We start from the raw sequence: 111440 nt of genomic DNA on the forward strand, positions 1-111440 counted from the left end.
ACCGGGCCCGCGAAGCCTGCGGCCGTGCAGCCCGGACCCGCGAGGTCCGCCGACGCGAAGCCTGAGGCCGCGAAGGCGGCCGAGGTGCAGCCGGAGGCCGGGCAGGCCGAGCCTGCGGCCGCTGAGCCTGCGAAGCCTGCGGCCGCGCAGCCCGGGCCCGCGAGGTCCGCCGACGCGAAGCCTGAGCCCGCGAAGCCCGAGCCCGCGAAGGCCGCCGAGGTGCAGCCGGAGGCCGGGCACCCCGAGCCCCCCGCGCAGCCCGAGCCTGAGCCCGAGTCCGAGCAGTCCGAATCCGACCAGCAACCCGAACAGCCCGAGCAGAACGGAGACGGCGCGTGAACCTCCTCGACACGCTGCTGCGCTGCGTCGGCGCGCTGGTGGTGTTCCTGGTGCTGCCGCTGGTGGTCGGTCAGGCCGAGCACAAGGTGATGGCGCACATGCAGGGCCGGCTGGGCCCGATGTACGCGGGTGGGTTCCACGGCTGGGCGCAGCTGGTCGCCGACGGCGTGAAGTTCGCGCAGAAGGAGGACATCGTCCCGGCCGACGCGGACCGGCGGATCTTCCGGCTGGCGCCGGCGGTCGCGCTGCTGCCGTACCTGCTGGTGCTGCTGGTGATCCCGATCGGCCCGAACGGGCTGGTCGGGCAGGCGGTGGACGCGGGCATCTTCTTCGTGCTGGCGGTCATGGGCATCGGCGTGCTGGGTTCGCTGATGGGCGGCTGGGCGTCGGCGAACAAGTTCTCGCTGCTGGGTGCGTTGCGTACGGCCGCGCAGCTGATGTCGTACGAGCTGCCGATGCTGCTCGCGGCGGCGTCGGTGGCGATGGCGGCGGGTACCGTGTCGCTGCCGGGGATCGTGGACGCCTTCCACTGGTGGTGGGTGCCGTGGCAGCTGATCGGTGCGTTCGTGTTCTTCACGGCGGGCCTGGCGGAGCTTCAGCGTCCGCCGTTCGACATGCCGGTGGCCGATTCGGAGATCATCTTCGGCGCGTACACCGAGTACACCGGTCTGCGTTTCGCGCTGTTCCTGCTCTCCGAGTACGCGGGCATCGTGGTGCTCTGCGGACTGACCACGGTGCTGTTCTTCGGTGGTTGGCACGGCCCGTTCTCCGACAGCCTGGGCTGGCTGTGGACGCTGGTGAAGACCTTCGCGCTGGCGTTCGTGGTGCTCTGGCTGCGGGTCACCTACCCGCGGCTGCGCGAGGACCAGCTGATGCGCTTCGCGTGGACGGTGCTGATCCCGCTGGCCCTGGCTCAGCTCGCCCTCACCGGCATCGTCAAGGTGGCGATCTCCTGATGAAGTTTCCCGGCTCCGGCCTGGCCAAGGGCCTGGCCGTCACCATGCGCACGATGACGCGCAGGACCGTCACGGCGCAGTACCCCGACGTGCAGCCCGATCTGCCGCCGCGTTCGCGCGGGGTGATCGCGCTGCTGGAGGAGAACTGCACGGTCTGCATGCTGTGCGCCCGCGAGTGCCCGGACTGGTGCATCTACATCGACTCCCACAAGGAGACGCTGCCCGCCGCCGACCCGAACGCCCGCGCCCGCACCCGCAACGTGCTGGACCGCTTCGCCATCGACTTCTCGCTCTGCATGTACTGCGGTATCTGCATCGAGGTGTGCCCGTTCGACGCGCTGTTCTGGTCCCCGGAGTTCGAGTACGCGGAGACCGACATCCGTGAGCTCACCCACGAGCGCGACCGGCTGCGCGAGTGGATGTGGACCGTCCCTCCGCCGCCCGCGCACGACGCCGCGGCGGAGGAGCCCAAGGAGATCGCCATGGCCCGCAAGGCCGCCGACAAGCTGGCCGCGGCCGCTGCCGCCGCCGAAGCCGCTGCCGCCGCCGAGGAGGGTGAGCAGAGTTGAGCACCCTGCTGGCCGCGGCGGGCTCGCTGGAGCCCGCCGCGCGCTCGTACCTCTCGCCGACCGGGCAGGAAATAGTCTTCCTGCTGGTCGGTGTGCTGGTGCTCGGCGCGGCCGTCGTCTCGGTGACCACCCGCCAGCTGGTGCACGCCGCGCTGTGGCTGGTGGTCGCGCTGGGCGGGCTGGCGGTCGAGTTCCTGCTGCTGACGGCCGAGTTCGTGGCCTGGGTGCAGGTGCTGGTGTACCTGGGCTCGGTGGTCGTGCTGGTGCTGTTCGGCCTGATGCTGACCCGCGCCCCGATCGGCCGCTCCCCGGACGCCGACTCCGGCAACCGCCCGGCGGCGCTGGCCGTCGGCGTGGCCTCCGCCGCGACCCTGGTGACGCTGGTGGTGGACGCGTTCCGCTCGTCCTGGATCGAGCTGTCAGGACCGGTCGGCACCACCCGGCTCACCGGCGAGTTCCTGTTCTCGCACTGGGTGCTGCCGTTCGAGGCGCTCTCGGTGCTGCTGCTGGCCGCCCTGGTCGGCGCGATCGTGCTGTCCCGCGGCAAGGGCGACCGGCCGAAGCCGCGGCCCGGGAACCTGCGCACCGCCCTGACGAAGACGAAGGAGCGCTGAGCGTGCACCTCGCCTACCCGGCCGTCCTCGCCGTGCTGCTGTTCAGCGTCGGCGTGTACGGCGTGCTCGCCCGGCGCAACGTCGTCCTGGTGCTGATGTCGGTCGAGCTGATGCTCAACGCCGTCAACCTCAACCTGGTCGCCTTCGACGTCTGGCTGCGCGACACCCTGCACGCCGGCCAGGCGCTCACCCTGTTCACCATCACCGTCGCCGCCGCCGAGATCGGCCTCGGCCTGGCCATCGTGCTGCTGGTGTACCGCACCCGCGGCACCGCCGCCGTCGACCGGGTCACCGCGCTCGGCGACCGCCACGAGGCGGACGCCCTGGCCGACGATACGGCCGACGACGCGAAGGAGCAGGCCGCCGCATGAACCTCGCGCTGCCGATTCTCGTCCCCGTCCTGCCCGCGCTCGGCGCCGCCGCCGGCCTGGCCACCGGACGCCGCTACCCCGCCCTGGCCCGCCCGCTCGCGGTGCTGCCGGTCGCGGTGTCCGCCGTGCTCGCCCTGGTGGTGGCCCTCCAGCTGGGCACCGGCGCCACCCTGGACGCCGCCACCCGGCTCGCCCCCACCGGCGGCCCGGAGATCTCGCTGGCCCTGCACCTGGACGGCTTCAGCTCGCTGATCTCGGTGCTGGTCGGCCTGGTCGCCACGTGCGTGCAGATCTACTCCACCGCCTACCTGAAGGACGACCCGCGCTACCCGTCGTACGCGGCGCTGGTCTCGCTGTTCACCGCGGCGATGTTCCTGGTCGTCTACTCGGGCGACCTGATCGTGCTGCTGGTCGGCTGGGAAGTGATGGGCATCTGCTCGTACTTCCTGATCGGCCACCACTGGGAGACCGCCGACGCCCGGGCCGCCTCGCTGAAGGCCTTCCTGGTCACCAAGCTCGGCGACGTGCCGTTCCTGTTCGGCCTGTTCCTGCTCGGCGCGGACGCCGGGAGCTTCCGGATCAGCGAGGTGCTGAAGGCCGCCGGCAGCGGACAGCTGCACCACCCCACGCTGATCGCGCTGCTGCTGCTGGCCGGCGTGGCCGGCAAGAGCGCCCAGTTCCCGCTGCACACCTGGCTCCCGGACGCGATGGCCGGCCCGACGCCGGTGTCCGCGCTGATCCACGCCGCCACCATGGTCGCGGCCGGCGTCTACCTGGTGGCCCGGCTGCTGCCGGTGTTCCTGCAGTCCTCCGCCGCGCTGGTGGTGCTGGCCGTGATGGCCGCCGTCACCATGATCGGCTCCGCGCTGTGCGCACTCGCCCAGGACGACCTGAAGCGCGTGCTCGCCTACTCGACGGTCGGCCAGCTCGGCTACATGACCGGCGCGCTGGCCTCCGGCGACCGGCAGGCCGCGGTGTTCCACCTGGTCTCGCACGGCGCGTTCAAGGCCCTGCTGTTCCTGGGCGCCGGCGTGGTCATCCACGCCGCGCACACCAACTCGCTCAGCGCGATGGCCCGGATGGACGGCCTGCGCCACCGCATCCCCGACGCCTGGTGGACCATGGGCGTCGGCCTGGTCGCCCTGGTCGGCCTGCCGCCGTTCGCCGGCTTCTTCTCCAAGGAGTCGGTGCTCACCGCCGCCGAGCACGCCGCCCACGGCGAGGCCCTCACCGGCAACCTCGGCCCCGCGTCCGCCGTACCCACCGCCGTCGGCTGGACGGTGCTGGTGGCCGGCCTGCTCACCGCGCTGCTCACCGCCGCCTACGCCGCCCGGCTGTGGCTGGCCGTCTTCTACGGCCGCTCGACGGACGGCACGAGCCTCGCCCCCCAGCCCGGCGCCCCGTACTCCCCGGAGGTCGACGAGGCCGACCCGGCGCACGCCGAACCGGCCGCGATGCGCCTGGTCCTGTGGGTCCTGGCGGTGCCCGCGCTGGCCTTCGGCGTGACCGGGCTGCGCACCGACTGGCTGCCCGCGCTGCTCGACGGCGAATCGCTGCGCCCGTCCCTCGCCACCGGCGTGCTCGGCACCGGCATCGCCGTCGCGGGCCTGCTGATCGGCTGGGCCGCCTGGCGCACCGTCACCGCCCGCACCGCCGCCGGACAGCCCGCCGGCGACCCCGGACGCCTGCTGCTCGGCCCGCTGTACCGGCCCGCCCAGCACGGCTTCGGCGTCGACCGGCTGTACAGCACGCTGTTCGTCCGGCCCACCGAGGCCGCCGCCAAGCTGGTCCGGTTCCTGGACCGTGCCGTCGTGGAGACCTACGTCCGCGGCGCGGGCGCCGCGCCCGGCTGGCTCGGCCGCGCCGTGCGCTTCACCCAGACCGGCAACGCCCAGGGCTACCTGAGCGCGCTGCTCGCCGGGGTCGTCCTGCTCGTCGTCCTGGTGGCGGTGGGATCGTGACGCACCCCCAGTCCTTCAATACGGCACGTCCTAGGAGCCACCGATGAACGCGGTCCTCATCGCCCTCCTGGTGCTGCCGCTGCTCGGCGCCGCCCTGATGCTCGCCCCGATCGGCGACAAGCGGGCACTGCGCCTGGGCACCACCCTCACCGGTGCCACGCTGCTGCTGGCGATCGCCCTCGCCGCCGGCTTCGACCACGGCGCGCCGAGCCGGATGCAGGCCGTCACCGACGTCGCCTGGATCCCCGCGCTGGACGTGCGCCTGCACCTCGGCGTGGACGGCATCTCGCTGCCGCTGCTGGTGCTCACCGCGCTGCTCACCTTCCTGTGCGCCGTGTACTCGGTGAAGAAGCTCCCCGCCGGCCCCGGCGGCCGCGCCTTCACCGGGCTGCTGCTCCTGCTTGAGACCGGCATGCTGGCCACCTTCGCGGTGCTCGACCTGGTGCTGTTCTTCCTGGCCTTCGAGATCGTGCTGATCCCGATGTACTTCCTGATCTCCCGCTGGGGCAGCGGGCAGAAGGTCCGGGCCGCCAACCGGTTCATCCTCTACACCCTGCTCGGCTCCGCCGTGATGCTGCTCGGCTTCCTGCTGATCGGCGTCAAGGCCGGCACCTTCGACATGGTGAAGCTCGCCGACGCGCACGGCGCCGGCCTGTCCCACACCACCCAGCTGATCGCCGCGCTGGCGATCCTGGTCGGCCTGGCCGTGAAGGCCCCGGCCTGGCCGCTGCACTCCTGGCTGCCCGACGCGCACACCGCCGCGCCGACCGCCGGCTCGGTGCTGCTGGCCGGCGTGCTGCTGAAGATGGGCACCTACGGCATGGTCCGGGTGCTGCTGCCGATCGTCCCCGACGGCACCGCCACCTACGCCCCGTACCTGGGCGCGTTCGCCGCCGTCGGCATCGTCTACGGTTCGCTGGCCTGCCTGGCGCTGTCCCGGACCGGAGCCAAGGGCGACCTGAAGCGGCTGATCGCGTACTCCTCGGTCGGCCACATGGGATTCGTGCTGCTCGGCATCGCCTCGCTCACCCCGACCGGCGTGAACGGCGCGCTGTTCGCCAACATCGCGCACGGCCTGATCACCGGCCTGCTGTTCTTCCTGGTCGGCGCCGTCAAGGACCGCTACGGCACCGCCGACCTGGACACCCTCGCCGGGGCCACCGGCGCCGCGCTGTACGGCCGCGCCCCCCGGATCGGCGGGCTGCTGGCGTTCGCCGCCGTCGCCAGCCTCGGCCTGCCCGGCCTGGCCGGCTTCTGGGGCGAACTGCTCGCCATGTACGGCGCGTTCGACCCGGCCGCGGGCCTGTCGCGGCCCGCCTTCGTCACCTACATGGTGCTGGCCGGCCTCGGCACCCTGCTGACCGCCGCCTACCTGCTGGTCGTGGTCCGGCGGGTCTGCATGGGCGACCCGAAGCAGCCCGCCCCGGTCGCCGACCTGCCCGACCTGCAGGGCTACGAGGCTGCCAGCTGGACGCCGCTCGCCGCGCTCACCCTGGTGGCGGGCCTGTGGCCGGCGCTGCTGCTCGGCCTCTCCGACCCGGCCGTCAAGCACCTCCTCGGGAGCGGCTGATGACCACCACTTACGACCTGGGGCAGCCCGTCATGACTCCGCTCGCCGTCGCCGACCCGGGCGGCCTGATCCAGTCCGTCGACTGGGTGGCCGTCGCGCCGCCGCTGATCGCCGCGCTCGCCGCCCTCGCCGTGCTGGTCACCGACCTGTTCCTGCCCCCGGCCCGCAAGCGCCTGCTCGGGTGGCTGAGCGCCGCTGGCCTGCTCGCCGCGCTGGCCATGCTGCTGCCGCTGGTGCTCGGCGACACCCGCTCCACCTTCTGCTTCACCAGCGGTGGCTGCTCCTACACCGCCGACCACTTCGCGCTGGCCTTCCAGTTGCTGGTCCTCGGCGGCGCGCTGCTCACGGTGCTGCTCTCCCTGCACACCGTCGACGAGGAGAAGCTCCCCGGCGGCGAGTACTGGTTCCTGCTCCTCTCCTCCGCCTGCGGCGCGGCCCTGCTGCCCGCCGCCCGCGACCTCGCCACCCTGGTGATCGCCCTGGAGGTCGCCACCCTGCCCGCGTTCGCCCTGGTCGCGCTGCGCCGGGACGGCCGGGGCGCGGAGAGCGCGCTCAAGTTCTTCCTCTCCTCCGTCACCGCGACCGCCGTGATGCTGCTCGGCGTCAGCTTCGTCTACGCGGCTGCCGGAACGATCCAGCTCCAGGGCATCGCCGACGGCCTGGCGCACGCCCCCGCCCAGCTGAAGCCGCTGGCCGAGGCCGGCGCGGTGCTCACCCTGGTCGGCTTCGCGTTCAAGACCGCCGCCGTCCCGTTCCACTTCTGGGTCCCGGACACCTACGTCGGCGCGCCGCTCCCGGTGGCCGGCTACCTGTCGGTGGTCGGCAAGGCCGCGGGCCTCTCCGGCCTGGCGCTGGTGACGACGCTGGCGTTCCGCCCGTACGGCCACACCTGGGGCCTGGTGCTGGCGGTGCTGGCCGCGCTGACCATGACGGTCGGCAACGCGGCGGCGCTGCGCCAGCGCGCCGACACCCCGTACGGCGCGGTGCGGCTGCTCGCCTGGTCCTCGGTCGGTCAGGCCGGCTACCTGCTGGTGCCGCTGGCCGCCGCCGGGTACGCGGACTCCGCCGAGCCGCTGGGTGCGACGGTGGCGTACGCGCTGATTTACGGCCTGGTGAACCTGGGCGCGTTCGGTGTGGTCGCGCTGGTCGGCGGCTCGGGCCGGCTGGAGTCGTTCCGCGGTCTGGCCGGACGCAACCGCTGGGCGGCGTTCGCGATGGCGTTCTTCCTGCTCTGCCTGGCCGGTCTGCCGCCGGGCGTGGTCGGCCTGTTCGGCAAGGTCGTGGTGTTCCGGTCGGCCGTGGACGCGGGCCTGGGCTGGCTGGCCGTGGTGATGGCGGTGAACGTGGTGATCGCGCTCGCCTACTACCTGAAGTGGACCGCCCTGCTGTTCGCCCCGTCCACCGAGCAGGTTGTCGCGCCGCGCCGCGTTCCGGCCTCGCTGGCCACCGCGCTCGGCCTCGCGGCGAGCGCCGCCGTGGTGCTGTCGGTGGCCCCGCAACTGGTGCTTCAGGTGGTGTCGGGCAGCCTGTTCTGACCTGTGGTCGAATGCCGAAGGGAACGATCGGGCCAGCTCGGCGCGTTGATCCCGGCAGAAGGAAGCTGCTCCACCCGCTTCCCCGGCACCACAGGAGGGCCCGCAGTGCACCGCCACCACAACGGATTGCGGACGGCCGTCCTGCTCGGCGGCCTGTCCGCACTGATCCTGATCATCGGCAGTTTCTTCGGCCGCACCGGCCTGCTGGTGGCGCTGCTGATCGCGCTCGGCACCAACGCCTACGCGTACTGGAACAGCGACAAGCTGGCGCTGCGCGCGATGCGGGCCCGGCCGGTCAGCGAGATCGAGGCCCCGCAGCTGTACCGGATCGTCCGTGAACTCTCCACCGCCGCCCGGCAGCCGATGCCCCGGCTGTACATCTCGCCCACGCCGGCGCCGAATGCTTTCGCCACCGGCCGCAACCCGCGCAACGCGGCGGTCTGCTGCACCGACGGCATCCTCCAGCTGCTGGACGAGCGCGAGCTGCGCGGGGTGCTCGGCCACGAGCTCAGCCACGTCTACAACCGGGACATCCTGATCTCCTCGGTGGCCGGCGCGCTGGCCTCGGTGGTGATGTTCCTGGTCAACTTCGCCTGGCTGATCCCGTTCGGCCGCTCCGACGACGACGAGGGCCCGGGCCTGTTCGGCATGCTGCTGATCATGATCCTGGGGCCGATCGCGGCGAGCCTGATCCAACTGGCCGTCAGCCGCTCCCGCGAGTACCAGGCGGACGCCGACGGAGCCCGGATCACCGGCGACCCGCTCGCCCTGGCCAGCGCGCTGCGCAAGCTGGAGGCCGGCACCCAGCGCCTCCCGCTGCCGCCCGAGCCGCAGTTGCAGACCGCCAGCCACATGATGATCGCCAACCCGTTCCGGCCCGGGGAGGTCGGCGCGAAGCTGTTCTCCACCCACCCGCCGATGCGCGAGCGGATCGACCGCCTGGAGCGGATGGCAGGGCGCTGACGAGGCTGGGCTCCCGCGGCTGACTCCTTCGGGCGACGGCCCGGCGAGCGTCCGTCCGGGCGATCGGCCCCGCTGGTAGTGCTGGACGCACTCCCAGACCCGAGGCCGGAGGTGCGGTGCGGTGACGATGCTGCCGAGCGATACCGAACTGGGCGTGACCGGCCCGCCTGTCGAGCGGGCACCGCGCCGCCGCTTCGGCCGGGCCACCCGTCCGCACCGGGGCCGCCGGTTGGTGACGTGGCTGACCACCACCGACCACAAGCAGATCGGCACCCTCTACCTGGTCACCTCGTTCGCGTTCTTCCTGGTCGGCGGGGTGATGGCGCTGCTGATGCGGGCCGAGCTGGCCCGGCCGGGGACGCAGCTCCTCTCGAACGAGCAGTTCAACCAGCTGTTCACCATCCACGGCACGATCATGCTGCTGATGTTCGCCACCCCGCTGTTCGCGGGCTTCGCGAACTGGTTCATGCCGATCCAGATCGGCGCCCCCGACGTCGCCTTCCCCCGGCTGAACGCCTTCGCGTACTGGCTGTACCTGTTCGGCTCGCTGATCGTGATGGCCGGGTTCGTCACCCCGGGCGGTGCGGCGGACTTCGGCTGGTTCGCCTACGCGCCGCTGAACTCCGCGGTGCACTCGCCGAACATCGGCGCCGACATGTGGATCATGGGCCTGGCGTTCTCCGGCTTCGGCACCATTCTCGGCTCGGTCAACTTCATCGCCACGATCGCCTGCCTGCGGGCGCCGGGGATGACCATGTTCCGGATGCCGATCCTGGTCTGGAACGTGCTGCTGACCGCCGTGCTGGTCCTGATGGCCTTTCCGGTGCTGGCCGCCGCGCTGCTCTGCCTGGAGGCCGACCGCAAGTTCGGCGCGCACGTCTTCGACCCGGCGAACGGCGGGGCGATCCTCTGGCAGCACCTGTTCTGGTTCTTCGGCCACCCCGAGGTGTACATCATCGCGCTGCCGTTCTTCGGCATCGTCTCGGAGATCATCCCGGTGTTCAGCCGCAAGCCGATGTTCGGATATTCGGGCCTGATCGCCGCCACCATCGCGATCGCCGGCCTGTCGATCACCGTCTGGGCGCACCACATGTTCGTCACCGGGCAGGTGCTGCTGCCGTTCTTCTCCTTCATGACCCTGCTGATCGCCGTCCCGACCGGAGTGAAGTTCTTCAACTGGATCGGCACCATGTGGCGCGGCTCGCTGTCCTTCGAGACGCCGATGCTCTGGTCGATCGGCTTCCTGGTGACCTTCCTGTTCGGCGGCCTGACCGGCGTGCTGCTGGCCTCCCCGCCGATCGACTTCCACGTCTCCGACAGCTACTTCGTCGTCGCGCACTTCCACTACGTGGTGTTCGGCACGGTGGTGTTCGCGATGTTCGCGGGCTTCTACTTCTGGTGGCCGAAGATGACCGGCCGGATGCTCGACGAACGGCTCGGGAAGATCCACTTCTGGACGCTGTTCGTCGGCTTCCACACCACCTTCCTGGTCCAGCACTGGCTCGGCGCCGAGGGCATGCCGCGCCGCTACGCCGACTACCTGGCCTCGGACGGGTTCACCACCCTGAACACCGTCTCCACCATCGGCTCGTTCCTGCTCGGCCTGTCCACTCTGCCGTTCCTGTACAACGTCTGGCGGACGGCCGGGCACGCGCCGCGAGTGGCCACGGACGACCCGTGGGGCTACGGCCGCTCGCTGGAGTGGACCACCCCCTGCCCGCCGCCGCGCCACAACTTCGTCACCCTGCCGCGGGTCCGCTCCGAATCCCCGGCGTTCGATCTCCACCACCCCGACATCGCCGAGCTCGACCGCCTGCAGAACAACCCGGACCGGGTCCCCTGACGCCCGACATGCGATGCCCGTTTCACGGTGATACGAATCGTTTCGTCCCTGTGCCGTGCGAGGCGTGGGGGCGTTCCGTCTGACTGTGCGCGGGATCGGAGCGTCATGGACTATCCGTTGCTCAACATCTTCTGGACGATGCTGGAGCTGTTCCTCTGGATCCTCTGGTTCTTCCTGCTGTTCAAGATCATCGGGGATATCTTCCGCAGCCAGGACATGGGCGGCGGCGCCAAGGCCGGCTGGACGGTGCTGGTGATCCTGCTGCCCTTCCTCGGCGTCCTGATCTACCTGATCGTCCGCGGCGGCTCCATGCACGAACGCGACCTCGCCCAGGCCCAACAGGCCGACGCCGCCTTCCAGGACTACATCCGCCGCGCCGCCGGCACCGCCCCGGCCTCCGGCACTGCCGAGGGCGGCTCGAAGGGGCACGTGGACGATCTGCACAGGCTGGCCGACCTGAAGAACAGCGGCGCGATCACCGACGAGGAGTACCAGCGGGCCAAGGACAAACTGCTCGCCTGACACCCCGGCCCGTGCAGGAAGGCCCGTCCCCCGGGGCGGGCCTTCCGCCTGTCCCGGCCGCATCGTCACACCCCTGCCACAACGGCGCCGCACCGGCTCCCCAGCCGGGCCAGGGCGTGGGACGCTGGAGGCATGAAGCTGGTCAACTTCCTGCTCAACGTCATCTGGCTGCTGTTCTGCGGCCTGTGGATGGCGATCGGGTACGCCCTCGCCGGGATCATCTGCTTCGTCCTGATCGTCACCATCCCGTTCGGCATCGCGTCCTTCCGGCTGGCCGGCTTCATGCTGTGGCCGTTCGGCCGGACCACCGTGGTGCGGCCCGACGTCGGCGCGCCATCCTGCGTGGGGAACGTGATCTGGCTGGTGTTCGCCGGGTGGTGGCTGGCGCTCGGTCACATCGTCACCTCGATCCCGCTGTTCCTGTCGGTCATCGGCATCCCGTTCGGCTGGGCGAACCTCAAGATGGTGCCGATCTCGCTCACCCCGCTCGGCCGCGAGGTGGTCAGCTCCGACCACGGGTTCGGCGCGCGCTGACCGGAAAAGCGGTTGGCGGCCGCCCGGGGCCGGGGTAGAAACGTCCGGTCCTTGACGGCTGACGGAGGAGCGGGCGCGTGGCGGACAGCGAGATCCTGGCCGGTGGCGTCAACCAGGTGGAGCGGGTCGGGGAGCGGGTGCTGCGGCCGACCGGGCCGTGGTCGCCGGCCGTGCACGGGCTGCTCGGGCACCTGCGGACGAACGGGTTCACCGCGGCGCCCCGGTTCCACGGGCTGACGGCCGACGGACGGGAGATCCTCGACTTCCTGCCCGGCGAGGTCTCCGACTACCCGGCCACACCCGCCGCCGCCTCCCGCACCGCGCTGCTCACCGCGGCCCGGGTGCTGCGCGCCTACCACGACGCCACCGCCGGCTACGCGGCCGACGGCTGGATGCTGCCCGCCCGCGAGCCCGCCGAGGTGATCTGCCACGGCGACTACGCCCCGCACAACTGCGTGCTGGACGGCGAACGGGTGGTCGGCGTCATCGACTTCGACACCGCGCATCCCGGCCCCCGGCTGTGGGACGTCGCGTACGCGGTCTACCGATGGGCCCCCACCACCGCGCCCGGGAACGCCGACGGGTTCGGCACGCCCGACGAACAGGCCGCCCGGGCCAGGGAGTTCTGCGACGCGTACGGGCTGGACGCGGCCGGGCGGGCCGGGCTGGTGGACGCCGTCGAGGCCCGGCTGCACGCACTGGTCGGCCACATGCGGGCCGAGGCCGCCGCCGGCAGCGCCGCGTTCGCCTCGCACCTGGCCGACGGGCACCACCTGATGTACCTGTCGGACGCCGCGTACGTGGTGCGCGAACGCGAGCGCTTCGAGCGGGCGCTACTGGGCGGTTGACGCCTCCAGGTGCTCGCGCAGGGTGCGGAACTCGGCGGCGATCCCGTCCAGCGTGTAGTGCGCGTTCAGCCCGCTCGGGTTCGGCAGCAGCCAGACCTCGGTGTCGCCGATGGTCTCCGGCTGCCGGCCCACCGCCGCCTTCGGCCGTCCGAACGCGGCGCGGTACGCGCCGATGCCGAGCACCGCCAGCGCGCGCGGCCGCAGGCGGAGCACCCGGGCGGCCAGCGCCTCGCCGCCCGCTCGGTACTCCGCGGGGGTCAGTTCGGCGGCCTTCGCGGTGGTCCGGGCCACCACGTTGGTGATGCCCAGCCCGAGCGCGAGCAGTTCGTCCTGTTCCTCGGGCCCCAACTGCCGCGGGGTGAAGCCGGACCGGTGCAGGGCCGGCCAGAAACGGTTGCCGGGGCGGGCGAAGTGGTGGCCGGTGGCGCCCGACCACAGGCCCGGGTTGATGCCGCAGAACAGCACCCTCAGGCCCGGCGCGGCGACGTCGGGGATGGTGGTGTCCTGGGCGGCGGCGAGCTGTTCGGCGGTCGGGCGGGGCGGGGGAGTGCGGGTCACCCGGACCACTCTGCCGCACCCCGTCGGCGGGTGGGGGTACTTGATCGGTGCATGTCCGGTATATCCGATGGATAGCCAGTTCGATTGTTTTCCAGACCTGATGACTTTTCGGGCGGAGAATGGGGAGGTGCCATACGAACTGAACGCCCTGATCGCCACCGATGAGCTGATCACCGTCGTGGCGGCCGAGCTCCCGATCGCGCGGGTCGCCCGCCTGCCCCACGGGCTGGCGCTCATCCCGATGACGGACGAACTCCACCACGCGCTCCAGCAGCCGTCCACCGCGCCCGACTACGACTTCAAGCGATTCCCCTCCGGATTCGCGATGCGGATCGCGGGCTGGTCCAAGGCCGCGCCGATCGCCTTCGCCGAGATCGACGCCGAGCACCCCACCGGCCGGCGCGCCGCCCTCTGGTACGACGGCCGCATCACCCTCGGCCCGCTCACCCCCGCCGACGGCGCCCCGCTCGCCCGCATCCTCCACGACCTCGGCGCACCCGCCACCGGCCTGCAGGAGCTCGCCGACGCCCTCGACGCCCTCTGCCGCGCCACGCCCGAGAACCCCGCCCCGCCCGGGAACTGACCCGGCGTCCGACCCCTGCCCCGCCGTGCGGCGCCCGACCGGACGGCGCGAGAATGATCACCGGCGATCGGACGGACGGGGAGCTGGCAAGGTGCGGATCAACGTGCTGGGACCGCTCCACGTGGTGCCCGACGACGGGCCGGCGCCGGGACTCGGCGGAACCCGGCTGCGGCTGCTGCTGATCCGGCTGTCCCTCGACCCCGGGCGGGTGGTCACCCGCGAACGGCTGGTCGACGACCTCTGGGGCGACACCCCGCCCGACGAACCGGCCGGCGCCGTGCAGTCACTGGTCTCCCGGCTGCGCCGCACCCTCGGCCCGGACCGCACCGCCATCGGCTCGCACCCCGCCGGATACCTGCTCGACCTGCCCCGCGGCCACGTCGACGCCTGGGACTTCGAACAGCGCGCCGCCACCGGCCGGGCCGCCCTCGCCGCAGGCGAACCCGCCCGCGCCGCCGACGAGTTGAGCCGCGCCCTGGAACTCTGGCGCGGCGCACCGTTCGCCGACGCCGAAGCCGCCGGATTCGCCGCCGCCCCCGCCGCCCGGCTCGCCGAACTGCGGCTCGCCGCCACCGAGGACCGCGCCGACGCCCTGCTCGCCCTCTGCCGGGCCGACACCCTGCCCCGGCTGGTCGCCGAACTCACCGCACAGCGCGTCGCCCACCCGCTGCGCGAACGGACCGCCGCCCGGCTGATCCGCGCCCTGCACGCCAACGGCCAGGGCGCCGACGCGCTGGAGGTTTTCGACCGCACCCGGCAGGCGCTGGCCGAAGAGCTCGGCACCGACCCGTCCGACGAACTGCGCGACGCCCACCTGCACGTCCTGGCAGGCACCCGGCCGCCCGCTCCGCGCCCCGCCCCGGCGGGCCGCCCCGCGCCGGTGGGCCGCCCCGCGCTGCCCGGCCCGCTCACCGCGCTGATCGGCCGCGACGCCGACCTGGTGGCCGTCCGGGACCGGCTGCGCCGCTCCCGCCTGGTGACCCTCACCGGACCGGGCGGCGTCGGCAAGACCCGCCTCGCCCTCGCCGCCACCACGGGGGTCGCGGCGGACGTCCGGCTCGCCGAACTCGCCGGCGCCGAAGGCCCCGACGGGCCCGCCCGGGCCGTACTGGCCGCGCTGCGCCCCGCCGACGCCGGGGCGCTCACCGGCGGCCTCCCCACCGGCGAGCAGCCCGGCGACCCGCTGGAACGGATCGTCCGCGCCCTGGACGGCCGCGACGTCCTGCTCGTCCTCGACAACTGCGAACACCTGATCGCGGACGCCGCCCACCTCGCCCACCGCCTGCTGGCGGCCGCCCCCCGGCTCACCGTGCTCGCCACCAGCCGCGAACCCCTCGGCGTCCCCGGCGAGACACTCTGGCCGGTGCCGCCGCTCGCCGTCCCCGAACCCGGCAGCACCCCGGAGCAGGCCCTCGCCCACCCCGCCGTCGCCCTGTTCGCCGAACGAGCGGCCGCCGCCCGGCCCGGATTCGCCCTCGACCAGGACACCGTCGAACCGGTGGTCCGGATCTGCCGGGAACTCGACGGCCTCCCGCTGGCCCTCGAACTCGCCGCCGCCCGGCTCCGCGCCCTCACCCCCGACCGGATCGCGGCCCGCCTGCACGACCGCCTCCGCCTGCTCGACCGCGGCCCGCGCACCGCCCCCGACCGGCACCGCACCCTGCGCGCCGTCATCGACTGGAGCTGGGACCTGCTCGACCCCGACGAACGCGTCCTGCTGCGCCGGCTCTCCGTCTTCGCCGCCGGAGCCGTCCTCCACGACGCCCACACCGTCTGCGCCGCGCACTGGCCCACCGGACCGGACCCCGACCCCACTGCCGTCGAGGACCTGCTGACCGCACTCGCCGACAAGTCCCTGCTGGTGAGCGCCGGTTCGGAGACCGGGCCGCCGCGCTACCGCCTGCTGGAGACCGTCCGCGCCTACGCCGCCGAACGTCTCGCCGAGGCCGGCGAACACGACCGCACCGCCGCCGCCCACCTGCGCTGCTTCCTCGACCTCGCCGAAGACGCCGAACCCCTGCTGCGGACCGACCGCCAACTCGACCGACTCGCCCGGCTCGACGCCGAACAGGACAACCTCGACGCCGCACTCCGCCGCGCCGTCGCCGCCGGCCCGCCCGACCACGCCCTCCGGCTGGCGGCCGCCCGCGCCTGGCCCTGGCTGATGCGCGGCCGCGCCCACGAAGCCGGCGAACGGACCGTGGCCGTACTCGCCGCCCACGGCGCAACGCCGCCGCCCGGCCTGGAACAGCAGCACGCCCGGTGCGTGATCCTCGCCCAACTCACCGCCCCGCTAAGGGAATCCGGGACGCCTCCGGCGCCCGAGGCCTTCGGTGCGGCACTCGCCACCGCCCGGCACGCCGACCACCCCGTCGCCCTCGCCGCTGCCCTGCTGCTCGCCCTTGCCGGGCCGCCGGACGCGCTCGCCGCAACCGCGCGGGAGTACCGCGAACACCCCGACGCGTGGACCCGGTCCACCGCCCAACTGGTGCTCGGACGCGTTGAGTTGAGCGCCGGCCGGATCGACCCCGCCGAGGCCTGCCTGCGCACCGCCGTCGACGGTTTCCGCACCCTCGGCGACCGCTGGGGCCACGCCATGGCCCTGGTCACGCTGGCCGCGCTGCTGGCGGTCACCGGCGCCGCCGACGAAGCGCTCGGCGCACTCGACGAAGCCGCAGTCCTGGACGCCGAGACCGGCGGCCCCGGCGAAGCGCCACTGACCCTGCTGCTGTCCGGCCGCCTCCGCGCCCGCAACGGCGACCCCGCCGCCGCCCGGGCCGACCTCGAACGCGCCCGCGCCGCCGCCGAACACGCCCGCGACCCGCACCTGGCAGCCGCCGCCCACTACGCACTCGGCGAACTCGCCCGCCGCACCGGCGACTTGACCACCGCCCTGACCACCCAACGAGCCACCCTGCACCGACTCGAACAACTCCCCGCGACCGGCCCCACCCACCTCCACCTGCTCGCCCTCCTGCACACCAGCCTGGCCCGCACCCACCAGCGCCTCGCCGACCCGGCCACCGCCGCCCTCATGCACCGGCGCGCACTCGAACTCGCCACCACCAGCCAGGACCGCCCCGTCCGCGCCGACGTCCTGGAAGGCTGCGCCGAACACCACCTCGCCCTCGCCGCCCCCACCCGCGCCACCACCACCCTCGCCGCCGCCTACGCCCTCCGCGGCGGCCACGACGCCGGCGACCCCGAACTCCGCACCGTCCTGGACGCCTGCGCCACCGCCCTCGGGGACACCGCCTTCCGGGCCGCCTGGGACGCCGGGCTGAACCTCACCGACCCGGAGGCGGCGGCGCTGGACGGCGACTGAGGGCGGGACGAGAGGGGCGGCCCGGCTCGGAGCGGGGCGCCGAACGCCGCCACCGCTCTCACCGTTCTCGCCGGCCTCACTTGGGCCGACGGCCGCTCAGCCCTGCTCGAACGGCCCCCGGTTCGGCGCGCACACCGTCCCCGCCGCCGGCAGGGTGCCGTCCACCAGGTAGCGGGCCTCGTGCCGGGCCGCGCAGTCGCTCGGGTTGGCCAGCACGGTGTGGCCGAAGCCGTTCACCGTCAGCAGGGTGGCCCGGTCGAGCGAGCGGGCCAGTGCGCGCGAACCCTCGTACGGCATCGCGGGGTCGCCGGTGTTCGCCACCACCAGGACCGGCCGGGCCGTCCGGCGGTTCCACGGGCCGTCGTACCGGTCGCGGTCCGGGGCAGACCAGCCGGTGCAGCGCTCGTCCGTCCAGGCGAACCACGGGCCGAGCGCACCCGACCTGGCCCGGGCCAGCGCCGCCGTCCTCGCCGGGTCGGCGGTGGCCGACGGGGCGGCGCTGTCCGCGCACACCACCGCCAGCGCCTGGTCCGGCGACGGGTGGACAGCGGGCGGCAGCGGCCCGGTGGGCGCGTCGGTCGCCGCCCACAGCGTCTGGAGCTTCGTGCCGAGCTGCGCCCAGCCGGTGCCGGGGATGCCGGGGACGGGCGCCGCGGCGTACAAGTGGATGATCGTCGTCTCCACCGCCACGGCCTCGGTGAACGTGGTGTCGCCGAGCACCGCCGGCCGGGCGCGCAGTCGGGTCAGCAGTTCGTCGTACCGGGCCCGGGTGGCGGCGGCCGTCCCGGCGGAGAACGCGCACCCGGCGGGGCCGGCCTGGCCGCAGTCGTCGAGGAAGGCGTCCAGCACCCGGGCGGCGGCGACGTCGCTGCGATTGCGCAGCAGCGGGCCCATGGTGGCGGCCTGCCCGTCGCGCCCGGTGGACCAGGCCACCGGGTCGGGGCCGCTGTCCAGCACCATGGCGCGCACCCGGTCGGGGAACAGGTTGGCGTACGTGGCACCCAGGTAGCTGCCGTACGAGGTGCCCAGGTAGCTGAGGTCCCGGTCACCCACGGCCCGGCGGAGCAGGTCCAGGTCCCGGGCGGTGTTCGCGGTCGACAGGTGCGACACCAGAGGCCGGGACGCGCACTGCCGGCCCAGCTGCCGGTACGCGTCCACCCAGGCCCGCTGCTGCTCGGGGCCCTCCGGGTAGCCGACGGCGGTGCCGGACAGCAGCGCCTGCTCGTCCGCCGGGTTGTCGAAGCACTGGACGGGCGCGCTGCCGCCGCTGCCGCGCGGGTCGAAGCTGACGATGTCGAAGCGCTCCCGCACCTCCTCCGGGAACCGGTCGAGCACCAGCGGCAGCGCCATCGTGCCGGGCACGGCCGGTCCGCCCGGGTTGTAGAACAGCGACCCGATCCGGTGTGCCGGATCGCCCGCCGGATGCCGGATGACGGCCAGGTCGAGCCCGGCCCCGCGCGGATCCCGGTAGTCCACCGGCACCCGGGCGGTCGCGCACTCGAAACCCTCCGCGCACGCCGCCCACGCCAACCGCGGCACCGTCGCCGCCACCGCCTCGGCCGGAGCCGTCGCCCCCAACAGCGCGGCCACCGCGGCCCCCGCCCCCAACCGCCACGCAACACGCCCACGACGAGCCATCCGAACGTCCTCCCTCCGCCGACCGGCCGGTCGCCCACGCCCCTCGGTCGCAGCGTCCCGCCCAGCACCCGGAACGCTCCCGCACCCCGCTGCCGAACCACTGGCAGATCGCTGGCACGCCCGCCCGCCCGAGCCGGACCGCGGCAATCCGGTCGGTGAGCCCCCGGGAGCCGACCGGCTCGCCGCACGGCCGCTGCACAAGACCGCCATGGGCGCGCTGGACGGAGTGTTCTCGGTCTACTGCCCGTCGTATCGGACGACGACGCCGTTGAGTTCCTTCGCGACCTGGCCGGCGAGGTCGTAGTCGCAGAGATTGACCGACCAGTTCGCGGCTGTGACCAGGGCCGCAGGCACTCCGCGGTAGGCGGTGGCGGTGCGCAGCGCCTTGTCCCGGTCGGCGTCGCGGCCGTAGAGCTGCAGGGTTGCGCAATTGGGGGTGCGGCCGATCCTGCTTCCGGTCCGGCAGGTCAGGGACCCGGCGGTTCCCGGCTTCTGCTCCTCGCATCCGACGGCGGAGTCGAGGGCCGCGGCGAGTTGTTCGACGTCGGCGAATCGGGGGGACGGCGGGATCGATGGCAGCGGGTGGTCGGGGATCTCCTGCTCGTCGCCGGGGAGCACGACGCCACCGAGTGCCTGGGCGATTTGCGGCGCGTAGGCAGGGTTGACGACGTTGATGCGCCAGTTCCCGGCGGCGACGAAGGTCTGGTGGAACGCTGTGCGTCCGGCTGCGATCGCGTCCCCGATGTCGTCGCGGGTGTAGCGGTCCGGGTCGAATACGTCCACGACGTACTCGAAACTGTTGCCGTTGAGGGTCGCGGCGCAGTCGACCCGCGAGTCCCCGTTCAGGGTGTTGCGCAGCGTGACGCTGCACGAGATGCCTGCCTCGGCGAGAGCATCCACGACGGCATCCGCGCTGGTGAACTGAGGCGCAGTTGGCACATTCGAGGGCATGGGGACGCGTGGCGGCGGCCCGCCGCTTCCACAGGAGACCAGGGAAGCGGCGGACAGCAGCACGACCAGCGTGCAGGCGAGGGCGGGTCGGCGCATCAGGCGCTCAGCCCGCCGGTGGTACGGGAGCCGGGCCGGGGCTCGGTGCTGGCAAGCCAGGCGCCGGCGTGGGTGTGGTGCCCGGCGGCAAGAGGGCCGGTGGGCGGGGTTGGTCCGGGGGCAGCGGCGCGGTGCCGCGTCCGCTGGTGCTCACTCCCGGACCGGCGTAGATCGGGTTCACGTTGACGTTGTGGTCGCTGGGGGTTTGGGCCGCGAGTTCGTCAAGGGCCTTGCGCCGCGCCATCCGTGATGCGCGCTGCCGGCGGTCTCTGCGTGGTCCAGCATGAATCCCCGGCGGCTGTCCGTGCTGGCCTCCTGCATGGAGACCGCTATTCGGTGCACGCTTTCCGGATCGATGTCGATGTCGGCCCGCAAGTCATCCCCCCGTGGTGACTCATTGTCCAGCGATCTTGACATTCCGTAGGACGCGCCTGTCTCGTCGGCGGTTCCTGGGGGGTGGGGATCTCCGGACCGCGGGCCACGCATCCCTGGAGCGCGACTTGCCGGGGGGCTCTGGGGTGGCAGGGTCAGGAGTGGTCCCGCGATGGCGTGGAGGGCGCATCAAGTGGCGCTGATCGATGGTGCCTTCAGCTTGTGCCCTTGATACGCCCTCCCGTGCCGGAGTGCCGGCCCTACCGCCGTTGCGTCAGCGGTAGTTGACGAACTGCAGCGCGAACTCCAGGTCCTTGCCCTTCAGCAGGGTCTGCACGGCCTGCAGGTCGTCGCGCGACTTCGAGGTGACCCGCAGCTCGTCGCCCTGGACCTGGGCCTTGACGCCCTTGGGGCCCTCGTCGCGGATGATCTTCGCCACCTTCTTGGCATCCTCGGTGGTGATGCCCTCCTTGATGTCGGCGAAGATCTTGTACTCCTTGCCGGACAGGTGCGGCTCCGCCGCGTCCAGCGCCTTCAGCGACAGTCCGCGCTTCACGAACTTGGTCTGCAGCACGTCCAGGATCGCCCGGACCCGCTCCTCGCCGTTGGCCTTCATCTCGATCTTCTCGCCGGTCCGCTTGATCTCGGCGCCCACGTTCTTGAAGTCGAAGCGGGTGGCGATCTCGCGGGAGGTCTGGTTGATCGCGTTGTCGACCTCCTGCCACTCGACCTTCGAGACGATGTCGAAACTGGAGTCGGCCATGGGTGTTGGTCTCCTTGAACTACTGGCTGCACGGTCTGCGCCACCCGCCACTGGCGGGCGACGCCCCAGCCTATCCAGCCCCCCGCGCACCCGCCCGCAACAGCTCGCGTCCTGACCTTGATCATCATGTGACGAAACGAGTGGCAGACCACCCCCCAACATCGGGTATCGTTTACGACGTCGAACGGGGCAGTGCTCCGCGAGACACCATCCCTGGCTGGTTGCCCGAGCGGCCAAAGGGAGCAGACTGTAAATCTGTCGCGCAAGCTACGCAGGTTCGAACCCTGCACCAGCCACTGGATAGTGAAACAGCCCCCGATCTGCGGAAACGCAGACCGGGGGCTTTTTCGTTGTACTCGAACACAGGTCACGTCGGATGGTCGTTTTGGGTGGTTTGTCTCACCTGGTTTCGCCTGGATCCCAGTCCTGACCAGCATTTACGGACCAGGGGCGGACCAGACTTTCGGCTCTACGGGGAGGGCCGCCGCTGGAGCCGCTCGGTGATGAGCCGGTTCGCGTGATCCTCGTCACCGTGGATGCACTTTGCGTAGACCCGGAGCAGGACGGCGATGCTGTGCCCTGCCCTGCGGGCGCACTCGGCCGGCGAGACGCGGGAAGCCAGCCAGAGCGAGATCCCGGCGTGCCGGGCGTCGTACGGGCGCTTGGCGAGCGGGGTGGCCTGCTCCTCCTCGCTCAGCACCTGGGCCCGGGCGGCGGCCCAGACGACGCCGTACCCGCTCTCCTGCACCATGCCGTTCCGGAAGGTCCGGAACAGGCGGCCGTCGGGTGCGGTGCCGTACTGCTCGATGTGCTGCCGCAGCAGCGCCACCAGCTCGGGCGGAATCGGCACCGGCCGCGTGGCCTTCTCCGGTCGGTGCTTCAGGCCCCGGGGGTCATGGGAGGCGCCCGTGTCCGTCCAGGACGACCCGACGCGGGGGCTGTTGCCGTTGAGGTTCAGCTTCCCCCAGCCGTCGGCCGGCAGGACGCACCGGTCCTTGCGCAGGTGGACCACCTCGCCGGGCCGCATGCCCGCGTAGTACATGCACGCGAAGAACGCCACCAGCCGCGGGCCGCGTCGCCCCTGCCGGCCGACCGCTTCCAGCATCGCGGCGGCCTGCTCGGGGCTCATCACGTACTCCGGGTCGACTTCCTCCTCGGTCCGGGGCGGCTGCCACTGCACCGACGGCAGCGGGTTGGCGGTCAACAGGCCGTCCTCGACGGCGCGGCCCAGGACGTGGTTCAGGATCCGGCGCTTCCGGAGCGTGGTCGAGGCGGCGGCCTTGGTGCCGTCGAGCTTCACCGAGAGGGCGGCGAGCAGGCGGCGGACCATCTTCGGGTCCGCCAGCTCGGACACGTCCACGGAGTTGCGCGCCACCCAGGTCAGGGCCTTGGCGACGTCCGCCGGCGGCTCATCGGTCCAGCGGTTCACGTTGAAGGCCCAGGCGTACAGCGCGCGGCGCACGAGCAGCTTGTTCGGCATGCCGGTCTTGCTCTTGACCAGCTCGAACGTGACGCTGGCCAGGGCGTCCGCCCACGTCGTCCGGGTCTTGGCCGGGGCGCCGTCCCACCGGGCCTCGACGTAGTTCCGGCCGTGCTGGTACCAGGTGACGGCGTTCTGCTCCTCCTGGCGCTTGCGGAGCTCCGCGAGCGGGAGGCCGGTCTCCGTGTCGAACGGCTGGTGGGAAGCCGCCGCGACGAGCAGTTCGGCCTTCCGGCCGTCCGCCTGGGTCTTCGTGAGGTAGGACTCCGAGAACTCCCGGCCGTTCACCGTCCACCGGACCATCCAGGGCTTGCGGCGGTCGGGGCGGTGGCGGTGGTCCCAGAACGTGACCTTGTAGGAGGTCGGCATCAGGCGGCCACCTCGCACGCGGCGAGCCACGCGTTCAGGTCGGCCCGGTCGATTCGGACCTGCTTGTTGGGCAGCTTGATGATTCGCGGCGCCTTGCCGCGGGCGCGCATTCGGTAGAAGGCGGCGCGGGACATGCCGAGTTCGGCGAGCACGGCGGGGAGCTTGAGCAGTTCGCGCTTGGGCATGGCGAAGTCTCCTGCTGTGGGTACGGATGGTGGTTGCTGTGCGTCACGGCCCCTGTGTGTGGACGGAGGTTGGGGCCGGAAAGTGTCAGGGATGTCAGGGAAAATCGCTGACCTGCTGTTTTGGCTCCTGGCTGGGCGTCAGGGATTGTCAGGGATGTCAGGGAAATTCGGCTTTTCCCTGACATCCCTGACGTTCCCTGACAGGCGGTCAGGGGGAGTTTTTGCTGGTCGGGGATTTCCCCTGACACCCCTGACGGTTACGGGGCGTCCGTGGTGTCCACGGTGTCCGCGAGGGCGGGGTGGATACGGAACGTGACGGCGGGCTGGCGGCCCCGGCGGCCGTCGGCCGGGGGCTGGTCGGTGCGGAGGTAGCCGTGCTGTTCGAGCAGGTGCAGGGCGGGTTCGACGTCGGCGACCTTCTTGAAGCGGCGGCTGCTGGCGACGGCGTCGTGGGCCTTGATGTGGGTGCGGTGGGTGCCGTCCTGCTTCGGCCGCTGGAGCCACTGGAGGATCGCGTGGGCGTCCTCGGTGGCGGGGTCGGCGGCGATGAGGTCGAAGACGGCGAGGGTGTGGGCGGTGTAGTAGTCGGCGATTTCGGCGGCGCGTTCGACGGTGACGGCGCCGAGTTCGCCCCGCCACGAGCCCTGGTCCTGGTCGGAGGCGATGCGGTCGGCGAGGTGGAGCAGGACGGCGATGCGGGCGATGTGGCCGACCAACTTGCCGGCCCAGTCCCGGATGTGGGCGAGCGGCTGATCGGGGCGGAGCTGGACCTCGACCCGTTCCTGGAGCTTTTCGATGGCGAGGTCGGCGGCCTGGTCCATGACGACGGTGACCGGCTCGGCGAGGTCGGTCATGGCGCGGAGCAGGCGGGTGAGGTTGCGGTCGTAGGCGTTGGCCACGGCCTCGGGGATCGGCGTGGTGCGGATCTTGCGGTAGCCGAGGTTGGAGGGCGGCAGCGAGTAGAGGAAGCGGGCGAGCAGGCCGCGGTCGCGGGCGCCGGGGGCGGCGCCGAGTTCCTGGAGGACGGCGGGCTGCGGGGTGACGCCGATGGTGAGCGCCGGCCGGTCGGTCGTGGGCTGCTCGCGGGTGATGCGGTCGGTCTGGAGCCGCTCGCCCTTGTGGGCCTGGAGGAACACGCCGAGGTTGGGCTTGCTGCTGTAGCGGCCGGCGATGCTGTCGAACAGGTCGCCCTCGGGGGAGAGGGCGGCGAGGCAGCGGTGCACGCCGAGGTGGTGGGTGACGGTCTCGGGGGTGATGTCCCCGGACAGGGTGAGGCGCGGGTTGGGCGGGACCTCGATCTCCTCGGCGATCATCTTGGCGGCGGAGATCTCCGCGACGAGTTGGGCGCGGTCACCGTCGGGGTTCTTGCGGGCCTTGGCCATCAGGGCCTCGACCTCGGCGAGGGCGGCGTCCCGGGTGGTCTCGGCCTCGATGATCCGGGAGCGGGCCTCGGCCTGGAGTTCGGCCTCGATCTTGTAGACGGGGCCGGTGGTTAGGCCGAACACGTCGCTCTTGCGGCTGGCCGGGGGCATCGCGCAGACCAGGTAGAGGTTGGACTGCTCGCACCAGCCGGGCCGGATCTGGACGCCCACCCGGCCGCCGGCGGCGGTGGACAGCGCGGCCAGTGCCATGGTGGCGGCCATGTCGGGCGGGGTCTGGGTGAACTCGGCGACCGCGTCGACGTAGGCGGCGACCCACTTGGGCAGGGCCTTGACGGGGAAGGTCGGCAGGCCGGTGTGGGAGCCGAGCGGGACGGGGTCGAGCCAGGTGTCGCCGGCGGCGAGGTCGGCGAGCACGGAGAGGGCGGCGGCGCGGACGGCGTCCAGGTCGGTCTCGCCGTCGCCGGCGAGGTGGGCGAGGCGGCTGGTGGTGGTGCCGATCCGGCGGCGCTCGGCGGCGACCCGTACGACCTCGGCGTAGTAGTCGCCGTTGGCGGCGGTGGGGGTGGCCTCGATGCAGGTGTGCAGGTAGCCGGGCCCGCCGACGCGGCCCAGGTCGCCCTGGGCACGCAGGACGCCGGTCAGCAGCAGCGGGTCCACCGGCCGCTCGCCACCGGCCATGCGGGTGATGGCGCGCCAGATCGTCTCGTGCGCGGGGTGGTAGAAGACGCCGGGGTCGCCGAGCTGGACGGCGAGGGCGGGGATCTGGGCGGGGTCGAGCAGGGCGGAGCCGATGACGGCCTGCTCGGCCGCCTTCACCTCGGCGGGCTCGGGCCGGAACGGGATCACGTTCGGGGCGAACTCGGTGGTCAACGGGGGGCTCCCTTCGTGCGGAGCGGAGGCGGCCCGCACCAGTCGTAGGTGCCGGGGCGGGCCGCAGGTGGAGGGAAGTCAGAGATCGAAGAGGGCGTCCGGCGCGGCCGGGGCGACGGCCCGGGCGGCCCTGCGGGCGGCGGCGAGCGCGCTGTCGTGGCAGGTGGGGCACCAGGCGGCGAGGGCCTGCTTGGGCAGGGCGGCGACGCGGTGCGGGGGTAGCAGCAGATTGGCCGGGTTGGCGGGGGCGGCGAGGAGGCGGACGGTACCGCCGCCGTGGTGCTGCTGGTAGCCGTCGTGCTCGCGTCCGCACCGTCCGGCGTTCTTGGCGTGGGACTTCCCGCACGCGCCGCGGCACTGGCACCGGCCGGCTGCCGCGGCGATGACGGCCTGCCACAGGCCGGTGTCGGCGAGCGGCGGGATCCGGGTGCTCACGACCCGGCCCTGGCAGTGAGGTCGTTCACCAGGTGGGCGTGGGCGTTCGCCCAGATCACCAGTGCGGCGACGGCGTTCTTGGCCTGGGCGGTCATCTCGTAGCCCGGCACCGTGGCGGTCGGGGTGACGAGGACGTGGGCGGGGACGGGCAGCAGCACGGTGGCGGTGGCCAGCAGGGCACACCGGCCGGTGGGGCGGGGCTCGGTGAGGGCGGTGAAGCCGTCGGCGGTGGCCCACACGTCGCGCTGCCAGTCGGTGAGGCGGTGGTCGGCCCGGGCCACGAGGTGGTGGTGCCGCAGGGGGACGTCGATGCGGAGCGCGACCTGGTCCATGTCCTCGCCGTAGGGGGTGAGGGTGATGTTGTGCAGGTCGGGGCGGTGGCGGACGTAGCCGGGCGACATGACCGGGGCGGTGGCGATCCGCCAGACCGCGAACGCGAACTCCTGGGCGCTGAGCGGCTCGCCGTCGTCGTGGAGCCGGTGCGCGTTGAGAGCGAGGTAGGAGCCGAAGCGGGAGTTGCCGTCGGAGGCGTCGCGCCGGTCGGCGACGTCGTCGGTGATAGCGAGCGTGGAGCGGGTGAAGTCGGGCATGCTGTGTCCTGGTTCGTCTCGTGTGGACTGGGGCCCCGCAACAGCCGTTTTCATCTGCCAGGATTCGGCGGCTGTTGTGGGGTTTTGTGGTTCCGGGGTCGGACTGTCCGTCCCCCGCGCCGCCCAACAGCCGCCGCGAGGGCGGGTGTTGGGCGGCACAGCGGTCGGCACGGGCCGATCCGATCAATCGCGGTGGAGGCCGTCGCAGTACGAGTCCTCGCATGAGCAGCCCGAGCACTCGTCGCAGATGTCGTCGTCGCAGGAGGCGCACGCCACATGGCCGGGACAGCCGTAGTCGGCGCACTCGTCGCAGTAGGTGTCGTCATAGTCGTCGTACACGGGCGAGCCTTTCAGCGGTTGCGGTTGGTGACGTTGACCTGCACGTTCACGGCCCCGCACTGCCCAACCCCAGCCGCACGGAAGGATGTTGGGCGGTGCGGCGATCGGCACAGGTTGGTCAGTCCTGGTGGATCACTCGGGCGACCGCTTCGAACGCGGCGAGGGCGCGCGGGTCGAACTGTCCGTAGTCGGTCTGGATTTCGTTAGCCAGCTCGCGGTAGAGGTGCGCGGCGATGCGGTTCCGGCCCTCCAACGCGGCGGTCCCGGCTGCGGCGGAGCGGCGGGTGATCTCTTCGTCGGTGAGGCGGCTCATGTCAGCTCCTGGGGGTCGGTCAGCGGGCGGTGGCGGCGGGGGGTTCGGTGATGGGGCCGGTCCAGACGCGGACGTCGGGAATGCCGCCGTCGGCGCGGTAGTCGCGGGCGGTCTCCTCGGCGAGCTCCTTGGCGGTGCCGTCGAAGTGGGTGCCCATGACTCGCTCGCCGAGGGCTGCCTGGTAGCTGTAGTGGGTGCGGGGCATTGGGTTCCTCCGGTGTCTCGGTGCCCTGTGGTCGGGCGTGTAGTTGGGCTTGTAGTTGGGGTGTAGTCGGGGGTTGTAGTTGGTAGTTGTGCAGGTGGGAGGGGGTCTGTAGTCGGCGGGGTGGGGGCGGGCCCGCTCCTGGGGGAGGGGCCCCGGAAGGGGCTTGGAGAGGGGTTCTGGGAGGGGCTCGGGGGCCCCGAATTGGACCCCAATTCAGGCGGCTTGGGCGGGGGTGTGGTCGACGGCCGGGCGGGGCGGCAGGGAGGGGGCCCGGCCGAGGAGGCCGCGGAGGTAGCTGACGGACCATCCGGTGGACGTCTTGCGTTTGTCCCCGATGACGACCCCGACCGACGGGGCGGGAGGCATGTTGGCGGCCCTCACCGCGGCGCCGAATTCGCGGGTGTCGGAGCCCTGGTAGTGGCCGATGTGCTGGAGGGCGGCGAGGGCCTCGGACAGGAGGAGGTTGCCGGCGCCGCCGTCCCGGGTGGCGCGGATGGCGACCATCTGCTCGATGGTGGTGGCGAGTTCGGCGTGGGTGAGGGGCTGGGGTGCGGGGGCGGAGTCGTCCTTGTCGGCGTGGTCGTCGTCGCCCTGGTCGACGTTGGGCTCGTCCTGGTCGGGATCGGACTCCTCGGATTCCTCGGGGTCCGCTTGCCGATCGCGCTTGGCGGCCGCTGCTGCGGCGGCGGCCATGGTGGCGGGGGTGGGGGCGTGCATGAGGGCGACGAGCCACCAGGCGGCGGCCGCGACTGCTGCGACGGTGGGGATCCAGGGGCGGGCCAGCGACCAGACGAGCGGGCCGCCAACGATCAGCAGCAGGGCGGCCGCGCCGGCGCTGTCGCCGAGCTTGCTGCGCTTGGCCTTGCGGGTGACCTTGGCCTGTTCCAGCTTGACCTGGCGGGCGGTCAGCCGCGCGGTCTCCCGGGCCTCGACCATCGCGGCGCGCTTGTCCGCGTCCAGCTCCGCCTCCAGCTTCCTCTGGAACGCGTCCTCGGCGTCCGCAGTGGCCTTGGCGGTGAGTGCCTCCTGCTGGATCCGGAGCTCGGTGGCCTCGGCGCGCTTCTTGCGCTGGCCGGCCGTGAGCTTGGCGATGAGGGGCGGGGTGCCGGTGATGACTCCGGTGATGGGCCACAGGGCGACCGAGGCCACCCAGTACTTCATGTCGGGGTCGTCGCTGGCGGGCGCGGTGGGGAAGAGGAGCGTCTTCATCGTCATGACGGCCTCAGCTCACGAACGCGGTGATCACGCCGAACAGGGACGCGGGGAGAACCCAGATCCCCCCGGCGGCGGCGAACAGGGACGGGGCGATGGCCCCGCACAGAGCGTCTTTCCACGGCCGCGGCTTGAGCCCGAAAACGGCCACGGTCAGAAGGGCGGCGGTCGCACCTACCTTCCACTCGCCGAGCGCGGCGTTGTTCTGGAACGCGTCGCTGAGCTGGGTGCCGACCCCGGCGAGCTGCTGGAACGCGGTGCCGGCGTTCGCGCTCAGCATGCCGATGCTGAACGCCCAGTAGGGGACGTGGTCGTCGTCGACCTTGATCTTGTTCTTCCCGCGCACGCCGACGTACAGGTAGAACGTGGCGACGGTCGCGGCTCCGCCGGTGCCGAGGGCGATGAGGCTGCTCATGGTGTGTCTCCTGACGGTCAGTAGAGGGAGATGCCGGAGAAGAGAGGGCCGAGGCCGGCGGCGACGACCAGGCCGGAGGCGACCGGGACGCGCGCGAGGATGAGCAGGGTGATGGGCCAGGGGCGGGCGACCTCGGAGACCCGCAGGCGGCCGTGGTCGCGCAGCCACAGATCGAGGACGAGTCCGACGGCGGCGAGCACCAGCCCGGCGAGGGGGCCGCTCGCCGAGACAAAGGCGATCAGGCCGGTGAGATAGCCGCCGGTAGCGCTGATCGCGGTGAGGACGCACCAGCGGCGGAAGCGGCGGGTGCGATCCGAGGGACCGGCGACCCGGGCGGCCTGGCGGCGCGCGCGCCGGGCCTTGGCGGCGGCTTCGCGCTTGTCGGCGAGCTGCTGCTGGCGGTGGCGCTTGGTGCGCTGCTCGGGAGTCTCGCCGGCGGCGGCCAACTCGGCGTCCTGGCGGGCCCGGCGCCGCTTCTTGTCGAGCTCCTGCTCGGCCTCCAGGCGGGCGGCGCGCTCGTCGGCGGTCTCGGTGATCCGCGCGCCGAGCATGTCGATCACGCCGATGAGGTCGGTCCGCTGGATCGGGCCCGGGTCGAGGATCTGCTCGATGCGGTGGCGCTCGGTGCGCTGCTCGCGCGTCTCGCCGGCGGCGGCGAACGCGGCGTCGCGCTCGGTGCGCTGCCGGGCGATCAGGTCCTCGTACTCGACCTGCTCGCGGGCGGAGCGCTGGGCCTCGGTCTCGGTCCACAGCTGGTGGACCTGGTGGCCGAGCTGGCCGATCTGCTCGCCCATCCGGTGGGCCATCAGGTCGGCGGCCTGCTCGAACTGGGCGGCCAGCGGTGCCCAGAACGCGGCGGCGGCGGCCTGCATCGAGGCGTCGTCGGTGGGATTGGCGGCCCCGAACGGGCTCGGGATGTAGCCGTGCATCCCGGCGGTCGGGGGCTGGTTTGGCGGCGGGGGGACGTCGTCCTGGATGCCGCCAGCGCGCCACCACTGGCTGCCGCTCGGGGAGTTGTGTCCGGCGGTGGGCGGCTCGGTGGGGTACGGGGGGATAGTGGACGGCTCGGACGAGAGCTGGGGGATGGTGGTCACCGGGTCCGCCGCCGTCCGCGGCGCACGCTGATGACGAACCGGGCGGCGAGGCCGAAGGCGATGGCGGCGTCCACCAGGAAGAACAGCAGGGTGGGCAGGTCCATGTGCGTTTCTCCAGTTCAGGGGAGGTGCGCACCCCGGGCGGACAGGGGTGCGCACCGGGTGTTCAGGAGGAGTGACGACCGAACTGCTCGGTGCTGTGGCCGGTGCGCGGGGCGTAGACCGGGCGGCCGTTGGCGCGGGCCTCGTCGTAGTCGGCGCCGGTCCAGGTGCGGCCGTCGGCGGCGACGTGGTCGGGCGTGTCGGTGCGGGTGGACGGCTTCGATTCGGAGCGGGAGAAGAGGCCCATCACCGCACCCCGGTGAACTCGCCGGTGACGACCAGGACCTGGCCGTCGAGCTCGACCAGCGCGTAGTAAGTTCCCTGGTCTTCACCGGAGTTGGAGCCGTCAGTCGCGTTCACCTTCCGGCACCACTCGGCCTTGGTCACCTGGCGGAGTTGGGCGACGGTGATCGGCTTGGTCGCGGTGTACGAGTCGGGTCGGCCCGGCGTGGGCCGCACGTCGCCGATGATCGGCAGGCACATCGTGCTCACTTCGAGCCACCCCCCAGCAGGCCGCGCAGCAGACGGGCGGCGGCGGACCCGGCGCGGGCCAGGTCGGCAGGGGTGACCGGAGGGATAGGGGGTGGAGTGGAGTCGAGCATGGCGGAACTCCAAAAGTGCTGTGGGGAGGGAGAGTTGATGGAGCTCATCGCCGCTCTCAGGCGGCGAGAAGGGCCCGGGTGCCTTCCAGTTCCTGGAAGCGGGCGGCGACCCAGCCGGTGGACCAGCCGGTCAGATCAGCCACGCGCCGCTGCGTCGTGCCCGGCGTGACGATCGCGGCCTTGACGATCTCCCGCGCCATGTCCTCGGGGACTTTCTCGGCGACGGCGGGGCCGGACAGCAGGGCGTCGCGCCGGGCCTGGAGGTCGGCCAGCCGATGCTGCTCACGCTGGCGCTCGGCGCGCTCACGCTCACTCACGAGGCGCTCACGGAGCTCCTTGCCGGCGTGCTCGTCGGCTTCCTTCCGGGCCCGCTCGGCACGCTCAGCGGCGTCCCGGCGCTCCTGCGCGGCGAGGTTCTCGCGCTGCATCAGCCGCTCGTGCTCACGCTGCTCCCGCTCGCGCTCACGTTGACGCTCGTCGGCTTCACGGGCGAGGCGCGCGGCGGTTTCGGCGGCCTCCTTCTGGTCGGCCCGGGCCCGCTCCTGTGCCTGCTCGGCGCGCAGCCGGTGCTCGTCCCGCTCGGCCCGCTCATGGGCCTCGCGGGCGGCCACCGCGCGGGCGATCGACCGCCGGTAGGCCAGCGACGTCTCGGCCGTGACGATCAGCAGCAGAGGCGCGACCGCGTGGACCGCGACCCCGACCAGGTCCCGCTTCAGGGCGGATTCGCCCACGTTGAGCAGCACCGTCGCCACACCGGTCATCCAGCGCAGCACCACCGGCCACCCGCCGCCGTCGCTGCCGAGGCGGGCCAGAAGACCGTCCATCCGGACCACGATCACCACCGCCGCGTCCACGACCAGCGGCAGAATCGGAGCCGTCCAACCCCAGCCCTCCGGCGTGTGATCGGCCATCAACGGCGTCACCGTGAGCATGCTGTACAGCACCGCACCGAACGTGATCGTCCACGTCCCGATGCTCAGGATCCGCTCGGCCGAGCGGACCTGCTGCGGCGTCACCAAGGCGCTCATCGCCCGCCCCGCTTCCCGCCCGACGAGCGGGCGATGAGCACGGATACGTGCGTTGTGAGCACGACCGGACGGCGGTGAGCGCGGCGCTTCATGGCGCTCACGCCGCCACCCCCACACTGACCGTGCTGCCTGCAACAATCGACTTCACGGGTCTCTACCTCTCTCGTAGGTGAGAAGGCCCGAGGGGCTGGTGCGCGCCCGGCCAAGGAATGCGCGCCAGCCCACTTGCGGGCCCGATGAAAGACAGCAACCTGGTGCGGTCGGCACCGGGGCTGTCAGCGAACGGGGAGGGAGTTGCACCCTCGCCCCCACAGGGGCCCACTACCGGCCGTCCGTTTGGTCTGCCTCCGCCTCACCCCAGTCACCTCCTAATGCGGGGTTCTCGGCGGGACCATGAAGTTGTCAAAGAGCCGACGCTTCCTTCGGGGGGCTGTCACCCCACCCCTCGGGGCGTGTTTGTGCAGGTCAGAGCAGCCCAAAGAAGGCCCCTCTGTGTCGCCCCTGTCTCACTTGGTGCGGCACTCACAACATAGGCAACCTGCTTAGGCAGGTCAAGAGAGTTGGGTTTCTCGCGCCTGTTGTGCACCTGCCCTAGCATGGGTCCATGGCCCTAGACCCGGACGACTCGCGCCCCCCGTATCAGCAGGTCAGCAGCTCTCTGCGGGCCTCGATCCTCACCAAGAAGCCGGGCTTCGAGACCGGCGACAAGCTCCCCTCAGGCCCCGAGCTGGCGAAGCACTTCGGCGTGGCGCGGGGCACGGTGGACAAGGCGCTCGACCTGCTCCGCACCGAGGGGCTGATCGTGACCCGGCAGGGGAGCGGCTCCTTCGTCCGGGAGAGGACCTCTCGGCCGGTCGGACTCCGGCCGCACCTGGAGGCGGCGTTCGAGCAGCAGCAGGTGACGCTCGACTTCGCCGGGTTCTCCAGCGAGACGCTGCACAACGCGCTCCAGGAGCCGCTCGACAAGGTCCGCTCCGGCCGGCTGGCGCCGGAGTCCATCACCGTCCGACTGCTGCTGCCGGACACGACCGAGCCGATGGCCGTGCCGGTGCTGGTGGATGGGCTCCAGGACGAGGCAGCGCTTCGGCAGCGCGCCCGCAACATCGCCCTGACGCATGCCGGCGGGATCGCGCACTCGGTGGAGATGCTGGCCGAGCTGGGCCTGGTCCAGAAGGCGAGCGTCCAGGTCAAGGTCCACCGGGCATCCAGCCTGTTCAAGCTGTACATCCTGAACCGGTCGGAGGCCTTCTTCGGCTTCTACCCGCTCCGCGAGCGCACCGTGACGATCGACGACGCCGCGCACACCTTCTACGACGTGACCGGCAAGGACACCACGCTGTTCCACCACGCCGCCGGCCCGGACGACGCCTCGCTCGGATCGCAGTACGTCCAGCAGGCCCAGATGTGGTTCGACAGTGTGTGGAGCACGATCGCTTATGAGCGGCAGCCGTGATCGCCACCCCTCAGCAACTCGCCGACGTGCTGCGGCCGGTGAAGCACGTGCTGCTCGACTTCGACGGCCCCGTGTGCTCGGTCTTCGCTGGCCTCCCAGCTCCGGAGGTTGCTCGGCGACTCCGCGAGCAGCTGCGTGCGACCGGCGAGCAGCTGCCGGCCGGCGCGGAGGAGGAGACCGACCCGCTCGCCTTGCTCCGGCTGATCTCAGACGCCCGACCCGAGCTCACGGCGAGCATGGACGCCGAGCTGGCCGCGCTGGAGACCGAAGCCGTTCGGGCAGCCCGCCCGACCCCGGGCGGAGAAGCGGTCCTGCGCGCCGCTGCCCGCTCCGGCCGCCTGGTCTCCGTGGTCAGCAACAACGCGGGCGTGGCCATCGCGGCCTACCTCGCCGAGTACGGCCTCAGCGACCACGTGGCTGGCGTCTTCGGACGCGCCCCCGGCGACCCCTCCTCCATGAAGCCGAACCCGCGCCTCCTGCTCGAAGCGATGGAAGTCGCGGGCATCGGACCAGAGCACAGCATCTTCATCGGCGACGCAGCCCGCGACGTCGAGGCCGGGAAGGCCGCTGGCATCCAGACGATCGGCTACGCCAACAAGCCAGGGAAGAGCGCCAAGTTGGCCGCGGCCGGCGCCGTGGTGGTCGTGGACTCGATGGAGCTCATCGAGGATGCCCTGACCCGATGAACACGTTCGATCGAGCATTCGACCGGTCAGCAACCGGACCCTCTCCGGGGCCACCGACCAGCGGTCGCGTTTGACCTGCACATCGAGGAAGGGCCCTACCGGTTTCTCCGGTAGGGCCCTTTCCTTTGGGTCGGGGTAGCGGGATTTGAACCCACGGCCTCTTCGCCCCGAAGCAACCTGGGCACCTACCCGGCCAGGGGGCAGGCGGCTCTGACCTGCACACCCGGGTCCCTGAACGTCCGTGGGCGTCCGTCGAAGGACGCGCCCGTTGTAACGCAACTAGACACTCAGCTCCCCCTGCGAGAGGGCTCCACTTCAGCAGCTCGAAGCACCAGCGGTCAACCTCCAAGTGGCGCCGGACTGACTGTTCCGTGCTGTTCTACCTGACATGGCCGTTATAGTCCTGGCGACATTGTTGGCCTGGGCAGGCTACCTTGACCTGGCCATGCACTTCAGCCCTCGCGGCGAGTCCCCCTCGTGAGTGTCTCGCAGGGCCTACCAAACACTCTTCCTTGTGGCAGCTTCACCGCCCCGCGTGACAAGCGCCAAGGCGTCTTGAGCAGCCAACTGCGCGGACCACCCGCTGGCTTTCATGTTGCCGCGTAGAAGCTTGGGTCATCAGCTGACGAGAGAACGCAGTCGCCGTCTAGACTGCCGCCATGTCTGCTGACACCTCCCTTGAGAACCTGGAAGAGCAACTCCGTGGCGAACGCGGGAAAGTTGATGTTGCTGTTCACAATTTTTCCGTTCGTGAGCTAGTGCGAATGATCGCTGATGAAGAGCTGAATGCCTCACCCAGTTATCAGCGAAAGTTTCGCTGGGAGGAAGCGGACGAGTCCCTCTTTATCGAATCAGTCTTCTTGGGGCTGCCGATCCCGCCTTTGTTTGTTGCCACCAATGTTGGATTTCAATGGGAGGTGGTGGATGGCCTGCAGCGGCTTTCCACACTTGCCCACTTCCTAGCTCGAGACGACGAAGAAGCGCGAGCCGTAGGCCGCAATCGACCGCTTATGCTTGGCGGGCTTGAGAAACTTACCTCCCTCAATGGAAATTCATATTCAGACCTGCCAAAGAATCTTCAAGTTTACTTTGGTCGACAGCCACTTCAGGTCATCTCGCTGACTGACAAGAGCGATCGCCAAGTCCGCTTTGATGTCTTCGAAAGGCTGAATCGTGGAGGAATTCAGCTGACGGCGCAGGAGGTTCGCGCATGCGTATATATGGGCCCATTCAATGACTTTATTGAAGAGCTCTCGGAGGATCCTCGACTTCGCGCAATTCTGAAGCTCCAAAAGGCGCATGAGAATGATGGAACCCAAGTGGAACAGGTTCTCAAGTTCTTTGCCTATAAGAACCGCCGCGAAGCGTTTGACGGGAAGGTGGAGCGATTCCTTAATGGCTACATGGAGATTGCTTCAGGCGCCTTCGACTATGCGAAGGAGCGAGAAATTTTCGACAAGGCCCTCGGGATTCTATACAACGTTTGTGAGGGGAAGCCGTTTTTGCGCAAGCAGACTCATGTGACCCCGCTCGTCCAGTTCGAAGCATGCCTGGTGGCAGCCGGCGATCTTGCGGCCGAAGGCCTGGGTCCGGGAGCGGTCGACGCCCTTTGGCTGGAGGATGCGGAGCTGCGCGCCTCTTCAGGCGCAGGCAGCAATACCAAGGGAATGCTTAGGCGTCGACTCGCGCGCGCGAAGGAACTCCTTCGTGGCCAGTCATGATGCACTCATTGCTGAGGTGCAGGCTCACGGGGAACGGCTGCTGCGCCGCTCGGATGATCTCAAAGGCTTCCTGGCCCTTGCAGGCCACAAGCCCAGGGACGAGGCCGGGCCGCGATGGGAATCTGAGGCGAGGGATGCTCGAGCGCTTGCGGCTATCTGCCTAATGGCCGAGCTGGAGAGCTTCACGAAATCTGTGATCCAAGAAACACACAAGGAGATCAACGAATCGGGGCTCTCGATAAGTAGACTGCGCCCAAGCCTTCGCCAACTGGCGGCGCATGCGGCATTCGAGAGCCTTCGCGAGTTGAACGACCATTCCAAACTCTGGGAGAGGCGCAGGTATGCCACAACTCTCGAGCTCTGCAACGATCCCACATCGCTTCCCGTGAATTACAAGCAGGCCCAGCCGCCACTTGATGGAAGAACACTCAAGCCTGAGCACTTCAATCGAATCTGGGAAATATACGGCATTCCAGGGGAGGCATTCCCGTATGCCACCTGGAGCGCCTCCCTCCAGAAAATGTCCCTGTTTAGGAATGATGTGGCCCACGGAAATATTCCGTACGTGGAAATCTTCCAGCAGGCTGGAAGGTCCGTCGCTGACGTAGAGCGCTACGTGGACGATCTCGGAGAATTTGCCATTCATCTGACTACGTCCTGGGTGGAGTACCTAGAGAAAAGTGGATATCTCAGCTTTTAATTGAGGCCTTCAAGCCTGGGCTCATAGGGTGGTGGAGCGGTTTTGGCCGGTGTCCTGTCTGGTCTGGGGTCGAGCATGATCGGGGGGCCGTAAGCTGTTGCGACTCGGTCAGGGCTTTTGGAGCCTGACCGCAATTTGGCCGAGTGGCCCCCCGGGTCTTGCTCGACGCGGGTCCCGGTCCTGGCAGGTGGGTAAAACCGCGGAGCCGCCCGCCCCGGCCCCGGTGGGGTTTTGGGCTCCGCCCCTCTCTGTCCGCCGGCGGCTTTGGGGCGGGAGTGAGCGAGGCGCGATAGCCGCGGTGCTGGACTTCCTCTGTTCAGGGTGGAGTTTGGGCGCGGTGACTGTAGCGTCGGCTGTCACCCCTGGCGGCTCTGCCGCCGGGCGGGGGCGGCCGGGGCGGCCCGGGGCGGAGACAGGAGGGCGGGCCCGGCCGTCCCGCCCCGTGCGTAGGTTTGTGTCGAACCGAGTGGGGCGGGATACGGCTGCGCGTTGAGCAGGTGTCGCATCAGGGCCGGGCTTCATCCCTGAGGGAGTGCGGGGCCTGGCTGAGTGACGAGTGAGCGGGCGACGATCCACCCATCTCAACTACCTACTTCCATCTGATGCCAGCCCGCCGCAGGCAGGCCTTGATGAGGTAGCGAAATTCGTAACAGTCCACCCCCTGTCCCGCTGGCATGCACCTGTGAGCGGGAGCCACCGCGACCATGATCCGGACCAGTGGCGGACCAGATACAGCTGATGATCAGGAGTCGCCAGGTCAGAGCCCCACGAGCCAGCGGCCTGTAAATCTGTCGCGCAAGCTACGCAGGTTCGAACCCTGCACCAGCCACTGGATAGTGAAACAGCCCCCGATCTGCGGAAACGCAGACCGGGGGCTTTTTCGTCGGCGGGGGCGGGGCCGGGCCCGGGAGCATGGGCGGCATGGAATTTCTTGAGTACCGGCCGGTCACGCCGCGGATGCTGTTGGTCCGGCGGATCGGCTGGTTCTGGTTGGAGCGGCCGGTGTTCATCCCGGCGGGCTGCAAGTTCTGGACGAAGGCGGATGCCCTGGTGGTCGAGCATCCGTCGGGGGAGCAGCGGCGGTATCCGGGGTACGTCCTCCGTTAGCCCGGGTGGTTCTGGCGGGGCAGGGCGAGGGCCACGGTGTCGGCGAACTCGCGGACGGCGCTGGTGCGGGAGACCACCCGGCCGCAGTGGACGACCAGGCGGGAGTGGCCGCCGGCGAAGGCGCCGACCAGGCTGTCGCCGCGGACGGCGAGGAGTTCGGCGGGGAAGCCGGCGTCGACCCGGACGGGGAGCAGGCCGAGGGTGGCGCGGGCCTGGGTGGAGACGGCGTCGTAGGCGGCTTCGGGGGAGAGTGCGCCGCCGGCGGCGAGGAGTCGGGCGGTTTCGAGCGGGTCGGCCCGGCCGACGGGGTTGGCGGCGTCACGCAGGCTGCCGGCGCCGGCAGTGAGGGCGACCCGGGCGTGGGCCAATTCGCGCAGCAGGGAGGGGTGCAGGCCGGTCGGGGGGGCTTCGAGGCCGGTGCAGCCGCCGTTCTGCGGGAGGCAGGCGACCCGCATGCCGGAGTTGGCGAGCACGGTGGAGCCGCCGGGTGGCAGCGCGCTGCACGGGCCGAGGGTGACCCGGGGTCGGTGCGGGGCCAGGGCGGCGACGAGGCGGGCGAGCTGGGTGCGGTCGGCGGCGTCGGTGTGCAGGTCGACGGGGCAGTCGGCCTCGGTGGCGGCGGACAGCAGGACCTGGACGTAGCCGATCGGGTCGGGGTCGAGGTCGGGGCAGCCGCCGGCCGCGTCCGCGCCGAGTTTGAGCGCCTCGCGCAGCTGGGCCCGGCCGTCGGCGCCGGCCAGGCCGGTGAGCAGCCGGGGCATGGCGACGGCCTGGAGTTCGGCGAGTCCGCGCAGCGACTGCCGGGCGGTGAGGACGGCCTCCAGCCGTCCGAGTCCGTGCACGTCGCCGATCCGGACGTGGGTGCGCTGGGCGGTGGCCCCGTAGCCGAGCGAGGTGAGTGCGGCCTCGGTGACCCGGCGGACCAGGTCGGCGGGCGCGTCCGGGGGAGGGGCGGGCAGGGCGGCGGAGAACGCGTCGTCGTAGTGGCTGTGCGGTTCGGCGGGGGCGGGCAGCAGCAGGTAGCCGGAGAGGTCGATGCGGGCGCCGGTGGTGACGGTGGGGCGGCCGGGCATCGCGGGCAGCGGTCCGAGGCTGCCGACGGTGCCGACGGCCTGGATCCGGTCCCCGCTGATCCGGACGTCCACCACCCGGCCGTCGATCAGCCGGGCCCCGGTGAGCAGCAGTACCGGCCCGTGTCCGAGCGGGTTGGCGGACGGCGGCGGCTGGGCGCCTTCGCTGCGTTCGCTCATCGGCCCGCTCCTCCAGTCCGGTTGACCGCCCGGCGGCCCGGGGGCCCGGTTGCGGGGCCGGTCTGCGGCGCACCCGCGAGAGGTCACTGACGGTCGAGCCTAGGCGGCGCCCGGCCGGGACGCTCGGATGCGGGCCGCCGCCCGTGTCGTGGGAGGGGGCGGTCGCGGAGGGCCGGTTCCGGTTGCGGCGGGCTCGAAGGGGTGTCGGGCGACGGGCCGTCAGTGCGGCCCCTTCGACCTGCGGAGATCGGTTGCGGATACGGATTTCACCTCTGGCCCGGAACCGTGTAATCTCTTCCTCGTTCGCCCCTATAGCTCAGTCGGTAGAGCGTCTCCATGGTAAGGAGAAGGTCTGCGGTTCGATTCCGCATGGGGGCTCTGGTGAAAGGCTCCTCGCCTCGGTGAGGTTTCGTTCATCAAAGCGGTGTAGCTCAGTTGGTAGAGCAAGCGGCTCATAATCGCTGTGTCACCGGTTCAAGTCCGGTCACCGCTACCCCGCGTAGTCGATCGGGGGGTTCAACTCCCGATCGGCTACTCTTATCTGTGTTCTTATTCGTTGTCCCAGGAAGGCACTCCCGTGGCTGCCACTGACGTCCGCCCGAAGATCACGCTGGCCTGCGTGGAGTGCAAGGAGCGGAACTACATCACCAAGAAGAACCGGCGCAACGACCCGGACCGTCTTGAGATGAAGAAGCACTGCCCGCGTTGCAACTCGCACACGGCGCACCGCGAGACCCGCTGACTTTGCCTCGACTCCAGGCCGCACCCCGTTACGGGGCGCGGCCTGGAGTCATTTCTGCATAGCGAACCTGACGGCCTGACCGCCCTGACGGACCACCAGAGGAGTTGCCCATGCCGCTCGACCCCTCGTTCATCGGGCGGACCTACCCGCCCACCCCGCCGTACGAGCTCGGCCGGGAGAAGATCCGCGAGTTCGCCGCCGCGATCGGCGACGCCAACCCGGCGTACACGGACGCCGAGGCGGCCAAGTCGCTCGGCCATCCGGACGTGATCGCCCCGCCGACCTTCCCGTTCATGCTGTCCTTCCAGGCCGCGGCGCAGGTGGTGAACGACCCGGAGCTGGGTCTGGACTACAGCCGGGTGGTGCACGGCGACCAGAAGTTCGTGTACTCCCGCCCGGCCCGGGCCGGTGACCGGCTCTCGGTGACGATCTCCATCGACGCGATCAAGTCGCTGGCGGGCAACGACGTGTTGACGGTCCGCGGCGAGGTGCACGACGCCAGTGGCGAGCACGTGGTGACGTCGATCATGACGCTGGTGGCCCGTGCCGCCGACGAAGCCGGGGAGGAGTGACCGTGGCGGTCCGCTTTGACGAGGTCCAGGTCGGCACCGAGCTGCCGGCCCAGTCGTTCCCGGTGACCCGGGCCACGCTGGTCCAATACGCGGGGGCGTCGGGGGACTTCAACCCGATCCACTGGAACGAGAAGTTCGCCCGCGAGGTCGGCCTGCCGGACGTGATCGCGCACGGCATGTTCACCATGGCCGAGGCCGTCCGGGTGGTCACCGACTGGGTCGGCGACCCGGCCGCGGTGGTCGAGTACGGCGTCCGCTTCACCAAGCCGGTGGTCGTCCCGAACGACGGCGTGGGCGCGGTGATCGAGGTCACCGGCAAGGTCGCGGTGCTGCTGGACGACAACCGGGTGCGGGTGGACCTGGTGGCGACCAGCGAGGGCCAGAAGGTCCTGGGCATGGCCCGGGCCGTGGTCCGGCTGGGCTGAGGCTCACCCCCCGGGTGCCAGGGCGCCCGGGGGCTCCGGGCCCCTTGCGGAGGCGCTCCGCCCGGGTGGCCGCGCGGCCTGCTGCTGCTCGCCTTCGTCCGGTACGAACTGCGCTGGGCACAGCGGCCGATGCTGCCGATGCGGCTGTTCCGCGGCCGGGCGTTCAGCGCCGTGAACGCGGCGAGCCTGCTGATGTACCTCGGCACGTTCGGCTCGATCTTCCTGATCAGCCAGTACTTCCAGGGCATCGGTGGCTACACCCCCGAGCAGGCCGGCCTGCGGATGCTCCCGTGGACCGGAATGCCGCTGCTGGTCTCCCCGCTCGCCGGACTGCTCATCGACCGGATCGGCGCCCGGCCGCTGGTCGTCACCGGCCTCGCCCTGCAGGCCCTCGGGCTGGGCGGGTACGCGCTGCTGATCGACCACTCCGCCGGGTACGGGCAGCAGGTTCCGATCCTGGTGGTCTGCGGCATCGGCATGTCGCTGTACTTCGCGCCCACCGCGAGCCTGGTGATGGCAAGCGTCCGCCCCGCCGAGCAGGGCATCGCCTCCGGCGCCAACAACGCGATGCGCGAGGTCGGCGGGGCGCTCGGGGTGGCCGTGCTGTCCGCCGTGTTCTCCGCGCAGGGCGGCTACGGCAGCGCCGCCGCCTTCACCGACGGCGTGGTCCCCGCGCTGATGGTCGGCGCCGCCGTGGTCGCCGCCGGATCGGTGGCCGCGTCCTTCGTCCCGCGCCGGCACGGCATGCGCGCCGCCGCCCCGGCCGGGGCCGGTGACCTCCCGCCGCTGGCCGCCGCCGGCCGCTCCTGATCCCCTCGGGCGGGTGGCGGTTACGCTGGGGCGGTGATTGAGCAGATGGACGCACCGCTGGCCCCGCTGACGACGCTGCGCCTCGGCGGCCCCGCCCGCCGGCTGGTGACGGCCGAGACGGACGCCGAGGTGGTCGCCGCGGTCCGCGCGGCCGACCGGGCCGGGGAGCCGCTGCTGGTGATCGGTGGCGGCTCCAACCTGGTGATCTCCGACGCCGGCTTCCCCGGCACCGTCCTGCGGATCGCCACCACCGGCTTCACGCTGGACGGCACGCTGCTGGAACTCGCGGCCGGCGAGGTCTGGTCGGACGCGGTGGCCCGCACCGTCGACGCCGGACTGGCCGGCATCGAGTTCCTGGCCGGCATCCCCGGCTCCGCGGGCGCGACCCCGGTGCAGAACGTCGGCGCGTACGGCCAGGAGGTCGCCGAGACCATCACCGAGGTGGTCGCCTACGACCGCCTGCTCGGCGAGACGGTGACGCTCGCGGGCGCCGACTGCGCCTTCTCCTACCGGCACAGCCGCTTCAAGGCCGACCCGGACCGGTACGTGGTGCTGCGGGTCCGCTTCCGGCTCGCCGACGAGGGCGGGCTGTCCTCCCCGGTGAAGTACGCGGAGGTGGCCCGCTCGCTCGGCGTCGAGGCCGGGCAGCGGGTGAAGCTCGCCGAGGCGCACACCGAGGTGCTGCGGCTGCGGGCCGGCAAGGGCATGGTGCTCGACCCCGCCGACCACGACACCTGGTCGGCGGGCTCCTTCTTCACCAACCCGATCCTGACGGACACTCAGTTCGCCGACTTCACCGCCCGATTGGGTGAACTTCGGGCCCCCAACTACCCGGCCGGTGACGGCCGCACCAAGACCTCGGCGGCCTGGCTGATCGACAACGCGGGCTTCCGCAAGGGCCACGGCACCGGCCCGGCCACGCTCTCCACCAAGCACACCCTGGCCCTCACCAACCGCGGCTCGGCCACCACCGAGGACCTGCTCGCACTCGCCCGCGAGGTGCGGGACGGCGTGCGGGCGGCCTTCGGGGTGGACCTGGTCAACGAACCGGTGATGGTCGGCGTCAGCCTCTAGAGCGAAACCGGAACCGCCTCGGTGGGGGCCGGCTCCTCGACCAGCCAGGCGTCGACGTCCGCCAGCAGCTCCTTGGCGATGTGCTCGGGGGCCCGCGACGACCGGATCGACTGCCGGGCCAGCTCGGCCAGTTCGGCGTCGGTGAACTCGTGCGACTCGCGGGCCAGGGTGTACTGGTCGGCCAGCCGGGAACCGAACAGCAGCGGGTCGTCGGCGCCCAGCGCCAGCGGCACCCCGGCCTCGAACAGGGTGCGCAGCGGGACGTCCTCGGGTCGCTCGTAGACGCCGAGCGCGACGTTCGACGCCGGGCAGACCTCGCAGGTGACCTGCCGGTCGGCGAGCCGCTGCAGCAGCCGCGGGTCCTCGGCGGCCCGCACGCCGTGGCCGATCCGGCCGGCGCCCAGGTCGTCCAGGCAGTCGCGGACCGAACCCGGCCCGGCCAGCTCCCCGCCGTGCGGCGCGGCCAGCAGCCCGCCGCTCCGGGCGATCGCGAACGCGCGGTCGAAGTCCCGTGCCAGGCCCCGCCGTTCGTCGTTCGACAGGCCGAAGCCGATGACGCCCTGGTCGGTGTACCGGACGGCCAGCCGGGCCAGCGTGCGGGCGTCCATCGGCGACTTCATCCGGTTCGCCGCGACCAGCACCCGGATGCCCACCCCGGTGGCCTCGGAGGCCTCCCGAACGGCGTCCAGGATCAGCTCCAGGGTGGGGGTCAGCCCGCCCAGCAGCGGCGCGTACGAGGTCGGGTCGACCTGGATCTCCAGCCAGCGGGAGCCGTCGGCGCGCTCGTCCTCGGCGGTCTCCCGGACCAGCCGGCGGATGTCGGACTCGTCGCGCAGGCAGGAGCGCGCGGTGTCGTACAGGCGCTGGAACCGGAACCAGCCGCGTTCGTCGGTCGCCCGCAGTTTCGGCGGATGGCCCGAACTGAGCGCCTCGGGCAGCCGAACGCCGTGCTTGTCGGCGAGTTCGAGCAGCGTCGTGGGGCGCATCGAACCGGTGAAGTGCAGGTGGAGATGAGCCTTCGGGAGGCTCCGGACATCACGCAGGCGATCCATTCACCGATCCTGCCGCATAACCCGCCGAAACCGGAACCGCCCCCCGCACGTCGCCCGAACGGGTGAGGTGCGAGGGGCGGTCGAAGCCCGGACGGGTCAGGCGCGGGCCTCGGCCAGCAGCTTCTGCATCCGGCTGACGCCCTCGACCAGGTCGGCGTCGCCCAGCGCGTAGGACAGCCGCAGGTAGCCCGGGGTGCCGAAGGCCTCGCCGGGGACGACCGCGACCTCGGCCTCCTCCAGGATCAGCGTGGCCAGCTCGGCGGAGGTCTGCGGGCGCTTGCCGCGGATCTCCTTGCCCAGCAGCGACTTGACCGACGGGTAGGCGTAGAACGCGCCCTCGGGCTCGGGGCAGTACACGCCCTCGATCTCGTTCAGCATCGCCACGATGGTGCGGCGGCGGCGGTCGAACGCGGTCTTCATCTCGTCCACCGCGCACAGGTCGCCGGACACGGCCGCCAGCGCGGCGCGCTGCGCCACGTTGGAGACGTTGGAGGTGGCGTGCGACTGCAGGTTGGAGGCGGCGGCCACCACGTCCTTGGGAGCGATCAGCCAGCCCACCCGCCAGCCGGTCATCGCGTAGGTCTTCGCCACGCCGTTGACCACGATGCACTTGTCGGCCAGCTCGGGCAGCAGGGCCGGCAGCGAGGTGAACTGCGCGTCGCCGTACACCAGGTGCTCGTAGATCTCGTCGGTGAGCACCCACAGGCCGTGCTCCAGCGCCCAGCGGCCGATCGCCTCGGCCTCGGCCTCGGTGTACACCGCGCCGGTCGGGTTGGACGGCGAGACGAACAGCACCACCTTGGTGTTCGCGGTGCGGGCGGCCTCCAGCTGCGCCACCGAGACCTTGTAGCCGGTGGTCTCGTCCGCGACGACCTCGACCGGGGTGCCGCCGGCCAGCTTCACGGCCTCCGGGTAGGTGGTCCAGTACGGGGCCGGGATGATCACCTCGTCGCCCGGGTCGAGGATCGCGGCGAAGGCGTTGTAGATCGCCTGCTTGCCGCCGTTGGTCACCAGCACCTGCGAGGCGTCCACCTGGTAGCCGGAGTCGCGCAGCGTCTTGGCGGCGATCGCGGCCTTCAGCTCCGGCAGGCCGCCGGCCGGGGTGTAGCGGTGGTTGGCCGGGTCCTGGCAGGCAGCGACGGCCGCGTCCACGATGTAGCCGGGGGTCGGGAAGTCGGGCTCGCCGGCGCCGAAGCCGATCACCGGACGGCCGGCCGCCTTGAGGGCCTTGGCCTTGGCGTCGACCGCGAGGGTGGCCGACTCGGCGATGGCGCCGACCCGGGCGGAGACCCGGCGGCTCGCGGGGGGGACGTTCTCGGGGGTGGGTGCGCTCATGTCTTGCATGGTCCCAGACCGCACAGGCCTCGGGCATCGCGGTTCCACCATGCGTACCGGCGCGTTCCAGCATCCGTACGCTGCCGCCGATCGGGTGACGCCGTGAGGCCGACCGGGTGACGCCGCCGCGCGGGCCGCGGTGAATGAGGTTCGACCAATCGGCGAAGAACCCGTACACTCACTGCTCGACGGCTCCCAAGTGCGGATCCTTCGGCCGGGTACACCACACGGCCGGGTGGATACGGTAGGTTGGGGGCCACGACGGAGCCGCAGGGTTCCGAAGGGCACTAGCTCAATTGGTAGAGCACCGGTCTCCAAAACCGGCGGTTGGGGGTTCGAGTCCCTCGTGCCCTGCAGCTCGACTCGTGCCAAGCCCGTTCGCTCCGAAGAGCGAGCGGGCTTGATGCGGAGAAGGCCCCGCCCAGCACTGCTTTCGCCGGATCGCCCGTGCAACAGGCACGGTAGCTCCGCAGGACCCGGATTCAGGTGAGGACGAGTGACGGAGACCACGGGCTCCACCGCAACGCCTGAGAGCGGCAACCCCGAGGGGGCCGACGCGGCGGACGAGACCACCGCGGACGGCAAGCTGTCGCGGCGTGAGCGTCGGCGTGCCAACAAGGCCGGCGGCGAGGGTGGCAAGAAGTCCGGCAAGCGGGCCAAGAAGGGCCTGTTCGCGCGGATGGGCATCTTCTACCGCCAGATCATCGCCGAACTGCGCAAGGTCGTCTGGCCCACCCGCAGCCAGCTGATCCAGTACACCACCGTCGTGGTGACCTTCGTGATCGTGCTGATGCTGCTGGTCGCCGGTCTCGACTGGGTCTTCGCCAAGGGAGCCTTCTGGCTCTTCGGCTGACGCCCGATCAGTCCGACCCGAAACCGGGATCCCCGCGGATTCCGCACCGATACTTCACCCCGACCCGGGCCGAATCCCTCGGCCCGGGTCGAGCTGTCGGCGCGAACGCTCACGGGCGACTACCGTTGAGTCGGTACTGTTGAGGTATCCGTTCCACAACCAGGAAAGAAGCAGCGACCGTGTCTGAGTCCCCCCTGTACGACGCCGACGAGACCGTCCGCGAGGCGGATGTCGCCGCCGAGCTGGACGCGGCCGAGGCTGCCGAAGCCGAGTCCGCTGAGGAGATCGTTGACGGCGTGGACGGCGACGAGGACGAGGTCGAGGCCGCCGACGCCGAGGCGGGCGAGCCGGCCGAGGTCGAGGCCGTGCACGAGGTGGATGACGAGGCTGCCGACGAGGCCGCCGACGAAGAGGCTCTGGTCGTCGAGGAGGTCGAGTCCGACCCCGTCGCCGAGTTCCGCGAGCAGCTGCGCCGCGCCCCGGGCGAGTGGTACGTCATCCACACCTACGCCGGCTACGAGAACCGGGTGAAGCAGAACCTGGAGCAGCGCTCCGTCTCGCTGAACGTCGAGGACTACATCTTCGAGTCCCAGGTTCCGCAGGAGGAGGTCGTCCAGATCAAGAACGGCGACCGCAAGACCATCCGGCAGAACAAGCTCCCCGGCTACGTGCTGGTGCGCATGGACCTCACCCCCGAGTCCTGGGGCGTCGTGCGCAACACCCCCGGTGTCACCGGCTTCGTCGGCAACGCCTACGACCCGTACCCGCTGACCCTGGACGAGGTCGTCAAGATGCTCGCCCCCGACGTGGAGCGCGCCGCCGCCAAGGAAGCCGGCAAGGCTTCGCCGGTGCGCCCGGTCGAGGTCCAGGTGCTGGACTTCGAGGTCGGCGACTCGGTCACCGTCACCGACGGTCCGTTCGCCACCCTGCAGGCGACCATCAACGAGATCAACCCCGACTCGAAGAAGGTCAAGGGCCTGGTGGAGATCTTCGGCCGGGAGACCCCGGTCGAGCTCTCCTTCGACCAGATCCAGAAGAACTGACCCACAGGTCACCGGTGCCGGGGCGGGGCGGAAGCCTCCGCCCCGGCACCGTTTTGGTCCAGCGCCGCATCAGCGGTTAGCCTGGTCCGATGTGTGTCCTGGCATCCGGGTTTCGCCCCGGTGCCGGGTACCACCAGCACTCACCTCTCGGAAGGACCCGGAGAGACATGCCTCCCAAGAAGAAGAAGGTCACGGGGCTTATCAAGCTCCAGATCAACGCCGGTGCGGCCAACCCGGCGCCGCCGGTCGGCCCCGCGCTGGGTCAGCACGGCGTCAACATCATGGAATTCTGCAAGGCGTACAACGCGGCCACCGAGTCGCAGCGCGGCATGATCGTGCCGGTGGAGATCACGGTCTACGACGACCGTTCCTTCACCTTCGTCACGAAGACCCCGCCGGCTGCGCGCCTCATCCTGAAGGCCGCGGGCATCGACAAGGGCTCCAAGGAGCCGCACAAGACCAAGGTCGCCAAGCTGACCTCGGCCCAGGTGCGCGAGATCGCCACCACCAAGATGCCCGACCTGAACGCCAACGACCTGGACGCCGCGGAGAAGATCATCGCCGGCACCGCCCGGTCGATGGGCATCACCGTCGAGGGCTGATCAGCCCGTACGTCCACCGTGGTAGGGCCAGCGCGGCCCGTGAATACCACGAACTCCATTAGTTACTAGGAGCAGCAGTGAAGCGCAGCAAGGCCCTCAAGGCCGCGGACGCCCAGGTCGACCGCACCCGGATCTACGCCCCGCTCGAGGCCGTCCGCCTCGCCAAGGCGACCTCCACCACCAAGTTCGACGGCACCGTCGAGGTTGCCATGCGCCTGGGTGTCGACCCGCGCAAGGCCGACCAGATGGTCCGCAGCACCGTCATCCTCCCGCACGGCACCGGTAAGACCGCCCGGGTCCTGGTCTTCGCGAACGGTGAGCGTGCCGAGGCCGCGCGTGCCGCGGGTGCCGACATCGTCGGCTCGGACGAGCTGATCGACGAGGTGGCCAAGGGTCGTCTGGACTTCGACGCCGTCGTCGCCACCCCGGACCTCATGGGCAAGGTCGGCCGCCTGGGCCGCGTGCTCGGTCCCCGTGGCCTGATGCCGAACCCGAAGACCGGCACCGTGACCCCGGACGTCGCCAAGGCCGTCAACGAGATCAAGGGCGGCAAGATCGAGTTCCGCGTCGACAAGCACTCGAACCTGCACCTGATCATCGGCAAGTCCTCGTTCTCGGACGAGCAGCTGGTCGAGAACTACGCCGCGGCGCTGGACGAGGTCCTCCGGGCCAAGCCGTCCGCCGCCAAGGGCCGCTACATCAAGAAGATCGCCTTCTCCACCACCATGGGCCCCGGCATCCAGGTGGACCCGAACCGCACCCGTAACCTCCTCGTCGAGGAGGACCCGGCGGCGGTCTGACCTCAGGTCAGTTCCCCACGCGGTCAACTCACCGGGCCCGCACCCCTCTTCGGGGGTGCGGGCCCGGTGCCGTTAATTGGTCGCGCGCGCCCGAAAGGCCATCGGATAGAGTCCGATGGCCTTTTGAATGAGAATCAGATTAGAGGGGGACTCTCGTGCGCGCACTGCGTACCGTTGCCGCGACCTGCCTGGCCGCAGGTCTGCTGACCGCTTGTGGTAGCTCCGGGTCGGGCAGCAGCACCGCCGACGCCAAGCCGGGTTCGACCGCCTCCGACGGTGTTGCGGCCGGCAAGGGTGCGGGCGGCGGCGCGAACCTCGGTGCCAAGGAGACGCTGCTCGCCTCGGCCGCGGTGATGGAGAAGGCCGGCAGCGCCAAGCTGGCCGTCACCGGCGAGGCCGCAGGCACCGGCGAGTTCGTCTGGAAGGCGCCGAAGTCCTTCCTGCTCAACACCAAGAGCGAGGGCCAGGACACCAAGGTCCTCTTCGTCGGTGACGTGATGTACGTCGGGGCCGGGGCAAGCCTCGCCCAGCTGGCCGGCGGCAAGACCTGGATGAAGATCGACCCGAAGGACGACGCCCAGGGCGCGCCGGGCGGGGGTGACGCCGTCGGCAAGGCCTCCAGCCTGGAGCTGATGGACCCGGCCGTGCAGCTGGCCGTCGCCGCGCCGACCGCGGTCCAGTCGGGCACCGAGACGGTGGAGGGTCAGTTCTGCAAGCACTACCGCAGCGACATCCCGGTGGACGCCCTGGTCGAGAAGCTGCAGCTGAAGCCGGAGCTGAAGACCAAGGTGCTGGACGAGCTGAAGAAGAAGGGCTCGACGATCACCGTCGAGTTCTGGATCAACGCCAAGAACGAGCTCGTCCAGCAGTCCGGTACCGGCCAGGCGACCGGCTTCTCCAAGATCACCTACAGCGACCTCGGCAGCGTCCAGCCGACCAAGGCCCCGGCTGACTCCGAGGTCTTCTCGCTGGAGGATGTGCTGAAGTAGCGATCCCGTCCCGTTCGGCCCGGGGTCGCCGCCGGGCCGGACGGGACGCGTGACAAGGTGGGGGAGCGGAACGGACGGCCGGAAGGAGGGACCGATGACGGCACGCGTGCGGACGACCGTGACCCTGCTCGGGGCCGCCCTGCTGCTGGCCGCGGTGAGCGGCTGCACCGGCTCGAGCCCGGGCGACAGCTCCGCGCGGCCCGCCACCCCGTCCCAGTCCAGCGCCCAGGCCACCCCCACCGACCGCTCCCCGCACGGGGTGCTGCTCTCCGCCCAGCTGGCGCTGCGCGAGGCCCGGCGGGGCGAGTTCCGGGCCGTCCTGGGGGAGGCGCACGCCAAGGGCGCGGTGTTCTGGGCGCCGAAGACGGTGCTGCAGTACCGGGGCGACGGGGACGCCCGGCGGCTGATGGTGCTGGACACCTCCGCCTACGTGGGCGGCGACCCGCAGACCGCCGCCAGGCTCGGCGGCCCGCACTGGGAGAAGTACTCGGGCGGCACCCACTGCCCCTACTCCGCGCTGATCGACCGGATCAGCCCGGTGGTCGCCACCACCGCCGCGGCCGCCGCCGACAGCCCGGTGCTGCTCGGCGAGGAGAAGCTGCTGGAGACCACCGTCCAGCACTACCGGGTCACCCTGACCGCCGCCCAGTACGCCGCCGCGCAGACCCAGCTCGACCAGGACCGGCGACAGGCCCTGGAGACCGCGCTCGGCCCCGGCGAGGTGGTGCTCGACCTGTGGCTCAACGACCACGACCAAGTGGTCCAGCTGCGCCGCGCCGCCGCCGAGGTGGACACCATCGGCTACAGCGAGTACGGAAGCTCCGCGATCTCGGTGCAGGGCCCCGCCGAGGCGGACATCGCCCCGGAGTCCGGCGCCGGCCTGCCGCTGTTCCCGTAGCGGTTTGCTCCCGTAGCGGTTTGCCGGATTTGGGGATTCGCGGATCGTCCCGTTAAGCTGGGCGAGCCAAAGACCGCTGGTTGTTGCCGTTTGCCCGAGAGGGTGGCCGGTGCCGAAGGATCCGCCTCGTGCGGGTCGCCCGCGCAGGTTATGGAGCAGACAAGATCTCCGAACCGTTCCACGGTTCGTCGAGGTTGTGACAAGCCCCGTGCGCCTGCGCGCCGGGGCTTTTTCGTTGTCCCGGGCGTCCGAGGCGTTGAATGGTCGACTTCTCGAAGGTCGGCCCGACTTCGACATCACGGAAGGAGGCGTAAGCCTATGGCCAGGCCCGACAAGGCTGCCGACGTCGCCGAGATCACGGACAAGTTCCGTGCTTCCAGCGCCGCCGTTCTGACCGAGTACCGCGGTCTCACGGTGAAGCAGCTCAAGACGCTGCGTCGCTCGCTCACCGGCAACGCCGATTACGCCGTGGTGAAGAACACGCTGACCAAGATCGCGGCCAATGAGGCCGGGATCTCCGAGCTGGACGACCTGTTCGCCGGCCCGACGGCTGTCGCCTTCGTCACCGGTGACCCGGTGGAGTCGGCGAAGGCTCTGCGTGACTTCGCCAAGGAGAACCCTGCTCTCATCATCAAGGGCGGTGTCCTTGACGGTAAGGCGCTGTCCGCCGATGAGATCAAGAAGCTCGCGGACCTCGAGTCCCGCGAGGTGCTGCTCGCCAAGCTGGCGGGTGCGATGAAGGCCAAGCCGTCCCAGGCTGCTGCGGTCTTCCAGGCGCTCCCGTCCAAGCTCGTTCGCACCGTGGAAGCGCTGCGCGAGAAGGTCGAGCAGGGCGGTGCCGGTACTCCGGCTCCCGCCGAGGACGCGGAGTAACTACTCCCCGTCCCAGCGGGCCCGCAAGTACGCCCGCCAATCCGTACATCCGGCACCTGCCGAATTAGTGGAAGGACGCCAATCATGGCGAAGCTCAGCACCGACGAACTGCTTGCCGAGTTCGAGGGCATGACCCTGATCGAGCTCTCCGAGTTCGTCAAGGCGTTCGAGGAGAAGTTCGACGTCACCGCCGCCGCCCCGGTCGCCGTTGCCGCCGCCGGTGGCCCGGTTGCCGCTGAGGCCGTCGAGGAGCAGGACGAGTTCGACGTCATCCTCGATGGTGCCGGCGACAAGAAGATCCAGGTCATCAAGGAGGTGCGCGCCCTGACCTCCCTCGGCCTGAAGGAGGCCAAGGACCTCGTTGACACCGCTGGTGCCAAGGTCCTGGAGAAGGTTGCCAAGGACGTCGCCGAGAAGGCGAAGGCTCAGCTCGAGGGCGCCGGCGCCAAGGTCACCGTCAAGTGACTTTCTCCTCTCTCTGAGAGGTGCTCTTCCGGCCGGGCCGGCCACCCTTCGGGGGGGCCGGCCCGGCCTGCTTTTTTTCCGCCCCGGCCCGACCCCGCCTCGGCCCCGGCCGGTTCGGCCCTCGGCGGACTCGGATCCTGTCGGTCCCCGGGGGTAGGGTGATCGCTGTCGTCACCGACCCCGTCACGGGCCGTGTGTAACGCCCGGAGTGGCTGTGACGATGGGCATTGCGAGGTCCGCACCCTGGTGGGGGCCTTGACGAACAGCACGCGGCGCGCGATTCTCGAGGCGCGTGCCCAAGCGGAACCGCCTCCGATGCATATTCGGCGGTGGCACTGGGAAGGTTCCCGGTGACGCAGGAGTGGGTGCGACGGCCCGGCCGGTGAGGGATCACTGCCCGGGTTGTCGGTTGTACGGGAGGAGCGTCCGATTCGGTCTCCGAATCAGGGCTTGCTAGCAGTGTCGCCATTGGCTACACTGTCCCTTTGCGCTGCCTGTTAGCTGCTCTGTGACTCGTCGCCCGGAGTGGCCCCTGTCCTGACCTGGGGTTTTCCGCCTCGGCCATGGCGCGGACGGTATGCGCGTAGTGAGCTCCGAGCCCTCGGAAGGACCCCCCTCTTGGCCGCGCCGCGCAACGCCTCGAACAATTCCGCATCCACCGCCCCGCTCCGCGTCTCGTTCGCGAAGATCAAGGAGCCCCTCGAGGTCCCCAACCTCCTCGCCCTGCAGACCGAGAGCTTTGACTGGCTGCTCGGCAATGCGGCCTGGAAGTCCCGGGTCGAGGCTGCCCTGGAGAGCGGTCAGGACGTCCCCACCAAGTCCGGTCTGGAGGAGATCTTCGAGGAGATCTCCCCGATCGAGGACTTCAGCGGGTCGATGTCCCTGACCTTCCGGGACCACCGTTTCGAGCCGCCGAAGAACTCCATCGACGAGTGCAAGGACCGCGACTTCACCTTCGCGGCCCCGCTCTTCGTCACTGCGGAGTTCACCAACAACGAGACCGGTGAGATCAAGTCCCAGACCGTGTTCATGGGCGACTTCCCGCTCATGACCAACAAGGGCACGTTCATCATCAACGGCACCGAGCGTGTCGTCGTGTCCCAGCTGGTGCGCTCCCCCGGTGTCTACTTCGACTCCACCCTGGACAAGGTGTCCGACAAGGACATCTTCTCCGCGAAGATCATCCCCTCCCGCGGTGCCTGGCTGGAGATGGAGATCGACAAGCGCGACATGGTCGGTGTCCGCATCGACCGCAAGCGCAAGCAGTCGGTCACCGTGCTGCTGAAGGCCCTCGGCTGGACCAATGAGATGATTCTCGAAGAGTTCGGCGAGTACGAGTCGATGCGCGCCACCCTGGAGAAGGACCACACCCAGGGCCAGGACGACGCGCTCCTCGACATCTACCGCAAGCTGCGCCCGGGCGAACCGCCCACGCGTGAGGCCGCGCAGACGCTGCTGGAGAACCTGTACTTCAACCCGAAGCGCTACGACCTGGCGAAGGTCGGCCGCTACAAGGTGAACCGCAAGCTCGGCAACGCCGAGTCGCTGGACTCCGGTGTGCTCACCGAGCCCGACATCATCAACACGATCAAGTACCTGGTCAAGCTGCACGCCGGCGAGACCGAGTGGCGTGATGACGAGGGCCGCGACATTGTCATCGAGGTCGACGACATCGACCACTTCGGCAACCGTCGCCTGCGCAACGTCGGCGAGCTGATCCAGAACCAGGTCCGCACCGGCCTCGCCCGCATGGAGCGAGTGGTCCGCGAGCGCATGACCACCCAGGACGTCGAGGCGATCACGCCGCAGACCCTGATCAACATCCGGCCGGTCGTCGCCTCCATCAAGGAGTTCTTCGGCACCAGCCAGCTGTCGCAGTTCATGGACCAGACGAACCCGCTGTCGGGCCTGACCCACAAGCGTCGTCTGTCCGCGCTCGGCCCCGGTGGTCTGTCCCGTGAGCGGGCCGGCTTCGAGGTCCGTGACGTGCACCCCTCGCACTACGGCCGCATGTGTCCGATCGAGACCCCCGAAGGCCCGAACATCGGTCTGATCGGCTCGCTGGCCTCGTACGGCCGGGTCAACGCGTTCGGTTTCATCGAGACCCCGTACCGCAAGGTCGTCGACGGTGTCGTCACCGAGGCCGTGGACTACCTGACCGCCGACGAGGAGGACCGCTTCGTCATCGCGCAGGCCAACGCCCCGCTGACCGCGGAGCTGACCTTCGCCGAGCCGCGTGTCCTGGTCCGCCGCCGTGGCGGCGAGATCGACTACATCCCCGGCACCGAGATCGACTACATGGACGTCTCGCCGCGCCAGATGGTGTCGGTCGCGACCGCCATGATCCCCTTCCTCGAGCACGACGACGCCAACCGCGCGCTGATGGGCTCGAACATGATGCGCCAGGCCGTCCCGCTGCTCCGCAGCGAGGCGCCGCTGGTCGGCACCGGCATGGAGTACCGCTGCGCCGTCGACGCCGCGGACGTCATCACCGCCGACAAGGCCGGTGTGGTGCAGGAGGTCTCGGCCGACTACGTCACCGTGGCCAACGACGACGGCACGTACAACACGTACCGCGCCGCCAAGTTCACCCGCTCCAACCAGGGCACCGCCTTCAACCAGAAGGTGCTCGTGGACGAGGGCGCCCGGGTGGAGGCCGGCCAGGTGCTGGCCGACGGCCCGTGCACCGACGAGGGCGAGATGGCCCTCGGCAAGAACCTCCTCGTGGCGTTCATGTCGTGGGAAGGCCACAACTACGAGGACGCGATCATCCTGTCGCAGCGCCTCGTCCAGGACGACGTCCTCTCCTCGATCCACATCGAGGAGCACGAGGTCGACGCCCGTGACACCAAGCTGGGCCCCGAGGAGATCACCCGGGACATCCCGAACGTCTCCGAGGAGGTCCTCGCCGACCTCGACGAGCGCGGCATCATCCGGATCGGCGCCGACGTCGTCACCGGCGACATCCTGGTCGGCAAGGTCACCCCGAAGGGTGAGACCGAGCTGACCCCGGAGGAGCGCCTGCTCCGCGCGATCTTCGGTGAGAAGGCCCGTGAGGTCCGCGACACCTCGCTGAAGGTGCCGCACGGTGAGTCCGGCAAGGTCATCGGCGTCCGCGTCTTCGACCGCGAGGAGGGCGACGAGCTTCCCCCCGGCGTGAACCAGCTGGTCCGCGTCTACGTCGCCCAGAAGCGCAAGATCACCAACGGTGACAAGCTCGCCGGCCGTCACGGCAACAAGGGTGTTATCTCCAAGATCCTGCCGGTCGAGGACATGCCGTTCCTGGAGGACGGCACCCCGGTCGACATCATCCTGAACCCGCTGGGTGTTCCGTCCCGAATGAACCCGGGACAGGTCCTGGAGATTCACCTCGGCTGGCTCGCCAAGCAGGGCTGGGACGTCTCCGGCCTCGCCGACGAGTGGGCCAAGCGCCTGCAGGCGATCGGCGCGGACACCGTCGAGGGTGGCACCAACCTCGCCACCCCGGTGTTCGACGGCGCCCGCGAGGACGAGATCACCGGCCTGCTGGACAACACCACCCTCACCCGTGACGGTGAGCGCCTGGTGAACTCCACCGGCAAGGCCCGGCTGTTCGACGGCCGCTCCGGCGAGCCGTTCCCGATGCCGGTCTCGGTCGGCTACATGTACATCCTCAAGCTGCACCACCTGGTCGACGACAAGCTGCACGCCCGTTCGACCGGTCCGTACTCGATGATCACCCAGCAGCCGCTCGGTGGTAAGGCGCAGTTCGGTGGTCAGCGCTTCGGTGAGATGGAGGTGTGGGCCCTTGAGGCATACGGCGCCGCGTACGCGCTGCAGGAACTGCTCACCATCAAGTCCGACGACGTCCTCGGCCGTGTGAAGGTCTACGAGGCCATCGTCAAGGGCGAGAACATCCCCGAGCCCGGCATTCCCGAGTCCTTCAAGGTCCTCATCAAGGAAATGCAGTCGCTCTGCCTCAACGTGGAGGTGCTGTCCTCGGACGGCCAGTCCATCGAGATGCGGGACAGCGACGAGGACGTGTTCCGCGCCGCCGAGGAGCTCGGCATTGACCTGTCCCGGCGCGAGCCGAGCAGCGTCGAAGAGGTCTGACGGAGGTCGGGCCGGCCGGCTGCTTCTAAATCGACGCAGCCCGGTCGGCCCGCCCCCAGGCCCCCCTCAGACCAACAGACAGACTCTCGAATCACGAAAGAGGGCTTGACGACCAGTGCTTGACGTCAACTTCTTCGACGAGCTCCGCATCGGACTGGCCACCGCCGACGACATCCGCCAGTGGTCGCACGGCGAGGTGAAGAAGCCGGAGACCATCAACTACCGCACGCTGAAGCCGGAAAAGGACGGCCTTTTCTGCGAGAAGATCTTCGGTCCCACCCGGGACTGGGAGTGCTACTGCGGTAAGTACAAGCGCGTCCGCTTCAAGGGCATCATCTGTGAGCGCTGCGGCGTCGAGGTGACCCGCGCCAAGGTGCGCCGTGAGCGGATGGGCCACATCGAGCTGGCCGCCCCGGTCACCCACATCTGGTACTTCAAGGGTGTCCCGTCGCGTCTGGGCTACCTGCTCGACCTCGCGCCGAAGGACCTCGAGAAGGTCATCTACTTCGCCGCCTACATGATCACCTGGGTGGACGACGAGCGCCGTCAGCGCGACCTCCCCTCCCTGGAGGCGCACGTCTCGGTCGAGCGCCAGCAGATCGAGAACCGCCGTGACTCCGACCTGGAGGCCCGGGCCAAGAAGGCCGAGTCCGACCTGGCCGAGCTGGAGGCCGAGGGCGCCAAGGCCGACGTCCGCCGCAAGGTGCGTGAGGGCGCCGAGCGCGAGATGAAGCAGCTCCGCGACCGCACCCAGCGCGAGATCGACCGCCTGGACGAGGTGTGGGCCCGCTTCAAGAACCTCAAGGTCCAGGACCTCGAGGGCGACGAGCTGCTCTACCGCGAGCTGCGCGACCGCTTCGGCACCTACTTCTCCGGCTCGATGGGCGCGGCGGCCCTCAAGGACCGCCTCGAGTCCTTCGACCTGGGCGAGGAGGCCGAGCGCCTCCGCGAGATCATCCGTACCGGCAAGGGCCAGAAGAAGACCCGTGCGCTCAAGCGCCTCAAGGTCGTCTCCGCCTTCCTGCAGACCAGCAACAAGCCCAAGGGCATGGTTCTGGACTGCGTCCCGGTGATCCCGCCGGACCTGCGTCCGATGGTCCAGCTCGACGGTGGCCGCTTCGCCACCTCCGACCTGAACGACCTGTACCGCCGCGTCATCAACCGCAACAACCGCCTGAAGCGGCTTCTCGACCTCGGCGCGCCCGAGATCATCGTGAACAACGAGAAGCGCATGCTGCAGGAGGCCGTCGACGCGCTGTTCGACAACGGCCGTCGTGGCCGTCCGGTCACCGGTCCGGGCAACCGCCCGCTGAAGTCCCTCAGCGACATGCTGAAGGGCAAGCAGGGTCGTTTCCGTCAGAACCTGCTCGGCAAGCGAGTCGACTACTCGGCCCGTTCGGTCATCGTCGTCGGCCCGCAGCTCAAGCTGCACCAGTGCGGTCTGCCGAAGGCCATGGCGCTGGAGCTCTTCAAGCCGTTCGTGATGAAGCGCCTGGTCGACCTGAACCACGCGCAGAACATCAAGTCGGCCAAGCGCATGGTCGAGCGCGCCCGCCCCGTGGTGTGGGACGTCCTCGAAGAGGTCATCGCCGAGCACCCGGTTCTGCTGAACCGTGCGCCCACCCTGCACCGCCTCGGCATCCAGGCCTTCGAGCCGCAGCTGGTCGAGGGCAAGGCCATCCAGATCCACCCGCTCGTCTGCACCGCGTTCAACGCGGACTTCGACGGTGACCAGATGGCCGTGCACCTGCCGCTGTCCGCGGAGGCGCAGGCCGAGGCCCGCATCCTGATGCTGTCCTCGAACAACATCCTGAAGCCGGCCGACGGTCGCCCCGTCACCATGCCGACCCAGGACATGGTGCTGGGCCTGTTCTTCCTCACCTCGGACCGCGAGGAGGTCAAGGGCAAGGGCCGTTCCTTCTCCTCGACCGCCGAGGCGATCATGGCCTTCGACGCCCGCGAGCTGGACGTCCAGGCCACCATCGACCTGCGCATGGCCGCCGGCACCGTCCCGCCGCGCGGCTGGACCCCGCCGGTGGACGAGGACGGGCAGCCGACCTGGCACGAGGGTGAGCCGTTCCGGATCACCACCACGCTGGGCCGGGCGCTCTTCAACGAGCTGCTGCCCGAGGACTACCCGTTCGTCGACTACGAGATCGGCAAGAAGCAGCTCTCGGCGATCGTCAACGACCTCGCCGAGCGTTACCCGAAGGTCGTCGTCGCCGCGGCGCTCGACAACCTGAAGGCGGCCGGCTTCCACTGGTCGACCCGTTCCGGTGTCACCGTCTCGATCTCGGACGTCATCGTCCCGCCGAGCAAGCCCGCCATCCTGGAGGGCTACGAGGCGCAGGCGGAGAAGGTCCAGCGCCAGTACGAGCGCGGTCTGATCACGGACAACGAGCGCAAGTCCGAGCTCATCGGCATCTGGACCCGCGCGACCAACGAGGTCGCCGACGCGATGGCCGCGAACTTCCCGAAGACGAACCCCATCTTCATGATGGTCGACTCGGGTGCTCGAGGAAACATGATGCAGATGCGTCAGATCGCCGGTATGCGTGGTCTGGTGTCGAACGCGAAGAACGAGACCATCGCGCGTCCCATCAAGGCCTCGTTCCGTGAGGGCCTGTCCGTGCTGGAGTACTTCATCTCCACCCACGGTGCCCGTAAGGGTCTGGCCGACACCGCGCTGCGTACCGCCGACTCGGGTTACCTGACCCGTCGTCTGGTGGACGTCTCGCAGGACGTGATCATCCGCGAGGAGGACTGCGGCACCGAGCGCGGCCTCAAGCTGGAGATCGGCCAGGTCGGCGCGGACGGTGTGCTGCGCAAGGCCGACGACGTCGAGACCAGCGTGTACGCCCGCATGCTCGCCGAGGACATCACTGTCGACGGCAAGCTGATCGCGACCGCCAACACCGACCTCGGCGACGTCCTGATGGACGAGCTGATCCGGCACGGCGTCAGCGCGGTCAAGGTCCGCTCGATCCTGACCTGTGAGTCGGCGGTCGGCACCTGTGCCTTCTGCTACGGCCGCTCGCTGGCCACCGGCAAGCTGGTCGACATCGGTGAGGCGGTCGGCATCATCGCCGCCCAGTCCATCGGTGAGCCCGGTACCCAGCTGACCATGCGTACCTTCCACACCGGTGGTGTGGCCGGTGACGACATCACCCAGGGTCTGCCGCGTGTCGTCGAGCTCTTCGAGGCGCGTACCCCGAAGGGTGTCGCCCCGATCTCGGAGGCGCAGGGTCGGGTCCGCATCGAGGACACCGAGAAGACCCGCAAGGTCGTCGTCACGCCGGACGACGGCACGGACGAGATCGCCTACCCGGTCTCCAAGCGCGTCAAGCTGCTCGTCAGCGAGGGCGAGGCGGTCGAGGTCGGCCAGAAGCTGACCGTCGGTGCCACCAACCCGCACGACGTGCTGCGGATCATGGGCCAGCGTGCCGTCCAGATCCACCTGGTCGCCGAAGTCCAGAAGGTCTACAACTCGCAGGGTGTGTCGATCCACGACAAGCACATCGAGATCATCATCCGGCAGATGCTCCGCCGCGTGACGATCATCGAGTCGGGCGACGCCGAGCTGCTGCCGGGCGAGCTGGTCGAGCGCGGCCGCTTCGAGCAGGAGAACCGCCGCGTGGTGTCCGAGGGCGGCCACCCCGCCTCCGGCCGTCCGCAGCTGATGGGTATCACCAAGGCCTCGCTGGCCACCGAGTCCTGGCTGTCGGCCGCCTCCTTCCAGGAGACGACCCGGGTGCTGACCGACGCGGCGATCCACGCCAAGTCGGACCCGCTGCTGGGCCTCAAGGAGAACGTCATCCTCGGTAAGCTCATCCCGGCCGGTACGGGTCTGCCCCGCTACCGCAACATCCGGGTCGAGCCGACCGAAGAGGCCAAGGCCGCGATGTACTCGGCCGTCGGCTACGACGACTACGACCTGTCGCCGTTCGGCGCGGGCTCCGGTCAGGCCGTCCCGCTGGACGACTACGACTACGGTCCGTACACCGGCTGATCCTTCGGCTGATCTTTCGGTTGAACCGCAGGGCGGTCACCCCACTCGGGGTGGCCGCCCTGCGGCGTTCCCGGCCCCGCGTTTCACCTAGGGGATCCCCCTGGGGACGGAGGCGGCCGAACCACTCCGTGGAGGGAGGCGCCGGGGCCCCGGGGGACGGGAGACTTGGGGAAGTCGAAAGGAGGCCGCGGTGAAGCGGATCATGGGGGCGGCGGCGGTCGTGGGACTGCTGGTGGTCGGGGCGGTGGGCTGCGGGCCGTGGGGCGATCAGCAGCGCAAGACGGTGTCGTACGAGGTGCCCGGTCAGGTCAACGAGCTGGTGGTCGACGGGACCAGTGGCGGGATCGACGTGAAGGTCGACGACGGGCCGGTGCGGGTGGTGGAGAAGCGCGCCTGGAAGGACGAGGAGCCGCAGGGCACTCACGAGCTCAAGGACGGGGTGCTGAAGCTCACCTACTCCTGCAGCAGCTGCGGGATCGGCTACGAGGTGCACGTGCCGGCCGGGACGAAGCTGACGCTCAAGCAGACCAGCGGCGGCATCCAGCTGCACGACGTGGCGGGCGACGTGGACGCCAAGGTGAGCTCCGGCGGGATCGACGCCTTCGGGCTGAAGTCCAAGAACGTGAAGATGTCCGTGGAGTCCGGCGGCGTGAACGCCCGGTTCGCCGAGGCGCCGGCCCGGGCGGAGATGACCACCGAGTCCGGCGGCGTGCAGGTGAAGGTGCCGTCGGGGGAGCAGTACCAGGTGGACGCGCGCGCCGACAGCGGCGGCACCGAGGTGAAGGTGCCCTCGACCCCCGGCGCGCCGCACGTCCTGATCGCCCGCGCCGACAGCGGCGGTGTGCAGGTGTACAACAGCTGACCGGCCGTCGGGGCTGTCGGTGGCAGGGCCTAGATTGAGGTGTGTCGGCAGGTGGCGAGGGCCCCGCCGGCACCCCCCGAACTCTGTGCCCGAAAGGGGCGTCGGCCATGTCTGCCACCGTTTCCGCAGACCCGCAGGTGACCTACCTGGAACTCTCCGAGGACCAGGGCAGTGCCCACAAGTTCTACGAAGTCACCGTCGTGGGCGCCGAGTTGACGATCCGCTACGGCCGGATCGGCGAGCCGGGAACGACCAAGACCACGGTATGCCCGAGCCCGGAGAAGGCCGCCGCCACGGCCGCCAAGAAGATCGGCGAGAAGGTCCGCAAGGGCTACGCGCCGGCCGTCCAGGGCGTGCGCCAGCGCCGGGCGGTGACCCGCCGGGAGATCACCTCGACCCGCTCCACCGCCCGCCAGGCGCCGCTGCTGTGGCGCTTCCGCTCCGGCTCGCCCGCGTTCGGGGTGTACGTCGGCGAGGACCACGCCTGGGTCGGCAACGAGAGCGGCGACGTCTACACGCTGACCCGGGACGGTGAGGTCACCGGCCGGTTCGGCCTCCCCGACGGCGTCAAGTGCATCGTCGCCGACGACTGGTGGATCTACGCGGGCTGCGACGACGGCAAGGTGTACGACCTGGGCGGCAAGGTGCCGCGGGTGGCGTACGAGATCGCCCAGGACGTCGACATCTACTGGCTGGACATCCACGACGGCGTGCTCGGCGTCGCCGACGCGCGCGGCGGGCTGACCACCGTCGACCACGAGGACGAGTTCCAGTGGCGGCGGAAGGCCGACGGCAGCGCCGGCTGGATGGTGCGCTGCGACGCCGACTCCGTCTACCACGGCTACTCGGCGGGCGTCAGCCGGTACGCGAAGCGCGGCGGCGACCAGCAGTGGCACACCCGCACCAAGGGCCAGGTGCTGTTCGGCTGGCAGGAACGGGACGAGGTGTTCGCCGGTACCTCGCAGGGCTGGGTGCACCGGCTGCGCAAGTCCGACGGCGCCGAGGTCACCGCGTACAAGTGCGACGCCGCGGTGTTCTCCTGCGCGGCCTCCCCGGACGGCGAGTACGTGTTCGCCGGCGACAACCACTCGTCGGTGTACTGCTTCGCTGCCGACGGCACCCGGCTGTGGAAGCTCGGCACCGGCTGCGGCTCCGCGTACAGCATGCAGTACCGCGACGGGCGGCTGTACGTCGTCACCACCGACGGCTCGCTGGCCTGCCTGGACGCCTCGCCGGGCGCCGTGCAGGCCGCCGAGCAGGGCACCCTGCCGGCCACCGCCGAGGTCACCGGCCGCGGCTTCGCCCGGGTCGAGTCGTCCGCGGTGCTGGAGACCGTCAGCGTCACCGCGGCGGCCGGCAGCGGCATCGAGGTGGAGTGCGTCGCCGACGGCAGCCGGCTGCGGGTGCGGGTGGTGTCGCCCGGCTTCGACCCGTCCTGGCGGGTGCAGTTCCCCAAGGACGTCCGCGTCGCCGGGGCGCGCTACCTGGTGGCGGAGGTGCGGGAGTCCGCGTCCGGCGGGTTCTACCGGGCGCGCGGAGAGATCAAGCGGCTGCTGTGACGCCCGGTCATTGACGCATCGTCAAGGGCGCTCCCGGTCGGGGGCGCCCTTCGGCGTTCCCTGGGGAGGGGCGGCGGCCGTCCGACGATGCGAGAGGATGCGCGAATGGGGAAGTGGACGGAAGGCCTGCTGGCCTGGGGGAGGGCCCGGCCGTGGGCGGTGGACCTGCCGCTGGTCGCGCTGGCGGTCTGGGTCTCGGTCATGGGCGTGTGGACCGACCCGGAAGGTGCGGGCGGGAAGTGGTGGGCGTACGCGCTGGCGCTCGCCGGGTCGGTGCCGCTGTGGTGGCGGCGCCGGTGGCCGTGGGCGGTGCTGCTGATCTGCTCGCTGCCCACCATGGCGCTGTCCGTGCTGGCGCACTTCGCGATGCCGCAGATCCAGGTCGCCATGGCGGTCGCCATCTACACCGCCGCCGACCGCGGCAAGGACTGGCAGCGCGCCGTGCTGCTGGCCGTCCTGGTGATCGGCAACGTGATCGGCACCCACTCCTTCGGCGGCGCGCTGTTCAGCCTGGTGGTGTCCGTCGGCAGCTTCGTGGTCGGCTCGCTGGTGCGCGAGCTGCGCCGACTGGCCGGCGTCGAGGCCGAACGCGCCCGGCAGGCCGGGCTGCGCGCCGCCAGCGACGCCGCCCGGGCCGTCGCCGAGGAACGCGGCCGGATCGCCCGCGAGATGCACGACATCCTCGCCCACGCCGTCTCCCTGATGGTCGTCCAGGCCGAAGCCGGCCCACTGGTCGTGCGCAGCAACCCCGACCGGGCGATCCGCGCCTTCGACGCCATCGCCGACTCCGGACGCGACGCGATGGTCCAGCTCCGGCGCGTACTCGGCGTACTCAAGGAGGACGGGGCGGTGCCCGCGCTCGCCCCGCAGCCCCGGCTGGCCGAACTCGCGGGGGTCCTCGACCGCGTCCGCGAATCGGGCGTCGACGTCGACGCCCGCATCGAGGAGGCCGGGCCCGCGGAGGTGCAGGCCGCGGCCTACCGGATCGTCCAGGAGGCCCTCACCAACGTGGTCAAGCACGCCGGGGCGGGCCGGGTCGTGGTGCGGGTCGCCGTTCGGGACGGTGCCGATCTGACCGTTTCGGTCGCCGACGACGGGAGGGGGCCATCCGTTTCGGTCGGGGCCGGGATCGACGGGCGCTCCGGCGGACGCGGTCTGCTCTCCATCCGGGAACGCGCCGCCGCCTGCGGCGGCAGCGTCGAAACCGGCCCCCGGCCCGACGGCCCGGGCTACCTGGTGGCCGCCGTGCTGCCGCTCAACGCCTGAGAGAGGAAGTTCAGTTGCCCATACGAGTGGTGATCGCCGACGACCAGGAACTGGTCCGCGCCGGATTCGGCATGATCCTCGACGCCCAACCCGACATCGAGGTCGTCGCCGAAGCCGGCGACGGACAGCAGGCGATAGAGGCTGTGCGCAGCTTTGATCCCGACGTGCTGCTGCTCGACGTCCGGATGCCGGTGATGGACGGGCTGGAGGCGGCGCGCCGGGTCTGTGCCGAGTTCCCCCGCTGCAAAGTGATCATGCTGACCACCTTCGACGTCGATGACTACGTGTTCGACGCGCTGTACGCAGGGGCGAGCGGCTTCCTGCTCAAGGATGTCCGCCGCGACGACCTCGCCCACGCCGTCCGGGTCGTCAACTCCGGCGAGGCCCTGCTCGCGCCGTCCGTCACCCGGCGGGTCATCGGCGAGGTCACCGCGCGGAAGGCGGGCGGGGCGCTGGCCGTCTCGCGGCCGCTGGGTCTGCTCCTGGGCACCCTCACCGCCCGGGAGCTGGAGACTCTGCGGCTGGTGGCGCGGGGGATGTCGAACGCCGAGATCGCGGCGGAGCTGGTGGTGAGCGAGCACACGGTCAAGACGCACGTGAGCAACCTGCTGCAGAAGCTGGGGCTGCGGGACCGGGTGCATGCGGTGGTGTTCGCGTACGAGGCGGGGGCGGTGACGGCGGGGGAGTAGAGGGCGCGAACGCGGGCGGGCGCGAGAACAGGGGCGCGGGGAACTGCGCGACAAGCGCACACCACGTCCGCAAGGTCGCGATCACGTGCAGGTCATTGTCCTGCGTCGCGATCTTGCGGTTGGGTGCCTTCCGCTTCGCGCAGTTCCCCGCGCCCCTGGTGGCTCATCCTCGCGAGGGATGCGGACCTTTCACCGTCGCGGGGGAGTTGCGCCGCAGGCTCTCCCGGCAGGGTTGGGGGTGTCGAAAAGGGCACTCTCGCAAAGGGGTTGGGCAATGGTTACGGGGCGTCGGGCGCTGGGATGGTCGGCGGGGCTGCTCGCGGTGTACGGGGCGGTGCGGTTGGTGCCGGGGTCGCGGGGGGTGGGGGCGGGCTGGACGGTCGGGCACCTCGCGCTGTTCGCGGGGATGGTGCTGATGGGTCTCGGCATGGTGGAGCTGTGGCGGCTCGGTGGTGAACGGGGGGTCTGGGGCCGGGTCTGGCTGGGGGCGGGTCTGGCGGGGGTGATGGCCGGGCTGGCGCAGAGCGGCATCGACCTGTACGCGAACGCGGTCTCCGCGGACCACGCGGCGCGTTCGGACCTGTTCGAGCGGGTGCAGTCGGTGCCGGGGGTGATGCCGCTGGTGTACACGGTGGTGCCGATGATGCTGTACGTGGGGCTGCTGGCGCTGCTGGTGCGGCTGACGGTGCGCGGGGTGGTGCGCTGGTGGAGCCCGGTGCTGGTGCTGGTGGGCACGGTGTTGATGGGGGCGTCGCTGGACTTCATGCCGGTCGGTGCGGCGTTGTACCTGGTGGCGTTCTGGCCGGTGATAACGGGTGGTCAGAACCGGCTGCGGGCCGTACCGTCCGGGGCATGAGCGAGAAGCGTCCGATGGTGGCGGTGTTGACGGGGGCGGGGATCTCCACGGACTCGGGGATTCCCGACTACCGCGGCCCGCAGGGGCTCTGGCAGCGCGATCCGAGCGCGCAGGAGATGGTGACGATCGGCCCGTACCTGGCGAGCACGGAGGTGCGCCGCCGGTCCTGGCTGATGCGGCGGGACGCCGGCGCGATCGGTGCCGAGCCGAACGCCGGGCACCGGGCGCTGGCGGACCTGGAACGGGCGGGCGTGCCGATGCGGGTGCTGACGCAGAACGTGGACGGCCTGCACCAGGCGGCCGGGCTGCCCGCCCGGAAAGTGATCGAGCTGCACGGCACCGCCACCGAGGTGCAGTGCGCCAGGTGCCGGGTGGTCGGTCCGATGGCGGCGGCGCTGGAGCGGGTCGCGGCGGGGGAGGACGACCCGGCGTGCGAGCAGTGCGGCGGGGTGCTGCGTCCGCGCACCGTGATGTTCGGCGAGGCCCTGGACGAGCGGGTGCTGGCGCAGGCGGACGCGGTCGCCAAGGCGTGCCAGGTCTTCCTGGCGGTGGGCAGTTCGCTGCAGGTGATGCCGGCGGCGCTGCTGCCGCGGATCGCGCTGGAGCGCGGCGCGAAGCTGATCGTCGTCAACGGCGAGCCCACGGCGTACGACGAGGCCGCGCACGAGGTGATCCGCGAGCCGATCTCGGAGGCGCTGCCGAAGCTGGTCCGGCGGCTGGTGAACGGCGACCTGGCCCGGGCCTGAGCACAAACCCGCAGGTCGGACGGCATACGATGGCGATCTGACGAGCAGGGAGACAACTCCATGGCGCTTGATGCCTTCGACCCGTGGTCGGCCGAGTTCGTGGCCCACCCGTACCCGGCGTACGCGGTGCTGCGCGAGCAGTCGCCGGTCGTCCACTACGAACCGAGCGACCAGTGGCTGGTGTCCCGGTACGCGGACGTCAACGCGCTGCTGCGGGACCGGCGGCTGGGACGCACCTACACGCACCGGTTCAGCCACGAGGAGTTCGGGCAGAGCGCGCCGAACCCCGCGCACGAGCCGTTCCACACCCTCAACGACTTCGGCCTGCTCGACCTGGAGGGCCCCGACCACACCCGGATCCGGCGGCTGGTGGCCAAGGCGTTCACCCCGCGCATGGTGGAGTCGCTGCGCCCGACCGTGCGGCGGCTGGCCGGCGAACTGGTCGACGGGCTGCTCGCCGACGGCGGCGGCGACCTGATCGCGAAGGTCGCCGAGCCGCTGCCGGTCGCCGTGATCGCCGAGATGCTGGGCGTCCCCGAGGCGGACCGGCACCTGCTGCGGCCCTGGTCGGCCGACATCACCGGCATGTTCGAGCTCAACCCGAGCGAGGACACCGCCCGCCGGGCGGTCACCGCCAGCCTCGAATTCTCCGCCTACCTGCGGGAGTTGATCCGCCGCCGGCGCGAGGAACCCGGCACCGACCTGATCAGCGCGCTGGCCCAGGCCGTCGAGGACGGGCAGGTGCTCAGCGAGCAGGAGATGATCTCCACCTGCGTGCTGCTGCTGAACGCCGGCCACGAGGCGACCGTCAACACCACCGGCAACGGCTGGTGGGCGCTGCTCCGCAACCCCGGCGAACTCGCCCGGCTGCGCGGCGCGGTGGACGAACTGCTGCCCACCGCGATCGAAGAACTGATGCGGTACGACACCCCGCTGCAGATGTTCGAACGCTGGGTGCTGGAGGACATCGAGGTCGGCGGCGTGCGGATCCCGCGCGGCTCCGAGGTGGCGCTGCTGTTCGGCTCCGCCAACCGCGACCCCGAGCGGTTCACCGACCCCGACCGGCTCGACCTCGGCCGCACCGACAACCCGCACATCACCTTCGGCGCCGGAATTCACTTCTGTCTCGGCGCGCCCCTTGCCAGACTTGAACTCACCGAGTCCTACGGCGCACTGCTCCGCAAGGCCCCCGGGCTGACGCTGGTGCGCGAACCCGAGTGGAACCCCGGCTACGTGATCCGCGGACTCAAGGAACTGCTGGTCGAGGTCTGAGAGGGGCATGCCGTGGGGCGGGCGACAGGAGCGATGCTGGGGCTGGCGATCGGCGACGCCATCGGCAAGCGCACCGAGTTCCTGAACCTGGACGAGATCGGGCTGCTCAGCCCCGACTGGCGGCAGCTCCCGCTGCCGAAGAAGGCCCAGGTCACCGACGACACCCAGATGACACTGGCACTCGCCCGCGCCCTGCGCACCGGCCTCGCCGAGGGCCCGCTCGTCCCGCTGCGCCTCGAACTGCCGCTGCGCGAGGAGTTCGTGGACTGGTGGCGCTCCCCGGACAACAACCGGGCCCCCGGCATGACCTGCCTGCGGTCCTGCTTCCGGCTCTCCACCGGCCGGCCCTGGCAGGACGCGTCCGACATCGGCTCCAAGGGCTGCGGCGCGAACATGCGGGTCGCCCCGCTCGGCCTGGTCCGCGAGCTGACCGACCGGCAGGTCTCCGGCGCCTCCCAGCTCCAGTCCGGCCTCACCCACGGCCACCCGACCGCGCTGGCCGCCAGCGAACTCACCGCGTTCACCGTCCGCTGGCTCGCCCAGGGCACCCACCCCTCCGAACTCCCCGCCTGGCTGCGCGCCCACGCCCACCAACAACGCACCCACTACGACGAGTTCTGGCTCGGCGACCTCGCCTCCCGGGGCCACTTCGGCTCTCCGCAGGAGTTCATCGCCCGCGGCTGGGACGAGTGCCTCCTCGCCCTCGACCGCCTCGACGCCGCCCTCGCCGCCGGCGAGCTGGACGCCGACCCCTGCGAGCGGACGGGCGGGGGCTGGGTCGCCGAGGAAGCGTTCGCCACCGCCCTGCTCTGCTTCCTGCTGCTCCCCGACGACCCCGTCGCCGCCGTCCGCCGCGCCGCCGTCTCCTCCGGCGACTCCGACTCCCTGGCCTGCCTGGCCGGCGCCTTCGCCGGCGCCCGGTACGGCGAGGGCGCGTGGCCGCAGGAGTGGGTGGAGCGGATCGAGTACCGCAAGGAGCTGCTCGCGTTCGGTGCGCTCTGGGACTGACGCGAGAGCGAACGTCCCGCTACGTCAGGAGCCCGCGCGAGCGGAGGTCCGCCGCCACCGTCGCGACCAGTGCCCGGAACGCGGGGACCGGGGCGGCCTGCGCCTCGGGGGAGCCGAGCGAGCCGGCCGGGATGAAGGCGACGTGGCAGCGCTGGCAGAGGTCTGCGGTGCTCCACCCGGCGACCCGCGAGGGGAAGACCTGCGAGTACTCGTGGAAGTCCTGGCGGAACCGCCGCCGGTCGCGGGCGCGCTTGATCGCCAGCGCGACGGAGGCGACCATGAGCGGCTCGCCGAGCAGGCTCACACGTCCCCCCGACGTCGGTGATGCAGGCCGATCATGGCACAGGGCGGTCAGCCGCCGTCCAGGGTTCCGGCAGCGCGGGCCGCGGTGAGCCACTCCGGGAAGCCGGTCAGCAGGTGGTCGTACAGGTCGGCGTCGGTGTGGGCGCGCGGGTCCTGGCCGGCGGGGAAGAAGCCGGCGTTGTCGACCGGGCGGCGGGCGGGGACGGGGAGTTCGTCGAGGCGGCGGAGGAAGGCGAACTCCTGGTCGGCGGGGTCGCCGAAGCCCACGAACTGCCAGTAGATCGGGAGTTCGGCGGCCAGGCAGAGCATGTCCCGGGCGGCCGCCCGGGAGGTGGGGCCGCCGTCGGTCTGGAACACCACCAGGGCCGGGTCGGTGGCGCCGGAGAGCTGGTAGTGGCGGATCACCGCCTTCATCGCCAGGTGGTAGTTGGTCCGGCCCATGTGCCCCAGCGCGGAGTGCAGGCGGCCGATCCGGTTCAGGTGGTCGTCGAGGGAGATCTCGGCGATGCCGTCCACCCCGGTGGAGAAGAAGACCACCGGCACCCGGCCGTCGTCGTCGAGGTGCGCCGAGAGCGCCAGCACCTGCTCGGCGAAGTGCTGGACGGCCCCGGACCGGTAGTGGGGCCGCATCGAGCCGGAGCGGTCGAGCACCAGGTAGACGGCGGCCCGGGCGTGCTGGAGCCCGCGCTTGGTCAGGCTCACCCGCGCGGACTTGTACAGGTCGATCAGGCCGGGCGCGGTGGCCGACACCTTCTCCAGACTCAGGCCCACCGGGTCACCCGACCGGCAGCGGGTAGCGGTCGGCGAGCGCCGCCCGGTCGCCGCGGGCGTGGGACACCAGGTCGTCGGCCACCTGCAGGAGGACGTCCCGGCCCTCGACGATCGCGCACCAGTCGGCGGGCAGCGCGGACAGGCCGTACATCGCGCCGACCAGGTTGCCGCAGACCGCGCCGGTGGAGTCGCTGTCGCCGGAGTGGTTGACCGCCAGCACCAGCGCCTCGCGGGCGTCGGCACCGACCAGCGCCGCGTACACCGCGACGGCCAGGCACTCCTCGGCGATCCAGCCCAGGCCGACCCGCTCCACCGACTCCGGCGAACCCGGGCCCTCGTCGGCCACCCGCACCGCCCGGCGCAGCGCCTCGGTGGTCTCCGCGTTGGTCGGCATCGCCACCAGCCTCGCCAGCGTCGAGGCCACCGCCGCCCGCAGCGGCACCCCGGCCGACACCCGTTCGATCAGCGCGGCGAACGCACCGGCCGCCAGATACCCCGTCGGGTGACCGTGTGTCAGCTGCGCGGCCAGCGCGGCCTGCCGGAACGCCTCGTCCGCACCCAGGCCGGCCAGTCCGAACGGCGCCGAGCGCATCACCGTGCCGCAGCCCTTCGAGCCCGGGTTCACCGGGCCCTCCTGGCCGAACGGGACGGCCTCCGTGTAGTCCAGCACCACGCCCGTCATGCAGGCGTTGCCCGGCGCGCGGGACGCGTACAGGAACTCCTGCCCGGCCAGCCAGCCGTCCGGGAAACGCTCGGGGCCCGGCAGCCGCTGGGTCTGGAACCAGCGCCGGTACGCGGCGTGCAGGTCCTCGCGGCGGCCGCCACGCAGCAGGCCCTCCGCGGTGAACAGGGTCATCTGAGTGTCGTCGGTGACCTGGCCGCCGCGGTCGGCGTCCGCCAGGTCGGTCAGGCCGGCCTCGCCGTGCCGCTGCCGGATGGTGTCCAGCCGCAGGAACTCGATCGGCCACCCCAGCGCGTCGCCCAGCGCACCGCCGACCAGCGAGCCGCGCACCCGCTCCGAGAACTCCATCCGCAATCCCCCCTCGTTGAGCTGCGCCGACGCCCTGTCAGCGCTCGATCCGTCCCGAACCCCGGTGCAGCGTGGCCCGGTCGGCGGCGGCCCGGCCCTCGACCCAGCCCTCTCCGTCACTCACCCGCACCCGCTGAGACACCAGCTTCGGGAACATCCTGCCCACCGCATCGTCCACGGCCTCCGCCCGGGCCGCCAGTACCGGCAGCAGCCCGCCGTCCGGGGCCGGCACCGGCAGCGAACCGCCGTCGTCCTCGACACCGCCCGGCTCGCCCGGTTCGGTGGGGCGCCCGGCCGCCGCGTCCTCGGTGGCCCGCTCGGTCGCCTCCGCCAGCCGCTCCCGGATCCGCGCAGCGTACGCCACCAGGAACGACTGCCGGAACGCCTTCGTCCGGGCCGCGCCGTCCTTGTGCTTGCGGCTGCCCGCCCGCTGCATCGCCGAAGTCGCCTGCACCAGCAGCGAGGTGTACAGCAGCTCGACGCAGTCCAGGTCGGCGTCGAACCCGATCACCGTGCAGAACCCGAACTCCTTCGCCCACACCACCCGGCACCGGTTCGCCGCCGCCACCGCGTCCAGCAGCATCGTCTTCGGGCCCTCGTACGGGTTGTCCACGCCGATCCGCAGCGCCGCCGGTTCGTCCGCCGACGGCCCGCCCGCCGACAGCAGCGCCTCGTCGATCGAGTGACGCGCCATCAACTCCTGGGCCTTCGCGGTCAGCGCCTCCGCCTCGTCCGGGAACTCCGTCGACTCGGCCTTCGCCAGCAGCGCCCGGATCCGCCCCAGCATCCGCGGCTCCCCGCTGCGCGGCGCGCTCACCCGCGGCGCGGACTGCCCCGGCGCCGGGCCCACCGGCTGGACGGGCGGCAACAGCGCCCATGTCCGCAGCAGCTCCAGCACCGCCGTGGCCAGCGCGAACCGGTCCAGCCGGTGCCGGTCCGCGAACGCCTGCAGGTACGCCTCGTCGGACGGCCACCAGGGCTCCGCCTCCAACTCCCGCAGCTGCTCCCGCCACCGGCGGTCCAGCGCGGCGGCGGGGTGCCGGCGGCCCTCCGCGGCGATCAGGTCCACCGCCAGGGCGACCTGCACCGGGCCCAGCTCGCGCCGCGCCACCCGCACCAGGTCGGCCGGCCGCCAGCCCGCCGCCCAGCACCGGCCCACCGCCCGGTCCGCGAAGCCCAGCAGCGCCCGGCTCACCAGCGGCCACCGGTCCGCGGACGCCGCCAGCAGCGAGGCCGCGCCGTCCACCACGAACTCCAACCCGTCCGCCGGCGCGCCCGTCACCCGGCCCACCGCCTCCGCCAGCAGCTCGTCCACGGGCTGATCGGTGCTGGTCACGGCGGTCCTGCTTCCTGGGGGCGCGGGGGAGGGGCGCTCCCCATGATGCCGGAGCGCGCCGACCGGCGAGTCCGTCAGCCGGCCAGGGCCTCCCAGCCGCGGGCGATCTGCCGCTGCGCCGGGGTGCCGTCGGCGGTGAGCAGCGCCAGCAGCGCCGCCCCGTCGGCGGGGCGGTCGGCGAGGTCCTTGGCGAGGGCGCGCTCGACGGCGTCGGCCAGCGCCGGGTCGAGCGCGCGGACGGCGGCGATCCCGGCCGGGGACGGGGCCTCATTGACGATCCGGTGGTACACGGCGTACTGGTTGGCGGTGGCGAACGGGCTCTCGCCGTACGCCGCGCAGACCAGGCAGCAGGCCCACGCCCAGACGTCCGCCGCCGGGCCGACCGGGCCCTCGGCCAGCTGCTCCGGGGCCATGAAGACGGGCGTGCCCACCATGCCGCCGGTCCGGGTCAGCCGGGTGTGGTCGGCCATCAGCGAGATGCCGAAGTCCAGCAGCTTGGGGCCGTCGCTGGTCATCATGATGTTGGACGGCTTCAGGTCGCGGTGCACCAGACCGCCGCGGTGCAGGGCGTCCAGCGCGACGGCCAGCGCCACCGCGAGCGCGCGCAGCGCGGCCGGGTCGGCGAGGGTGCCGCGCTCGCGCAGCAGGGACTGCAGGGGGCGGCCGTCGAGCAGCTCCATGGCGATGAACGGGGTGCCGCCGGCGACGCCGGTGTCCAGTACCCGCGCGGTGTGCGCGGCGGGCGCCTGGGCCAGCACCTTCGCCTCGTTCTCGAACCGGCGGTGCAGTTCCTCGTCGTGCTCGGTGTCGGCGTGCAGGGTCTTCAGCGCGACCTGGGTGGCGGAGCCCTGACGTCGCGCCAGGTAGACGGTGCCGAACCCGCCGGAGCCGATCAGCCCGAGCAGCCGGTACGCGCCGATCGCGGTGGGCGCCCCGTTCGGCAGCGGCTTGGCGTCGACGGTCGGCAGCCCGTCCCGGTCGCGCACCGTGCTGCCCAGCACCGTCGGCGTGGCCGCGGCGGCGGGGGAGCCGCTCACCGTGGGCTCGGCCGCGAACCGGGCCGCCGCCTCGGCCTGTTCGGCGTCCCGGGCGGCCCGCAGCGCCTCGGACTCGGCGACCACCGCCCGGGCGATCTCGGCGTCCCGGGCGGCGACCTCCGCCTCGGTCTGCGCGGCGGCGGCCCGCGCGGCGGCCTCCCGCTCGCGGCGGGTGCGCTGCGCCGCGCGGGTCTCGCGGATCGACTGCAGGCGGGCGGAGGCGGCCGCACCGAGCGTGTCGACGGTGTCCCGGACCGCCCCGGCCGGCGCCTCGGCGGACGCGGCGACACCCGTCAGCGGCGGCGCGGCGGCGGCCATCGGCAGCAGGTTCAGCCGGCGGGTGGCGTACAGCGAGCACAGCTGCCACGCCACCAGCGCGATCAGCGCGCCGTTCGGCAGCACCAGCGGCATCAGCAGGAACTGGGCGGCGAGCACCGGCACCAGGTAGCGGCGCAGCCAGGAGTGCTCCCAGGTGCCGGACGGCATCCGGGTGCACAGCACCAGGAACCGGGTGCGGGCCCACAGCAGCTGCCACAGCGCGGTCAGCACGAGGCCGGTCAGGGCCGCGCCGAGCCCGCCGTCGCCGCCGAACAGCGCCGGCAGCGCGCGTGCCGCCAGCCACGGCGGGGTGTTGCGCACCGCCTCCTGGTCGGCGGCGTCCGGCCCCTCGAAGTGGTGGTGCATGGCGATCCACATCAGCACGGTGAGCGCGCCGCCGATCAGCACCGGCAGCACGAGCTCCACCGCGGAGGCGATCCACTGTGGCGGGTACGCGGTGGACAGCGCCCGCAGTTCGGACCGGCGGCGGGAGGCGTCCCCGGCCAGCAGGGTGCGGATCTGGGCCCGCCGCGCACGGCTCAACAGCCGGGCCCGGTAGCCGTGCTGACTGCGGCCGAGGGTGAAGACGGTGATCAGCCGCAGCACCAGCAGCATGACGAGCACCGGCAGCACGGTGTTCGTCCAGAACGGACTGTCCGTCCATCCGTACTGCGTGCTGTGCATGCTGCCCCCTCTCCCCGTGCGCACGGGTCGGCCCCGGGCGCGCACGCATGATAGCGGCGGGCCCGGGGCCGGAAGGGGACGGTCAGCGCTCGATCACCCGGGCGAGGACCTCCGGCAGCCGCTTGATCAGCCCGCCGGACGCCACCCGGATGCCAAGCAGGGCCATCCCGGCCCCGTACAGCACGCCGACCGGCAGGATCGGCCAGGGCGACTGGTGCGAGATCAGCAGGATGCCGAGGGCGATGCCGATCGGCGCGCAGCCCAGCGAGACGCCGATCATCGAACCGAAGGCGTTGAGCATCACCACGCCGTTCTGCCCGGGCGCGGCGCTGCGCATCGGGTTGCCGTCGGCGGGCACCGCGTACGGGGCGTACACGCTGATCACGGCGCCCAGGCCGACGCTGGTGCCGAGGGCGGCGAAGGACACGCCGAGCGCGGGCGCGAGTTCCGCCCACTTGCCGGTGACGGCAGCCAGCACCGGGCCGACCAGCAGCAGCACGAGGACGCCCTGGGCGAGGATGGCGTACACCCGGCCGCGCAGTTCGTCGCGGGCGTCCCGACGGGTGATCAGGGTGGAGGCGACCATCCAGAACCCGGAGCCGTCCATGCCGAACAGGTTGGCGGACTGCAGGCCGAGCATCAGCCCGCCGATCGCGATCACGTACACCGAGCCCCAGCCCTGGACCACCGACATCGCCGCGATCACGCAGGTCATGCCGATGCCGGTGAAGATCGCCGCCTTGGCGCGGGGCTCGCGCCAGGTGTACCGCAGGTGCCGCTGGGCGACGGTGCCGGCCCGGCCGGCGGGCAGCAGCCGCCAGGCGCGGGAGCCCGAACCGGAGTGCACCGAGGAGGTCGCCACCAGGGTGGAGGCGTCGCCGGAGACCATCAGGGCCTGCAGGCTGCGCAGCCACCAGCGCAGCAGCACCGTCAGCAGGCCGGCGGCGAGCGCGAGTTGCAGCGCCGCGACCAGGTAGGAGCCCTCGCCGGCCGAGCGCACCGCGTCGATCGCGGAGACCGGCGGGATCCAGCGCAGCACCGAGGCGTACGGGTGCAGCACCGACAGATCGAGGCCCTGGTCGGGGCTCCGGAAGGAGCTCTGCATGCCCAGGTTGCCGAGCTGGATCAGCACCGCGAACAGCAGGCCGCCGAAGATCGCGAAGTCCTTGCCGCGCCGGCTGGACAGCAGCCGGGCATTGGCGGCGGCCACCGAGCGGCTCAGCGCGATCACCACCAGCAGGGTGAGCGGCACCGCGAGCACCGCGACGGCGGCGGACGCGGCGCCCTGCCCGGCGGTGACGGCGGCGCCGATCAGCAGCAGCAGGCCGACCAGCGGGCCGGGTCCGACCAGGCTGCCGATCAGGGTGCCGCGCAGCAGGGCGCGCGGGCGCAGCGGCAGCATGGTGAGCCGGGTCGGGTCGGCGCTCTCGTCGCCGGCGAAGAAGAACAGCGGCATGGCGGCCCAGCTGACGGCCAGTCCGGCGGTGAGCATCACGGCGACGTCGGCGGCGCCCGCGTGCCCGCGCAGCACCACCATTCCGGCGGCCGTGGACACGCCGAACAGCAGCCCGAGGCAGGTGCCGGCCAGGTAGCCGGCGGCCCGGCCGGGGCTGCGCCGCAGCCCGTTGCGCAGCAGCCGGACCTTGAGCGAGACCAGCGTGCGGACGACGGCCCGGTCGTCGGCGGTGGGGGAGACGGTGGGGGAGGTGGTGGGGGAGGTGGTGCTCACCGGTGGCCCCCGCCGAGCCAGCCGAGCGCGTGCCCGTCGTCCTCGCGGACGCCGATCAGTCCGAGGAACGCCTGCTGCAGCGAGGTCTCGCCACGCACCTGGTCGAGCGGCCCGGCGGCGACCACCCGCCCGGCGTTGACCACGGCGACCCAGTCGCACAGCGACTCGACGAGTTCCATGACGTGGCTGGAGAACACCACCGTGGAGCCGGAGGCGGCGTACCGGGTGAGCACGCCGCGGATGGTCTGCGCGGACACCGGGTCGACGCCCTCGAACGGCTCGTCCAGGAACAGCACGTCGGGGTTGTGCAGCAGCGCCGCGGCCAGGCCGATCTTCTTGCGCATGCCGGTGGAGTAGTCGGCGACCAGCTTGTCGGCGGAGCCGGTCAGGTCGAGCACGGCCAGCAGTTCCTCGGCGCGCCGGTCGGTCTCCGGGCCGGGCAGGCCGCGCAACCGCCCGTTGTACTGGAGCAGTTCGCGTCCGCTCAGGCGCTCGAACATCCGCAGGCCCTCGGGCAGGATGCCGATCCGGGACTTGACCGCGACCGGGTCCTGCCAGACGTCGGCGCCGTATATCAGCACGGTGCCCTGGTCGGGCCGGAGCAGGCCGGTGACCATCGACAGCGTGGTGGTCTTGCCGGCGCCGTTGGGGCCGACCAGTCCGATGAACGAGCCGGCCGGAAGGTCGAGGTTGAGTCCGGCGACGGCGGTCTGCGCACCGAAGCGCTTCCACAGGTCGCGGATCGAGACAGCGGGCGGCGTGATGGTCGCCTCCATGGCGGGTGGTCTCCTTGTCGGGTCGGTCCCTGGCCGGTCCGCTCGACCCTATGATCATTTCTTTACCTTTCCATCCCCCATGTGGCGGTATTGCCCCTTACGGGAGCGACAGTTCGCCGGTCACCCGCCGCACCTCGGCAACTACCCGGACCCGCCGTTCGTCCTGCATCCTGAGAAGCGCGCGCGCAGCGCGGGGAACGGGAGGTGGCCGCGATGACCGGTCAGTGGGGAACGCCGGCGCCGTACGGGCAGCAGCCCTGGCACCCGGCGCCGACGCCGCAGTCCGCGATGCGCGCCGCGCACGCCGACCGCGAGCGCACCGTGGACGTGCTGAAGGCCGCCTACGCCGAGGGCCGGATCACCGCCGACGAGTACGAGCACCGCCTGACCTCCGCCCACCAGGCCGCCACCTACGGCCAGTTGTCCGTGCTGGTCGCCGACCTGCCGTCCGGGCCGATGGTCGCCCCGTTCGGCGCCCCCGTCCCGGCGACCTTCATGCCGCTGCCCCCACCGCTGCTCCCGCCGCCCGTCCCGCCGCGCAACGGCCTGGCGACGGCCTCGGCGATCCTCGGCAGCCTGACGCTGTTCACCGGTGGCATCACCGGCCTGCCCGCCGTGATCACCGGCCACATCGCCCGCTCGCAGATCCGCCGCACCAAGGAGGACGGCGACGGCCTGGCGATCCTGGGGCTGGTGTTCGGCTGGCTCTCGATCGCCGGCTGGGCGCTGTTCTTCCTGCTGGTGGTCATGATGGCGAGCAGCGGGCCGCACTGAGCGCGGGGCCGCCGTGCCTGGTCCGGGCGGTGCCCGGCCCGGCGCGCCCCATTTGTTTTGACCGCCGCCTGTGCGCTAGGTACGCTCTGACCTTGTGCCTGGGGTGTGCCCGGGTCCTTGTGCGTGCCAGCAGACCGGCCGCCGTAGCGGAGACTCCACCCGCTCGGCCTGTGCCGATGACGCAGCTCAGCTCGGGATTCCGTGATTCTTCCCCCGAAGAAGGCCCAACACGCCCGACCGCGTGGGTCGGAGGGTGTGGGCCACACCGCAGGTTAGTTCCACCAAGCCTTGGCACACAGAAAACGGAGAAACGGTGCCTACGATCCAGCAGCTGGTCCGAAAGGGCCGGCAGGACAAGGTCGAGAAGAACAAGACGCCCGCACTGAAGGGTTCGCCCCAGCGTCGCGGCGTCTGCACGCGTGTGTACACGACCACCCCGAAGAAGCCGAACTCGGCTCTCCGCAAGGTCGCCCGTGTGCGCCTCACCAGCGGGATCGAGGTCACCGCTTACATTCCGGGCGAGGGCCACAACCTGCAGGAGCACTCCATCGTGCTGGTCCGCGGTGGCCGTGTGAAGGACCTTCCTGGTGTCCGCTACAAGATCATCCGCGGTTCGCTCGACACCCAGGGTGTCAAGAACCGCAAGCAGGCTCGCAGCCGCTACGGCGCCAAGAAGGAGAAGTAAGAATGCCTCGTAAGGGCCCCGCCCCGAAGCGCCCGGTCATCATCGACCCGGTCTACGGCTCCCCGCTGGTGACCTCGCTGGTCAACAAGATCCTGCTGCACGGCAAGCGCTCCACCGCCGAGCGGATCGTCTACGGCGCCCTCGAGGGTGTCCGTGAGAAGACCGGCGCCGACCCGGTTGTCGCGCTGAAGCGCGCGCTGGAGAACGTCAAGCCGACCCTCGAGGTCAAGTCCCGCCGCGTCGGTGGCGCCACCTACCAGGTGCCGGTCGAGGTCCGTCCGGGCCGCGCCAACACCCTGGCGCTGCGCTGGCTGGTCGGTTACTCCCGCGCCCGTCGCGAGAAGACCATGACCGAGCGTCTGCTCAACGAGATCCTCGACGCCAGCAACGGTCTGGGCGCTTCCGTGAAGCGTCGCGAGGACACCCACAAGATGGCCGAGTCCAACAAGGCCTTCGCGCACTACCGCTGGTAGTCCGAACCCCGTCACTAGACAGAGAGAGAACGAGCCACCATGGCTGCAACCTCCCTTGACCTCGCCAAGGTCCGCAACATCGGGATCATGGCGCACATCGACGCGGGCAAGACCACCACCACCGAGCGGATCCTGTTCTACACCGGTGTGTCGTACAAGATCGGTGAGGTCCACGATGGCGCTGCCACCATGGACTGGATGGAGCAGGAGCAGGAGCGCGGCATCACCATCACGTCCGCCGCGACGACCTGCCACTGGACCCTCGACGGTGTTGAGAACACGATCAACATCATCGACACCCCGGGCCACGTCGACTTCACCGTCGAGGTGGAGCGCTCGCTGCGCGTCCTCGACGGTGGCGTGACCGTGTTCGACGGCGTCGCCGGTGTCGAGCCCCAGTCCGAGACCGTGTGGCGGCAGGCTGACCGCTACGGCGTCCCGCGCATCTGCTTCATCAACAAGCTGGACCGCACGGGCGCCAACTTCTTCTTCTGCGTGCAGACCATCGTGGACCGCCTCGGCGCCACCCCGCTGGTCATGCAGCTGCCGATCGGTGCCGAGGCCGACTTCACCGGCGTCGTCGACCTGGTGAAGATGAAGGCCCTGGTCTACTCGGCCGACGCCCCCAAGGGCGAGATGTACGACACCGTCGAGATCCCGGCCGACCTGGCCGAGCAGGCGGCGGAGTACCGCGAGGCCCTGATCGACACCGTGTCGAACATCAGCGACGAGGTGATGGAGCTCGCCCTCGAGGGCGAGGACATCCCCGAGGAGCTGCTGGTCGCCGCGATCCGCAAGGGCACCCTGGAGTCGTCCTTCACCCCGATCTTCTGCGGCTCCGCGTTCAAGAACAAGGGCGTTCAGCCCCTGCTCGACGCGGTCGTGAAGTACCTGCCGTCGCCGCTCGACATCGAGGGCATCGAGGGTACGAAGCCGGGCAACGACGAGGAGAAGATCGTCCGTCAGGCTTCTGACGACGAGCCGCTCGCCGCCCTCGCGTTCAAGATCATGTCTGACCCGCACCTGGGCAAGCTCACCTTCGTCCGCGTGTACTCCGGCCGCCTGGAGTCCGGCACCTCGGTGCTGAACTCCGTCAAGGGCAAGAAGGAGCGCATCGGCAAGATCTACCGCATGCACGCGAACAAGCGTGAGGAGATCGACTCGGTGGGCGCCGGCGACATCATCGCCGTCATGGGCCTGAAGCAGACCACCACCGGTGAGACGCTGTCCGACGAGAAGCAGCCGGTCATCCTGGAGTCCATGGACTTCCCGGCCCCGGTCATCCGCGTCGCGATCGAGCCCAAGTCCAAGGGCGACCAGGAGAAGCTGGGTGTCGCCATCCAGCGCCTGGCCGAGGAGGACCCGTCCTTCCAGGTCAACACCGACGAAGAGACCGGCCAGACCATCATCGCGGGTATGGGCGAGCTGCACCTCGAGGTGCTGGTCGACCGTATGCGCCGTGAGTTCAAGGTCGAGGCCAACGTCGGCAAGCCGCAGGTCGCGTACCGCGAGACGATCCGCAAGGCCGTCGAGCGTATCGACTACACGCACAAGAAGCAGACCGGTGGCTCCGGCCAGTTCGCGAAGATCCAGATCGCGATCGAGCCGCTCGAGTCCGGCGAGGGCTACGAGTTCCTCAACAAGGTCACCGGTGGCCGCGTCCCGCGCGAGTACATCCCGTCGGTCGACGCCGGTTGCCAGGAGGCCATGGAGTTCGGCGTTCTCGCCGGTTACCCGCTCCAGGGCGTTCGCGTGACCCTGCTCGACGGTGCGGCGCACGACGTCGACTCGTCCGAGCTCGCGTTCAAGATCGCCGGTTCCATGGCGTTCAAGGAAGGTGCCCGCAAGGCGTCGCCGGCTCTGCTCGAGCCGATGATGGCCGTCGAGGTCACCACCCCCGAGGACTACATGGGCGACGTGATCGGCGACATCAACTCCCGCCGTGGCCAGATCCGGGCCATGGAGGAGCGTCACGGTGCCCGCGTCGTCAAGGCGCTGGTGCCGCTCTCCGAGATGTTCGGCTACGTCGGTGACCTGCGCAGCAAGACCTCTGGTCGCGCAAGCTACTCGATGCAGTTCGACTCGTACGCCGAGGTTCCGCGGAACGTGGCGGACGACATCATCGCCAAGGCCAAGGGCGAGTGACGTCCCGGTAATCGGGATGAATCAGACCCTTTAGGCTAGAAGGAGGGCACCCGGACGTCACCCGTCCGGGTTCCGCCCGGGAGCCCTCCGGCACCCCCACCCGCGGGACGGCATGGGGCGCGACCAGCGCCCCGTTCCAAACCCGATCCAGACCAACTGACGTCGTACGGCGTACAGAACTGTCCTCAGGAGGACTGCAGTGGCGAAGGCGAAGTTCGAGCGGACGAAGCCCCACGTCAACATCGGCACCATCGGTCACATCGACCACGGTAAGACCACGCTGACCGCGGCCATCACCAAGGTGCTGCACGACGCGTACCCGGACATCAACCCCTTCACGCCGTTCGACCAGATCGACAAGGCGCCGGAGGAGCGTCAGCGCGGTATCACCATCTCGATCGCGCACGTCGAGTACCAGACCGAGGCGCGTCACTACGCCCACGTCGACTGCCCGGGTCACGCGGACTACATCAAGAACATGATCACCGGTGCGGCCCAGATGGACGGTGCGATCCTCGTCGTCGCCGCCACCGACGGCCCGATGCCGCAGACCAAGGAGCACGTCCTCCTGGCCCGCCAGGTCGGCGTCCCCTACATCGTTGTCGCCCTGAACAAGGCCGACATGGTGGACGACGAGGAGATCCTGGAGCTCGTCGAGCTCGAGGTCCGTGAGCTCCTCTCCGAGTACGAGTTCCCGGGCGACGACCTGCCGGTCGTCCGCGTCTCCGCGCTGAAGGCGCTGGAGGGCGACAAGGAGTGGGGCGAGAAGCTCCTCGGCCTGATGCACGCGGTCGACGAGGCCATCCCGACCCCGGCTCGCCTCACCGACCAGCCGTTCCTGATGCCGATCGAGGACGTCTTCACGATCACCGGTCGTGGCACCGTCGTCACCGGTCGTATCGAGCGTGGCATCCTCAAGGTCAACGAGACCGTCGACATCATCGGCATCAAGACCACCAAGACCACCACCACGGTCACCGGTATCGAGATGTTCCGCAAGCTGCTCGACGAGGGCCAGGCCGGTGAGAACGTCGGTCTGCTGCTCCGTGGCATCAAGCGCGAGGATGTCGAGCGCGGCCAGGTCATCATCAAGCCGGGTTCGGTTACCCCGCACACCGACTTCGAGGCCCAGGCCTACATCCTGTCGAAGGACGAGGGTGGCCGTCACACCCCGTTCTTCAACAACTACCGCCCGCAGTTCTACTTCCGTACCACGGACGTGACCGGCGTCGTGACCCTCCCCGAGGGCACCGAGATGGTCATGCCGGGCGACAACACCGCCATGACCGTCGCGCTGATCCAGCCCGTCGCCATGGAGGAGGGCCTGAAGTTCGCCATCCGTGAGGGTGGCCGCACCGTCGGCGCCGGCCAGGTCACCAAGATCGTCAAGTAATTGCCGATCTGACCTCTGGTCAACTGCAGGGCCCGGTCCGCTCCCGCGAGGGAGGGGGCCGGGCCCTCGGCATGTCCGGGGGCCGGCCGGCGCACCCGGTGTGACGTGCACTGCTGCGGGCGATACCGATTGGCGTATCGGCCGCAATCTGTGGCAGGATGACTGAGTTGCTCGGTTGAGTACCGATGCTGCGCGCCTCCCGTCGGGAGGACTGGAAGCGAGTCCCATGTACTCGTCGTTCCCGTGAATGGCCGTTCATGTGCCCACGTGCTGTGTATGGGTGCAGTGGTGTGTAAGCGACACCGCGGCAGCTGCGGGGCGAAAGTACGGGAATCTTCCGGGAAGCGTATGCGGGGTATCAGCCCGGCTCACCTCTCTCCAGCAGTTTGAAGCCGACGAATCTGTTCGCCGGTTTTTTGCAGGCGCGAGTGCGACACGCCCGAGCGCGGGGGTCGGAGGTGGGTCGCGAGGCAACGTACGACACAAAGGACTACGGAGTAGCCATGGCGGGACAGAAGATCCGCATCCGGCTCAAGGCCTACGACCACGAGGTCATCGACTCCTCGGCGAAGAAGATCGTCGAGACGGTGATCCGCACTGGTGCGCAGGTCGCGGGCCCGGTGCCGCTGCCCACTGAGAAGAACGTTTACTGCGTCATCCGCTCGCCGCACAAGTACAAGGACTCGCGCGAGCACTTCGAGATGCGCACTCACAAGCGTCTGATCGACATCCTCGACCCCACGCCGAAGACGGTTGACTCGCTGATGCGTCTCGACCTGCCGGCGGGCGTCGACATCGAGATCAAGCTCTGAGAGGCGCACCGAAGATGGCTAAGCAGATGAAGGGCATCCTGGGCGAGAAGCTCGGCATGACCCAGGTCTGGGACGAGAACAACCGGGTTGTCCCGGTGACCGTCGTCAAGGCTGGGCCCAATGTCGTGACCCAGGTCCACACCGCCGACAGCCCGGCCGGCTACGACGCCGTCCAGATCGGCTTCGGCGAGATCGACCCCCGCAAGGTGAACAAGCCCCTCCAGGGCCACTTCGCCAAGGCCGGTGTCACCCCCCGCCGCCACCTGGTCGAGCTGCGTACCTCGGACGCTTCCGAGTACACCCTGGGCCAGGAGATCACCGCTGAGCTGTTCGAGGCGGGTGTCAAGGTCGACGTGACCGGCACCTCCAAGGGCAAGGGCTTCGCCGGTGTCATGAAGCGTCACAACTTCAAGGGCCTCGGCGCCGGTCACGGCACCCAGCGCAAGCACCGTTCGCCCGGCTCCATCGGTGGCTGCGCCACCCCGGGTCGTGTGTTCAAGGGCATGCGCATGGCGGGTCGGATGGGTCACGAGCGCGTGACCACCCAGAACCTGACCGTGCACGCGGTCGACGCGGAGAAGGGTCTGCTGCTCATCAAGGGCGCGATCCCGGGTCCGAACGGCGGCCTCGTCCTCGTCCGCACCGCGGCGAAGGGGCTGTGAAGGATATGAGCACCATTGACATTCTGTCGCCGGCCGGCGACAAGGCCGGCAGCGTCGAGCTGCCCGCCGAGATCTTCGACGCCAAGGTCAGCGTTCCGCTGATGCACCAGGTCGTCGTCGCGCAGCTCGCTGCGGCCCGTCAGGGCACTCACAAGGTCAAGCGTCGTGGCGAGGTCCGTGGTGGCGGCAAGAAGCCGTACCGCCAGAAGGGCACCGGTCGCGCCCGCCAGGGTTCGACCCGCGCGCCGCAGTTCGCCGGTGGTGGCGTCGTGCACGGTCCCGTGCCGCGTGACTACTCGCAGCGGACCCCGAAGAAGATGATCGCCGCCGCCCTGCGCAGCGCGCTCACCGACCGGGCCCGTCACGAGCGCATCCACGTCGTGACCGGCGTGACCGCGACCGAGGCGCCGTCGACCAAGGCCGCCAAGGCCCTGTTCGGCAAGATCTCCGAGCGCAAGAACCTCCTCCTGGTGGTCGAGCGCGAGGACGAGCTGGGCATCCTGTCCGCTCGCAACCTGGCGAACGTGCACATCCTGGACGCCGGCCAGCTGAACACCTACGACGTGCTCGTCTCCGACGATGTGGTCTTCACCCAGGCCGCCTTCGAGCGTTTCGTGGCCGGTCCGGCCGCGTCCGCCAAGGCCGTTGCTGCTGAGGGCGAGCTCGAAGGGACTGCCGCCTGATGAGCGAGATCACCTCCAAGACGTTCACGGACCCCCGTGACGTCCTGATCAAGCCGGTCATCTCGGAGAAGAGCTACTCGCTCCTCGACGAGAACAAGTACACGTTCGTCGTGGCGCCGGGTGCCAACAAGACCCAGATCAAGCAGGCCGTCGAGTCGGTCTTCTCGGTCAAGGTCGAGGCCGTGAACACGCTGAACCGCCAGGGCAAGCGCAAGCGCTCCAAGACGGGCTTCGGCAAGCGCAAGGACACCAAGCGCGCGATCGTGACGCTGGCCGAGGGCAACCGCATCGACATCTTCGGTGGTCCGGTCTCCTGACGCCACGTCAGGGACTGCGATCGTCGTAAAGGACGAGGACAGAAATGGGTATCCGCAAGTACAAGCCGACTACGCCGGGCCGTCGTGGCTCGAGCGTGGCCGACTTCGTCGAAATCACGCGGTCCACGCCGGAGAAGTCGCTGGTTCGCCCGCTGCACAGCAAGGGCGGCCGTAACAACGCCGGTCGTGTCACTGCTCGCCACCAGGGTGGCGGCCACAAGCGCGCCTACCGTCTGATCGACTTCCGTCGTCACGACAAGGACGGCGTGCCGGCCAAGGTCGCTCACATCGAGTACGACCCCAACCGCACCGCGCGCATCGCGCTCCTGCACTACGCGGACGGCGAGAAGCGCTACATCATCGCCCCCCGTGGCGTTGCGCAGGGTGACCGGATCGAGAACGGCGCTGGCGCCGACATCAAGCCGGGCAACAACCTGCCGCTCCGCAACATCCCGGTCGGTACCACCATTCACGCGGTGGAGCTCCGTCCCGGCGGTGGCGCCAAGCTGGCCCGTTCCGCGGGTTCCGGCATTCAGCTGCTCGCCCGTGAGGGTCGCATGGCGCACCTGCGCATGCCCTCCGGTGAGATCCGCCTGGTGGACGCGCGCTGCCGCGCGACCGTCGGCGAGGTCGGCAACGCCGAGCAGTCGAACATCAACTGGGGCAAGGCCGGCCGTATGCGCTGGAAGGGCGTCCGCCCGACCGTGCGTGGTGTGGCCATGAACCCGATCGACCACCCGCACGGTGGTGGTGAGGGTAAGACCTCCGGTGGTCGCCACCCGGTCTCGCCGTGGGGCAAGCCCGAGGGCCGCACCCGTCGCCCGAACAAGGCGTCGGACAAGCTCATCGTGCGCCGCCGCAAGACCAACAAGAAGCGCTAGGAGCAGGTCAGATGCCGCGCAGTCTCAAGAAGGGCCCCTTCATCGACGGCCACCTTCAGAAGAAGGTGGACGTGCAGAACGAGGCGGGCACGCAGAACGTCATCAAGACCTGGTCCCGTCGTTCCGTGATCTCCCCGGCCATGCTCGGCCACACGATCGCGGTTCACGATGGCCGCAAGCACGTCCCGGTGTTCGTCACCGAGTCGATGGTCGGCCACAAGCTCGGCGAGTTCGCTCCCACGCGCACCTTCAAGGGGCACGTGAAGGAAGACCGCAAGTCGAAGCGTCGCTAATCGCTTCCGAGCTGTAGCGCCAGAACGACAAAGTGACTTACTCCATTAAGGGGACAACCATGGAAGCCAGGGCCCAGGCGCGGTACATCCGCGTCACGCCCATGAAGGCCCGCCGCGTGGTGGACCTCATCCGTGGCCTGCCGGCCACGGAGGCCCAGGCGGTCCTGCGTTTCGCTCCGCAGGCTGCCACCGTGCCGGTCGGCAAGGTGCTCAACAGCGCCATTGCCAACGCCGCGCACAACTACAACCACTCCAACGTGGACGACCTCTACATCTCCGAGGCGTACGTTGACGAGGGTCCGACCCTGAAGCGGTTCCGTCCGCGTGCCCAGGGCCGTGCCTACCGGATCCGCAAGCGGACCAGCCACATCACCGTGGTCGTCAGCAGCAAGGAAGGGACCCGGTAATGGGCCAGAAGGTTAACCCGCACGGGTTCCGCCTCGGCATCAGCACGGACTTCAAGTCCCGCTGGTACGCCGACAAGCTGTACAAGGACTACGTCAAGGAAGACGTCGCGATCCGTCGTCTCATGACGAAGGGCATGGAGCGCGCCGGCATCTCGAAGGTTGAGATCGAGCGCACCCGTGACCGCGTCCGCGTGGACATCCACACCGCCCGTCCGGGCATCGTGATCGGCCGCCGCGGCGCGGAGGCCGACAAGATCCGGGGCAACCTGGAGAAGCTGACCGGCAAGCAGGTCCAGCTGAACATCCTCGAGGTCAAGAACCCCGAGCTGGACGCCCAGCTCGTGGCTCAGGGCGTCGCGGAGCAGCTGTCCTCCCGTGTCTCCTTCCGTCGCGCCATGCGTAAGAGCATGCAGTCGACCATGAAGGCCGGCGCCAAGGGCATCAAGGTCCAGTGCTCCGGTCGTCTCGGCGGCGCCGAGATGAGCCGTTCGGAGTTCTACCGCGAAGGCCGTGTGCCGCTGCACACCCTGCGCGCGAACGTCGACTACGGCTTCTTCGAGGCCAAGACCACCTTCGGCCGCATCGGCGTGAAGGTCTGGATCTACAAGGGCGACGTCAAGAACATCGCCGAGGTCCGCGCTGAGAACGCCGCTGCCCGCTCCGGCAACCGTCCGGCCCGTCCCGAGGGCGGTCGTCCCGCTCGCGGTGGCGAGCGCCGCGGTGGCGAGCGCGGTGGCCGTGGCCGTCGTCCCGCCGCTGCTGCTGCCGAGGCTCAGGCCCCGGCTGCCGCCGCCGAGGCTCCGGCTGCTGAGAACACCGGAACGGAGGCCTGACCCCCATGCTGATCCCCCGTCGGGTCAAGCACCGCAAGCAGCACCACCCGAAGCGCCGCGGCGCTGCCAAGGGTGGCACCGAGCTGGCGTTCGGCCAGTTCGGCATCCAGGCCGTGACCCCGGCCTACGTGACGAACCGTCAGATCGAGTCCGCTCGTATCGCGATCACCCGTCACATCCGTCGTGGCGGCAAGGTCTGGATCAACATCTACCCGGACCGCCCGCTCACCAAGAAGCCGGCCGAAACCCGCATGGGTTCCGGTAAGGGTTCGCCGGAGTGGTGGATCGCGAACGTGCACCCGGGTCGGGTCATGTTCGAACTGTCGTACCCGAACGAGAAGATTGCCCGCGAGGCGCTCACGCGTGCCGCGCACAAGCTTCCGATGAAGTGCCGGATCGTTCGGCGCGAGGACGGTGAGAGCTGATGTCGGCCGCTACCAAGGCTGCTGAGCTTCGCGAACTGGACAACGAGGCCCTCGTTGCCAAGCTCCGTGAGGCCAAGGAGGAGCTGTTCAACCTCCGCTTCCAGGCGGCGACCGGGCAGCTCGACAACCACGGACGGCTCCGGCTGGTCCGTAAGGACATCGCGCGGATCTACACCCTGATGCGCGAGCGCGAGCTGGGCATCGAGACGGTGGAGAACGCCTGATGACTGAGAACACCAACGAGACGCGCGGTTTCCGCAAGACCCGCGAGGGTCTCGTCGTCAGCGACAAGATGGACAAGACCGTCGTCGTCGCCGTCGAGGACCGCGTCAAGCACGCGCTGTACGGCAAGGTCATCCGCCGTACCAACAAGCTGAAGGCGCACGACGAGCAGAACGCGTGCGGTGTCGGCGACCGTGTCCTCCTGATGGAGACCCGGCCGCTGTCCGCGACGAAGCGCTGGCGCGTCGTCGAGATCCTCGAGAAGGCCAAGTAACAAGGTTGTTCGCGGTACGGCCGTATGTGCACCAGGTCCCCAGGGACGCGGGTGTGAGCAGCGGCCGGCCCGTCAACACTTGTTGACGATCAGGAGAAAGCTGTGATCCAGCAGGAGTCGCGACTGCGCGTCGCCGACAACACGGGTGCGAAGGAAATCCTCTGCATCCGCGTTCTCGGTGGCTCCGGTCGCCGCTACGCCGGTATCGGCGACGTCATCGTCGCCACCGTCAAGGACGCGATCCCCGGCGGTTCGGTGAAGAAGGGCGACGTCGTGAAGTGCGTCGTCGTTCGCACCGTCAAGGAGCGCCGCCGTCCGGACGGCTCGTACATCCGTTTCGACGAGAACGCCGCTGTCGTTCTCAAGAACACCGATGGCGACCCCCGCGGTACCCGCATCTTCGGCCCGGTGGGCCGCGAGCTGCGCGACAAGAAGTTCATGAAGATCATCTCGCTGGCGCCGGAGGTGCTCTGACCCATGGCGAACAGCATGAAGATCAAGAAGGGTGACCTGGTCCAGGTCATCACCGGCAAGGACAAGGGCAAGCAGGGCAAGGTCATTCAGGCCATGCCGGCTGACAACAAGGTCCTGGTCGAGGGTGTCAACCGGGTCAAGAAGCACACCAAGCCGGGTCCCGGTACCCAGGGTGGCATCGTGACCGTCGAGGCCCCGGTGCACGTCTCCAACGTCCAGCTGGTCGTGGAGAAGGACGGCAAGAAGGTCGTTACCCGCGTCGGCTACCGCTTCGACGACCAGGGCAACAAGATCCGCGTTGCCAAGCGGACGGGTGAGGACATCTGATGTCTGAGACGACTGTTGAGAAGGTGGCCCCCCGCCTCAAGGAGAAGTACAACTCCGAGGTCAAGGGCCAGCTGAACGAGCAGTTCTCGTACGAGAACGTCATGCTGATCCCCGGCCTGGTCAAGGTCGTGGTCAACATGGGTGTCGGCGAGGCTGCCCGTGACAGCAAGCTGATCGAAGGTGCCATCAAGGACCTGACCGCGATCACCGGTCAGAAGCCGGCCGTCACCAAGGCCCGCAAGTCCATCGCGCAGTTCAAGCTGCGCGAGGGCCAGCCGATCGGTGCCCACGTCACCCTCCGTGGTGACCGCATGTGGGAGTTCGTGGACCGTCTGGTGTCGCTGGCTCTGCCGCGTATCCGTGACTTCCGCGGCCTCTCGCCGAAGCAGTTCGACGGCCGTGGCAACTACACCTTCGGTCTGACCGAGCAGGTCATGTTCCACGAGATCGACCAGGACAAGGTCGACCGTCAGCGCGGTATGGACATCACCGTCGTGACCACCGCTCAGACCGACGATGAGGGCCGGGCGCTGCTGCGCGCTCTGGGCTTCCCGTTCAAGGAGGCGTGAGCCATGGCGAAGAAGGCCCTGATCGCTAAGTCCGAGCGCAAGCCGAAGTTCGGCGTCCGGGCGTACACCCGGTGCCAGCGCTGCGGCCGTCCGCACTCGGTGTACCGCAAGTTCGGCCTGTGCCGTGTGTGCCTCCGTGAGATGGCGCACCGCGGCGAGCTGCCGGGCGTGACCAAGAGCTCCTGGTAATCCCTTACCAGCTGCTCTGACCAGCGAAGCAGTGTGCCCGACCCCCCGGCTTTTGGAGTCCCGCGAGGGATCCCGTAAGGTTGCGGGGTCGGGCCCCTGCCGCGGCGTCTTTTCCCGGACGTTCCGTGGCTCTCTGAGTGAGGGCTCGCGCAACCCAGTCTTACTACGACGTAGGTCCCCTGCGCTTGTGCCCCTTTCGCACTCTTTCACGAGTGCGCGGAGGGGGACCTGGTGCGGAGAAACCACGGCGAGAGAGGCCTGAGGCCACCATGACCATGACCGACCCGATCGCAGACATGCTCACTCGTCTGCGTAACGCGAACTCGGCGTACCACGACTCTGTCGTGATGCCGTCGAGCAAGATCAAGGCGCACGTCGCCGAGATCCTGCAGCAGGAGGGTTACATCTCCTCCTACAAGGTTGAGGACCCCACCGAGAACGAGGTCGGCAAGAAGCTGACCATCGAGCTCAAGTTCGGTCCGAACCGTGAGCGCTCCATCGCCGGCATCAAGCGCATCAGCAAGCCGGGTCTGCGTGTTTACGCAAAGTCCACCAACCTGCCGAAGGTTCTCGGCGGCCTGGGCGTGGCGATCATCTCCACGTCCTCCGGCCTCCTGACCGACAAGCAGGCCGCCAAGAAGGGCGTAGGCGGAGAAGTTCTCGCCTACGTCTGGTAATTCGGGAAACGGAGGTACAGCAATGTCGCGCATTGGACGGCTGCCCATCCAGGTTCCCGCTGGTGTGGACGTCACCATCGACGGCCAGACGGTCTCGGTGAAGGGCCCCAAGGGCTCGCTCACCCACGTCGTCGCCGCGCCGATCGAGATCGGCAAGGGCGAGGACGGCACTCTGGTCGTCACCCGCCCGAACGACGAGCGTCAGTCGAAGGCCCTGCACGGCCTGTCGCGCACGCTGGTGGCGAACATGATCACCGGCGTGACCGCGGGCTACCGCAAGTCGCTGGAGATCAGCGGTGTCGGTTACCGAGTCACGGCGAAGGGCTCCAACATGGAGTTCGCGCTGGGCTACAGCCACCCGATTCTGGTCGAGGCGCCGGAGGGCATCTCCTTCGTCGTCGAGTCGCCCACCAAGTTCCACGTGGACGGCACCGACAAGCAGAAGGTCGGCGAGATCGCCGCGAAGATCCGCAAGCTGCGCAAGCCCGACCCGTACAAGGCCAAGGGCGTCAAGTACGCGGGCGAGGTCATCCGCCGCAAGGTCGGAAAGAGTGGTAAGTAAGCGATGAGCGTCTCTGTCAAGATCGGCAAGGGCAACGCCTACAAGAACGCCGCCCGCAAGCGCCGCGCCATTCGCGTTCGTAAGCGCGTCGTCGGCACCGAGGTGCGTCCGCGCCTCGTCGTGACGCGTTCGAACCGCCACATGGTCGCCCAGGTCATCGACGACGCCAAGGGTCACACCCTGGCGTCGGCGTCCACCCTCGACGTGTCCATCAAGGGCGCCGAGGGCGACAAGACCGAGCTGGCCAAGAAGGTCGGAAGCCTGGTCGCCGAGCGCGCCAAGGCTGCCGGCGTCGAGTCGGTCGTCTTCGACCGCGCGGGCAACCGGTACGCCGGCCGCATCGCCGCTCTGGCGGACGCGGCTCGCGAGGCCGGGCTCGACTTCTAAGCCGCTCGTCGACTCTGTCGGCGGACGTAAACGAGAGAGGTAATTCCAATGGCTGGACCCCAGCGCCGCGAAGGCGGCGCCGGTCGCGGCACGGGTGGCGAGCGGCGCGACCGTAAGCGTGACGAGCGGGGCGGCGCCCCGGTCGCCGAGAAGACTGCTTACGTCGAGCGCGTCGTCGCGATCAACCGTGTCGCCAAGGTTGTCAAGGGTGGTCGTCGTTTCAGCTTCACCGCGCTGGTCGTGGTGGGCGACGGTGACGGCACCGTTGGTGTCGGCTACGGCAAGGCGAAGGAGGTTCCGGCCGCCATCGCCAAGGGTGTTGAGGAGGCCAAGAAGAACTTCTTCAAGGTCCCCCGTATCCAGGGCACCATCCCGCACCCGATCCAGGGCGAGAAGGCCGCCGGCGTCGTGCTGCTGAAGCCGGCGTCCCCCGGTACCGGTGTTATCGCCGGTGGCCCGGTGCGTGCCGTCCTGGAGTGCGCCGGCGTTCACGACATCCTGTCGAAGTCGCTCGGCTCGGACAACGCGATCAACATCGTGCACGCCACCGTGGCTGCTCTGAAGGGCCTCGTGCGCCCCGAGGAGATCGCCGCCCGTCGTGGCCTGCCCCTGGAGGACGTGGCCCCGGCCGCGCTGCTCCGGGCCCGTGCGGCTGGGGTGAGCGCCTGATGGCTCGCCTGAAGGTCACCCAGACCAAGTCGTACATCGGTAGCAAGCAGAACCACCGTGACACCCTCCGTTCGCTCGGCCTGAAGCGGCTGAACGACACCGTGGTGAAGGAGGACCGCCCGGAGATCCGCGGCATGGTCCACACCGTTCGCCACCTGGTCACGGTCGAGGAGGTGGACTGAAATGGCGGACAACTCCCCCATCAAGATCCACAACCTGCGTCCGGCGCCCGGCGCCAAGACCGACAAGATCCGCGTCGGTCGTGGTGAGGGCTCCAAGGGTAAGACCGCAGGTCGTGGTACCAAGGGCACCAAGGCCCGCTACCAGGTTCCGCAGCGCTTCGAGGGTGGCCAGATGCCCCTCCACATGCGCCTGCCGAAGCTGAAGGGCTTCAAGAACCCGGCCCACAAGCAGTTCCAGGTCGTGAACCTGGACCGCCTGGCCGAGCTCTACCCGAACGGTGGCGAGGTCACCGTCGCCGACCTGGTCGCGAAGGGCGCCGTTCGCAAGAACGAGCTCGTCAAGGTTCTCGGCCAGGGCGACATCGCGGTTGCGCTGCAGGTGACGGTTGACGCCGTCTCCGGCTCCGCCACCGAGAAGATCACCGCCGCGGGCGGCTCGGTCACCGAGCTGCTGTGACGTCGCTGATCTGACGCACGGACAGAAACCGGGCCCCGCACTCCTCTTGAGAAAGAGGGGGCGGGGCCCGGCTTCGTTCCGGCTTGAACAGCTGTGCTGTATTTGTGTGTCAAACCCGGGCAAGCCGTACCCCATGCGTGGGGGAGCGGCAGTGCGCGCTTCTGTCGAGCACCCGGGCACTGTTAGAGTCCGTGAAGTTCCCTTACCCCACATCAGGACCGACCCTTCCGCCGACGACGCGCGGGAGGCGCAGGAGGCACCGTGCTCAGTGCGTTCGCGCGGGCGTTCCAGACGCCCGACCTGCGCAAGAAGCTGCTGTTCACGCTGGGCATCATGGTGCTGTTCCGGCTGGGCGCCCACATTCCGATGCCCGGAATCAACTTCGAGGCCGTTCACGCGTGCGTGGCAGGCCAGAAGGAGGGCCTGTTCGGGCTGGTCAACCTGTTCAGTGGCAACGCGCTGCTGCAGTTGACCATCTTCGCGCTCGGCATCATGCCGTACATCACGGCCAGCATCATCCTGCAGCTGCTCACCGTGGTCATCCCGCGGCTGGAGGCCCTGAAGAAGGAGGGGCAGTCCGGCCAGGCGAAGATCACCCAGTACACCCGTTACCTGACCATCGCGCTCGCGGTGCTGCAGGGCACCGGCATTCTCGCGACCGCGTCCAGCGGCGCGCTGTTCTCCGGCTGCCCGCAGGGTCAGAACATCGTTCCGGACCAGTCGATCTTCCGGATCGCCACCATGGTGATCATCATGACCGCCGGCACCACGGTGATCATGTGGCTGGGTGAGCTGATCACCGACCGCGGTATCGGCAACGGCATGTCCATCCTGATCTTCACCTCGATCGCGGCCGGCTTCCCCGGCTCGATGTGGGCCATCAAGGGCTCCGGCAAGCTGCTGGACGGCTGGGGCGAGTTCGCCGCGGTCATCCTGGTCGGCATCATCGTGGTCTGCCTGGTCATCTTCGTCGAGCAGGCCCAGCGCCGGATCCCGGTCCAGTACGCGAAGCGGATGGTCGGCCGCCGGTCGTTCGGTGGTACGTCGACCTACATCCCGCTGAAGGTCAACCAGGCCGGTGTGATCCCGGTCATCTTCGCCTCCTCGCTGCTGTACATCCCGGCGCTGGTGGTGCAGCTGACCAACTCGCAGGCGGGCTGGGCGATTTGGATCAAGAACCACTTCATCAAGGGTGACCACCCGATCTACATGGCCACCTACTTCGTGCTGATCGTGTTCTTCGCGTTCTTCTACGTCGCCATCTCCTTCAACCCCGAAGAAGTTGCCGACAATATGAAGAAGTATGGTGGGTTCATCCCGGGCATCCGGGCCGGCCGACCGACGGCCGAGTACCTGAACTACGTGCTCACCCGCATCACGTGGCCGGGTTCGCTGTACCTGGGCCTGATCGCGTTGATCCCGATGGTCGCCCTCGTCGCCTTCGGGCAGCAGACCAACTTCCCGTTCGGCGGCACTTCCGTGCTCATCGTCGTCGGCGTCGGACTCGAAACTGTGAAGCAGATCGAGAGCCAGCTCCAGCAGCGTAATTACGAAGGGTTCCTCCGCTGATGCGTATCGTCCTCGTCGGACCCCCCGGGGCCGGGAAGGGTACTCAGGCGCACGTTCTGGCCAAGACCCTGTCCATTCCCCACATCTCCACGGGTGACCTGTTCCGTGCCAACATCAGCCAGGGCACCCCGCTGGGTGTCGAGGCGAAGGCATACATGGACGCCGGGCGCCTGGTGCCCGACGAGGTCACCATCGGGATGGCCAAGGACCGCATGCTCCAGGAGGACGCCGCCAACGGCTTCCTGCTGGACGGGTTCCCGCGCAACCTCGGTCAGGCGGAGGCGCTGGACGCCTTCCTGACCGAGCAGGGCATCGCGCTGGACGGCGTGCTGGACCTTGAGGTCCCCGAGGACGAGGTCGTCAAGCGGATCGCCGGTCGTCGGCTGTGCCGCAAGAACGGCGCCCACGTCTTCCACGTGGCGTACAACCCGCCGAAGACCGAGGGCGTCTGCGACGAGTGCGGCGGCGAGCTGTACCAGCGCTCGGACGACACCGAGGAAGCCGTGCGGGTCCGGTTGGAGGAGTACCACTCCAAGACCGAGCCGATCATCGGCTACTACCAGGAGCAGGGCCTGCTGGTCACCATCTCCGCCCTCGGCAAGGTGGACGAGGTGACCGAGCGCGCGGTCGCCGCCCTGGAGAAGAACAAGAACGCCTGAGCCACGTGCCAGTGAGACGGCCGGGTCGCCCGAAGCGGGCGGCCCGGCCGTCTCGGCGTCGTACGGTGGAAGGCAGTCAGAAATCAGAACGTGGAAGGCGTTGACCAGATGGTGGAGATCAAGACCCCCGAGCAGATCGCCAAGATGCGGGCGGCCGGGCTGGTCGTCGCCGAGGCCCTGAAGGCGTGCCGCGAGGCGGTCGTCCCGGGGGTGACCACCGGCGAGCTGAACGACATCGCCGACCAGGTCATCGCCAAGCACGGCGCCACCTCGAACTTCCGGGCCGACCACGGCGGCCTGTGGTTCCCGGGCGTGATCTGCGCCTCGGTGAACGAGGAGGTCGTGCACGGCATCCCCGGCGACAAGGTGCTGAAGGCCGGCGACCTGATCTCGATCGACTGCGGCGCGATCCTGGACGGCTGGCACGGCGACGCGGCGATCACCGTCGCGGTCGGCGAGACCGCCGACGAGAACGTGATGCTGTCGAAGGTCACCGAGGGCTCGATGTGGGCCGGCATCGCCCAGATGAAGAAGGGCAACCGCCTGGTCGACGTCTCCCGGGCGATCGAGGGCTTCATCCGGCGCCAGCCGCTGCCGCCGAAGGGCAAGTGGGGCATCACCGAGGGTTACGGCGGCCACGGCATCGGCACCGCCATGCACATGGAGCCGCACGTGCTGAACTACGTGGCCGGCCGCGGCAAGGGCCCGAAGCTGGTGCCCGGCACGGTGCTGGCGATCGAGCCGATGGTCTCGCTCGGCACCCCGCACACGGCGATCCTGGACGACGACTGGACGGTCGTCACCACCGACGGCACCTGGGCCTCGCACTGGGAGCACTCGGTGGCCATCACCGAGCAGGGCCCGCTGGTGCTGACCGCGTTCGACGGCGGCAAGGCGGAGCTGGCCAAGCTGGGCGTCACCGCGGCGCCGGACCCGCTGGGCTGATCCCGCAGGGGCGGCACGCGCGGCAGCCGGCGGTTTGAGGGACATGTCTCAAAGTGGCTGATCGAGGCCCGGGGGTTTTGACCCCCGGGCCTCTTGTCCTATTTTCGTCAGCTGGTACCCGTAGCAGCTACCCCAGGAGAGACAGTGCTCAAGGGCTTCCGCGACTTCATGATGCGCGGCAACGTCATCGACATGGCCGTCGGTGTGGTCATCGGTGCCGCGTTCACCGGAGTCGTGACCGGCTTCGTGACCGCGTTCCTCACCCCGGTGCTCGGAGTGGTGGTCGGCGCGGCCGGCGACTTCAGCGCGTACAAGGCCACGGTGGCCGGCGTGACCTTCCCGTACGGCCAGTTCCTGAACGTGCTGATCGCGTTCGTCCTGACCGCCGCGGTGCTGTACTTCTGCGTGGTGCTGCCGGTCTCCAAGGCCACCGCCCGGTACATGCCGAAGAAGCCCGCCACGCCCAAGCGGCCGTGCCCCGAGTGCCTGACCGAGATCCCCGAGGCGGCCCGCCGCTGCTCGGCGTGCACCGCCGTGGTGGAGCCGGTGGTGCCCATCCAGGTGATGGCCAAGGGCTGAGAATTTCGCGTCGACGTGGTGCCTGGTTTACGATGGTGCGTCGGCTCTCTCGTAGCGTGTTTCGGCACGCCCTCAGCCCAGGAGGTCTCTCCCGGGTGGAGGTGAAGCCTGGTTCGCACGAGCGTTCCGCATACGGTAGCCGGACCCGAAGGGTGGATCTCGCAGTTCATGGCTAAGAAGCAAGGCGCCATTGAGATCGAGGGCACCGTGATCGAGTCTCTTCCGAACGCGATGTTCAAGGTCGAGCTGCAGAACGGTCACAAGGTCCTCGCGCACATCAGCGGCAAGATGCGCATGCACTACATCCGCATCCTTCCGGATGACCGGGTCGTGGTGGAGCTCAGCCCCTACGACCTGACCCGCGGCCGGATCGTCTACCGCTACAAGTAGGAACAACCCCTCGTCCTGACGAGGGGCTTGCCAGATCGAGACCCCGGAGAACCTGGATCATGAAGGTCAAGCCGAGCGTCAAGAAGATCTGCGACAAGTGCAAGGTGATCCGCCGTCACGGCCGGGTCATGGTGATCTGCGACAACCTGCGCCACAAGCAGCGCCAGGGCTGAGTCACCCCCCAGCATTTCTCGTAGTACCTTCGCGCGACGCGCATCAACGTCATACGCGGGCCGCCCGATCCGTCCGAACAGGACGGACTGCCACCCCCGGTCAGAGGCCGGGGCTCCCTGTCGAGAGACAGCGAGTAGGCGGCTCGTCAGACCTCTGAAGAACCACAGGAGCCATCAATGGCACGCCTCGCCGGCGTTGATCTCCCCCGCGAAAAGCGGATCGAGATCGCCCTCACCTACGTCTACGGCATCGGCCGTACCCGCGCCCAGCAGACGCTGGTCGAGACCGGTGTGAGCCCGGACGTCCGCGTCCGCGACATCACCGAGGAAGACCTCGTCAAGCTGCAGAAGTTCATCGACGCGAACTTCGAGGTCGAGGGTGACCTCCGCCGCGCCGTCGCCGCCGACATCCGCCGCAAGGTCGAGATCGGCTGCTACGAGGGCCTGCGTCACCGCCGTGGCCTGCCGGTCCGCGGTCAGCGCACCCACACCAACGCGCGTACCCGCAAGGGCCCGCGTCGCGCGATCGCCGGTAAGAAGAAGCCGGGCAAGAAGTAGTCCGTCCCGTCAACCGGACATCCCTCCGGCCCGCGGGATAGCGGACCGACCACCTCAGTAGGAGAACAGACTTATGCCCCCCAAGGGTCGTCAGGCTGCCGGCGCGAAGAAGATCCGCCGCAAGGAGAAGAAGAACGTCGCTCACGGGCACGCCCACATCAAGAGCACGTTCAACAACACCATCGTTTCGATCACCGACCCCTCGGGCAACGTGATCTCCTGGGCCTCCGCCGGCCACGTCGGTTTCAAGGGCTCGCGCAAGTCCACCCCGTTCGCCGCGCAGATGGCCGCCGAGGCTGCTGCCCGTCGCGCGCAGGAGCACGGCATGCGCAAGGTCGACGTCTTCGTCAAGGGTCCGGGCTCCGGCCGCGAGACCGCGATCCGTTCGCTCCAGGCCACCGGCCTGGAGGTCGGCTCGATCCAGGACGTCACCCCCACCCCGCACAACGGCTGCCGTCCGCCGAAGCGCCGCCGCGTTTGATCCGTGTCGTCCCTCCGGGGGCGATTCGGGCACGTGGGTAGTGTCTTAAACCTGGTACGGGGTCCCGTTTTCAACGGGACCCCGTACGCTTGACTCCATCGGCATCAAATAGTGGGTGCCGAAGACAACTGGAGGATCCAGAACATGCTTATCGCTCAGCGTCCTTCGCTGACCGAAGAGGTTGTCGACGAGTTCCGCTCGCGGTTCGTCATCGAGCCGCTGGAGCCGGGCTTCGGCTACACCCTCGGCAACTCGCTCCGTCGCACGCTCCTCTCCTCGATCCCGGGTGCCGCTGTCACCAGCATCCGCATCGACGGTGTCCTGCACGAGTTCACCACCGTGCCGGGCGTCAAGGAGGACGTCACCGACCTCATCCTGAACATCAAGCAGCTGGTCGTCTCCTCGGAGCACGACGAGCCGGTCGTGATGTACCTGCGCAAGCAGGGCCCGGGTGTGGTCACCGCCGCCGACATCGCGCCCCCGGCCGGTGTCGAGGTGCACAACCCCGAGCTGGTCCTCGCCACCCTGAACGGCAAGGGCAAGCTGGAGATGGAGCTGACCGTCGAGCGCGGTCGCGGCTACGTCTCCGCCGTGCAGAACAAGGCTTCCGGCCAGGAGATCGGCCGCATCCCGGTCGACTCGATCTACAGCCCCGTGCTGAAGGTCACCTACAAGGTCGAGGCCACCCGTGTCGAGCAGCGCACCGACTTCGACAAGCTGATCGTCGACGTCGAGACCAAGCCCGCCATGCGTCCGCGCGACGCCATGGCGTCGGCCGGTAAGACCCTGGTCGAGCTGTTCGGCCTGGCCCGCGAGCTGAACGTCGACGCCGAGGGCATCGACATGGGTCCGTCCCCGACGGACGCCGCCCTGGCCGCGGACCTGGCGCTGCCGATCGAGGAGCTGGAGCTCACGGTCCGCTCCTACAACTGCCTCAAGCGCGAGGGCATCCACACCGTGGGTGAGCTCGTTGCCCGCTCGGAGGCCGACCTGCTCGACATCCGCAACTTCGGTGCGAAGTCGATCGACGAGGTCAAGGCGAAGCTGGCCGGCATGGGCCTGGCCCTCAAGGACAGCCCGCCCGGATTCGACCCGACCGCTGCCGCCGACGCCTTCGGCGCCGACGACCTGGACGACCAGGGCTACGCGGAGACCGAGCAGTACTGAGTTTTGGCACCGGGGGTGGTTCCCAGTGAACCGCCCCCGGCACCATGAAAAGTCGTGCGGACGCGGTGTCCGTACGCCCGCTGCGGTACCTGGTACGGCCGCAGTCGGAGATTCAAGGAGCTGAACATGCCCCGTCCCACCAAGGGCGCCCGCCTCGGCGGCGGCCCGCACCACGAGCCGCTGCTGCTGGCCGGCCTGGCCCGCGAGCTGTTCCAGTACGGCCGCATCACCACCACCGAGGCCAAGGCCCGTCGCCTGCGCCCGCTGGCGGAGAAGCTGATCACCAAGGCGAAGAAGGGCGACATCCACAACCGTCGCCTGGTGCGCAAGACCATCACCGACGTGTCGGTCCTGCACACCCTCTTCACCGAGATCGCCCCGCGGTTCGAGAACCGCCCCGGCGGTTACACCCGCATCACCAAGATCGGCACCCGTCGTGGCGACAACGCCCCGATGGCCGTGATCGAGCTGGTCGAGGGCGAGATCGCCACCAAGGCGACCGTCGCCGAGGCCGAGGCCGCTGCCAAGCGCGCCGTCAAGGAGGCCGACCAGGCCGCCGAGGCCAAGGCCGACGAGGCCGAGACCACCGAGGCCTGAGCCTCCTAGGTCCGTGACCGGGCCCGCTCTCCCGTCCGACGGGGGAGCGGGCCCGTTCGCATCTCAGCAGCGAGACAGGGGAGTTGGAGTGGTGAACGACTGCGCGGAGCAGCCGCCGGTGAAGGACGGCCCGGCCGACGGGCACACCCGGATCAGGCTGGATCTGGCGTACCACGGCGCGGAGTTCTCCGGCTGGGCCCGGCAGCGCGGACGGCGCACCGTGCAGGGCGAGCTCGAAGACGCACTGCGGATCGTGCTGCGGAGCGAAGAGAACTTCCCGCTGACCGTGGCCGGGCGGACCGACGCGGGGGTGCACGCGCGCGGGCAGGTCGCGCACGTCGACCTGCCGGACGAGCTGTGGGCCCAGCACGGCGAGAAGCTGCTGCGCAGGCTCGCCGGGCGGCTGCCGGCCGACGTCCGGGTGTACCGGCTCTCCGAGGCACCGCACGGGTTCGACGCGCGGTTCGCCGCGATCTGGCGGCGGTACGCGTACCGGGTCGCCGACCACCAGGGCGGGGTCGACCCGATGCTGCGCGGGCACGTGCTGTGGCACGACCGGCCGCTGGACGTGGAGAAGATGAACGCCGCCGCGAAGCTGCTCGTCGGCGAGCACGACTTCGCCGCCTACTGCAAGAAGCGCGAGGGCGCGACGACCATCCGCACCCTGCTGGAAGTCCACTGGGAGCGGGTGCAGATCGACCCGTACGCCGCCCAGGAGGGCTCGCTGGCGGTGGCGACGGTGCGGGCGGACGCGTTCTGCCACAACATGGTGCGCGCGCTGGTCGGCGCGATGCTGCTGGTCGGCGACGGGCACCGGCCGGTGGAGTTCCCGGGCGAGGTGCTGGCCGGCGGGGTGCGGAACTCGGCGGTGAACGTCATCCGGCCGCACGGGCTGACGCTGGAGGAGGTCGGGTACCCGGAGGACTCGCTGCTGGCGGAGCGGAATCGGGTTTCGCGGCGGCTTCGGACTCTGGGCGGGGATGCCGCCGAGGGTGCCACGGCAGCTGCGTCGGGCGGATCCGACTGAGGGTGCCCTCCCGCTTCGCGCAGTTCTCCCCCAGCCCTTGGCGGGCTGGGAGGTGCCCCCACGCGCCCCCGACGGGGCGCGGGTACTCGGGGGGTGACAGGTAATCCGTTTTGTCGCCCGGCGAGGGCTTGGCACAATTCCGTGGCATGGGACACGTCGAGATCTCGCACCTGGAGTACTACCTGCCGGACGGGCGGGTGCTGTTCGACGACGCGTCCTTCCGCGTCGGCGAGGGCGCGGCCGTGGCGCTGGTCGGCGCGAACGGCGCGGGGAAGACCACGCTGCTGCGCATGATCGCGGGGGATGTGCAGCCGCACGGCGGCTCGGTGACGGTGAGCGGCGGGCTGGGCGTGATGCGCCAGTTCGTCGGTACCACCGGCCGGGAGGACGCGAAGGACACCCCGGGTGCGCTGGCCGCCGACGCCTCGGTGCGGGACCTGCTGGTCTCGGTCGCGCCGAAGCGGATCGCGGACGCCGCCCGCCGGGTGGACGCCGCCGAGCTGGCGATGATCGCGCAGGACGACGAGAAGTCGCAGATGGCGTACGCGCAGGCGCTCTCCGACTGGTCGGACGCCGGCGGCTACGAGTACGAGGCCGACTGGGACGTCTGCACCATGGCCGCGCTCGGCATGTCGTTCGACCGCGCGCAGTGGCGGGGTCTGAACACGCTGTCCGGCGGCGAGCAGAAGCGGCTGGTGCTGGAAGCGCTGCTGCGCGGCCCGGACGAGGTGCTGCTGCTGGACGAGCCGGACAACTACCTGGACGTGCCGGGCAAGCGCTGGCTGGAAGAGGCGATCCGGGCCACCAACAAGACGGTGCTGTACATCTCGCACGACCGCGAGCTGCTCTCCCGTACCGCCGAGAAGATCATCGCGGTGGAGTCCGGCGCGGCCGGCTCCAGCGTGTGGGTGCACGGTGGCGGCTTCGACACCTTCCACGAGGCGCGCAAGGCCCGGTTCGAGCGGTTCGAGGAGCTGCGCCGCCGGTGGGACGAGGAGCACGCCAAGCTGAAGAAGCTGGTGGTGACGCTGCGGCAGGCGGCGGCGGTCAGCCACGAGATGGCGTCCCGGTACGCGGCCGCGCAGACCAGGCTGAAGAAGTTCGAGGACGCGGGACCGCCGGAGGCGCCGCCGCGCGAGCAGTCCATCAGCATGCGGCTGAAGGGCGGCCGCACCGGCGTGCGGGCGTTCACCATGCAGGGCCTGGAGCTGACCGGGCTGATGAAGCCGTTCGACCTGGAGGTCTTCTACGGCGAGCGGGTCGGCGTGCTGGGCTCGAACGGCTCCGGCAAGTCGCACTTCCTGCGGCTGCTGGCCGGCGACGAGTCGGTGAAGCACGGCGGCACCTGGAAGCTCGGCGCCCGGGTGGTGCCGGGGCACTTCCGGCAGACCCACGCGCACCCGGAGCTGCTGGGCCGCACGGTGCGGGCGATCGTCGAGGAGGAGCACGCGCTGTCCCGCGGCGCCGCGATGTCGGCGCTGCGCCGCTACGAGCTGGACCGGCAGGAGGAGCAGAAGTTCGAGTCGCTGTCCGGCGGGCAGCAGGCCCGGCTGATGATCCTCAAGCTGGAGCTGTCGGGCGTGACGGCGCTGCTGCTGGACGAGCCGACCGACAACCTGGACCTGGAGAGCGCGGAGGCGCTGCAGCAGGGCCTGGAGGCGTTCGACGGCACGGTGCTGTGCGTCACCCACGACCGCTGGTTCGCCCGGACCTTCGACCGGTTCCTGGTGTTCGGTTCGGACGGCCGGGTCTACGAGTCGCCCGAGCCGGTCTGGGACGAGGCCCGGGTCGTCCGGGACCGCTGATTCCGCGGCGGCGATGCCGGGCCGGTTTGGAGTCAGTGCCCCCGGCCCGGTATTGTTGGCTGCTGTTGTGCGTATTGGCTCGCTCTATCTCACGTGAGAGGTCGGTACGCCGGAGACACCACAGGCCGAACTCCAGTGGCCAATGCCCGAATTGCGTCCGGGACGGTTGGCTGGAGGCCCCGGGTCCTGTGTGCTCCTGTCAGGACCCACTCACTGAAAAGCGAAGGCTACGACCGTGCGTACGTACAGCCCCAAGCCCGGCGACGTCCAGCGTCAGTGGCACGTCATCGACGCGACCGACGTCGTGCTCGGCCGCCTGGCCTCCCAGGCCGCCAACCTCCTGCGGGGCAAGCACAAGGCGATCTACGCGCCGCACGTTGACACTGGTGACTTCGTCATCATCATCAACGCCGACAAGGTGCACCTCTCGGGCAACAAGAAGACCCAGAAGCTCGCCTACCGTCACAGCGGCTTCCCGGGCGGTCTCCGCTCGGTGCGCTACGACGACCTGCTGGCGAACAACCCGGAGAAGGCCGTCGAGAAGGCCATCAAGGGCATGGTTCCGAAGAACAGCCTCGGCCGTCAGATGCTCTCGAAGCTGAAGGTCTACTCGGGCGACCAGCACCCGCACGCTGCGCAGCAGCCGGTGCCGTTCGAGATCTCCCAGGTCGCGCAGTAATTCCGGCCACCCACACCCCAACTGACGTAGAAGAGCTGAGGAACACCGTGGCCGAGACTGTCACCGAGACCACCCTCGAGGTCGAATTCGACGACGAGAACGTCGACGAGTACACCACCGAGTCCGAGTACACCACCGAGTCGCTGGCCGGCCGCTTCGGCGAGGCCGTCCCCGGCGCCGGCCTCGGCCGCCGCAAGGAGGCGATCGCCCGCGTGCGCATCGTCCCCGGCACCGGCCAGTGGAAGATCAACGGTCGCACCCTGGAGAACTACTTCCCCAACAAGGTGCACCAGCAGACCGTGAACGAGCCCTTCAAGCTCCTCGAGCTGGACGGCCGTTACGACGTTGTCGCCCGCATCTCGGGTGGCGGCGTCTCCGGTCAGGCCTACGCGCTGCGCCTCGGCGTGGCCCGTGCGCTGAACGAGGCGGACGTGGACAACAACCGCGGCCCGCTGAAGAAGGCCGGCTTCCTGACCCGTGACTCTCGCGCCGTCGAGCGCAAGAAGGCCGGTCTGAAGAAGGCCCGCAAGGCGCCGCAGTACAGCAAGCGCTAATCGCACCCTGCATGCGATCCTCGCCCCGGAGCACTTCGTGCTCCGGGGCGTTGTGCCTCCCGGACTCGTGCGGGGTCCGCGGGGGCTGGTACCAACCGAGCCGCAAGGCGCTGACAGGACGGGACGAACGCGAACATGGCACGACTCTTCGGTACGGACGGGGTGCGCGGGGTGGCCAATGTGGGCCTGACCGCGGAACTGGCGCTCGGCCTGTCAGTGGCCGCCGCCCATGTGCTCGGCGACGCGAACGCGTTCGAGGGGCACCGGCCGGTCGCCGTGGTCGGCCGTGACCCCCGCGCGTCCGGAGAGTTCCTGGAGGCCGCCGTCATCGCCGGCCTGGCCAGCGCCGGCGTCGACGTGCTGCGGGTCGGCGTGCTGCCCACCCCGGCGGTCGCGTACCTGACCGGCGCGCTCGGCGCGGACTTCGGCGTGATGCTCTCCGCCAGCCACAACGCGATGCCCGACAACGGCATCAAGTTCCTCGCCCGCGGCGGCCACAAGCTGGACGACGCCATCGAGGACGCGATCGAGGCGCACTACCGCCGCTACGGCGTCGGTGACGAGACCTGGGAGCGGCCGACCGGCGCCGCGGTGGGCCGGGTCCGCCAGTACAACGAGGGCTTCGACCGGTACGTGGCGCACCTCGTCGCGGTGCTGCCGAACCGGCTGGACGGCGTGAAGGTCGTCATCGACGGCGCGCACGGCGCGGCCGCCCGGGTCGCCCCGGAGGCGTTCGCCCGCGCCGGCGCCGAGGTGGTGTACACCCTGGGCACCGAGCCGACCGGCCTGAACATCAACGACGGCGTCGGCTCCACCCACCTGGACAAGCTGCGCGTCGCGATGAAGGAGCACCAGGCCGACCTGGGCATCGCCCTGGACGGCGACGCGGACCGCTGCCTGGCCGCCGACGCCGAGGGCAACGAGGTCGACGGCGACCAGATTCTGGCGATCCTCGCGGTCGCCATGAAGGAAGCGGGCACGCTGCGCCGCAACACCGCGGTGGCCACCGTGATGTCCAACCTCGGCTTCAAGCTGGCGATGGAACGCGAGGGCATCGAGCTGGTGCAGACCGCGGTCGGCGACCGGTACGTGCTGGAGGAGATGAAGCAGCACGGCTTCGCGCTCGGCGGCGAGCAGTCCGGCCACGTGATCCTGCTGGACCACGCCACCACCGGCGACGGCACCCTGACCGGCCTGATGCTCGGCGCCCGGCTGGCCGCCACCAAGCAGCCGCTGGCCGACCTCGCCACCGTGATGACCCGGCTGCCGCAGGTGCTGATCAACGTCAAGGGTGTCGACAAGGACCGGGTCGAGTCCTGCCTCGAACTCCAGGCCGCCGTCGGCGAGGCGGAGGCCGAGCTCGGCACCACCGGCCGGGTGCTGCTGCGCAAGTCCGGCACCGAGCCGCTGGTCAGGGTGATGGTCGAAGCGGTCGGCCACGAGCAGGCCCAGTCGGTCTGCGAGCGCCTTGCCGAATCGGTTCGCCTGCACCTGGGCTGACGGTGCGTCGGGGGCCGGTCCACTGGGCCGGCCCCCGACTGTTGCGCCACATGCCTACGGCTGCGGCTGCTGCTGCGCGGCAGGGTTCTTCTTCACCGGGATCCATACCTGGTAGAAGCCGCTGCCGTACGTGTTGTGGTACGGGATGCTGACCAGCAGGCGGTACTTGCCCTCGGCGCGCAGCTGCTTGACGAGCTTCTCGTCGAGCGCGCCGGTGACCGTTTTGTCGAACACCACGACGTCGAAGTAGCCGTCGGTGAGAGCGGCCTTGAAGCCCGCCTCGCCGGTGACGACCTTCTTGTCCTTGGTCTGGTAACTGATGGTGTACGTCGAAGTCCACTGGCCGAACTCGACCTTGTCCTGCAGGTAGTAGCGGGGTACCGAGTTCGCCTCGACCAGGTAGTGGCCGTTGGGCACCAGCTGCCGGTCCAGGGTGGCGATCAGCTGGGTGGAGTTCGGCCAGGCGTGGTACAGGCTGTTGGACTGCACCATGCCGAGGACCAGCAGGACGACCCAGGCGAGGATGCCCAGCTGCGGGTGCCGGAAGTGCGAGCCGACCACGCGGGTGATGCCCAGGGCGGCCATCGGGGCGGCGAAGAACAGGCCGTAGCCGATGTGCTTGTGCAGCGAGACGCTCTCGTGGATCCAGATCTGGTAGGCCGGTGCGAGCATCGCGGTGCTGGTCAGCAGCAGGCCCATCAGGATCCGCCACAGCCGGCGCGGCACCCGGACGGCGTGCATGGTCGGGGCCTCGCTCATGCGGCCCTTGAGGGCGTACAGCACGGTGCCCAGCAGCGCCAGGGCGAACAGCAGGCCGCCCCACTCGGCGCAGTCGCGGAGCATGTCCAGCCGGACGCCGTGGCCGGTGGCGCGGCCGGTGGTGGTGGACTGCAGGCCCTTGAGGATGTCCGAGCCGGTGAGGCGCAGCGCGGTGTAGGCGCCGCCGACCGCGACGGCCGGGATCAGGAACGCCCGCAGCAGCGACCGCCAGGCGTGGTACGGCACGGCGGCCAGGCAGGCCAGCGCCACCACGATCGGGGCGTACATCAGCGCGGCGTACTTGACGGCGACGGCCAGCACCAGCACCGGCGGGATGGTCAGGGCACTCAGCCACCAGCCGTTCCGGGCGGTGCGCACCGCGAGCCAGGCGCCCACTGCGATCAGGAACAGCGCGGCGGCGTCGTAGGTGGCCAGCGCACCCATGAACAGGGTGGACTGGGTGACCGCGAAGCAGCCCGCTGCGACCAGCGCGACCCGCTCGTTGAACAGCCGGCGGGTCATCATGTACAGCAGCGCGGTGGTGCCCAGCATGAACCCCAGCGACAGGCCGCGGGCTCCGGCCAGGCCGAACCAGGTGTCGAACGCGGCGGCCAGCGGCGGGTACAGCAGCGGCGAGCCGGAGAAGTACGCGGCGAACGAGTCCGGCAGCGGGGCGCCGCCGTTCAGGTGGTGCAGCTGGAGGTGGCCGGCGTAAAGGTACAGCGCCTCGTCCTCGAAGGCGCTGTTGCTCAGACGGAGCGTCAGCAGGGCCTGGGCGAGCAGGATGCCGAGCAGGACCAGGCGGCTGACCCAGGTGCGGCGGCTGCTCGGCAGCGGGTCCCAGCCGACGTCGGGGACGTCGGGCAGGGTGTAGCCGGGTTCGGGCGCCTTCGGCTCCGGAGCCGCCTCCGGTTCCTGCTGCTGCTCCTGCGGCTCGGCCGGGTGGCTCCCGCCGAACCAGCCGAAGTTCTGCTCCGCGGGGTAGCGATCCTGCTGGTCGGCCGGGGCCTGCGAGGTGATTGCGTCGTCGCGCTGCTGCGTCATCAGGGTTTTCTCGGATCGAAGCCGTACTGCGGGTCGGCGGCGTGCTGCTTGAAGGCGGCCAGGGAACTGGGCGTCTTCTCCAGCCGCCAGTCGGCGCGCTTGCTGATGTTGAACCAGATGAAGCCGAGGACGTCCGGGTGCTTCTCCACACCGCTGAACAGCTCGTCGACGAAGGAGGAGGCCTTCTTGCCGGGTTCGGCGGCGGTCTCGCTGATGATGAACGGTTTGCTGCTGAAGCCGCGGATCTGATCCATGGTCGGCCCGTAGACCTGATCGAAGTTCTTGTCGCAGCACTCGGTCCAGTAGCCGATCATGCCGACCCAGTCGATGTAGCCGTCGCCGGGGTAGTACGGCTGCAGGGCGACGCTCTTCACCGGGTTGATGATGTTCGGGCTCCACACCCAGATGACGTTGGACGCGCCGCGGTCCTGGAAGATGTCGTGGATCCGGCGCCACGCCCCGACGAAGTCCTCGGCGCTGTTGGTCTTGGTGCCCCAGTCGTACCAGTGGGCGTTCATCTCGTGGGCGAAGCTGATCGCCACCGGGACGTTGGTCTTCTGCACCGCGGTGGCGAACGTCTTGATGTAGGCGTCCGAGTTGCCCTTGGCGATGTCGGCCAGCGGGGTCTTGTAGGGCTCCCAGGCGATGTACGGCAGGGCGCCGTTCTGCCAGCTGAGCCGGACGCCGGTGGAGTCGAACTGGTCGCCCCAACTGGCGTAGTTCTCGATGAGGTTGGGCTGCTTGCCGACCATCTCGGTGTACTTCTGCACCGGGTCCATGGAGGCCGGGGCGCCGTCCAGGGCGACGCCGAAGTACTTCTTCGCGGGCTGCAGCAGCGGGGTCGTGTCGGCCGGGGCCTGGCTGGGGTCGGCGGAGGCGACCTGGGTGTCGCCGGGGCCGAACGCGTCGTGGCCGGCGGACGGGCCGGAGCGGGTGCAGCCGGGCAGCAGGGCGAGCAGGCCTGCCAGCAGCAGGCAGGTGGCGGTTCTGGCTCGGTAGGTCGGATTCACGCGGCCTTCTCGCTTCGGGGCTGGAGGAGGGTGCGGCCGACGACCAGGGCGTAGAACAGCCCGGAGGCAAGCACCAGGGCGTAGTCCGGCGGGTATCCGGTGACGATGCGCCACACGGCGGTGCCCACCCAGGCGAGCGCGGTGCCGCCGCCCCAGACGGACAGGCCCAGCCACAGCCGGCGGGTGCGGTTCTTCTTGGCGGTGCTGGAGCCGGTCGGCTGCCAGGACATCCGCTTGCGGCGCAGGATGTCCCAGATGGCGAAGAAGTGTGCCCAGCCGTACATCATCCGGCAGGACCAGGCTTCCAGGCGGTACGGGACGCGGTGCCAGAGCGGGAAGATCACCGTGGTGTACACCAGGCTGGGCAGCACCAGCCAGAGCCGCTCGACCAGGAACATCTCCGGGTGCCAGATCAGCAGCACGAGCGGGATCACCGGCGCCAGGAAGATGAAGATCGCGGTGTGGATGTAGTAGAAGAACCCGGACATGTAGCAGAGCCGGCTGCTCCAACGGAGCTTGGTGTCCCAGAACTTGCGGCTTCCGAGCAGGCTCATCGAACCGGAGCACCAGCGGTACTGCTGGTTGTAGAAGGCGCCCGCGGTGTCCGGGCAGACGCCGGTGGCCAGCGCCAGCGGCACGTACTTCAGGCCCCAGCCGAGGCGGCGGAGGTCGAAGCCGGTGTGCACGTCCTCGGAGTGCTCGATCAGCGTGGTGCCGCCGTTCTCGTCCAGCGCGGCACGCCGGTAGATGGCGCAGCTGCCGACGCAGATCGCGCCGTCCCGGGCCTGCCGGGAGACCTGCACGGAGCGGTAGAACAGCTCCTGGACGGCGCCGGCGCCGCGCTCCACCCAGCTCTGCGAGTCCAGCACCCGGAAGTACTGCGGGGACTGCACGATGCCGAGCTTCGGGTCGGCGTCCATGTGTGGGAGGAGTTCGGCCAGCAGGTCGGCGCGCGGCGTGAAGTCGGCGTCCAGGATGAGGATGAACTCACCGTCGGAGTTGCCGAAGCCGAAGTGCAGGTTGCCGGCCTTCTTGAACCAGCCGCGGTTCGGCCGGGTGCCGTAGCGGAAGCCGAAGTCGAGGGCCATGGCTTCGAGTTCGGGGCTGTCCGAGTCGTCGAGCACGTACGGCATGCACAGGCCGGGGTAGTTGTCGGCCATCTCCCGGACGTGCTTCCAGGTGTTGTGCAGGATCTCGATCGGCTCGCCGCACACCGGGAGGAAGACGTCGACGGTCGGGTACTCCTCCGGCCGCCAGGAGCGCACCAGTTGGCGGTGGCCCTTGAGGTCGAAGTCGCCGTTGAGGCCGGTGACCCGGAGCGAGATCAGGTAGTAGACCACGGTGAACAGCAGGAACGGCGAGTAGATCCACAGCCACGGCGCGCTCGTCACCAGGGTGACCTGACTGGCAACCAGGCAGCCGAAGCTGATCAGCGAACTGAGCGTCAGGACCCACAGGTGGCGCTTGGCGTACGCGAACTTCTCGCTGTCGCTCGGGGGTTTGGGCAGCAGCCCGAGCTGCGGCGGCGCCGCCGCGGGCTTCCGCCGGCGCTGGGCGGGGACGGGGCCGCGACGCTGAGTGCGACGTGTCGACTCGGTATTGCTGGACAAGAGGGCCCCCGTGGCCGTGCTTTGGACTTGACTCGGCCTGCCCGTACGGCGGTTGGCGCGAACCGGCGGCCGGTCGAGCTTATCCGAATGACTTTGCCGTCCCGGGGCTGCGTAATGACGTTTCCATCACGGTGGCCGCGATGCGCGGGGGAAAGCGGGACATTTCGGTTGGGTGTGGAGGCGGCATCACCGAAAGCCCGCAGATGCCCTAGCATTCACGCACATGAGCGATGGGATGGGTGTACCGCAGAGTCCGAACACTCCGGGTGGCCAGCCGCAACAGCCGTTCGGCGCACCCCAGCAGATGCCTGGTCAGCCGCCGGTCCAAGGCGCGCCGCCGTTCCCGCAGCAGCCTCAGCCGTGGCAGCAGCAGCAGACACAGTACCCCTATCCGGGGCCGCCGCCTGCCCAGCAGCAGTTCGAGCCGGACTGGCAGCAACTGGCCGACCAGCGCGAGGCGCAGGTGCGCCGCAAGCGCCTGATGACGGGTCTGGGCATCGGCATCGGCGTGGTGGTGCTCGGTGCGGGCGCGGCCGCCATCGCGGTGCTCAGCCAGGACGACAAGCCCAGTAACGATCCGGTGGCCTCCCAGTCGGGTTCCGCCCCGGTGTCGCCCACCAACTCCGCCAAGCCGTCGGGGAGCGGTTCCCCGACCACCAAGCAGCTCCCGCCGGCGATCACCGCCGAGGCCCTGTTCGCCGACCAGTCGCTCAACATCGGCGGGCACAACTACGTCCGCAAGTCCACCACCACCGACAATCCGTGCTGGAAGGCAACCGGCGCGGGCCTCGGCGACGTCCTCACCAACGCGGGCTGCGTCCAGCTGATGCGCGGCACCTACTTCACCGGCAACACGGCGGTGACGGTGGGCGTCGCGGTGTTCAAGAGCGAGGCCGACGCGGCCAAGGTCGGCGCCGGCATGAAGGGCCAGATCCAGCCGCTGTTCGGCAAGGACAACGTGGGCGAGTTCTGCCGCGACGTGGCCTGCTCGCTGACCAACCGGGTCGAGGGTCGCTACGTGGTGTTCACGGTGGCCGGCCCGATCAGCGGCGGTGCGGGCGCCCAGGACCCGGTGGCGCAGAGTTCGAGCAAGGAACTCGACAGCTACTTCGACCAGTTGCTGACCAAGGGGTCCTGACGAGCGATCGGGACTGAGGGGGGATGGACGGATGAACCGCCGGTCCTGGTGCCGCGGCGCCGCGGCGCTGGTCCTGATGATGGCCGGCGTGTCCTGTTCGGGCACGGTGTCCGACGGCACGGGTCCGGCCGGTGCGATGTTCGGCGCGCCGCCGGACAGCGAATCCTCGCCCCCCTCCACCCCCGTGGATGCCGCCCCGCCGACCAAGGCCGACCTGCTGGCGGCCTCCGGCGTGTTCTTCGGGGCGAGCACCTACCGGACGCCGTCGGCGGCCGAGACCGACGCGGTCGCCGCGGCGGCCGGGAAGCGGCCCACGATGCTGCAGTACTTCCTGGACTGGCGCAAGGAGTTCGATCCGGCGACGGTCCAGGAGATATACCGGCAGGGTGCGGTGCCGATGCTCACCTGGGAGCCCGGCGACGCCCCGTTCGAGGCCGGCCAGCCGTGGTACGCGAGCCGCCGGATCGCCGACGGCGCGTTCGACGCCTACATCACCCGTTTCGCCCGCGGGGTGCGGGACCAGCGCTGGCCGGTGGTGCTGCGGTTCGCGCACGAGATGAACGGCGACTGGTACCCGTGGTCGGTGAACGCCAACGGCAACAAGCCGGGCGACTACGCGGCGGCCTGGCGGCACGTGCACGACATCTTCGCCGCCGAGAAGGTCGACAACGTCATATGGCTGTGGAGCCCGAACGTGCTGCGCGGCGCCTCCGGCGACCTGAACAAGCTCTACCCGGGCGACGCGTACGTCGACTGGCTCGGCATGGACGCCTACGGCCTGGGCGAGAACACCGCCTCCGAGATCCTCGACCCGACCTACATCCGGCTGCGGGAGATCGCCGACAAGCCGGTGTTCATATCGGAGACCGGGGCGATGCCGGACCCGAACAAGGCCGGCTGGATCACCGACATGTTCGAGTGGATCGCCGAGCACCCGAAGGTGCCCGGCTTCGTCTGGTTCGAGCACAGCGTCGAGGAGGGCGGCCGGTACGACTACCGCTTCGCCGCCGACCAGGCCACCCGCAAGGCGTTCGCGGACGGCCTGGCGACCCTGCCGCTGCGCTCCTGGCCGGTGGCGCAGCGGCCGTCCTGACACCCCGTCCGGGGCGCGGCGTCAGAGCTTGCGGAGCAGCGCCCGGCGGACCTTGTGGTCCGCGCCCTTCTGCAGGATCAGGGTGGCCCGGCCGCGGGTGGGCAGGACGTTCTCGAGCAGGTTCGGCCGGTTGATGGTCCGCCAGACCTGCCGGCCGTAGTCCATCGCCTCCTCCTCGGGCACCTCGGTGAAGCGCCGGAAATAGGAGTTGGGGTCCTGGAAGGCGGTCTCGCGCAGCTTGCGGAACCGGTCCAGGTACCAGGCCTCGATGTCGTCGGTGCGGGCGTCGACGTAGATCGAGAAGTCGAAGTAGTCGGCGACCGCCATCCTGGTCCGCCCGTCGGTGCCGGGCAGGGCCGGCTGGAGCACGTTCAGGCCCTCGACGATCAGGATGTCGGGGCGCTCCACCACCAGCTGCTCGTCCGGCACGATGTCGTACACCAGGTGCGAGTAGACGGGGGCGGTGACCCGCTCCTTGCCGGCCTTCACGTCCGCGACGAAGCGCATCAGCGCCCGCCGGTCGTAGGACTCCGGGAAGCCCTTGCGGGCCATCAGGCCGCGCCGGCGCAGTTCCGCGTTGGGCAGCAGGAAGCCGTCGGTGGTGACCAGCTCGACCCGCGGGTGCTCGGGCCAGCGGGCGAGCAGCGCCTTCAGCAGGCGGGCCGTGGTGGACTTGCCGACCGCCACCGACCCGGCCACGCCGATGATGAACGGGGTGCGCACCCGCTCGGTGTCGGGGGTGTCCAGGAACGTGCCCAGCGCGCCGCGCAGCTCGTGCGTGGCGTGGATGTACAGGTTCAGCAGGCGCGACAGCGGCAGGTAGACGTCGCGGACCTCGTCCAGGTCCAGCGCGGTACCGAGGCCGCGGAGGCGCTCGACCTCGTCGGCGGTGAGCGGCAGCGGCGTGCGTTCGCGCAGCGCGCTCCACTCGGCGCGGTCCAGATCCACGTACGGGGAGGGGGTGGGTGCGGCGGGCGCGCCCCTCGTACAGAGTTCGGTCAGCACA

The 111440-nt window shown here is 70.2% G+C and carries 116 protein-coding genes, 4 tRNA genes and 2 pseudogenes (1 of these 122 only partly in view); 90 read left to right on the forward strand and 32 right to left on the reverse strand.

The annotated features are described in order from the left end of the window. The 13 genes and pseudogenes from ACIHEI_RS14135 to ACIHEI_RS14195 form a co-directional block, all read left to right on the forward strand. Positions 1-339 (forward strand): annotated as a pseudogene (locus ACIHEI_RS14135) (hypothetical protein); the annotation flags it as partial. Next, a complete protein-coding gene (gene nuoH / locus ACIHEI_RS14140; protein WP_392949593.1) occupies positions 336-1295 on the forward strand; it encodes an NADH-quinone oxidoreductase subunit NuoH in 960 nt (319 codons plus the stop codon). The pseudogene ACIHEI_RS14135 and the gene nuoH, both read left to right, overlap by 4 nt. Continuing rightward, positions 1295-1864 (forward strand): NuoI/complex I 23 kDa subunit family protein, encoded by a 570-nt coding sequence (locus tag ACIHEI_RS14145; RefSeq protein ID WP_387644317.1) that lies wholly within the window; start codon positions 1295-1297, stop codon positions 1862-1864. Before nuoH ends, ACIHEI_RS14145 begins: the two co-directional genes overlap by 1 nt. Next, positions 1861-2478 (forward strand): NADH-quinone oxidoreductase subunit J, encoded by a 618-nt coding sequence (locus ACIHEI_RS14150; protein ID WP_387644319.1) that lies wholly within the window; start codon positions 1861-1863, stop codon positions 2476-2478. Before ACIHEI_RS14145 ends, ACIHEI_RS14150 begins: the two co-directional genes overlap by 4 nt. 2 nt (positions 2479-2480) lie before the next feature. Next, positions 2481-2849 carry an NADH-quinone oxidoreductase subunit NuoK gene (gene nuoK, locus ACIHEI_RS14155; RefSeq protein ID WP_387644322.1) on the forward strand — a complete coding sequence of 123 codons (369 nt, stop codon included), beginning with the start codon at positions 2481-2483 and terminating at the stop codon, positions 2847-2849. Beyond that, a complete protein-coding gene (locus ACIHEI_RS14160; RefSeq protein ID WP_396606810.1) occupies positions 2846-4810 on the forward strand; it encodes an NADH-quinone oxidoreductase subunit L in 1965 nt (654 codons plus the stop codon). Before nuoK ends, ACIHEI_RS14160 begins: the two co-directional genes overlap by 4 nt. Positions 4811-4853: 43 nt before the next feature. Next, a complete protein-coding gene (locus ACIHEI_RS14165; RefSeq protein WP_387865918.1) occupies positions 4854-6380 on the forward strand; it encodes a NuoM family protein in 1527 nt (508 codons plus the stop codon). A 32-nt stretch (positions 6381-6412) separates the two neighbouring features. After that, positions 6413-7915 carry an NADH-quinone oxidoreductase subunit N gene (locus tag ACIHEI_RS14170; protein WP_396606961.1) on the forward strand — a complete coding sequence of 501 codons (1503 nt, stop codon included), beginning with the start codon at positions 6413-6415 and terminating at the stop codon, positions 7913-7915. A gap of 105 nt (positions 7916-8020) precedes the next feature. Next, complete coding sequence (gene htpX / locus ACIHEI_RS14175) at positions 8021-8878, forward strand: zinc metalloprotease HtpX (RefSeq protein WP_387865921.1); 858 nt, start codon at positions 8021-8023, stop codon at positions 8876-8878. A 127-nt stretch (positions 8879-9005) separates the two neighbouring features. After that, positions 9006-10721, forward strand: coding sequence for a cytochrome c oxidase subunit I (gene ctaD / locus ACIHEI_RS14180; protein ID WP_396606962.1), 1716 nt, complete (start codon positions 9006-9008; stop codon positions 10719-10721). A 105-nt stretch (positions 10722-10826) separates the two neighbouring features. After that, the gene (locus tag ACIHEI_RS14185; protein WP_392949581.1) at positions 10827-11243 is read left to right on the forward strand and encodes an SHOCT domain-containing protein; all 417 of its coding nucleotides are present in this window, start codon (positions 10827-10829) and stop codon (positions 11241-11243) included. Positions 11244-11375: 132 nt separating this feature from the next. Next, positions 11376-11777 carry a YccF domain-containing protein gene (locus tag ACIHEI_RS14190; RefSeq protein WP_392949578.1) on the forward strand — a complete coding sequence of 134 codons (402 nt, stop codon included), beginning with the start codon at positions 11376-11378 and terminating at the stop codon, positions 11775-11777. Between the two features lie 77 nt (positions 11778-11854). Next, positions 11855-12625, forward strand: coding sequence for a phosphotransferase (locus tag ACIHEI_RS14195; RefSeq protein WP_396606811.1), 771 nt, complete (start codon positions 11855-11857; stop codon positions 12623-12625). Here ACIHEI_RS14195 and mug read toward each other — a convergent pair. Next, on the reverse strand, positions 12611-13183 hold the full coding sequence (mug, locus tag ACIHEI_RS14200) for a G/U mismatch-specific DNA glycosylase (RefSeq protein WP_392949573.1): 573 nt from the start codon (positions 13181-13183) through the stop codon (positions 12611-12613). The genes ACIHEI_RS14195 and mug overlap by 15 nt on opposite strands. Before the next feature lie 127 nt (positions 13184-13310). Here mug and ACIHEI_RS14205 point away from each other — a divergent pair, with 127 nt between their 5' ends. Continuing rightward, the gene (locus ACIHEI_RS14205; RefSeq protein WP_396606812.1) at positions 13311-13766 is read left to right on the forward strand and encodes a hypothetical protein; all 456 of its coding nucleotides are present in this window, start codon (positions 13311-13313) and stop codon (positions 13764-13766) included. A gap of 103 nt (positions 13767-13869) precedes the next feature. Beyond that, positions 13870-17091 carry a BTAD domain-containing putative transcriptional regulator gene (locus ACIHEI_RS14210; RefSeq protein WP_396606813.1) on the forward strand — a complete coding sequence of 1074 codons (3222 nt, stop codon included), beginning with the start codon at positions 13870-13872 and terminating at the stop codon, positions 17089-17091. Between the two features lie 96 nt (positions 17092-17187). On the opposite strand, the gene ACIHEI_RS14215 is transcribed toward ACIHEI_RS14210, so the two are convergent. The 3 genes from ACIHEI_RS14215 to ACIHEI_RS14225 form a co-directional block, all read right to left on the reverse strand. Beyond that, positions 17188-18729, reverse strand: a complete 1542-nt coding sequence (locus ACIHEI_RS14215) for an alpha/beta hydrolase (protein ID WP_396606814.1) — start codon at positions 18727-18729, stop codon at positions 17188-17190. A gap of 237 nt (positions 18730-18966) precedes the next feature. Beyond that, positions 18967-19629, reverse strand: coding sequence for a hypothetical protein (locus tag ACIHEI_RS14220; protein WP_396606815.1), 663 nt, complete (start codon positions 19627-19629; stop codon positions 18967-18969). Between the two features lie 793 nt (positions 19630-20422). Next, positions 20423-20911 carry a YajQ family cyclic di-GMP-binding protein gene (locus ACIHEI_RS14225; RefSeq protein WP_387644368.1) on the reverse strand — a complete coding sequence of 163 codons (489 nt, stop codon included), beginning with the start codon at positions 20909-20911 and terminating at the stop codon, positions 20423-20425. Between the two features lie 215 nt (positions 20912-21126). On the opposite strand from ACIHEI_RS14225, the gene ACIHEI_RS14230 reads away from it, so the two are divergent. Further along, positions 21127-21207 (forward strand) — tRNA-Tyr (locus ACIHEI_RS14230). 173 nt (positions 21208-21380) lie between these two features. Here the strand turns inward: ACIHEI_RS14230 and ACIHEI_RS14235 are convergent. From ACIHEI_RS14235 to ACIHEI_RS14300, 14 genes are all read right to left on the reverse strand, one after another. Continuing rightward, positions 21381-22760, reverse strand: coding sequence for a tyrosine-type recombinase/integrase (locus ACIHEI_RS14235; RefSeq protein ID WP_396606816.1), 1380 nt, complete (start codon positions 22758-22760; stop codon positions 21381-21383). Continuing rightward, complete coding sequence (locus ACIHEI_RS14240; protein WP_396606817.1) at positions 22760-22945, reverse strand: helix-turn-helix transcriptional regulator; 186 nt, start codon at positions 22943-22945, stop codon at positions 22760-22762. The genes ACIHEI_RS14235 and ACIHEI_RS14240 overlap by 1 nt, the downstream gene beginning before the upstream one ends. 257 nt (positions 22946-23202) lie before the next feature. Beyond that, positions 23203-25197: a DUF3987 domain-containing protein gene (locus ACIHEI_RS14245; protein WP_396606818.1), complete on the reverse strand. Its 1995-nt coding sequence runs from the start codon at positions 25195-25197 to the stop codon at positions 23203-23205. Positions 25198-25275: 78 nt separating this feature from the next. Beyond that, positions 25276-25632: a hypothetical protein gene (locus ACIHEI_RS14250; protein ID WP_396606819.1), complete on the reverse strand. Its 357-nt coding sequence runs from the start codon at positions 25630-25632 to the stop codon at positions 25276-25278. Continuing rightward, on the reverse strand, positions 25629-26222 hold the full coding sequence (locus ACIHEI_RS14255; protein ID WP_396606820.1) for a hypothetical protein: 594 nt from the start codon (positions 26220-26222) through the stop codon (positions 25629-25631). The genes ACIHEI_RS14250 and ACIHEI_RS14255 overlap by 4 nt, the downstream gene beginning before the upstream one ends. Before the next feature lie 183 nt (positions 26223-26405). Next, a complete protein-coding gene (locus tag ACIHEI_RS14260; protein ID WP_396606821.1) occupies positions 26406-26561 on the reverse strand; it encodes a hypothetical protein in 156 nt (51 codons plus the stop codon). A 118-nt stretch (positions 26562-26679) separates the two neighbouring features. Continuing rightward, on the reverse strand, positions 26680-26874 hold the full coding sequence (locus ACIHEI_RS14265) for a hypothetical protein (RefSeq protein WP_396606822.1): 195 nt from the start codon (positions 26872-26874) through the stop codon (positions 26680-26682). A gap of 19 nt (positions 26875-26893) precedes the next feature. Continuing rightward, positions 26894-27079 (reverse strand): hypothetical protein, encoded by a 186-nt coding sequence (locus tag ACIHEI_RS14270; protein ID WP_396606823.1) that lies wholly within the window; start codon positions 27077-27079, stop codon positions 26894-26896. Between the two features lie 213 nt (positions 27080-27292). Next, the gene (locus tag ACIHEI_RS14275; RefSeq protein ID WP_396606824.1) at positions 27293-28294 is read right to left on the reverse strand and encodes a hypothetical protein; all 1002 of its coding nucleotides are present in this window, start codon (positions 28292-28294) and stop codon (positions 27293-27295) included. 7 nt (positions 28295-28301) lie between these two features. Further along, positions 28302-28706 carry a hypothetical protein gene (locus ACIHEI_RS14280; protein ID WP_396606825.1) on the reverse strand — a complete coding sequence of 135 codons (405 nt, stop codon included), beginning with the start codon at positions 28704-28706 and terminating at the stop codon, positions 28302-28304. A 17-nt stretch (positions 28707-28723) separates the two neighbouring features. After that, positions 28724-29800: a hypothetical protein gene (locus tag ACIHEI_RS14285; RefSeq protein ID WP_396606826.1), complete on the reverse strand. Its 1077-nt coding sequence runs from the start codon at positions 29798-29800 to the stop codon at positions 28724-28726. A 166-nt stretch (positions 29801-29966) separates the two neighbouring features. Next, positions 29967-30149, reverse strand: coding sequence for a hypothetical protein (locus ACIHEI_RS14290; RefSeq protein WP_396606827.1), 183 nt, complete (start codon positions 30147-30149; stop codon positions 29967-29969). Next, positions 30149-30394 (reverse strand): hypothetical protein, encoded by a 246-nt coding sequence (locus ACIHEI_RS14295; RefSeq protein ID WP_396606828.1) that lies wholly within the window; start codon positions 30392-30394, stop codon positions 30149-30151. Before ACIHEI_RS14295 ends, ACIHEI_RS14290 begins: the two co-directional genes overlap by 1 nt. Positions 30395-30560: 166 nt before the next feature. Then, positions 30561-31532, reverse strand: coding sequence for a DUF2637 domain-containing protein (locus tag ACIHEI_RS14300; RefSeq protein ID WP_396606829.1), 972 nt, complete (start codon positions 31530-31532; stop codon positions 30561-30563). 604 nt (positions 31533-32136) lie between these two features. Between ACIHEI_RS14300 and ACIHEI_RS14305 the strand changes: the two genes are divergently transcribed. The 5 genes from ACIHEI_RS14305 to ACIHEI_RS14325 all read left to right on the forward strand — a co-directional run bounded on the left by ACIHEI_RS14305 (position 32137) and on the right by ACIHEI_RS14325 (position 37199). Continuing rightward, entirely contained in the window at positions 32137-32985 is an 849-nt protein-coding gene (locus tag ACIHEI_RS14305; RefSeq protein WP_396606830.1) for a GntR family transcriptional regulator, read from the forward strand. Continuing rightward, a complete protein-coding gene (locus ACIHEI_RS14310) occupies positions 32982-33671 on the forward strand; it encodes an HAD family hydrolase (RefSeq protein ID WP_396606831.1) in 690 nt (229 codons plus the stop codon). Before ACIHEI_RS14305 ends, ACIHEI_RS14310 begins: the two co-directional genes overlap by 4 nt. A 659-nt stretch (positions 33672-34330) precedes the next feature. After that, complete coding sequence (locus ACIHEI_RS14315; RefSeq protein ID WP_396606832.1) at positions 34331-35392, forward strand: DUF262 domain-containing protein; 1062 nt, start codon at positions 34331-34333, stop codon at positions 35390-35392. Beyond that, complete coding sequence (locus ACIHEI_RS14320) at positions 35379-36092, forward strand: HEPN domain-containing protein (protein WP_396606833.1); 714 nt, start codon at positions 35379-35381, stop codon at positions 36090-36092. The genes ACIHEI_RS14315 and ACIHEI_RS14320 overlap by 14 nt, the downstream gene beginning before the upstream one ends. Positions 36093-37013: 921 nt before the next feature. Continuing rightward, complete coding sequence (locus ACIHEI_RS14325; RefSeq protein ID WP_396606834.1) at positions 37014-37199, forward strand: hypothetical protein; 186 nt, start codon at positions 37014-37016, stop codon at positions 37197-37199. On the opposite strand, the gene ACIHEI_RS14330 is transcribed toward ACIHEI_RS14325, so the two are convergent. Then, complete coding sequence (locus ACIHEI_RS14330; RefSeq protein ID WP_392949559.1) at positions 37196-38449, reverse strand: hydrolase; 1254 nt, start codon at positions 38447-38449, stop codon at positions 37196-37198. The two genes, ACIHEI_RS14325 and ACIHEI_RS14330, sit on opposite strands and share 4 nt — an antisense overlap. Positions 38450-38754: 305 nt before the next feature. On the opposite strand from ACIHEI_RS14330, the gene ACIHEI_RS14335 reads away from it, so the two are divergent. The 7 genes and pseudogenes from ACIHEI_RS14335 (at position 38755) to ACIHEI_RS14365 (ending at position 42072) form a co-directional block, all read left to right on the forward strand. Then, positions 38755-38827: transfer RNA gene (locus ACIHEI_RS14335), tRNA-Thr, on the forward strand. A 42-nt stretch (positions 38828-38869) separates the two neighbouring features. After that, positions 38870-38942 (forward strand) — tRNA-Met (locus tag ACIHEI_RS14340). Positions 38943-39026: 84 nt separating this feature from the next. Beyond that, positions 39027-39191, forward strand: coding sequence for a 50S ribosomal protein L33 (gene rpmG, locus ACIHEI_RS14345; RefSeq protein ID WP_006604855.1), 165 nt, complete (start codon positions 39027-39029; stop codon positions 39189-39191). Positions 39192-39301: 110 nt separating this feature from the next. Further along, on the forward strand, positions 39302-39763 hold the full coding sequence (locus tag ACIHEI_RS14350) for a MaoC family dehydratase N-terminal domain-containing protein (protein WP_387644376.1): 462 nt from the start codon (positions 39302-39304) through the stop codon (positions 39761-39763). Further along, complete coding sequence (locus ACIHEI_RS14355; protein ID WP_387644379.1) at positions 39760-40188, forward strand: MaoC family dehydratase; 429 nt, start codon at positions 39760-39762, stop codon at positions 40186-40188. The genes ACIHEI_RS14350 and ACIHEI_RS14355 overlap by 4 nt, the downstream gene beginning before the upstream one ends. Positions 40189-40266: 78 nt before the next feature. Beyond that, positions 40267-40998: pseudogene (locus tag ACIHEI_RS14360) on the forward strand (MFS transporter); the annotation flags it as partial. Positions 40999-41031: 33 nt separating this feature from the next. Then, entirely contained in the window at positions 41032-42072 is a 1041-nt protein-coding gene (locus ACIHEI_RS14365; RefSeq protein ID WP_387644381.1) for a UDP-N-acetylmuramate dehydrogenase, read from the forward strand. Here the strand turns inward: ACIHEI_RS14365 and ACIHEI_RS14370 are convergent. After that, entirely contained in the window at positions 42069-43124 is a 1056-nt protein-coding gene (locus ACIHEI_RS14370; RefSeq protein WP_396606835.1) for an adenosine deaminase, read from the reverse strand. The genes ACIHEI_RS14365 and ACIHEI_RS14370 overlap by 4 nt on opposite strands. Positions 43125-43220: 96 nt before the next feature. Continuing rightward, positions 43221-44459 carry a pyridoxal phosphate-dependent aminotransferase gene (locus tag ACIHEI_RS14375; RefSeq protein WP_396606836.1) on the reverse strand — a complete coding sequence of 413 codons (1239 nt, stop codon included), beginning with the start codon at positions 44457-44459 and terminating at the stop codon, positions 43221-43223. 281 nt (positions 44460-44740) lie between these two features. On the opposite strand from ACIHEI_RS14375, the gene ACIHEI_RS14380 reads away from it, so the two are divergent. The 19 genes from ACIHEI_RS14380 (at position 44741) to ACIHEI_RS14470 (ending at position 67341) form a co-directional block, all read left to right on the forward strand. Beyond that, positions 44741-44813: transfer RNA gene (locus tag ACIHEI_RS14380), tRNA-Trp, on the forward strand. Between the two features lie 142 nt (positions 44814-44955). After that, positions 44956-45312, forward strand: a complete 357-nt coding sequence (gene secE / locus ACIHEI_RS14385) for a preprotein translocase subunit SecE (RefSeq protein WP_387644389.1) — start codon at positions 44956-44958, stop codon at positions 45310-45312. Positions 45313-45491: 179 nt separating this feature from the next. After that, positions 45492-46355 carry a transcription termination/antitermination protein NusG gene (gene nusG / locus ACIHEI_RS14390; protein WP_396606837.1) on the forward strand — a complete coding sequence of 288 codons (864 nt, stop codon included), beginning with the start codon at positions 45492-45494 and terminating at the stop codon, positions 46353-46355. Positions 46356-46522: 167 nt separating this feature from the next. Next, positions 46523-46957: a 50S ribosomal protein L11 gene (rplK, locus tag ACIHEI_RS14395; protein ID WP_030457453.1), complete on the forward strand. Its 435-nt coding sequence runs from the start codon at positions 46523-46525 to the stop codon at positions 46955-46957. Between the two features lie 77 nt (positions 46958-47034). Beyond that, on the forward strand, positions 47035-47757 hold the full coding sequence (gene rplA, locus ACIHEI_RS14400) for a 50S ribosomal protein L1 (RefSeq protein WP_043914633.1): 723 nt from the start codon (positions 47035-47037) through the stop codon (positions 47755-47757). A 155-nt stretch (positions 47758-47912) separates the two neighbouring features. After that, positions 47913-48746 carry a hypothetical protein gene (locus ACIHEI_RS14405; RefSeq protein ID WP_396606838.1) on the forward strand — a complete coding sequence of 278 codons (834 nt, stop codon included), beginning with the start codon at positions 47913-47915 and terminating at the stop codon, positions 48744-48746. A 94-nt stretch (positions 48747-48840) separates the two neighbouring features. Next, a complete protein-coding gene (locus ACIHEI_RS14410) occupies positions 48841-49644 on the forward strand; it encodes a hypothetical protein (RefSeq protein WP_396606839.1) in 804 nt (267 codons plus the stop codon). 318 nt (positions 49645-49962) lie between these two features. Then, complete coding sequence (rplJ, locus tag ACIHEI_RS14415) at positions 49963-50517, forward strand: 50S ribosomal protein L10 (protein ID WP_073807895.1); 555 nt, start codon at positions 49963-49965, stop codon at positions 50515-50517. Positions 50518-50601: 84 nt separating this feature from the next. Further along, positions 50602-50982 carry a 50S ribosomal protein L7/L12 gene (gene rplL, locus ACIHEI_RS14420; RefSeq protein ID WP_392949541.1) on the forward strand — a complete coding sequence of 127 codons (381 nt, stop codon included), beginning with the start codon at positions 50602-50604 and terminating at the stop codon, positions 50980-50982. A gap of 618 nt (positions 50983-51600) precedes the next feature. Then, entirely contained in the window at positions 51601-55074 is a 3474-nt protein-coding gene (gene rpoB, locus ACIHEI_RS14425; RefSeq protein ID WP_043914627.1) for a DNA-directed RNA polymerase subunit beta, read from the forward strand. Between the two features lie 115 nt (positions 55075-55189). Next, positions 55190-59083, forward strand: coding sequence for a DNA-directed RNA polymerase subunit beta' (locus ACIHEI_RS14430; RefSeq protein WP_387644405.1), 3894 nt, complete (start codon positions 55190-55192; stop codon positions 59081-59083). Between the two features lie 190 nt (positions 59084-59273). Beyond that, positions 59274-59945 (forward strand): DUF4097 family beta strand repeat-containing protein, encoded by a 672-nt coding sequence (locus ACIHEI_RS14435; protein WP_396606840.1) that lies wholly within the window; start codon positions 59274-59276, stop codon positions 59943-59945. Positions 59946-60052: 107 nt separating this feature from the next. Continuing rightward, a complete protein-coding gene (locus tag ACIHEI_RS14440; protein ID WP_392949534.1) occupies positions 60053-61504 on the forward strand; it encodes a WGR domain-containing protein in 1452 nt (483 codons plus the stop codon). A 105-nt stretch (positions 61505-61609) separates the two neighbouring features. Beyond that, the gene (locus ACIHEI_RS14445) at positions 61610-62770 is read left to right on the forward strand and encodes a sensor histidine kinase (protein ID WP_396606841.1); all 1161 of its coding nucleotides are present in this window, start codon (positions 61610-61612) and stop codon (positions 62768-62770) included. Between the two features lie 14 nt (positions 62771-62784). Further along, positions 62785-63459: a response regulator gene (locus ACIHEI_RS14450; RefSeq protein WP_396606842.1), complete on the forward strand. Its 675-nt coding sequence runs from the start codon at positions 62785-62787 to the stop codon at positions 63457-63459. 274 nt (positions 63460-63733) lie between these two features. Beyond that, a complete protein-coding gene (locus ACIHEI_RS14455) occupies positions 63734-64315 on the forward strand; it encodes a hypothetical protein (protein WP_396606843.1) in 582 nt (193 codons plus the stop codon). Then, positions 64312-65061: an SIR2 family NAD-dependent protein deacylase gene (locus ACIHEI_RS14460; RefSeq protein ID WP_396606844.1), complete on the forward strand. Its 750-nt coding sequence runs from the start codon at positions 64312-64314 to the stop codon at positions 65059-65061. The genes ACIHEI_RS14455 and ACIHEI_RS14460 overlap by 4 nt, the downstream gene beginning before the upstream one ends. Positions 65062-65121: 60 nt before the next feature. Next, complete coding sequence (locus tag ACIHEI_RS14465) at positions 65122-66333, forward strand: cytochrome P450 (protein ID WP_396606845.1); 1212 nt, start codon at positions 65122-65124, stop codon at positions 66331-66333. Between the two features lie 33 nt (positions 66334-66366). Beyond that, a complete protein-coding gene (locus tag ACIHEI_RS14470; RefSeq protein WP_396606846.1) occupies positions 66367-67341 on the forward strand; it encodes an ADP-ribosylglycohydrolase family protein in 975 nt (324 codons plus the stop codon). 19 nt (positions 67342-67360) lie between these two features. Here the strand turns inward: ACIHEI_RS14470 and ACIHEI_RS14475 are convergent, their stop codons facing one another. The 7 genes from ACIHEI_RS14475 to ACIHEI_RS14505 form a co-directional block, all read right to left on the reverse strand. Then, the gene (locus ACIHEI_RS14475; RefSeq protein ID WP_396606847.1) at positions 67361-67645 is read right to left on the reverse strand and encodes a hypothetical protein; all 285 of its coding nucleotides are present in this window, start codon (positions 67643-67645) and stop codon (positions 67361-67363) included. 47 nt (positions 67646-67692) lie between these two features. Next, positions 67693-68415, reverse strand: coding sequence for a VWA domain-containing protein (locus tag ACIHEI_RS14480; RefSeq protein WP_392949514.1), 723 nt, complete (start codon positions 68413-68415; stop codon positions 67693-67695). A gap of 4 nt (positions 68416-68419) precedes the next feature. Then, the gene (locus tag ACIHEI_RS14485) at positions 68420-69445 is read right to left on the reverse strand and encodes an ADP-ribosylglycohydrolase family protein (protein ID WP_392949511.1); all 1026 of its coding nucleotides are present in this window, start codon (positions 69443-69445) and stop codon (positions 68420-68422) included. 37 nt (positions 69446-69482) lie between these two features. Next, positions 69483-70781: a DUF2786 domain-containing protein gene (locus tag ACIHEI_RS14490; RefSeq protein ID WP_396606848.1), complete on the reverse strand. Its 1299-nt coding sequence runs from the start codon at positions 70779-70781 to the stop codon at positions 69483-69485. Between the two features lie 74 nt (positions 70782-70855). Next, complete coding sequence (locus tag ACIHEI_RS14495) at positions 70856-72820, reverse strand: serine/threonine-protein kinase (RefSeq protein WP_396606849.1); 1965 nt, start codon at positions 72818-72820, stop codon at positions 70856-70858. Positions 72821-72902: 82 nt separating this feature from the next. Next, positions 72903-74549 carry a transporter gene (locus ACIHEI_RS14500; RefSeq protein ID WP_396606850.1) on the reverse strand — a complete coding sequence of 549 codons (1647 nt, stop codon included), beginning with the start codon at positions 74547-74549 and terminating at the stop codon, positions 72903-72905. Continuing rightward, entirely contained in the window at positions 74546-75325 is a 780-nt protein-coding gene (locus tag ACIHEI_RS14505) for an ABC transporter ATP-binding protein (RefSeq protein WP_392949503.1), read from the reverse strand. Before ACIHEI_RS14505 ends, ACIHEI_RS14500 begins: the two co-directional genes overlap by 4 nt. Before the next feature lie 288 nt (positions 75326-75613). Here ACIHEI_RS14505 and ACIHEI_RS14510 point away from each other — a divergent pair, with 288 nt between their 5' ends. The 41 genes from ACIHEI_RS14510 (at position 75614) to glmM (ending at position 103780) form a co-directional block, all read left to right on the forward strand. Next, the gene (locus tag ACIHEI_RS14510) at positions 75614-76099 is read left to right on the forward strand and encodes a DUF1707 and DUF4190 domain-containing protein (RefSeq protein ID WP_396606963.1); all 486 of its coding nucleotides are present in this window, start codon (positions 75614-75616) and stop codon (positions 76097-76099) included. 313 nt (positions 76100-76412) lie between these two features. Beyond that, entirely contained in the window at positions 76413-76784 is a 372-nt protein-coding gene (gene rpsL, locus ACIHEI_RS14515) for a 30S ribosomal protein S12 (RefSeq protein ID WP_014144289.1), read from the forward strand. Between the two features lie 2 nt (positions 76785-76786). Beyond that, complete coding sequence (gene rpsG / locus ACIHEI_RS14520) at positions 76787-77257, forward strand: 30S ribosomal protein S7 (protein ID WP_030457432.1); 471 nt, start codon at positions 76787-76789, stop codon at positions 77255-77257. Positions 77258-77296: 39 nt separating this feature from the next. Beyond that, positions 77297-79402 carry an elongation factor G gene (gene fusA / locus ACIHEI_RS14525; RefSeq protein WP_387644446.1) on the forward strand — a complete coding sequence of 702 codons (2106 nt, stop codon included), beginning with the start codon at positions 77297-77299 and terminating at the stop codon, positions 79400-79402. 199 nt (positions 79403-79601) lie between these two features. Next, a complete protein-coding gene (gene tuf / locus ACIHEI_RS14530) occupies positions 79602-80795 on the forward strand; it encodes an elongation factor Tu (RefSeq protein WP_030457430.1) in 1194 nt (397 codons plus the stop codon). A 503-nt stretch (positions 80796-81298) separates the two neighbouring features. Then, positions 81299-81607 carry a 30S ribosomal protein S10 gene (rpsJ, locus tag ACIHEI_RS14535; protein ID WP_012785157.1) on the forward strand — a complete coding sequence of 103 codons (309 nt, stop codon included), beginning with the start codon at positions 81299-81301 and terminating at the stop codon, positions 81605-81607. 14 nt (positions 81608-81621) lie between these two features. Further along, positions 81622-82269, forward strand: coding sequence for a 50S ribosomal protein L3 (gene rplC / locus ACIHEI_RS14540; RefSeq protein WP_100587175.1), 648 nt, complete (start codon positions 81622-81624; stop codon positions 82267-82269). 5 nt (positions 82270-82274) lie between these two features. After that, on the forward strand, positions 82275-82952 hold the full coding sequence (gene rplD / locus ACIHEI_RS14545; RefSeq protein WP_387644451.1) for a 50S ribosomal protein L4: 678 nt from the start codon (positions 82275-82277) through the stop codon (positions 82950-82952). After that, complete coding sequence (rplW, locus tag ACIHEI_RS14550; RefSeq protein ID WP_100587177.1) at positions 82952-83269, forward strand: 50S ribosomal protein L23; 318 nt, start codon at positions 82952-82954, stop codon at positions 83267-83269. Before rplD ends, rplW begins: the two co-directional genes overlap by 1 nt. Before the next feature lie 44 nt (positions 83270-83313). Further along, a complete protein-coding gene (gene rplB, locus ACIHEI_RS14555; RefSeq protein WP_043914588.1) occupies positions 83314-84150 on the forward strand; it encodes a 50S ribosomal protein L2 in 837 nt (278 codons plus the stop codon). Between the two features lie 11 nt (positions 84151-84161). After that, entirely contained in the window at positions 84162-84443 is a 282-nt protein-coding gene (gene rpsS / locus ACIHEI_RS14560) for a 30S ribosomal protein S19 (protein ID WP_043914586.1), read from the forward strand. Positions 84444-84502: 59 nt separating this feature from the next. Next, a complete protein-coding gene (rplV, locus tag ACIHEI_RS14565) occupies positions 84503-84850 on the forward strand; it encodes a 50S ribosomal protein L22 (protein WP_014136282.1) in 348 nt (115 codons plus the stop codon). Further along, the gene (gene rpsC / locus ACIHEI_RS14570) at positions 84850-85683 is read left to right on the forward strand and encodes a 30S ribosomal protein S3 (RefSeq protein ID WP_387644456.1); all 834 of its coding nucleotides are present in this window, start codon (positions 84850-84852) and stop codon (positions 85681-85683) included. The genes rplV and rpsC overlap by 1 nt, the downstream gene beginning before the upstream one ends. 5 nt (positions 85684-85688) lie before the next feature. Further along, positions 85689-86108: a 50S ribosomal protein L16 gene (rplP, locus tag ACIHEI_RS14575; RefSeq protein WP_030457415.1), complete on the forward strand. Its 420-nt coding sequence runs from the start codon at positions 85689-85691 to the stop codon at positions 86106-86108. After that, positions 86108-86332 carry a 50S ribosomal protein L29 gene (rpmC, locus tag ACIHEI_RS14580; protein WP_030457414.1) on the forward strand — a complete coding sequence of 75 codons (225 nt, stop codon included), beginning with the start codon at positions 86108-86110 and terminating at the stop codon, positions 86330-86332. The genes rplP and rpmC overlap by 1 nt, the downstream gene beginning before the upstream one ends. After that, on the forward strand, positions 86332-86604 hold the full coding sequence (gene rpsQ, locus ACIHEI_RS14585) for a 30S ribosomal protein S17 (RefSeq protein WP_014136278.1): 273 nt from the start codon (positions 86332-86334) through the stop codon (positions 86602-86604). The genes rpmC and rpsQ overlap by 1 nt, the downstream gene beginning before the upstream one ends. 102 nt (positions 86605-86706) lie before the next feature. Further along, positions 86707-87078 carry a 50S ribosomal protein L14 gene (rplN, locus tag ACIHEI_RS14590; protein WP_030300391.1) on the forward strand — a complete coding sequence of 124 codons (372 nt, stop codon included), beginning with the start codon at positions 86707-86709 and terminating at the stop codon, positions 87076-87078. Between the two features lie 15 nt (positions 87079-87093). Then, positions 87094-87405 (forward strand): 50S ribosomal protein L24, encoded by a 312-nt coding sequence (gene rplX / locus ACIHEI_RS14595; RefSeq protein WP_035872243.1) that lies wholly within the window; start codon positions 87094-87096, stop codon positions 87403-87405. Continuing rightward, positions 87405-87974, forward strand: coding sequence for a 50S ribosomal protein L5 (gene rplE / locus ACIHEI_RS14600; RefSeq protein ID WP_392949493.1), 570 nt, complete (start codon positions 87405-87407; stop codon positions 87972-87974). The genes rplX and rplE overlap by 1 nt, the downstream gene beginning before the upstream one ends. A gap of 3 nt (positions 87975-87977) precedes the next feature. Then, positions 87978-88163, forward strand: coding sequence for a type Z 30S ribosomal protein S14 (locus ACIHEI_RS14605; protein ID WP_008747480.1), 186 nt, complete (start codon positions 87978-87980; stop codon positions 88161-88163). 269 nt (positions 88164-88432) lie between these two features. Beyond that, positions 88433-88840 carry a 30S ribosomal protein S8 gene (rpsH, locus tag ACIHEI_RS14610; RefSeq protein ID WP_043914570.1) on the forward strand — a complete coding sequence of 136 codons (408 nt, stop codon included), beginning with the start codon at positions 88433-88435 and terminating at the stop codon, positions 88838-88840. A gap of 22 nt (positions 88841-88862) precedes the next feature. Beyond that, a complete protein-coding gene (rplF, locus tag ACIHEI_RS14615; RefSeq protein ID WP_392949489.1) occupies positions 88863-89402 on the forward strand; it encodes a 50S ribosomal protein L6 in 540 nt (179 codons plus the stop codon). A 3-nt stretch (positions 89403-89405) separates the two neighbouring features. Next, positions 89406-89789, forward strand: coding sequence for a 50S ribosomal protein L18 (gene rplR / locus ACIHEI_RS14620; RefSeq protein WP_073807939.1), 384 nt, complete (start codon positions 89406-89408; stop codon positions 89787-89789). A gap of 48 nt (positions 89790-89837) precedes the next feature. Then, on the forward strand, positions 89838-90458 hold the full coding sequence (gene rpsE, locus ACIHEI_RS14625; RefSeq protein WP_043914567.1) for a 30S ribosomal protein S5: 621 nt from the start codon (positions 89838-89840) through the stop codon (positions 90456-90458). Then, positions 90458-90640: a 50S ribosomal protein L30 gene (gene rpmD / locus ACIHEI_RS14630; RefSeq protein WP_014136270.1), complete on the forward strand. Its 183-nt coding sequence runs from the start codon at positions 90458-90460 to the stop codon at positions 90638-90640. The genes rpsE and rpmD overlap by 1 nt, the downstream gene beginning before the upstream one ends. Position 90641: 1 nt before the next feature. Further along, positions 90642-91097, forward strand: a complete 456-nt coding sequence (gene rplO, locus ACIHEI_RS14635; RefSeq protein ID WP_387644470.1) for a 50S ribosomal protein L15 — start codon at positions 90642-90644, stop codon at positions 91095-91097. 261 nt (positions 91098-91358) lie between these two features. After that, entirely contained in the window at positions 91359-92666 is a 1308-nt protein-coding gene (gene secY / locus ACIHEI_RS14640) for a preprotein translocase subunit SecY (RefSeq protein WP_387644473.1), read from the forward strand. After that, positions 92666-93325: an adenylate kinase gene (locus ACIHEI_RS14645; RefSeq protein ID WP_387644474.1), complete on the forward strand. Its 660-nt coding sequence runs from the start codon at positions 92666-92668 to the stop codon at positions 93323-93325. Before secY ends, ACIHEI_RS14645 begins: the two co-directional genes overlap by 1 nt. 108 nt (positions 93326-93433) lie before the next feature. Then, the gene (map, locus tag ACIHEI_RS14650; RefSeq protein WP_387644476.1) at positions 93434-94270 is read left to right on the forward strand and encodes a type I methionyl aminopeptidase; all 837 of its coding nucleotides are present in this window, start codon (positions 93434-93436) and stop codon (positions 94268-94270) included. A 144-nt stretch (positions 94271-94414) separates the two neighbouring features. Beyond that, positions 94415-94849, forward strand: a complete 435-nt coding sequence (mscL, locus tag ACIHEI_RS14655; protein WP_387644479.1) for a large conductance mechanosensitive channel protein MscL — start codon at positions 94415-94417, stop codon at positions 94847-94849. Between the two features lie 168 nt (positions 94850-95017). Continuing rightward, complete coding sequence (infA, locus tag ACIHEI_RS14660) at positions 95018-95239, forward strand: translation initiation factor IF-1 (protein ID WP_003956442.1); 222 nt, start codon at positions 95018-95020, stop codon at positions 95237-95239. A 59-nt stretch (positions 95240-95298) separates the two neighbouring features. After that, the gene (gene rpmJ / locus ACIHEI_RS14665; RefSeq protein WP_003956441.1) at positions 95299-95412 is read left to right on the forward strand and encodes a 50S ribosomal protein L36; all 114 of its coding nucleotides are present in this window, start codon (positions 95299-95301) and stop codon (positions 95410-95412) included. Between the two features lie 177 nt (positions 95413-95589). Further along, positions 95590-95970, forward strand: a complete 381-nt coding sequence (rpsM, locus tag ACIHEI_RS14670) for a 30S ribosomal protein S13 (RefSeq protein ID WP_387644481.1) — start codon at positions 95590-95592, stop codon at positions 95968-95970. A 73-nt stretch (positions 95971-96043) separates the two neighbouring features. Then, positions 96044-96451 carry a 30S ribosomal protein S11 gene (rpsK, locus tag ACIHEI_RS14675; RefSeq protein ID WP_014136257.1) on the forward strand — a complete coding sequence of 136 codons (408 nt, stop codon included), beginning with the start codon at positions 96044-96046 and terminating at the stop codon, positions 96449-96451. 144 nt (positions 96452-96595) lie between these two features. Next, positions 96596-97618, forward strand: a complete 1023-nt coding sequence (locus ACIHEI_RS14680) for a DNA-directed RNA polymerase subunit alpha (RefSeq protein ID WP_030457404.1) — start codon at positions 96596-96598, stop codon at positions 97616-97618. 126 nt (positions 97619-97744) lie between these two features. Next, the gene (gene rplQ, locus ACIHEI_RS14685) at positions 97745-98215 is read left to right on the forward strand and encodes a 50S ribosomal protein L17 (protein WP_387644484.1); all 471 of its coding nucleotides are present in this window, start codon (positions 97745-97747) and stop codon (positions 98213-98215) included. Between the two features lie 118 nt (positions 98216-98333). Then, positions 98334-99242, forward strand: a complete 909-nt coding sequence (gene truA, locus ACIHEI_RS14690) for a tRNA pseudouridine(38-40) synthase TruA (protein WP_396606964.1) — start codon at positions 98334-98336, stop codon at positions 99240-99242. Positions 99243-99388: 146 nt separating this feature from the next. Continuing rightward, a complete protein-coding gene (locus tag ACIHEI_RS14695) occupies positions 99389-101047 on the forward strand; it encodes an ABC-F family ATP-binding cassette domain-containing protein (protein ID WP_396606851.1) in 1659 nt (552 codons plus the stop codon). A 235-nt stretch (positions 101048-101282) separates the two neighbouring features. Then, entirely contained in the window at positions 101283-101726 is a 444-nt protein-coding gene (rplM, locus tag ACIHEI_RS14700) for a 50S ribosomal protein L13 (protein ID WP_035863497.1), read from the forward strand. Between the two features lie 47 nt (positions 101727-101773). Next, positions 101774-102280, forward strand: coding sequence for a 30S ribosomal protein S9 (gene rpsI / locus ACIHEI_RS14705; protein ID WP_387644491.1), 507 nt, complete (start codon positions 101774-101776; stop codon positions 102278-102280). A 135-nt stretch (positions 102281-102415) separates the two neighbouring features. Next, entirely contained in the window at positions 102416-103780 is a 1365-nt protein-coding gene (gene glmM / locus ACIHEI_RS14710) for a phosphoglucosamine mutase (protein WP_392949473.1), read from the forward strand. A gap of 54 nt (positions 103781-103834) precedes the next feature. Here the strand turns inward: glmM and ACIHEI_RS14715 are convergent, their stop codons facing one another. Genes ACIHEI_RS14715 through ACIHEI_RS14725 form a run of 3 tightly spaced genes read right to left on the reverse strand, consistent with a single transcriptional unit; the run spans position 103835 to position 108050 of the window. Further along, complete coding sequence (locus ACIHEI_RS14715; RefSeq protein ID WP_396606852.1) at positions 103835-105583, reverse strand: ArnT family glycosyltransferase; 1749 nt, start codon at positions 105581-105583, stop codon at positions 103835-103837. Continuing rightward, positions 105583-106593, reverse strand: coding sequence for a glycoside hydrolase family 26 protein (locus tag ACIHEI_RS14720; RefSeq protein ID WP_392955843.1), 1011 nt, complete (start codon positions 106591-106593; stop codon positions 105583-105585). Before ACIHEI_RS14720 ends, ACIHEI_RS14715 begins: the two co-directional genes overlap by 1 nt. After that, entirely contained in the window at positions 106590-108050 is a 1461-nt protein-coding gene (locus ACIHEI_RS14725) for a glycosyltransferase family 2 protein (protein ID WP_392955849.1), read from the reverse strand. Before ACIHEI_RS14725 ends, ACIHEI_RS14720 begins: the two co-directional genes overlap by 4 nt. A gap of 376 nt (positions 108051-108426) precedes the next feature. On the opposite strand from ACIHEI_RS14725, the gene ACIHEI_RS14730 reads away from it, so the two are divergent. Then, positions 108427-109341 carry a hypothetical protein gene (locus ACIHEI_RS14730; RefSeq protein WP_396606853.1) on the forward strand — a complete coding sequence of 305 codons (915 nt, stop codon included), beginning with the start codon at positions 108427-108429 and terminating at the stop codon, positions 109339-109341. A gap of 31 nt (positions 109342-109372) precedes the next feature. Continuing rightward, positions 109373-110434 (forward strand): glycoside hydrolase family 26 protein, encoded by a 1062-nt coding sequence (locus ACIHEI_RS14735; RefSeq protein ID WP_396606854.1) that lies wholly within the window; start codon positions 109373-109375, stop codon positions 110432-110434. Positions 110435-110455: 21 nt separating this feature from the next. On the opposite strand, the gene coaA is transcribed toward ACIHEI_RS14735, so the two are convergent. Then, positions 110456-111440 carry the 3' portion of a type I pantothenate kinase gene (gene coaA / locus ACIHEI_RS14740; RefSeq protein WP_387644509.1) on the reverse strand. The gene runs 8 nt beyond the window's last position, so 985 of the gene's 993 nt are visible here — the last part of the coding sequence; the start codon falls outside the window, past its right edge; the stop codon is at positions 110456-110458.

This window comes from Kitasatospora sp. NPDC051984 (genome assembly GCF_044593455.1).
Lineage (GTDB): Bacteria > Actinomycetota > Actinomycetes > Streptomycetales > Streptomycetaceae > Kitasatospora.

What these genes read in the sequence shown, in the direction of transcription:
- ACIHEI_RS14145 (WP_387644317.1), top strand. Translation starts at nt 1,295, where the DNA reads ATGAAGTTTCCCGGCTCCGGCCTGGCCAAGGGCCTGGCCGTCACCATG.
- ACIHEI_RS14160 (WP_396606810.1), top strand. Translation starts at nt 2,846, where the DNA reads ATGAACCTCGCGCTGCCGATTCTCGTCCCCGTCCTGCCCGCGCTCGGC.
- ACIHEI_RS14165 (WP_387865918.1), top strand. Translation starts at nt 4,854, where the DNA reads ATGAACGCGGTCCTCATCGCCCTCCTGGTGCTGCCGCTGCTCGGCGCC.
- ACIHEI_RS14170 (WP_396606961.1), top strand. Translation starts at nt 6,413, where the DNA reads ATGACTCCGCTCGCCGTCGCCGACCCGGGCGGCCTGATCCAGTCCGTC.
- ctaD (WP_396606962.1), top strand. Translation starts at nt 9,006, where the DNA reads ATGCTGCCGAGCGATACCGAACTGGGCGTGACCGGCCCGCCTGTCGAG.
- ACIHEI_RS14185 (WP_392949581.1), top strand. Translation starts at nt 10,827, where the DNA reads ATGGACTATCCGTTGCTCAACATCTTCTGGACGATGCTGGAGCTGTTC.
- ACIHEI_RS14190 (WP_392949578.1), top strand. Translation starts at nt 11,376, where the DNA reads ATGAAGCTGGTCAACTTCCTGCTCAACGTCATCTGGCTGCTGTTCTGC.
- ACIHEI_RS14215 (WP_396606814.1), bottom strand. Translation starts at nt 18,729, where the DNA reads ATGGCTCGTCGTGGGCGTGTTGCGTGGCGGTTGGGGGCGGGGGCCGCG.
- ACIHEI_RS14225 (WP_387644368.1), bottom strand. Translation starts at nt 20,911, where the DNA reads ATGGCCGACTCCAGTTTCGACATCGTCTCGAAGGTCGAGTGGCAGGAG.
- ACIHEI_RS14235 (WP_396606816.1), bottom strand. Translation starts at nt 22,760, where the DNA reads ATGCCGACCTCCTACAAGGTCACGTTCTGGGACCACCGCCACCGCCCC.
- ACIHEI_RS14240 (WP_396606817.1), bottom strand. Translation starts at nt 22,945, where the DNA reads ATGCCCAAGCGCGAACTGCTCAAGCTCCCCGCCGTGCTCGCCGAACTC.
- ACIHEI_RS14255 (WP_396606820.1), bottom strand. Translation starts at nt 26,222, where the DNA reads ATGCCCGACTTCACCCGCTCCACGCTCGCTATCACCGACGACGTCGCC.
- ACIHEI_RS14265 (WP_396606822.1), bottom strand. Translation starts at nt 26,874, where the DNA reads ATGAGCCGCCTCACCGACGAAGAGATCACCCGCCGCTCCGCCGCAGCC.
- ACIHEI_RS14270 (WP_396606823.1), bottom strand. Translation starts at nt 27,079, where the DNA reads ATGCCCCGCACCCACTACAGCTACCAGGCAGCCCTCGGCGAGCGAGTC.
- ACIHEI_RS14275 (WP_396606824.1), bottom strand. Translation starts at nt 28,294, where the DNA reads ATGACGATGAAGACGCTCCTCTTCCCCACCGCGCCCGCCAGCGACGAC.
- ACIHEI_RS14280 (WP_396606825.1), bottom strand. Translation starts at nt 28,706, where the DNA reads ATGAGCAGCCTCATCGCCCTCGGCACCGGCGGAGCCGCGACCGTCGCC.
- ACIHEI_RS14290 (WP_396606827.1), bottom strand. Translation starts at nt 30,149, where the DNA reads ATGGGCCTCTTCTCCCGCTCCGAATCGAAGCCGTCCACCCGCACCGAC.
- ACIHEI_RS14300 (WP_396606829.1), bottom strand. Translation starts at nt 31,532, where the DNA reads ATGAGCGCCTTGGTGACGCCGCAGCAGGTCCGCTCGGCCGAGCGGATC.
- ACIHEI_RS14305 (WP_396606830.1), top strand. Translation starts at nt 32,137, where the DNA reads ATGGCCCTAGACCCGGACGACTCGCGCCCCCCGTATCAGCAGGTCAGC.
- ACIHEI_RS14315 (WP_396606832.1), top strand. Translation starts at nt 34,331, where the DNA reads ATGTCTGCTGACACCTCCCTTGAGAACCTGGAAGAGCAACTCCGTGGC.
- ACIHEI_RS14325 (WP_396606834.1), top strand. Translation starts at nt 37,014, where the DNA reads ATGGAATTTCTTGAGTACCGGCCGGTCACGCCGCGGATGCTGTTGGTC.
- ACIHEI_RS14330 (WP_392949559.1), bottom strand. Translation starts at nt 38,449, where the DNA reads ATGAGCGAACGCAGCGAAGGCGCCCAGCCGCCGCCGTCCGCCAACCCG.
- ACIHEI_RS14350 (WP_387644376.1), top strand. Translation starts at nt 39,302, where the DNA reads ATGCCGCTCGACCCCTCGTTCATCGGGCGGACCTACCCGCCCACCCCG.
- ACIHEI_RS14370 (WP_396606835.1), bottom strand. Translation starts at nt 43,124, where the DNA reads ATGGATCGCCTGCGTGATGTCCGGAGCCTCCCGAAGGCTCATCTCCAC.
- ACIHEI_RS14375 (WP_396606836.1), bottom strand. Translation starts at nt 44,459, where the DNA reads ATGAGCGCACCCACCCCCGAGAACGTCCCCCCCGCGAGCCGCCGGGTC.
- rplK (WP_030457453.1), top strand. Translation starts at nt 46,523, where the DNA reads ATGCCTCCCAAGAAGAAGAAGGTCACGGGGCTTATCAAGCTCCAGATC.
- ACIHEI_RS14410 (WP_396606839.1), top strand. Translation starts at nt 48,841, where the DNA reads ATGACGGCACGCGTGCGGACGACCGTGACCCTGCTCGGGGCCGCCCTG.
- rplJ (WP_073807895.1), top strand. Translation starts at nt 49,963, where the DNA reads ATGGCCAGGCCCGACAAGGCTGCCGACGTCGCCGAGATCACGGACAAG.
- rplL (WP_392949541.1), top strand. Translation starts at nt 50,602, where the DNA reads ATGGCGAAGCTCAGCACCGACGAACTGCTTGCCGAGTTCGAGGGCATG.
- ACIHEI_RS14440 (WP_392949534.1), top strand. Translation starts at nt 60,053, where the DNA reads ATGTCTGCCACCGTTTCCGCAGACCCGCAGGTGACCTACCTGGAACTC.
- ACIHEI_RS14445 (WP_396606841.1), top strand. Translation starts at nt 61,610, where the DNA reads ATGGGGAAGTGGACGGAAGGCCTGCTGGCCTGGGGGAGGGCCCGGCCG.
- ACIHEI_RS14455 (WP_396606843.1), top strand. Translation starts at nt 63,734, where the DNA reads ATGGTTACGGGGCGTCGGGCGCTGGGATGGTCGGCGGGGCTGCTCGCG.
- ACIHEI_RS14460 (WP_396606844.1), top strand. Translation starts at nt 64,312, where the DNA reads ATGAGCGAGAAGCGTCCGATGGTGGCGGTGTTGACGGGGGCGGGGATC.
- ACIHEI_RS14465 (WP_396606845.1), top strand. Translation starts at nt 65,122, where the DNA reads ATGGCGCTTGATGCCTTCGACCCGTGGTCGGCCGAGTTCGTGGCCCAC.
- ACIHEI_RS14470 (WP_396606846.1), top strand. Translation starts at nt 66,367, where the DNA reads ATGCTGGGGCTGGCGATCGGCGACGCCATCGGCAAGCGCACCGAGTTC.
- ACIHEI_RS14485 (WP_392949511.1), bottom strand. Translation starts at nt 69,445, where the DNA reads ATGGAGTTCTCGGAGCGGGTGCGCGGCTCGCTGGTCGGCGGTGCGCTG.
- ACIHEI_RS14495 (WP_396606849.1), bottom strand. Translation starts at nt 72,820, where the DNA reads ATGCACAGCACGCAGTACGGATGGACGGACAGTCCGTTCTGGACGAAC.
- ACIHEI_RS14505 (WP_392949503.1), bottom strand. Translation starts at nt 75,325, where the DNA reads ATGGAGGCGACCATCACGCCGCCCGCTGTCTCGATCCGCGACCTGTGG.
- ACIHEI_RS14510 (WP_396606963.1), top strand. Translation starts at nt 75,614, where the DNA reads ATGCGCGCCGCGCACGCCGACCGCGAGCGCACCGTGGACGTGCTGAAG.
- rpsG (WP_030457432.1), top strand. Translation starts at nt 76,787, where the DNA reads ATGCCTCGTAAGGGCCCCGCCCCGAAGCGCCCGGTCATCATCGACCCG.
- fusA (WP_387644446.1), top strand. Translation starts at nt 77,297, where the DNA reads ATGGCTGCAACCTCCCTTGACCTCGCCAAGGTCCGCAACATCGGGATC.
- rpsJ (WP_012785157.1), top strand. Translation starts at nt 81,299, where the DNA reads ATGGCGGGACAGAAGATCCGCATCCGGCTCAAGGCCTACGACCACGAG.
- rplC (WP_100587175.1), top strand. Translation starts at nt 81,622, where the DNA reads ATGGCTAAGCAGATGAAGGGCATCCTGGGCGAGAAGCTCGGCATGACC.
- rplD (WP_387644451.1), top strand. Translation starts at nt 82,275, where the DNA reads ATGAGCACCATTGACATTCTGTCGCCGGCCGGCGACAAGGCCGGCAGC.
- rplW (WP_100587177.1), top strand. Translation starts at nt 82,952, where the DNA reads ATGAGCGAGATCACCTCCAAGACGTTCACGGACCCCCGTGACGTCCTG.
- rplB (WP_043914588.1), top strand. Translation starts at nt 83,314, where the DNA reads ATGGGTATCCGCAAGTACAAGCCGACTACGCCGGGCCGTCGTGGCTCG.
- rpsS (WP_043914586.1), top strand. Translation starts at nt 84,162, where the DNA reads ATGCCGCGCAGTCTCAAGAAGGGCCCCTTCATCGACGGCCACCTTCAG.
- rplV (WP_014136282.1), top strand. Translation starts at nt 84,503, where the DNA reads ATGGAAGCCAGGGCCCAGGCGCGGTACATCCGCGTCACGCCCATGAAG.
- rpsC (WP_387644456.1), top strand. Translation starts at nt 84,850, where the DNA reads ATGGGCCAGAAGGTTAACCCGCACGGGTTCCGCCTCGGCATCAGCACG.
- rplP (WP_030457415.1), top strand. Translation starts at nt 85,689, where the DNA reads ATGCTGATCCCCCGTCGGGTCAAGCACCGCAAGCAGCACCACCCGAAG.
- rpmC (WP_030457414.1), top strand. Translation starts at nt 86,108, where the DNA reads ATGTCGGCCGCTACCAAGGCTGCTGAGCTTCGCGAACTGGACAACGAG.
- rpsQ (WP_014136278.1), top strand. Translation starts at nt 86,332, where the DNA reads ATGACTGAGAACACCAACGAGACGCGCGGTTTCCGCAAGACCCGCGAG.
- rplX (WP_035872243.1), top strand. Translation starts at nt 87,094, where the DNA reads ATGAAGATCAAGAAGGGTGACCTGGTCCAGGTCATCACCGGCAAGGAC.
- rplE (WP_392949493.1), top strand. Translation starts at nt 87,405, where the DNA reads ATGTCTGAGACGACTGTTGAGAAGGTGGCCCCCCGCCTCAAGGAGAAG.
- ACIHEI_RS14605 (WP_008747480.1), top strand. Translation starts at nt 87,978, where the DNA reads ATGGCGAAGAAGGCCCTGATCGCTAAGTCCGAGCGCAAGCCGAAGTTC.
- rpsH (WP_043914570.1), top strand. Translation starts at nt 88,433, where the DNA reads ATGACCATGACCGACCCGATCGCAGACATGCTCACTCGTCTGCGTAAC.
- rplF (WP_392949489.1), top strand. Translation starts at nt 88,863, where the DNA reads ATGTCGCGCATTGGACGGCTGCCCATCCAGGTTCCCGCTGGTGTGGAC.
- rplR (WP_073807939.1), top strand. Translation starts at nt 89,406, where the DNA reads ATGAGCGTCTCTGTCAAGATCGGCAAGGGCAACGCCTACAAGAACGCC.
- rpsE (WP_043914567.1), top strand. Translation starts at nt 89,838, where the DNA reads ATGGCTGGACCCCAGCGCCGCGAAGGCGGCGCCGGTCGCGGCACGGGT.
- rpmD (WP_014136270.1), top strand. Translation starts at nt 90,458, where the DNA reads ATGGCTCGCCTGAAGGTCACCCAGACCAAGTCGTACATCGGTAGCAAG.
- rplO (WP_387644470.1), top strand. Translation starts at nt 90,642, where the DNA reads ATGGCGGACAACTCCCCCATCAAGATCCACAACCTGCGTCCGGCGCCC.
- ACIHEI_RS14645 (WP_387644474.1), top strand. Translation starts at nt 92,666, where the DNA reads ATGCGTATCGTCCTCGTCGGACCCCCCGGGGCCGGGAAGGGTACTCAG.
- map (WP_387644476.1), top strand. Translation starts at nt 93,434, where the DNA reads ATGGTGGAGATCAAGACCCCCGAGCAGATCGCCAAGATGCGGGCGGCC.
- infA (WP_003956442.1), top strand. Translation starts at nt 95,018, where the DNA reads ATGGCTAAGAAGCAAGGCGCCATTGAGATCGAGGGCACCGTGATCGAG.
- rpmJ (WP_003956441.1), top strand. Translation starts at nt 95,299, where the DNA reads ATGAAGGTCAAGCCGAGCGTCAAGAAGATCTGCGACAAGTGCAAGGTG.
- rpsM (WP_387644481.1), top strand. Translation starts at nt 95,590, where the DNA reads ATGGCACGCCTCGCCGGCGTTGATCTCCCCCGCGAAAAGCGGATCGAG.
- rpsK (WP_014136257.1), top strand. Translation starts at nt 96,044, where the DNA reads ATGCCCCCCAAGGGTCGTCAGGCTGCCGGCGCGAAGAAGATCCGCCGC.
- ACIHEI_RS14680 (WP_030457404.1), top strand. Translation starts at nt 96,596, where the DNA reads ATGCTTATCGCTCAGCGTCCTTCGCTGACCGAAGAGGTTGTCGACGAG.
- rplQ (WP_387644484.1), top strand. Translation starts at nt 97,745, where the DNA reads ATGCCCCGTCCCACCAAGGGCGCCCGCCTCGGCGGCGGCCCGCACCAC.
- ACIHEI_RS14695 (WP_396606851.1), top strand. Translation starts at nt 99,389, where the DNA reads ATGGGACACGTCGAGATCTCGCACCTGGAGTACTACCTGCCGGACGGG.
- glmM (WP_392949473.1), top strand. Translation starts at nt 102,416, where the DNA reads ATGGCACGACTCTTCGGTACGGACGGGGTGCGCGGGGTGGCCAATGTG.
- ACIHEI_RS14715 (WP_396606852.1), bottom strand. Translation starts at nt 105,583, where the DNA reads ATGACGCAGCAGCGCGACGACGCAATCACCTCGCAGGCCCCGGCCGAC.
- ACIHEI_RS14730 (WP_396606853.1), top strand. Translation starts at nt 108,427, where the DNA reads ATGAGCGATGGGATGGGTGTACCGCAGAGTCCGAACACTCCGGGTGGC.
- ACIHEI_RS14735 (WP_396606854.1), top strand. Translation starts at nt 109,373, where the DNA reads ATGAACCGCCGGTCCTGGTGCCGCGGCGCCGCGGCGCTGGTCCTGATG.